The sequence below is a fragment of the Ensifer adhaerens genome (genome assembly GCF_001270265.1).
GTDB classification, from domain to species: Bacteria; Pseudomonadota; Alphaproteobacteria; order Rhizobiales; family Rhizobiaceae; genus Ensifer; species Ensifer adhaerens_B.
This window is the reverse complement of record NZ_LGAP01000006.1, coordinates 56,659-168,612: the sequence shown is the minus strand read 5'-3', so window position 1 is coordinate 168,612 and position 111,954 is coordinate 56,659. Positions and strand designations below refer to the sequence as shown.

Here is a 111,954-nt window from a genome sequence, read left to right as displayed (position 1 = left end):
CGTGCCGAAGCAGACCTTATAGATGTGACCGATTTCGATGACGTGCGGCTCGGAAAGACGACGGAAGAACTGTTCGTCGAGCTTCAGGCCAGTATCCCGCGGGAGGGAAAGCTGGTCGTCACCCATGGCGACGCCTGCCTTCCAAACATCATCGCCAGGGATGGTCGCTTCGCCGGCTTTATCGATTGCAGCCGTCTGGGGGTCGCCGACCCCTACCAGGATCTCGCGCTGAGCTGCCGCAGCATTGCCTACAATCTCGGGGAGGAATGGGTTCAGCCGTTTCTCGATCTCTACGGCATCCGCCGCGCCGATCCCGAAAAGCTCGACTTCTATTGCCTTCTCGACGAGTTCTTCTGAGCTCGCGGAAAGCAAGGGCAAGATGGCCCGCGCCGCCTTATGCGGCGTCGCGGGCCTCGATATCAAGATCGATAATATCGGCATCTGCGAGGTCGATATCTTCCATGGCGTTGAACAACGCCCAGATATGGCCGAACGGGTCGATGAAGGCGCCGACGCGGTCTCCGGTCGACAGCGTCTCGGCCGGGTTTCTGAGCGCGGCCCCCGCACCGATCGCCCGGCCGATGACCCGGTCGACATCTTTCACATGCAGTTCGAGAATGACCGCCGTCGTGCCAAGCGCATGCGGCGATCTCGGCCCGCCAAGCTTCGGCTCCGCGTCCCGGCGCGGATTGGCGCCGGCGATCCGGAAGACGGATTCGCCGATCCTGAGATCGGCGCTGGTCAGGATACCGCTCGGCCACTCGTGCCGCTGCACCAGTTCGGCACCCAGCACATCGCGATAAAAGGCAATGGCGCGGTCCTCATCGCCATGCCTGACAAAAAGCTTCACACAGATCTGCCGATCGGCCAGCCTGCCGCCATTGATGACCATGACATCCTCCAATCTCGGGTGAGGCGCACATCATATACAAACACGAGAACAAATCAAGAACAATCGCGTCGAAACCGTGCTTTTCCAGCCTCGTCCGCCACAATCACAAGCCACTAAAATGCGCCGGTCAGCTTGCTCGTTTTCAACAGGATGTTTGTCTCCGTCACGGTGATGCCGTCGATCAGTCGGATCCGCCTCAGGGTCTCGTCGAACGACACCAAATCGCGGTCCTCGAGTTCTGCAATGAAGTCCCAGCGGCCATTGGTGCTGTGCAGCGCTCGTACCTGGGGTAGGCCGCGCAACTGTTCGGCAACCCGGTCGGCCATCTTGCCGTGAACCTCGATCATTACCACGGCGCGCACACCGGAGGCCGGGATTTCCTGTCCGGTGCGAATGGTGAAGGCGGCGATCGTGCCGTTGGCGACCAGCCGGTCAATGCGCGCGGCAACGGTTGCACGCGATACGCCGGTCCGTGCCGAAAGCGTCGAAACCGGCAGGCGGGCATTCTGGCGCAAGGCGCTGATCAGCGCCTGATCGAGGTCGTCCATGTCTCTCACTTTGTAAAATAGGACTTAGCAATCTGTCGATCTTATCTTCCCAATCGACAGTTTTCCATCTTTTTGCTGTCACGCCTTTTGACGATAATCCGCGCAACTCACGGGAATCACTAGGAAGGAACAGGGCGGATATGACGACCATCACGCTGATCGGCGCACCCATCGAGGAAGGCTCTGGACGACGCGGCGCGGCCATGGGCCCGACGGCGCTTCGCATCGCCGGTATCGACACGGTTCTGCGCGAGCTGGGCCATACGGTTCACGACGAAGGCGACGTCAGGCCGCTGCCGGCGCGTGACCTCGCCAACCACTCCGGCGCCAACAACCTGCAGATCGTCGCCGCCTTCGCCCGCGCGCTGCACGATTCGGTCCATGACACCGTTCGCAAGGGCCATTTCCCGATCATTCTGGGCGGCGACCACGCCCTGTCGATGGGCAGCGTTTCCGGCATGGCGCGCTACGCCGCCGAAGTCGGCCGCCCGCTGTTCGTGCTCTGGCTCGACGCCCATGCCGACTTCAATTCGCCGACAACCTCGCCGTCGGGCAACATGCACGGCATGCCGGTCGCCTTCTTCTGCGGCAAGGCCGAGTTCACCCCGATCCTGCCCGCGGACCGACCGATGGTCGACCCGACCAAGGTCTTCCAGGTCGGCATCCGTTCGGTCGACGACCGCGAACGCGAAGAGATCGCCGAACATGGCGTGCGCGTCTACGACATGCGTGCAGTCGATGAGCTCGGCATGGCGCACATCATGCGCCACATCCTCGACGAAGTGCGCTCGGCCAACGGCCTGCTGCATGTCAGCCTCGACGTCGACTTCATGGATCCCGAGCTGGCACCCGGCGTCGGCACCACCGTTCCCGGCGGCGCCACCTTCCGCGAAGCCCACCTGATCATGGAAATGCTCTGGGAAAGCGATCTCGTCTCCTCCCTCGACGTCGTCGAACTGAACCCCTTCCTCGACGATCGCGGCAAGAGCGCACGTGTCCTGGTCGAGCTGACCGCGAGCCTTTTCGGCCGCCGCGTCCTTGACCGCCCGACCCGCAGCGCCTGAAATAGAAATAACGGAGGACGACGGATGAACACCACGGCAGACCTGATCGAAACCGAATACCGGCTCGGCGCACACAACTACAAGCCGCTCGACGTTGTGCTTTCGCGCGGCGAAGGCGTCTATGTCTGGGACATGGAAGGCAACCGCTATCTCGACTGCCTGTCGGCCTATTCCGCCGTCAACCAGGGCCACTGCCACCCGAAGATCTTCCAGGCGATGATGGAGCAGGCGCAGAAGCTGACGCTCACCTCCCGCGCCTTCCGCAACGACCAGCTTGCACATTTCTATGAAGAGATCGCAGCGCTCACCGGCTCGCACAAGGTGCTGCCGATGAACTCGGGCGCGGAGGCGGTCGAGACCGCCGTGAAGGCCGTGCGCAAGTGGGGCTACGAGGTCAAGGGCGTCGCCGAAAACAAGGCCGAGATCATCGTCTGCTCCAACAACTTCCATGGCCGCACCATGGGCATCGTCGGCTTCTCGACCGACCCCGACGCCCGCACCGGCTTCGGCCCGTTTGCGCCCGGCTTCGAGATCGTTCCCTTCGGTGACCTCGATGCCTTCCGCGCCGCCATCAACGAGAACACCGTCGCCTTCCTGGTCGAGCCGATCCAGGGCGAGGCCGGTGTCATCGTTCCGCCGACCGGTTACTTCCCGGCGGTGCGCGATCTCTGCACCAAGCATGGCATCACGCTGATCCTCGACGAGATCCAGACCGGCCTCGGCCGCACCGGCAAGCTGCTTGCCGAAGAGCACGAGGGCATCGAAGCTGACATGACGCTGATCGGCAAGGCGCTGTCGGGTGGTTTCTACCCGGTCTCGGCCGTGCTTTCGAACTCGGAAGTGCTCGGCGTCCTGAAGCCCGGCCAGCACGGCTCGACCTTCGGCGGCAACCCGCTGGCCTGTGCCATTGCCCGCGCGGCGCTCAAGGCCCTGACCGAGGAAGGTATGATCGAGAACTCGGCGCGCATGGGCGACCGCTTCCAGAAGGGCCTGACGGACATCCGCTCGAACATCATCAAGGAAGTTCGCGGTCGTGGCCTGATGCTGGCGGTCGAGCTGGTGCCGGAGGCCGGTGGCGCCCGCAAGTACTGCGAAGCGCTGAAGCAACTCGGCATCCTTGCCAAGGACACCCATGGCGACACGATCCGCATCGCACCACCGCTGGTGATCACAGCCGAACAGGTCGATTGGGCCGTGGAACAGTTCGCCAAGGTTCTCGCCTCCGCCTGATCGCCTGACATTCTTTGTGTTCCCTTGCGCCCCGGCATCGACCGGGGCGCTTCGTCTTTAATACCAACCTGCGCTGACATTGACCTCTTGCGCCGGAGCGATTTTGGTTTCCGGCAAGGAGATAACCGGAGCCGGACCAAACGGTCCGGTGAGGATTATCGACGCCGTCCGGAGGCCAAAAGCGCCCGGCCCTTCGGGTGGGCCGTGTGTCGGCCACCGGCAGCGTCGCAATCCTCGACCGATGCTACTGCATAATTCCTTAAATCGGATCCGATTTAAGGATAAAATTATGCAGCAAGTTTAAAGCGTTACAGCGTCCTTTGCGCGTCATATTTGACGCGCGGCGCTGTAAGGCATCGCTGTGCGGTATGCTCCTTCCCGGATGACCGCACACGGTCCCACGCAAGAGGTCAATATCAGCGCAGGTTGGTATAAGCACTTGCAAAAGCAAGTCTTAACGAATCCCGGCCTATAGTCCCTTCCCAAAGCGCAAAGCGGTTCCTCCGCGCATGATGCAGCTGCGCCCCGCCGGATGTCGTCGGCGGACTTTTGAAAACTCTCCCCATCGGCTACATGGCCGCGCTCAGCGCGACCGCACCGCACGGAGATGTAACGAGTTTGGCGGTGTCGCGCCCCTTGGCGTCGACCGGAAAGCTGGAAGGACCTTCGATGACAAGCACACTCAGGACGGCTGGTTTCGACGGCGAGACGCTGGAAATCATCGCGTTCCGCCTCCACGATCAGGAATTCTGCGTCAAGACCACCACGATCCGCGAGATCCGTGGCTGGGCCCCCTCGACCCCCATTCCGCATTCGCCGCCCGAGGTCATCGGCGTGATGAACCTGCGCGGCACCGTGATCCCGATCATCGACCTTGCCCACAAGCTCGGGATGAAATCGACCACGGCCAATGAGCGCAGCGCCATCGTTGTTGCCGAGGTGCACAACATGGTGATCGGCCTGGTCGTCGACCGCGTCTCTGACATCCTCACCGTCCAGGGCAACCAGGTGCAACCGGTTCCGGAAGTGACTGCCTCCTTCGACAAGAGCTTTGCCGAAGGCATCATCGCCAACGAGAACGGCATGATCTGCTTCCTGAACCTCGCCCGCATGTTCAAGGAACGCGAAGTCGAGGAAATGGCCGCCTAGAGCACTTCCAGGAAAAGTGCGAAGCGGTTTTCCGTCAGGAAATGCGTAAAACAACGAGATAGAGCGTTTCCACGACTCCGTTTAAGACGGAAACGCTCTAAGCAACACCGCCGGTTTTTGCATCAAGGCCGCTTTGCCGTCGGGCAAAGCGGCCTTTTCACGTCAGGATGATGCGGTTTCCGGGCGTCGCCGCTGATCCGTAAGCGAAGAGTTGCTAATTCAACCCAGAAAAAACATACGAGTTTTTACAACTAAAATTTGATAATTACTATTTTAACACCTGCTTAATAGTCACAATACTAATCTAGATTGCATAAGCAAGACGTCATGGGCATGAACGCCCACGAGTTCGAACTCTCCCTCAAAGCAAGAAAACGCTGACCCCGATCGGGCCGGCGGACGACGGACCAGACAATTTTCGGCAAGCCGGCATTTGTCCTTGTCCCCGGAGCCTGCGCCGCTCTTGGCCCCGCACGCCCTGTCGACACCGCACGCAACAAACACCCGGCTTTCCGTTTGAAACAACAAGAACCAAACCAGAGGGTAATCATGTTCTCTTTCGGTCAGAGCTTGGATTCACGCCAGATCGTCGCCGCGCTTTCAAAGTCGCAGGCCATGATCCAGTTCGATCTCACAGGAAAAATTCTGACGGCCAACGAAAACTTCTGCCAGGCGCTCGGCTACAACCTGCAGGAAATCGTCGGTCAGCACCATCGCATGTTCTGCGCGCCGGATTATGTGCAGACGCAGGAATATCGCGATTTCTGGGCGCGGCTTGGACGTGGCGAGTTCGACGCCAATGCCTACAAGCGTATTGCCAAGGGCGGCCGCGAAATCTGGATCCAGGCGACCTACAATCCGGTGTTTCACAATGGCAAGCCCTACAAGGTCGTGAAGTTCGCAAGCGACATCACTGCCGCCAAGATCAAAGCAAACGAGGATGGCGGCAAGCTCGATGCCATATCGAGATCGCAGGCGGTGATCGAGTTCACTCCGTCAGGCGAAATCCTCACGGCCAACGAGAACTTCTGCAATGCTCTCGGCTACAGCCTCCAGGAAATTCAGGGCAGGCATCACAGCATGTTCTGCGAGCCCAGCTATGTGCGCGGCACTGAGTATGCCGAGTTCTGGAAGAAACTGGCCGCCGGCGAATTCATCTCCAACGAGTTCGTGCGCTACGGCAAGGGCGGCAAGGAAATCTGGATCCAGGCGGCTTACAATCCGATCCGGGATCCGAACGGCAAGGTCTACAAGGTCGTCAAGTTCGCAACCGACGTCAGCGAGCGCATGGGCGCAATCAAGGCACTTGGCAACGGCTTGCAGGCGCTGGCGGAAGGCGACCTCACCCATGGCCTGCCGACACCCTTCGTTCCCAGCATGGAAGCCGTGCGCACCGATTTCAACGGCGCGATCGATCGGCTCCGCCGCGCGATGCAGACCGTCGGAGACAATGCCAGCGCTATCGCCGCCGGAGCCCGCGAGATCCGCTCGTCCGCTGACGATCTTTCCAAGCGCACGGAGCAACAGGCCGCCTCTGTGGAGGAAACCGCAGCGGCCCTCGATGAGATCACCACGACCGTCGCCGACTCCAGCCGACGCGCCGAGGAAGCGGGCGGGCTGGTGGCCAAGACCAAGGCGGGCGCCGAACGCTCCGGCAATGTCGTCAAGAATGCGATCGGCGCGATGGACCAGATCGAGCAATCGTCACGCGAGATCTCCAACATCATCGGCGTCATCGACGACATCGCCTTCCAGACCAACCTTCTGGCGCTGAATGCCGGCGTCGAGGCGGCGCGCGCCGGCGAAGCCGGCAAGGGTTTTGCCGTCGTCGCCCAGGAAGTGCGAGAACTCGCCCAGCGCTCGGCCCAGGCGGCCAAGGAGATCAAGGCGCTGATCACCACCTCCAGCGACCACGTCAAGAACGGCGTATCACTCGTCGGGCAGACGGGAGCGGCACTCGAGGAAATCCTGGTCCAGGTCCAGGAGATCAATATCAACGTCTCGGCCATCGTCGAGGCCGCACGCGAGCAATCGACAGGCTTGAAGGAGATCAACCAGGCGGTCAATTCCATGGATCAGGCGACCCAGCAAAATGCCGCCATGGTCGAGGAAAGCACCGCCGCGAGCCACAACATGTCGCGCGAGGCCGAAGCCCTGCACGCCCTGCTCAGACAGTTCCGCATCGGCCAGGAAGCGGCGGCGATCGAGACACAGCGTCACGCTGACGACCGCCAGCAGACAACACGACTTCACGCCACCGCCCGCGCCATGCGCGGCGGACAACGACCGGCCCTTGCCGTCGCACCATCAAACGATGGATGGCAGAATTTCTGAGCGCAATCCCTGCACCCCGCACTCAGGAATGGGGGAAGGCGGCGACCGATCGCCGCCTTCCCCTAAATCTATTTGACATCGATCCATCGCTTGATGGCGGCTACCGATCAGCGGCCCCACCGCTCCAGCGCGCGATGATCAGGCATTGTCGGGCAGGCCCACCACCGAGATCGCATTTCAAGTATCGCAATCGTCAGTTGCAGACACGGAAGTCGGATCAGCATCAGCCTCGGCCGGCTTCAGCCCCCAGCTGCCTGGTAAATCAAGGTAGGAAACGAAGTTGTAGCAGCCGTGCCGCGGTCTCGATGGACAGCGTCCTCAGGCCGCTTCGGGACGCCGGATCTTCGAAGCTGCTTCGAGTACCAGCGGGCTCAGGCCCTCGCCGCCGCCGTCGATATGCTCGAACAGTTTGCGCCGCATGCGCGGCTCCCAATATTTGTTGATATGCGTCGCAACGCCCTGGGCGGCCTCATCCTGCGGCTGGCTCTTGAAGAAGGTGGCGATCTGGTTCGCCATGTAGATCAGCTTGGCATTGGTGTCATGCGACATCGGCGACGGCTCCGGACTTGATACGTTCGGCATGGGTGAAGATCTCGAATTCGTCGCCACGCACCAGCGCGATCAACGTCATGCCCGCGGCCTCCGCCGTGCGGATCGCAAGCGCCGTCGGCGCCGAGATGGCGATGATGACAGGGCTGCCGACAACAGCGGTCTTCTGGACCATCTCGACGGAAACGCGGCTGGTGACGACGACGGCACCATCGCATCCGCGGAAACCGGCGCGCGCTGCCGCACCCACCAGTTTGTCCAGCGCATTGTGGCGGCCGACGTCCTCGCGCACGGCGATCAATCCCTTGCCCGGCACATAGAATGCGGCGCCGTGCACGGCGCGCGTTTCGAAATGCAACGGCTGCTGGCCATTCAAGAGCGCGACCGCCTTGACCACATCATCCTGCGAAAGACGGAGCGTCGACGCCGAAACATCAGGCGTCGGCCGCACGGCCTGCTCGATCGACTCGATGCCGCAAAGTCCGCAGCCGACGGGGCCTGCCATATGGCGGCGGCGCAGGCGCAGCATGTCGTTCTGCTCGTCCCTGAGCGTGATCTGCAGGTCGATGCCGAGATTGTCCGCAACCGCGTCGGCAAAAGGCTCGATCGCCTCGATCTGGTCCGGATCGGTAATGATGCCCTCGGTCAGGCTGAAGCCGACGGCAAAGTCCTCGAGGTCTCCGGGTGTCGCCATCATCACCGCATGGGTCGAGCCGCCAAAGGTGAAAGCCACCGGCGTCTCCTCCGGGACAACACGAGAGCCGTCCCTTAAAGCCCCATTGCGACGGGCGGCTTCGGGCACGGTCTTCGACATTGAGAATTTCGGCGTTGATGGCCCGGACATGGAGGCTACTCCGCCGCCTCCAGCTTGCCGGCGATCCGGCGCGACTGCCGCGCCTGTTCGTCATAATCCTGCTGCCAGTCCGACGGTCCGTTGGACGGCATCACCTGAACCGCCGTCACCTTGTATTCCGGGCAGTTGGTCGCCCAGTCGGAGAAGTCGGTGGTGATGACGTTCGCCTGCGTCGTCGGGTGGTGGAAGGTGGTGTAGACAACGCCCGGCGCCACCCGGTCGGTGATCAGCGAGCGCAAGGTCGTCTCGCCGGCACGGCTGGCAAGCCTGATCCAGTCGCCATCGCGGATGCCGCGCTGCTCGGCATCGTGCGGGTGGATTTCCAGCCGGTCCTCCGCATGCCAGACGACATTGTCGGTGCGCCGCGTCTGGGCGCCGACATTGTACTGGCTGAGAATGCGGCCGGTGGTCAGAAGCAGCGGGAAGCGCGGGCCGGTGCGCTCGTCCGTCGCGACGTATTCGGTGCGGATGAACTTGCCCTTGCCGCGCACGAAGCCGTCGACATGCATGATCGGCGAACCCTCGGGATGCTGCTCGTTGCAGGGCCACTGCACCGAGCCCAACTTGTCGAGGTAGTCGTAGGAGACGAGCGCAAAGCTCGGCGTCGTCGCGGCGATCTCGTCCATGATCTCCGAGGGGTGGCGATAGCTCCAGTTGAGGCCCATGGCCTGGGCAAGCTTCTGCGTAACCTCCCAGTCAGCATAGCCGTTCTTCGGCGTCATCACCTTGCGCACGCGGTTGATGCGGCGCTCGGCATTGGTGAAGGTGCCGTCCTTTTCGAGGAAGGTCGAACCCGGCAGGAACACATGGGCGTAGTTGGCGGTCTCGTTGAGGAAGAGGTCGTGCACGACAACGCATTCCATCGCGGCGAGACCGGCGGCCACATGCTTGGTGTCCGGGTCGGACTGCAGGATGTCCTCGCCCTGGATGTAGATGCCCTTGAAGGTGCCGTCGACGGCGGCGTCGAGCATGTTCGGGATGCGCAGGCCCGGCTCGTTGGAGATCTGCACACCCCAGAGCTTCTCAAAAGTCTCGCGGGTCGCGTCGTCGGAGATATGGCGGTAGCCCGGCAACTCGTGCGGGAACGAGCCCATGTCGCAGGAACCCTGCACATTGTTCTGGCCGCGCAGCGGGTTCACGCCGACGCCCGGCCGGCCGATATTGCCGGTGACCATGGCGAGGTTGGCGATCGCCATGACCGTGGTCGAACCCTGGCTGTGTTCGGTGACGCCGAGGCCGTAATAGATCGCGCCGTTGCCGCCGGTGGCATAGAGCCGTGCGGCACCGCGCACGAGCTCGGCCGGAACGCCGGTATAGGCTTCGGTTGCCTCGGGGCTGTGATAGGGCTCAGCGACGAAGCTTGCCCAGTCTTCGTATTCCGACCAGTCACAGCGCTCGCGAATGAAAGCCTCGTTGGCGAGCCCTTCGGTCACGATCACATGCGCCAGCGACGTCAGAATGGCGACGTTGGTGCCGGGCTGCATAGGCAGGTGATAGGATGCTTCGATATGCGGCGAACGCACGATATCGGTGCGGCGCGGATCGATGACGATCAGCTTGGCGCCCTCACGCAGCCGCTTCTTCAGCCGCGAAGCGAAGACCGGATGGCCATCCGTCGGGTTGGCGCCGATGATCACGGCAACGTCGGTGAACTCGACCGAATCGAAATTCTGCGTACCGGCCGAGGTCCCGAAAGCCTGGCCGAGGCCATAGCCGGTCGGCGAATGGCAGACGCGGGCACAGGTATCGACATTGTTGTTGCCGAGGCCGGCGCGCACCAGCTTCTGCACCAGATAGGTCTCTTCATTGGTGCAGCGCGACGAGGTAATGCCGCCGACGGAATCGCGGCCATATTGATACTGAATGCGCCGGAACTCGGCGGCGACATGTGCATAGGCCTCTTCCCAGGTCACCTCGCGCCAGGGATCGGAGATCTTCTCGCGGATCATCGGGTTGAGGATGCGATCCCCATGGTTCGAGTAGCCATAGGCAAACCGGCCCTTGACGCAGGAATGGCCGCGGTTGGCCTGGCCATCCTTCCACGGCACCATGCGCACCAGTTCTTCGCCGCGCATCTCCGCCTTGAAGGAACAGCCGACGCCGCAATAGGCGCAGGTCGTCACCACCGAATGCTCCGGCTGGCCGATCTCGATCACCGACTTTTCGGTCAGCGTCGCAGTCGGGCAAGCCTGGACGCAGGCGCCGCAGGAGACGCATTCGGACGACATGAAGTCTTCAGCCATGCCGGCGGAGACACGGCTGTCGAAACCGCGACCACCGATCGTCAGCGCGAAGGTGCCCTGCACTTCCTCGCAGGCGCGCACGCAGCGCGAGCAGACGATGCATTTGGCCGGATCAAAGGTAAAATAAGGGTTGGATTCGTCCTTCGGCTGCCATTTGGCGTTGATCCCGCCGTTGTTGCGCGCCTTGACGTGGTTGTCGCCCTCGTAACCGTAGCGAACGTCGCGAAGGCCGACCGCGCCGGCCATGTCCTGCAGCTCGCAGTCACCATTGGCCGCACAGGTCAGACAGTCGAGCGGGTGGTCGGAAATATAGAGTTCCATCACCCCGCGGCGCACATCCTTCAGGCGCGGCGTCTGCGTCGAGACTTCAAGCCCAGGGGCCACCGGCGTGGTGCAGGAGGCCGGCATGCCGCCCCGGCCCTTGATCTCGACAAGACAGAGCCGGCAGGAGCCGAACGCGTCCATCATGTCGGAGGCGCAGAGCTTCGGCACCTCGATGCCGGCGTCCATCGCCGCGCGCATGATCGACGTGCCCTCGGGCACCGTGACCTCACAGCCGTCGATGGTCAGCGTCACCATGGTTTCGGAGCGGGAGGCCGGCGTTCCATAGTCGATTTCATGAATGAGTGACATGGTCTTCTTCCTCACTCCGCCGCTTCGACAAGCGGAGCCGGTTTGAAATCATCCGGAAAATGCGTCATGGCGCTGACGACGGGATAGGGCGTGAACCCGCCAAGCGCGCAGAGCGAACCGAACTTCATGGTGTTGCAGAGATCGGAGAGCAGCTCGCGGTTCTTCTCGGGCTCGATGCCGGCGGCGATCTTGTCCGCTACCTCGACGCCGCGGGTTGAGCCGATGCGACAGGGCGTGCACTTGCCGCAGCTCTCGATCGCACAGAATTCCATGGCAAAGCGCGCCTGCTTCAGCATGTCGGCGGTGTCGTCGAAGACGACGATGCCGGCATGGCCGATCAACCCGTCCCTGGCGGCAAAGGCCTCGTAGTCGAACGGCGTGTCGAACAGCGCGCGCGGGAAATAGGCGCCGAGCGGACCGCCGACCTGCACCGCCTTGACTGGCCGACCGCTTGCCGTTCCGCCGCCGATATGATCGATGATCTCGCCGAGCGCCAGGCCGAAGGCGGTTTCGAACAGGCCGGAATGCTTGACGTTGCCGGCGATCTGGATCGGGATCGTGCCGCGCGAGCGGCCCATGCCGAAATCACGGTAGAAGTCAGCGCCCTTGTCCATGATGATGGGGACCGAGGCGAGCGAGATCACGTTGTTGATGACCGTCGGACAGTCGAACAGGCCCTTGTGGGCCGGCAACGGCGGTTTGGCCCGAACGATGCCGCGCTTGCCCTCCAGGCTGTTCAGGAGTGCCGTTTCCTCGCCGCAGACATAGGCGCCGGCACCGGTGCGCACCTCCATGTCGAACGCCCGGCCGGAGCCGAGGACCGATTGTCCGAGCACACCGGCGGCACGGGCGATGTTGATCGCCTCGGCCATCGTCGCGATCGCATGCGGATATTCGGATCGGGTGTAGATGAAGCCCTTGGTGGCGCCTGTCGCAATGCCTGATATCGCCATGCCTTCGATCAGCACGAAGGGATCGCCCTCCATGATCATCCGGTCGGCAAAGGTGCCGCTGTCGCCCTCGTCGGCGTTGCAGACGATGTATTTGCGTGTCCCCGCCGCTTCCAGCACGGTCTTCCACTTGATGCCGGTCGGAAAGCCGGCGCCGCCGCGACCGCGAAGGCCGCTTTCGGTCACCTGGGCAACGATCGCCATCGGGTCCATGGCGATGGCGTTCTGAAGTCCGCGAAGACCGCCATGCGAACGGTAATCATCAAGCGACAACGGGTCGATGACGCCGCAGCGCGCAAAGGTCAGCCGCGTCTGCTGCTTCAGGAACGGAATATCCTCGGTCTTCCCAAGACAGAGCGCATGATCGCCGCCGGCAACAAGCCCGGCATCGAAGAGCGAGGCGACATCGCGGGCCTTGACCGGTCCATAGGCAACGCGCCCCTCTGATGTTTCCACCTCGACCAGCGGCTCCAGCCAGTGCAGGCCGCGCGAACCGTTGCGCACGATCGTCACGTCAAGGCCGCGCGCGGCGATCGCTTCCTCCATCGCCTTTGCCACCTTGTCGGCGCCGAGCGCCAGTGCTGCGGCATCCCGGGGAATGTAGATCTTCGTCGTCATCGGCGCGCCTCCGCGACGAGAGCTTCGAGATCGCCGGCATCGACCCGGGCATGCACCTCTCCGTCGAACATCGCGGAGGGTGCGCAGGAACAGAGCCCCAGACAGTAGACCGGTTCGAGCGTCACCGCGCCATCGGGCGTCGTCTCGTGGAAGTCAATGCCGAGCAGGCGCTTGGCGCGCTCTGCCAGTTGATCGCCGCCCATCGACTGGCAGGCCTCGGCGCGACAGAGCTTCAGCACATGGCGACCGGCCGGATGCTCGCGAAAGTCATGATAGAAGGAAAAGACGCCATAGACCTCGGCGCGCGACAGGTTGAGCTCCCGCGCGATGACAGGCAGGCAGTCCTGCGGCACGTATCCGAATTCATGCTGGATCCCGTGCAGGATCGGCAGCAGCGGCCCTTCGAGCCCCTTCAGTTCCTCGACGATCGCAAGCGTGCGCGCGGTGACGTCGGCACGCGGCTGGTGAATATTCACTCGGGAGCCCTCCCGGCTCGCGGCTGCGGCGGTCCTAGTGCGGACCTCGCCCAGCTCGAATTGGCATCGCCAGGGAAGGTCGTTTCCTCCACGCCCTTGCCCATGAGTGAAAAGCTTCGCCCTTCTGGCCAGAAGGGTCAATAAGGCTGTTTCGTTGGTTGATAGAAAAAACCTATTGAGCCCGATTCCGCTCGCCGAGAATGCGCGCTTCGTGCAGAAGCGCCGACACCAGCGGCGTGAACGGTTCACGATGCGTCGCGACCAGGCCAACGGTGTGGTGGGCATCCGGCTCGACGATCGGGATCATCTTGATATCCTCGTGAAAGCCGAATGATTTCGCGACGTTGAAGGGCATGATGCTTGCCCAGCGCCCCGTGCGCACATGGGAGAAAAGCACGATCATCGAATTCGATTCGAGGGTCGGCCGAGCGACGACGCCGGCCTCGGAAAGATGCTGGTTGATGATGCGCCGGTTCTGCATATCGGCGGTCAATAGACAAAGCCGAATGTTGCTAACCTCCTTCCATGTCACGGTTTCGCGATCGGAAAGCGGCGTTCCGGCGGCTGTTACGAGGTGATATCGCTCGATTTGCAGGGGAACGCTGGTCACTCGCCCCAAAGGTTCGTTTTCCAGATAGGTCAATCCGGCATCGATCTCGAGATTTTCGAGCAGCGCCAGGATCTGTATCGAGGTGGTCGACAACACGGAGAATGTCACGTCGGGGTGCTTTTCCTGGAACGGCGCGGTGATCATCGGCACCATGGCAAGCGTCGTCGGAATGGCCGCAAGCCTGATATGCCCGGACAGGCCCTTGCGCGCCGCGCGCATTTCCTCGCGCATCGTGCGGGCATCTCCGACGATGCGCCGCGCCCATTCCAGAACCCGCTGTCCCTCCGGGGTCAGCCCCTGGAAGCGCGAGCCGCGGCTGACAAGCATCACTCCGAGCTGCTCTTCAAGCTGGCGGATTGCCGCCGACAGCGTCGGTTGCGTCACGCCGCATTCGAGCGCGGCCCGGCCGAAGTGTCGTTCACGGGCAAGCACCAGAAACATTTCCAGCTTGTCGATCATGGTTGGGCCCCAGAGCTGATGGCTTCGCCCCTCACCCTAGCCCTCACCCCGCAGCCGGGGAGAGGGGACTGGGAGCATACCACATGCTCCTTCGCACTGCTTGCGGGCAGACGGTGCCGGCAGGCGGATGAGGGGCAAGGAGCCGAAGGCAAGCACATCTGTCCTACGCCCACTCAAGTGATCAGTTGGCCGCCGTTGACCTCCAGCACCTGTCCGGTGATGTAGCCGGCGAGCGCATGGGAGGCGAGGAAGAGATAGGCCGGCGCGCAGTCTTCGGCGGTTCCAAGCCTGCCGATCGGGATCGTCTTGCGCGTCGCCTCCAGTTTTTCCGGCGACGAGTAGCGCGCATGAAACTCGGTGGTGATGGTGCCGGGCGAGACGCAATTGACCCTTATGCCTTCCGGCGCGAGTTCGCGCGCCAGCGCCTTGGAATAGGTCGATACGAATGCCTTGGTTGCCGAGTAGATCGAAGAGCCGGCGCTGCCGCCGGTCACCGCCGAAATCGACACGGTGTTGACGATCGCCGGATGCGTACCCTTGCGTAAGTGCGGCAACAGGGCACGCGTCATCTCGACCACCGACGTCTGGTTGAGCTGAACGACGGTGCGGTACTGCTCGTCCGTCAGCTCCGCGGCCGGAAAGCGGCCGACCATCGTGCCGGCATTGTTGATGAGGATATCGACGTGCTCGAACCGGCTGCGGATCGCGTCGGCCAGACCATCGACACCGCCGGGCGCCAGAAAGTCGGCAGCAGCCAGATGCGCCCTGCCCTCCTCCGCCGCCGTTTCCAGAAAATCCGGCAACTCACCGACCGTTCGGCCGGCATGGACGAACACATGCGCGCCGCAATCGAGGAACTGGCGCGCCACCTCAAGGCCGATGCCGCGCCCACCACCGGTCACCACCACATTCATGCCTCTGAACAAGGCCGGATGAAACATGTCTTTTCCCTCTTCCCGTAGTTGTCAAAGTCGCCTATCGCCGGGGCGATTGCAACGTGCGCAATCGACATAGCCGACGACGAAAGCAAATTCGCGACAAACGCCGATTTCTGAAATTGCACAGCTTTCGTTTTTGCATATTATGAAAAAAAACGAAAACGGGGAGGTTTCGGAATGTATCTGACGGGGCGACAGGCGGAGATCCTGGAACTGGCGAAGAACGAAGGACGCGTGCTCGTCGAGGAACTGGCGCAGCGCTTTTCGGTGACGCCGCAAACCATCCGCAAGGATCTGAACGACCTCTGCGACGCCAAGATCCTGAACCGGATTCACGGCGGCGCGATCTTCCCGAGCGGCAAGGAAAACGTCAAATACGATGCCCGCCGGCAGATCGCCGCACCGGAGAAGCAGGCGATCGGCAGGGCCGCCGCCGCCCTCATCCCCGACAACGCCTCACTGTTCATCAACATCGGCACCACGACGGAGGCCGTCGGCGAAGCACTCCTCGACCACAAGGAATTGATGGTCATCACCAACAATATCAACGTCGCCAACCACTTGCGCGTCTTCCCCTCGATCGAGGTGGTCATCACCGGCGGCGTCGTTCGCGGCTCCGACGGCGGCATTGTCGGTGAGGCGGCGGTCGACTTCATCAAGCAGTTCAAGGTGGACTTCGCGGTCATCGGCGCCTCGGCAATCGACCATGACGGAGCATTGCTCGATTTCGATTTTCGCGAAGTGAAAGTCGCCCAGGCGATCATCGCCAATGCCCGCCATGTCATCCTCGTTTCCGACTCGACCAAATTCGAAAGAACGGCGCCGGTTCGCATCGGCCATATCTCCCAGGTTCAGACCTTCATCACCGATCGCTGTCTCATTGATAACGTACGGAAAATCTGCGCCGAGCAGGATGTTCGGCTGATCGAAACCGAGGCTTGAAGGCGGCTTTTTAGACTGTTCTGAGATTCGAACAACATTCGTTTGACATTCGATCTGTTTTCGCTTTAACTGATTTCGCTTTCGCGATCGCACCAATTTGTGCATTGCGAAATGTGGAGGGGAAACAGCAGTGACAGAGCAGGCAATCTTCGACGTCTTCGTTATCGGCGGCGGCATCAACGGATGCGGCATCGCGCGTGATGCAGCCGGCCGCGGATACTCCGTCGCCCTTGCGGAAATGAACGACTTTGCTTCCGGCACGTCTTCCGGCTCGACCAAACTCATTCACGGCGGCCTGCGTTATCTCGAACATTACGAGTTCCGCCTGGTGCGCGAAGCGCTGATGGAGCGCGAAGTGCTGTGGGCGATGGCCCCGCACGTGATCTGGCCGATGCGCTTCGTACTCCCGTATCATAAGGGTGGGCCCCGCCCGGCCTGGCTCATCCGCCTCGGCCTGTTCCTCTACGACCATATCGGCGGCCGCAAGCTGCTGCCGGCGACGGCCACGCTCGACATGACGCGCGACCCGGCCGGAACGCCGCTGAAGCGGCTGTTCACCAAGGCTTTCGAATATTCCGACGGTTGGGTCAACGACGCCCGGCTGGTCGTGCTCAATGCCCGCGATGCCGCCGATCGCGGCGCCAGGATCATGGCACGCACCCGCGTCATCTCGGCCAAGCGCGACAACGGCAACTGGGCGATCGAAACAGAAAACGCCGCCACCGGCGAGCGCCGGCAGATCAGGGCGCGCATGCTGATCAATGCCGCAGGCCCCTGGGTCGATGCGGTGCTCGCAGGCGCGCTCGGCAAGAACGACGTGCACAACGTTCGCCTGGTCCAGGGCAGCCACATCGTCGTGCGCAAGAAGTTCAACGATCCCCGCGCCTACTTTTTCCAGAATCCGGACGGCCGGATCATGTTTGCCATCCCCTACGAGGACGATTTCACGCTGATCGGCACCACCGATCGCGATTATACCGGCAGCCCGGCCGAAGTCCGCATCAGCGACACCGAAGTCGATTATCTCTGCAAGGCGGCGAGCGAGTATTTCCTCGAACCGGTGGGGAAGGACGACATCGTCTGGACCTATTCCGCCGTTCGGCCGCTATTCGACGATGGCGCCAGCAAGGCGCAGGAAGCGACCCGCGACTACGTTCTTCGCGTCGAAGGCGACAGGACGGCGGCACCGCTGCTGAACGTCTTTGGCGGCAAGCTGACGACCTATCGTCGCCTGAGCGAATCTGCGCTCGAAAAGATCGGCGAGGCCATCGGCGTCAAGGGCGCGAAGTGGACTGCCGGCTCGAGCCTGCCGGGCGGGGACTTTCCGGCCAAGGGCTATGCCGACGAAGTCGCCAGGCTTCACAAGAATTACCCCTTCCTTGCCGCCGGCCATGTGCGCCGACTGGTACGCCTCTATGGCACGCGCGCTTCCGCGCTGCTTGGATCGGCATCGAATGAAGCAGCCCTTGGCCGCCGTTTCGGCGCCGACCTCTATGAAGCGGAAGTGAAGTGGCTGATCGCTGAGGAATGGGCCCGGCACGCCGAGGACGTGCTGTGGCGGCGCACCAAACTGGGATTGAAGCTGACGCCCGGCGAGGCGACGGCGCTGGAGGAATACATGCAGGGCGCGGCGAACGCAGCCGCCTGAGGACCTCGCATACTGGAATGCCGATGGCTGGGTGGAACACCGGAGAATTCAATGCTTGAAATGAAGAAGATATCCAAGGTCGTGGGTGGGGAGACGCATATCCACCCGACCGATCTTGTGCTGCAGAGGGGGTCGCTCAATGTGCTGCTCGGCCCGACCCTCTCGGGCAAGACGTCGCTGATGCGGCTGATGGCCGGCCTCGATAAGCCTGCCTCCGGTTCGCTGATCTTCGACGGTACCGACGTCACCGGCCTGCCGGTGCAGAAGCGCTCCGTGGCCATGGTCTACCAGCAGTTCATCAACTACCCGTCGATGACCGTCTACGACAACATCGCCTCGCCGATGCGCATCAAGGGTTCGGACGCAGCCACGATCGACCGCGAAGTGCGCAAGGCCGCCGAACTGCTGAAGCTCACGCCCTATCTGGACCGCACGCCGCTCAGCCTTTCCGGTGGACAGCAGCAGCGCACCGCGCTTGCGCGCGCCATCGTCAAGAATGCCGACCTCGTGCTGCTCGACGAGCCGCTGGCCAACCTCGACTACAAGCTGCGCGAAGAGCTGCGCGAGGAACTGCCGAAGATCTTTTCCGCCTCCGGCGCGATCTTCGTCTATGCGACCACCGAACCTTCCGAAGCGCTGCTTCTCGGCGGCAACACGGCTGCGCTCAGCCAGGGTCGCATCACCCAGTTCGGCAAGACCATCGACGTCTATCGGCGCCCGGTGGACCTGGTGACGGCACGCACCTTCGCCGATCCGCCGCTGAACACGATCGAGCTCGTCAAATCTGGCTCGATCTTCACGCTCGACGGCAAGCACGTGCTTTCGGTCCCCGCTCACCTCTCGGCGTTGGCGGACGGCCCCTGCACGGTCGCCTTCCAGCCGCATCATCTGTCGTTCGATCGTCCCTTCGACGGCGCGACGGCGCTGACGGTAAAGACGGCAATCTCGGAAATCGCAGGTTCCGAAAGCTTCATCCACGTCGGCTTTTCCGATGCGCGCTGGGTCATGCTGGCGCCGGGCATTCACGACATCGAACCGGACGCGACCCTCGAGGTCTTCGTCGATATCCGCCACCTGATGGCCTTCGGGCCGGATGGGCGCGCGATCGGCGAAACGGCCTGAGGGGGCGCTGGGAGGAAACGAAATGGCACGCATCGATCTCGAACATATCCGCCACGCCTATGGCGCCAAGCCGAAGTCGGAAAACGACTACGCGCTCAAGGAAGTCCATCATGAATGGAACGACGGCGGCGCCTACGCGCTGCTCGGGCCGTCCGGCTGCGGCAAGACCACGCTGCTCAACATCATTTCAGGTCTGATCAATCCGTCGGAAGGACGCATTCTCTTCGACGGCAAGGACGTGACGCATCTGTCCACCCAGGACCGCAACATCGCCCAGGTGTTCCAGTTCCCTGTCATCTACGACACGATGACCGTCTACGACAATCTCGCCTTTCCCTTGCGCAACCGGCATGTGCCGGAGACCGAGGTCGATCGCCGCGTCAAGGAAATCATCGAGATGATCGGCCTTGGTGGCTGGGCGGGCAAAAAAGCGCAGGGTCTGACCGCCGACCAGAAACAGAAGATCTCGCTTGGCCGCGGCCTCGTGCGCTCCGACGTCAGCGCCATCCTGTTCGACGAGCCGCTGACCGTTATCGATCCGGAAATGAAATGGGTGCTGCGTTCGCAGATCAAACGCCTGCACAAGCAATTCGGCTTCACCATGGTCTACGTTACCCACGACCAGACCGAGGCGCTCACCTTCGCCGACAAGGTCGTCGTCATGTATGACGGCCAGATCGTGCAGATCGGCACGCCGGCCGAGCTCTTCGAGCGGCCGCGCCACACCTTCGTCGGCTATTTCATCGGTTCTCCGGGCATGAATGTGCTGCCGGCCAAGATCGACGGCAGCACCGCGACGATCGGCGACGAGACCATCGCACTCAACTTCCGGCCCGAGATCAAGTCCGGCGCCAAGACCGAACTCGGCATCCGCCCGGAATTCGTGGCGATCGGCCGCGAGGGCATGCCGGTTGCGATCAGCAAGGTCGAGGATATCGGCCGCCACAAGATCGTGCGCGCCCGCTTCGCCGACCAGCTGATCTCGATCATCCTCGACGAGGACGGTGAGATTCCGGCCGAACCGCGCATCGCCTTCGATCAGAAGGCCATCAACATCTACGCCGATTCCTGGCGCGTCGGCGGGGAGGCCTGATCATGGAAAAGACCTGGAACAACAAAGCCTGGTTCATGGTTCTGCCGGTGCTGGTGCTCGTCGCCTTCTCGGCGGTGATCCCGCTGATGACGGTGGTCAACTATTCGGTTCAGGACACGTTCGGCAACAACGAGTTTTTCTGGGCCGGCACCGACTGGTATGTCGACGTGCTGACCTCCGACCGGTTCTGGGACGCGCTCACCCGCAACCTGATCTTCTCGGCGATCATTCTCGCCATCGAAATCCCGCTCGGCATCATCATTGCGCTCAACATGCCCAAGAAGGGCCTCGGCGTGCCGGTCTGCCTCGTCCTGATGGCGCTGCCACTGCTGATCCCGTGGAACGTCGTCGGCACCATCTGGCAGGTCTTCGGCCGCGTCGACATCGGTCTGCTCGGCCATACGCTCGAAATGCTCGGCGTCAATTACAACTACGTGCAGAACCCGATCGATGCCTGGGTGACGCTGATCGTGATGGACGTCTGGCACTGGACGAGCCTCGTCGTGCTCTTGTGCTATGCCGGCCTCGTCTCGATCCCCGACGCCTACTATCAGGCCGCCAAGATCGACGGCGCATCGCGCTGGTCCGTCTTCCGCTACATCCAGCTGCCGAAGATGAAGCGCGTGCTTCTGATCGCCTTCCTGCTGCGCTTCATGGACAGTTTCATGATCTACACCGAGCCCTTCGTCGTCACCGGCGGCGGCCCCGGCAACTCGACCACCTTCCTGTCGATCGACCTCGTCAAGATGGCCATCGGCCAGTTCGACCTCGGTCCGGCGGCAGCCCTATCGATCATCTACTTCCTCATCATCCTGCTGCTCTCGTGGATCTTCTACACCGTGATGACCACGAGCGACGCGCAGAGCTGAACCAGGAGGGAGGAGAAACAAATGCACACGACAAAGACACCACTTTCGCAACGCCTGTCCTGGTTGGTTCCGACGATCTACATCGTCTTCCTGTTGCTGCCGATCTACTGGCTCGTCAACATGAGCTTCAAGGAAACGAGCGAGATCCTCAGCACGTTCTCGCTCTGGCCGCAAAATCCGACGCTGCGCAACTACATGGTGATCTTCACCGACCCGTCCTGGTACAAGGGCTACATCAACTCGATCATCTACGTCGTGATGAACACGGTGATCTCGGTCGCGGCAGCGCTGCCGGCAGCCTATGCCTTCTCGCGCTACCGCTTCCTCGGCGACAAGCATCTGTTCTTCTGGCTGCTCACCAACCGCATGGCGCCGCCGGCCGTTTTCGCCCTGCCGTTCTTCCAGCTCTATTCGGCCTTCGGCCTGATCGATACGCACATCGCCGTGGCGCTCGCCCACTGCCTGTTCAACGTGCCGCTGGCGGTCTGGATCCTTGAAGGCTTCATGTCGGGCGTGCCGAAGGAGATCGACGAGACCGCCTATATCGACGGCTACTCGTTCCCGCGGTTCTTCGTGAAGATCTTCACGCCGCTGATCGCTTCGGGCATCGGCGTCGCCGCCTTCTTCTGCTTCATGTTCTCCTGGGTCGAACTGCTGCTTGCCCGCACGCTGACGACCACGGCCGCCAAGCCGATCGCCGCGATCATGACCCGCACCGTCTCCGCCTCCGGCCTCGACTGGGGCGTACTGGCCGCGGCCGGCGTGCTCACCATCATCCCCGGCGCACTCGTGATCTATTTCGTGCGCAACTACATCGCCAAGGGCTTTGCCCTGGGCCGCGTCTAAAGGAGCTTCGTCATGAATTTCTCATGGATGGCATGGACGCTGCCGACGGCGCTGTTCTTCATCACCATCGCCCTGCTGCTCGTCGGCATGGCCGTCTGGGAGTATGCCTCGCCGGGCGGCAACCCGCGCGTCGGTATCCTGCGCTTCGAGACGACGCGTGGTGACAGGCTTTTCGTATCGCTGCTCGGCAGCGCCTTCATTCACCTCGCGTGGCTCGGCCTCGGCGGACCGAACCTCTGGTGGGCCCTCGCCCTCTCGGTGGTCTATGCCGTCGGCGTCTTCCGCTACGTGTGAAGTGAACGGACTGAGGGATCGGGAAGGGTCCCTCGAAACTGCAATGCAATCGCAAAACCCAAAGGGAGGAAATTATGCGACGGCACCTTTTGACAACGACGGCAGCTATGCTGCTGGCCTTTACCGGCTCGGCCTTTGCCGGCATGGACGAGGCAAAACAGTTCCTCGACAGCGAAATCGGCGATATGTCCGCGCTCGACCGCGCCGCTCAGGAAGCGGAAATGCAGTGGTTCGTCGATGCGGCAAAGCCCTTTGCCGGCATGGACATCAAGGTCGTTTCGGAAACGATCACCACCCATGAATACGAATCGAAGACGCTGGCCAAGGCCTTCACCGACATCACCGGCATCAAGATCACCCACGACCTGATCGGCGAAGGCGACGTCGTCGAAAAGCTGCAGACGCAGATGCAGTCGGGCGAAAACGTCTATGACGCCTACATCAACGACTCGGACCTGATCGGCACCCATTGGCGCTACCAGCAGGCACGCAGCCTGACCGACTTCATGGCCAACGAAGGCAAGGACGTCACCAACCCCAACCTCGATATCGACGACTTCATCGGCAAGTCCTTCACCACCGCGCCTGATGGTAAGCTCTACCAGCTTCCCGACCAGCAGTTCGCCAACCTCTATTGGTTCCGTTACGACTGGTTCAACGACGAAAAGAACAAGGCGGACTTCAAGGCGAAGTACGGCTACGACCTCGGCGTTCCGGTCAACTGGTCGGCCTATGAGGACATCGCAGAGTTCTTCACCGGTCGCGAGGTCGACGGTAAGAAGGTCTATGGTCACATGGACTACGGCAAGAAGGATCCCTCGCTCGGCTGGCGCTTCACCGACGCGTGGCTGTCGATGGCCGGCAACGGCGACAAGGGCATCCCGAACGGCAAGCCGGTCGACGAGTGGGGCATCAAGGTCGACGAGAACTCGCGCCCGATCGGCTCGTGCGTTGCCCGCGGCGGCGACACCAACGGCCCGGCCGCGGTCTACGCCATCCAGAAGTATCTCGACTGGATGAAGGCCTATGCGCCGGCGCCTGCCCAGGGCATGACCTTCTCGGAATCCGGCCCGGTTCCCTCGCAGGGCGAAGTCGCCCAGCAGATGTTCACCTACACGGCCTTCACCGCCGACTTCGTCAAGGAAGGTCTGCCTGTCGTGAACGCGGACGGCACGCCGAAGTGGCGTTTCGCTCCGAGCCCGCACGGCGTCTACTGGAAGGACGGCATGAAGCTCGGTTATCAGGACGCCGGCTCTTGGACGCTGCTGAAATCCACGCCGGACGACCGCGCCAAGGCCGCATGGCTCTACGCGCAGTTCGTGACCTCTAAGACCGTCGACGTGAAGAAGAGCCATGTTGGCCTGACCTTCATTCGCCAGTCGACGCTCGACCACAAGAGCTTCACGGACCGTGCTCCGAAGCTCGGCGGTCTGATCGAGTTCTACCGTTCGCCGGCCCGCCTGCAGTGGTCGCCGACCGGAACGAACGTTCCTGACTATCCGAAGCTCGCACAGCTTTGGTGGCAGGCGATCGGCGATGCCTCCTCCGGCGCGAAGACCGCGCAGGAAGCCATGGACTCGCTTTGCGGCGAACAGGAAAAGGTATTGCAGCGCCTGGAACGCGCCGGCATCCAGGGCGACAGCGGTCCGAAGCTCGCCGAGGAGCATGACCTCGCCTATTGGAACGCCGAAGCAGTCAAGGCCGGCAACCTCGCTCCGCAGCTGAAGGTCGAGAACGAGAAGGACAAGCCCCAGACCGTCAATTACGACGAACTGGTCAAGAGCTGGCAGAAGTAACAAGCCCAAGACGACGGCCGCCCGTGCGAACGGGCGGCTGCATTTCAGGAGATGCGGCACCGGGGTCGACAACGGCCCCGGTTTTTTGTTGCCTGCAGATAGTCAGCGGGAGCGAGGCGGAAATCCATGCCGGCCAGCCCAGGCCACGATCAGGGCCGGGAGCAGGATCCCCAGCAGGGCCGCCGGAAAGATCGTCGCGCCGATGCTGTCGAGCAGCAGACCGCCAGCCAAACCGCCGCCGGCCATCGCCGCATTCCAGGCCGTGACGATCATCGACTGCGCTGCATCCGCTTCCGCGCCGGCGGCCTTTGCCGAAGCGGTCTGAAACAGCGTCGGCGCGCCGCCGAAGGCGAGGCCCCAGGCGACAACACCGAGATAGACCGCCACCGGCTGGTCGCCGAAGACGGCAAGCAGCAGCGAGGCTGCTGCAAAGAGCGTCATGCTCGCCAGCACCAGCAGGCGTAGATGCCTGTCGACCAGTGCCCCGATGACAGGAATGACGACCAGCGACGCGGTGCCGAAAACAAGCAGGATCCAGTCCGCTCGCCCACCCAAGCCCGATGGCTCCAGGAACGGCACGATGTAGGTGTAGAGGATGTTGTGGGCGAAAACGACGGCAAACATCACGAACAGAACCGGTCGGATCCCAGGCAATCGAAACACCGATGCGAGCGCCAGACGTCGTTCGGCGCGCTGCCCCTGAAAGTCAGGCAGCGCCCATAAGGCCCAGCCGACAAGCAGGACGGTCATGACGCTCAGGAGGCCGAAGGTCAGACGCCAGCCAGTCATAGCTCCAAGCAGGGTGCCTGCGGGAATGCCGATGGAGAGCGCCACCGGCGCGCCGAGCATGGCGATGGCGATCGCCCGTCCCTGCTGGTGTGGCGCCACCATGCGGCTGGCATAACCGGCTGCAAGCGCCCATAGGAGGCCGGCAAAAACGCCGGCAAGAAGGCGCGCCGCCATCGTCACGGCATAGTCGTTTGAGAGCGCGGTCACCGTATTGACCACGGCAAATCCTGAGATCGCCGCAATCAGCAGCGGCCGCCGGCGCCAGGTCCTCGTCAGCGCCACGAGCGGGATGGCAGCGACGAGTGAACCGATCGCGTAGATCGTCACCATCTGGCCGGCCAGGGATTGCGAGACGCCGAGATCGGCGCTGATCTGCAGCAACAGGCCGGCCGGCAGCGCCTCTGTGAGGATGGTGATGAACCCGGCAGTGGCAAGCGCCAGCAGTGCCGAAAGCGGCAGCCTGGCCCCGGTGGCGGCGACGGGCGGTGCCGCTTCCTGCGGGGCCGGAAGCGCGCAGTCGTTGGATCGCATGGAATCTATCCTTCAGGATGGCTCGCCGAGGACGCCTGTCTTGACGGCAATGGCGGGATGGAAGCTCGTGCAAGGAGTTCGCCGCCGGCCGAGGCGGGCGGCGATCTCATCTATGCCGATGCTGCGAGCGCAGCGCGCTTGGGCAGCACGAGGTCATCGACGCGATAGGTGTGAAACTCGCAGGTCGAGACCGACTGCAGCGCCCCGAATTTTTCGAGGAACACCGCATCGGAGAAGAACTCCTCGACATTTCCTTCGCCGGCTATCGCTTCGATATTGACCACCGTCTTGCCGTCGGTGCTCTTGGAGAGGTTGCTCCAGAGGAAGCCCTCCTTGCGCTCGGCGACATAGTTCACGACGTCCTGGATCAGGCGGAATGCCTCTTCCTGTTTGCCCGGCTGGGCGTGGATGACATTGACGATGAAGACGGTCGGTTCCGGACCCGCGCGGAAACCGGCCAAAAGTGGCTGCTGCATGTTTTCTCCTTCTTTCACCGACAGGGTTTCCCCGCATCAAAAACGCGGTTTGTCGGGCAGCGGACTATGGCCAGCTTCCAATCGGAGAAAAATGCGCTACAGCTCCGAAGATACCGGACAAAAATATCTACAATCCCGAAAGACGGGCGAGGACGACGGATGGACAGCCTTGGTGCACTCAATGCTTTCGTGCAGGCGGCAGACGCCCGCAGCTTTACGGAGGCTGCGACCCAGCTCGGTGTTTCCCCCTCCGCTGTCGGCAAGGCGATTGCCCGGCTGGAGGAGCGCTTAAGCGTTCGTCTCTTTCATCGCAGCACGCGCAGCATCACGCTGACACCGGAAGGCACGCTGTTTCTCGAACGCTGCCGGCGGATTTTTTGCGAAATCGAAGCGGCTGAGGCCGAGCTGGTGCAAAGCCAGGAGGCTCCACGCGGCAAGCTGCGCGTCAGCCTGCCGATGGCCGGCATGCTGCTGATGCCGACGCTGACGGCCTTCATGCGCGCCTATCCGGAGGTCGAGATCGATCTCGATTTCTCCGACCGCATGGTCGACGTCATCGAGGAAGGTTTCGATGCGGTGGTGCGCAGCGGCGAGATCGGCGATTCCAGGCTGATGACCCGTCAGCTCGGCACGTTTCACCCCTATCTGGTCGCTTCGCCCGCCTATTTCGAGAAATACGGCATGCCGGCGACACCACAGGACCTCGAACGCCATCACTGCCTGCACCATCGCTTTCCCTCGACAGGCAAGCTCGAACCATGGCCGCTGGTGCAGGATGGCGCCGCACTGAGCGTCGATGTGCCGGTAACGGCCGTCTCCAACGCCCTGGAGCCGCTGATCCATATGGCGGAGGAAGGGCTCGGCATCGCCTGCCTTCCGGATTTCACGGTCAGACGGCAGATGCGCGAGGGGGCGCTTGTATCGGTTCTCGAAAACCGGCTGCGCCGTTGCGGCACCTACAGGATCCTGTGGCCATCCAGCCGGCATCTCTCGCCGAAACTGCGTGTCTTCGTCGACTTCATGGCCGCCAATCTTTTTCCGGCCAATGGAGGATCATCGGAACCGGTTTGACCGGAAGCGATGGCTGGTTTCGACTGGAAGCAGCCGCAGAGCCGCCGCGAAATTCTGCGATTTCGCCATCACCCGACGAGCGGTTTTGCCCGGTCGATCCTTGTCGAAAATCGCCCTGATCGCTTGTTTCGTGCCATCGTCCATCAGCACGATCATGTCGAGATAGAGCTGCTTGTCGACGATGACGAAGCGGACGTCGAATGGCTTGCCGCCATAGTGACCGCTGACGTCCTCGCGCCAGCGGCCGATGCCGGTCGCAGTGGCGGAACCGGTCTTCCGGTCCGCATGGGCAAAGGCAAACCAGCCATTGTTGGAAGACACCTTGAGGATGGGCCCGTGCTGCTTGATCGCCAGCCGGCAGGTCTCGCAGGTGCCGGCGTTCGACACCATTTGTCGCCACTGGCCCGGAAAATCTTCGGTTTCGGCGTTGGCGCCGAGCGGCCATAGAACGACGACGGCAATCAAGGCGCCGATCAGACGGCCAAAGGTGCCAGCAGGCAACGAAAATCTCATAGAGCGTAATCCCATGGACACCCGCGCTGAGGCGGGTGTTCGCCTCGATGCAGGCCGCAGACTGCCTGCGCTTCATTGCGGCAACGTTGCATCCCGCCGCCCCGCTTGCTGAGACGTTTCAGGCCGAGCATTCCCTTTGCTGACGTCCATTTCCCCCGGATTCCCGAAAGTGTTTATCCCCCGGTTGCGCTTGCGGCATTCTGTCTCGGCACCAAAGATGCCCTTTCTCCTGTTGGAGGACGGGGGAAGCGGACTGGTCGACGTGATGGGAGGAGTAACCATGAGCGACGCATCCAGCATACACCCGGTGGACGAGAAGCTGCCCTTGGGCAAGCTTACGACCCTCGGGATCCAGCATGTCCTTGTCATGTATGGCGGCGCCGTCGCGGTTCCGCTGATCGTTGGCCGGGCCTTGCAGCTCAGCCCCCAGGACGTCGCTTTCCTGATTTCCGCCGATCTCTTCGTTTGTGGTCTCGTCACCATCATCCAGTCGCTCGGCATAACCCGCAGCGTCGGCATCCGTCTTCCCGTCATGATGGGCGTCACCTTCGCTTCCGTCGGCCCGATGGTGTCGATGGCAACGATGACGCCCGGCCAGGAAGGCGCCCGGCTGATCTTCGGCGCCATTATCGGCGCCGGCCTGGTCGCGCTGCTGCTCGCCCCGCTGATGGGGCGGTTGTTGCGGTTCTTCCCACCGATCGTCACCGGCACCATCATTCTGGTCATCGGCGTGACGCTGATGCGCGTCGGCGTCAACTGGATCTTCGGCAATCCCTTCGGCCCGACTGCACCGAAGCTCGTCGATCCGACTCATGCCGAATGGCTGGCCGAACTGAAGAAACTCGCCAGCACCGGCGGCCCGGCCGTGCCCGACGGCGTCGTCCTTGGCGCCACGGTTCCCAACCCGATCTATGCGGAGCCGAGCCATGTGGCGCTTGCCGCCTTCGTGCTCATCTCCATTCTGGTCGTCGCGCGTTTCGGCCGTGGGCTGATCAGCAACATCGCGGTCCTCACCGGCATCGTCATCGGCTGCGTCTTTGCCGCCGGACTCGGCATGATGCATTTCGACCGGGTGGCGGATGCAGGCTGGTTTGCCGTCGTCACGCCGCTGCGCTTCGGCATGCCGATCTTCGACCCGGTGCTGATCGCCACCATGTCGCTGGTGATGATCGTGGTCATGATCGAATCGACCGGCATGTTCCTGGCGCTCGGCGAAATCACCAACAAGGAAGTGTCGCAGCAGCAACTGACGGCCGGCCTTCGCGTCGACGGCATCGGCACGATGATCGGCGGCCTGTTCAACACCTTCCCCTACACCAGCTTCTCGCAGAATGTCGGGCTTGTCGGCGTCACCGGCGTGAAGAGCCGCTATGTCTGCGTCATGGGCGGCGTGATCATGATCGTGCTCGGCCTGATTCCGAAGATGGGCGCTCTGGTCGAGGCGGTCCCGACCTTCGTGCTCGGGGGCGCCGGCCTGGTCATGTTCGGCATGGTGGCAGCCACCGGCGTGCGCATCCTGTCGACCGTCGATTTTAAGTCGTCGCGCAACAACCTGTTCGTCGTCGCCGTCTCGGTCGGCTTCGGCCTCATCCCGCTGATTGCGCCGAACTTCCTGATGTGGATGCCGCATGCGATCCACCCGATCATCGAATCGGGCATCGTGCTCGCTTCAATCTCGGCGGTCGTACTCAACGCCTTCTTCAACGGATTGAGCGTCGAGCGTTCCGCCTCGATCAACGCGGCACGGCTCGCCGACAGCCATTAAGCCGGCTCAAGATCATCAAGCCCCGGCCTTCGCAAGGAGGCCGGGGCTATGCCTTTGGGCCATTCCGAAAACCCCGACACTTCGATCGCCAGCGAAGCATCGGCCGGTAGCGGCACGGTAGAAAGAGGGCAACGAAAACGCCCCGAAGGATCCGACCACCATGGCCAAGCCCAACCTCACCCTCGAGCTTCTGCTGCTCGCCCTGCTCGCGACCCTCTGGGGCGCGTCCTACACCTTCATCAAGATCGGCGTCGAAACCATACCGCCGGTGACGCTGATCGCCGCCCGCACGCTGATTGCCGGCACCATTCTGCTCGCTGTCCTTCGCTGGCGCGGCGTAAAGCTGCCGCGCGACGCAGCCACATGGAGGCGCTTCCTGTTCCAGGCCTGCCTCAACAGCGTTTTCCCCTTCACCCTGATCGCCTGGGCGGAACAGACGATCGATGCTGGTGTCGCCTCGATCCTCAATGCGGCGACCCCCATCTTCGCCTTTCTGCTGACAGCGCTGATCACCCGCCACGAGGCGGCATCGGCAAGGAAGCTGATTGGCGTGGTGGCAGGCATGGCCGGCATCAGCCTGATCATCGGCGTGGAAGCCTTCGGCGGTCTCGGCGACCAGCTGATGGCGCAGCTTGCCGTGGTGTTCGCGACCGTCTGCTATGCCGGCGCCGCCATCTTCGGCAAGAGCTTCAGGGGTTTCGACCCGATGGTTCCCGCCGCGGGCTCGCTTCTTGCCGGCGCCGTGCTTCTCATCCCCGCAAGCCTGGTGATCGACCAGCCATGGACGCTTGCCCCTTCCGCTCATTCCATGATCGCGCTCGTCTGCCTGGCCGTGTTCTCGACGGCGCTGGCCTTCGCCATCTACTTCCGTCTGATCCAGACGCTCGGTTCCGTTGGCGCCACGGCGCAAGCCTATCTGCGCGTCCCCGTCGGGGTCACCATCGGCGTGCTCTTCCTCGGCGAAAGACTGTCGGACACGATCTGGATCGGCCTTGCCTGCGTCGTCATCGGCGTGGCGGCCATGACCATGCCGGCACGCCAGGCGGGAGCTGCCATCGCCGACCGCGGCTAACCTCAAGGCTAAAACGGAAGAAAGGCGCAGCGATTGCCCGCGGCACCTTCCGATCGCTGACAGCTCGCGAGAGTGTTTTTTTGGGATAGCAGCGCCCCAATTCTCCGTCATCCTCGCCCTTGTGGCGGGGATCCAGCGGCCCGGCGTCTGTCGGGCCAAAAGACTTTTCAGTCCAAGGGCTTGGACTGACTGGATTCCTCTGACAGGCACAGGAATGAGGAGATATTGGCTGTCGTGAGAACGATCAGTCCTTGCGCTTGCGGCAATAAAGCTCGAGTCGGTGGCGAACCAGGTCGTAACCGAGCTCGGCGGCGATCTCCGCCTGCAGCTGCTCGATCTTGTCGGAGCGAAACTCGATCACCGCGCCGGTGTCGATGTCGATCAGGTGATCATGATGCGGAGCGTCGGCTGTCTCGAAACGGGCGGTGGCGCTTTCAAACGCGTGGCGATGGATGACGCCCTGCTGCTCCAGCGCCGACAGCGTTCTGTAGACGGTCGACAGCGAAACGGTTGCATCGATCTCCTTGGCGCGCCGGTGCAATTCGCTCGCATCCGGGTGGTCTTCGGCGGTCGCGAGGATCTTGAGGATTGCCGCACGCTGCCGCGTCACGCGTACACCACCGTCCCTCAGGACGCCCTCCAGCTCTTCAACGCGATTCTTGTTCTGTTTCATGGTCCTACACTAGCCAAGGGCGATAAGTTTGAAAATAGCTAGTTGCGAATGCTTCTCATGTGCATTGACTTATGCAAATCATTCACCTAGTCCTGTGAACGACAACATCGGGGAGTATGGAATGATCGATCAGACGAGACGCGCGATCCTGGTTGCAGCAACCGCATTGGCAGCCTTCGCGCTCGTTCCGGGTGCCGCTCTGGCGCAGGAGAAGTTCAAGGCCGTCACCACATTCACGGTGATTGCCGACATGGCCAAGAACGTCGCAGGTGACGCGGCAATCGTCGAATCGATCACCAAGCCCGGTGCCGAGATCCACAACTACCAGCCGACGCCGCGCGATATCCTGAAGGCGCACGATGCCAAGCTGATCCTCTGGAACGGCCTCAACCTCGAGCTCTGGTTCGAAAAATTCTTCCAGAATTTCGACGCGGTGCCCGGCGTCGTCGTTTCGCAAGGGATCGAGCCCATGGGCATCGCCGAAGGCCCCTATAGCGGCAAGCCGAACCCGCATGCCTGGATGTCGCCCTCGGCAGCGCTGATCTATGTCGACAACATCCGCGACGCTTTCGTCAAATACGATCCTGGTAATGCCGAGACCTACAAGGCCAACGCAGAAGCCTACAAGCAGAAGATCGAAGCGGCGATCGCCCCGATCCGCGCCGAGATCGGCAAGATCCCGGAAGACAAGCGCTGGCTGGTTTCGAGCGAGGGCGCCTTCAGCTACCTCACCCGCGACTTCGGCCTGAAGGAACTCTATCTCTGGCCGATCAACGCCGATCAGCAGGGCACGCCGCAGCAGGTGCGCAAGGTCATCGACGCCGTACGTGCCAACAACATCCCCGTCGTCTTTTCAGAAAGCACGATTTCGCCCGACCCGGCGCAGCAGGTGGCGCGGGAAACCGGCGCAAAATACGGCGGCGTGCTCTATGTTGATTCCTTGAGCGAAGCGGACGGTCCGGTACCGACCTATATCGACCTCTTGCGCGTGACGTCCGAAACCATCGCGAAAGGCCTTTCGCAATGAACCTTCAGGTGAAACCCCGCTCCGGCCCGCAAGCCGCCTCCGGGGATGCAGGCAGCGGCATCCGCGTTTCCGGCGCGACCGTGACCTATCGCAACGGCCACCGCGCGCTTCGCGATGCCTCCTTCGAAATCCCGACCGGCACGATCACAGCACTTGTCGGCGTCAACGGCAGCGGCAAGTCGACCGTCTTCAAGGCGATCATGGGCTTTGCCCGGCTGGCGCGCGGCGAGATCTCGATCCTCGGCCTCTCCGTCCAGGAGGCGTTGAAGAAAAACCTCGTCGCCTATGTGCCGCAGGCCGAGGAGGTCGACTGGAACTTTCCGGTTCTGGTCGAGGACGTGGTGATGATGGGCCGCTACGGCCATTTGAACATGCTGCGCATCCCCAAGAAGGCCGACCACGAGGCGGTGGAGGCGGCACTTGCCCGTGTCGGCATGAGCGATTTCCGCAAACGCCAGATCGGCGAACTCTCCGGCGGCCAGAAGAAGCGCGTGTTCTTGGCGCGCGCCCTTGCCCAGGACGGCCGCGTGATCCTGCTTGACGAGCCCTTCACCGGCGTCGACGTCAAGACCGAGGACGCCATCATCCGCCTGTTGATCGGGCTGCGCGACGAGGGCCGCGTCATGCTGGTCTCGACCCACAATCTCGGCAGCGTGCCGGAATTCTGCGACCGGACCGTTCTCCTGAAGAACACGGTGCTGGCCTACGGCCCGACGGAAACGACCTTCACCCGCGAAAACCTCGAACTCGCCTTCGGCGGCGTGCTGCGCCACTTCGTGCTCGGCGGCGATAGCCTGCATGACGACGCGGACCCGCGGCAGCTGTCCGTCATCAGCGACGACGAACGGCCGCTGGTGATGTACGGCGCCCAGGGGCAGATGGTGTCGCAACCGGCAAAACCGGAGACCGACCCGGAGGCAAACGGCCAATGATCGCCACGCTCTTCGAGCCCTTCACCTACAGCTACATGGTCAACGCAATGTGGGTAAGCGCACTGGTCGGTGCCGTCTGCGCCTTCCTGTCGTCCTACCTCATGCTGAAAGGCTGGTCGCTGATCGGCGACGCGCTCTCGCATTCGATCGTTCCGGGTGTGGCCGGCGCCTATATGCTCGGCCTGCCCTTCTCGCTCGGCGCCTTCTTCTCCGGCGGACTTGCGGCCGGTGCGATGCTGTTTCTCAACCAGCGCACCCGGCTGAAGGAAGACACGATCATCGGACTGATCTTCACCTCGTTCTTCGGCCTTGGCCTGTTCATGGTGTCGCTGTCGCCGACCTCGGTGAACATCCAGACGATCGTGCTCGGCAACATTCTCGCGATCACGCCTGCCGACACGCTGCAGCTCGCGCTGATCGGCGTGATCTCGCTGATCATCCTGACCGCCAAGTGGAAAGACCTGATGGTCACCTTCTTCGACGAGAGCCACGCGCGCTCGATCGGTATCCCGACGACCTTCCTGAAGGTGCTGTTCTTCACGCTTCTGTCGGCGTGCACGGTCGCAGCACTGCAGACGGTTGGCGCCTTTCTCGTCATCGCCATGGTGGTGACGCCTGGCGCCACGGCTTATCTGCTTACCGACCGGTTTCCGCGACTGATCGTCATCAGCGTCGCGATCGGAGCGCTCACCAGCTTCTTCGGCGCCTATTTCAGCTACTTCCTCGATGGCGCCACCGGCGGCATCATCATCGTGCTGCAGACGCTGATCTTCCTCGCAGCCTTCGTCTTTGCACCCAAACACGGATTGCTGGCTGCGCGCCGGCGCAGCGCCGAAGCCCTGGAGGTCACGCAATGATCTCGCTCGACCTGCTGCTTGCCGTCTTCGAATTCGAGTTCATGCGCAATGCGCTGCTGATCTCGGTTCTCGTGGCGATCCCGACAGCTTTGCTCTCCTGCTTCCTCGTGCTCAAGGGCTGGTCGCTGATGGGCGACGCCATCTCGCACGCGGTCTTCCCCGGCGTCGTCATCTCCTACATCGTCGGCCTGCCGCTCGCGGTCGGTGCCTTTGCCGCCGGCATGTCCTGCGCGCTTCTGACCGGCTACCTCAAGGAAAACAGCCGCATCAAGCAGGACACGGTGATGGGCGTGGTGTTCTCCGGCATGTTCGGCTTCGGCCTGGTGCTCTACACCAAGATCCAGAGCGACGTGCATCTCGACCATATCCTCTTCGGCGACATGCTCGGCATCGGCTGGCCCGACATCGTCGAAACCGGCCTGATCGCGCTGGTGGCGACCGGCATCCTGGCGGTGAAATGGCGGGATTTCCTGCTGCATGCCTTCGACCCTGCACAGGCCAAGGCTGTCGGGCTGCGCGTCAACTGGCTGCACTATGGGCTGCTGGCGATCCTGTCCTTGACGATCGTCGGCGCGCTGAAGGCCGTTGGCCTGATCCTTGCCATCGCCATGCTGATCGCCCCCGGCGCCATCGCGTTTCTCATCACCCGCACCATGGGCAGCATGCTCATCGTTGCGGTGCTGGTGGCGACCGTCGCCTCGTTCTCAGGCGTCTATCTCTCGTTCTTCATCGACAGCGCCCCGGCACCGACCATCGTGCTTTTGATGACCGTGATCTTCCTCGCCGCTTTCCTCTGGTCGTCCTGGCGGACGGCCCGCATCGAGGCACAGCGAACGACGGTCGAATAAGGACGAGGCTCCCTTCCCGGGAAAGGGAGCCTCTACACGGCTATCTCAATGGCTCGGGTGCAGCGCGTTGTTGAGATACATGCAGGTCAGCATGGTGAAGATATAGGCCTGGATGACCGACATCAGCAGCTCCAGACCAGTCAGCGCCACCGTCATCATCAGCGGCATGACCGCACCGAGCATGCCGAGCGCGCCGAAGCCGCTGAGGCTAACGACGAAGCCTGCGAATACCTTCAAGGTGATGTGGCCGGCGAGCATGACGGCGAAAAGACGAACCGAGTGGCTGACCGGACGCGAGAGGTAGGAAACGACCTCGATCGGGATGATGATCGGCGCCAGCACCAGCGGCACGCCCGACGGCATGAACAGCCGGAGAAAGCCGAAGCCGTGCTTGATCAGGCCGTAGATCGTCACGGTCAGGAAGACGAGCAGCGCCAGCGCAAACGTCACCGCAATATGGCTCGTCACGGTGAAGGCGTAGGGAAACATGCCGATCAGGTTGGCGACCAGGATGAACATGAACAGCGAGAACACCAGCGGGAAGAAGCGCATGCCGTGCTCCCCGGCATTTTCGCGCAGCGTCTTCGACACGAACTCGTAGAGGATCTCGGCGGCGGACTGGGCGCGGTTCGGCACTAGGCCGCGCCGGCGCGTCGAAAGGATCAGGAAAAGGCTGGCAATGGCCACGGTCACGACCATGAAGACAGCCGAGTTCGTAAAGCTGATATCGTGTCCGCCGACCCCGGCGATGTGGAAAAGCGACTTGATCTCGAATTGTTCGATGGGTCCGGCCATCATGAACCTCGTGCGTTGGCAACAGAGCAACCACGGCGCGCCCGCAGGCTGCCGCAGGCGCATCAATTTGTGTGGGAAGCAATCGACAACTGATGTCGCGGCAATGAGCGATCGCGCTCTCGCCCGAAGGAAAAACTCAGCTGTTCAATGAAGGAAAAGGTCACGCGGACGTGCCGCAGGCCAGGGGGCTGCATGATGCGATCGACTCCATTATCTCAGGTCGAGATAGTGGGGCCGTCCCCAGGCGAAGCATCGACACGGGTCGTCCCGCGTGCGCCTGACCTAGAGACAATTTGCGGTTAGGTCAAGCCGACTCGCTACCGGCCGATAGGGGTGATGCATCGGGACCTGTATCAATCCGCTGACCGAGGCTCAGCCAAAGCACCGGTGGTCGACGAGCACCTCTTCGATCACCCTGCGGCTCTTTTCCGCCTCGGCGATGTTGGTGCCGGGAAAGCCGGCATAGACGATCAGCGCCTTCCACAGGGTCCAGCCGCGGCCGCGCGCCCAGGTTCCGGCATCGAGCGCCACGCCGGCGCGAAATGCCTCCCGGCTTTGTCCGTGGAAGAGCGTCCAGGCAATGGCAAGATCGCAGGCGGGATCGCCAATGCCCGAGGTGCCGAAATCGATGACGGCGCTCAGGCGGCCGCCTTCGACCAGTAGATTGCCCCAGCTGATGTCGCCGTGGAACCAGACCGGCGCACCCTGCCAGCTTGCCGCCAGCGCCGCCGCCCACACATCGCGCGCGGCTGCCGTGTCGATACGACCCTCGAGCGCAACAAGCGCGCGACGCGTCTCCTCGTCGTAATGGGCAGGTGGCCCGCCACGATAGAAATTGTGCGGGCCAGGCAACGGCCCACCGCTCGCATCGGCCTGCCGCAAGGCGACGAGAAAACGGGCCAGGTCCTGCGCAAAGATCGTCAGGTCGCCGATCCGATCATCCGTCGCCGTCTCGCCCGGCCGCCAGCGATAGACCGACCATGGCCATAGGTAGCCCTCGCCGGGCTTACCCCTAGCCAGCGGCACCGGGATAGGCAACGGCAGATGCGGCGCCAGCTTCGACAGCCACAACTGCTCCTTTTCCACCTGCAGCGCATAGGACGCTGCACTCGGCAGACGCACTGTCATGTCTCGCCCGAGGTGGAAGGTCCTGTTGTCCCAGCCGCCGGGCAGCACCGGTCTGATGTCGAGCGTCGCCCACTGCGGAAACTGCGCAGCGATCAGGCGCCGGGCGAGCGGCGCATCGATGGTGGGAGTGGCTGTCGGTTGATCGGACATAACGGAACAAACGCCTCACGCCAAAGTTCGGACGCCTGTTTTAGCCGATCGTCGCCTGTTCGCAACTTTTCCGCCCGAAATGGCGGGCCGGCGAGGCCTGACCGGGGGGAGAAAACCGTCGATTGCAAGCGTTGCCGTTGCCACGCCCGGTGCTTTGGCCGCCGCGCCGATGGTCGCTAAGGATATTGCCTGCCAGGCGGATTTCGGGAATGAAGGAAACGGAGAAGGACAAAGTCGCCTGCCTGTCGCCTCGGGATGATCGCTTTACCCTGCATCACAATCTGATATTTTCAGATCCACGGAATTTTCGGCTTTTTTTGATAACCTGAGATCATGGAACACCGGCTGCTCGACCGCATATCGCTGGAGGCTTTTCGCGTTTTCGACGCGGCCAGCCGGCATATGGATTTTTCCCGTGCCGGTCGCGAGCTCAACATCACCCGGGCCGCCGGCCGCCGCCGCGGCAAGAACCTGGAATTGACGCCGCAGGACGTGCGGCTGTTTCAGCGCGTACGGACGATCATCCCCGCCGGCACCTGTCGCGGCTGATGGCAGAGGAACTGTCGCCGGTCGCATCGCCCGACTATCTCGCTTCGCGCGGCCTCGAGGCGGAAACGCTGACGTATCCCGGCCTGCCCGGCAAAAAGCCATCGAGGGACGCGGTGCTGCGCCTGCATGCTGCACGCGGAAACTCGACATGAGCGGCGGACGCAGCAAGGCGACAACACCGCCGAAACAACCGAGCCGCACCGGCATCGCCTTCTTTCTCGTCGCCTTTGCGCTGATTGTGATGGCTATCCTGGCAACCGTTCTGCTCGCCAACGGGCAGAGGAACCTGAAGCAACTGCTGAGGGCGCTCGATCTTCCGACTACGTTCCTCGAAGCCGGAAGGCCGCCGGAGCAGGCGCCCGAGGTTCACGTCAAGCGACAGCCGCTCCACGTCGCTCTGCCGGTCTGGACCTTCCAGGATCTGCAAACGCCGGAGCAGCAGTTCCTGCGGGTGCTGCGCAGCGATCCCCGCGCGCTCTGCGACGAACTGCGTGAGGCCGGCTTCCGCGAACTCGAATGGAAGTCGAGCGCCGGCGAACGTGGCCAGTGGGAATGCTCCTCGCTGGTTTCCTTTCCGCGCCCAGGGGTCGACAAGACCTCGTCGATCTTCATTTTCATCAAGGGCAGCGGCGAGGAGGAGATCACCTCGTTTCGCGTCAAGCTCAACATCGAGCGCCCGGAGGATGCGCAGGCGGTCACCACCAGCGCCGCGCGGGCCGCATCGGTTTTCCTCGATCACGTCCGCTGGGCCGATGGCGGAAGCATTGCGCTGCAGATCCAGGCATTGAAGGAATTCGACGTAAAGCGCTTCGGCAGCCGCGTGCAGTTCAAGCGCGAAACGGACGAGACAACGGCCCGCTACAATTTCCTCGCCAACCAACCCGCCCGCGCGCGCCCGAAGAGCATCGCAGAACTCTACTTCAACAGGGATAAATGGCTCGCCTACGGCAAGGCCGGCACGCGCAACTTCGTCCTCGGACCGACGGCGTGGAATGGGCCGGCGAAGATACCCGAAGACCGCGATCCTGAAGCGGCCCCGGCATCGACCGAGGGTACCAGCCCGGCGAAAGCAGGCACTGACGCAAAACCGTGACCCTACAGCGTCCTTTGCGCGTCAAATATGACACGCAAAGGACGCTGTAGCACTATGAAACTGCTGCATAATTTGATCCTTAAATCGGATCCGATTTAAGAGATTATGCAGTAGGTTCAGCGATCGATCCGGGTCGAGAGAATGATCGATGACAGCGTCCGGTCGACGCCATCGATCTCGCCGATGCGATCGATCAGCAGGTCGAGTTCGCTGATCGAGGCGGCAGCGACGACGGCGATCAGATCGAAGCTGCCGCTGACCGAATGCAGGCTGCGGATCTCGCGGATGGCGGTAAGTTCCGGGGTCACGCGGCTGAGCGCCCTTGGCGCGATGGTGATGAGCACATGCGCCTTGACCAGACCCTTCTCGTAGCTCTCCGACAGCCGAACGCCATAGCCGGCAATCACCCCCTCGCGTTCCAGCCGCTCGATACGAGCCTGCACGGTCGTTCGCGACAAGCCGAGCCTGCGGGCGATCGTTGCGGTCGGCATGCGGGCGTTTTCGCTCAGCACTGCGAGAAGCTCACGGTCCTTGTCGGTAATCTGCATTTCGTCGGTCCATATGGGCAATCTGCCGAGTATCTATAGGCGATTTAGTCATATTAGCGCTTCAAATCAACAGCCTCCCGCCGGACAATGGGGTCTGAAACCAATTTCATACCCTGGGGGAAAGTCATGAAGGACATCGTCGTCATCGGAGCAGGCAAGATCGGCTCCACCATTGCTCGCATGCTCGCGCACACCGGCGATTACAGCGTCTGTGTTGCCGACCGCAGCGCCGAGCAGCTGGGCCAGATCGAGAAACACGCCGCCATCACGACGGCGACCGTCGATATCGGCGACAAGAAGGCGCTCGTCGCCCTTCTCTCCGGCAAGTTCGCCGTGCTCAGCGCCGCACCGTTCCACCTGACGGTTGCCATTGCAGAAGCTGCAGCCGAGGCCGGCATCCACTATCTCGACCTGACCGAAGACGTCGAATCCACCCGCCAGGTCAAGGCGATCGCCGCCAAGGCCAGCACCGCCTTCATTCCGCAGTGCGGCCTCGCACCGGGCTTCATCTCGATCGTTGCCAATGATCTCGCCAGCCGCTTCGAATCGCTCGAAAGCGTGCGCATGCGCGTCGGCGCACTGCCGCAGTACCCGTCGAACGCTCTCAACTACAACCTGACCTGGAGCACCGACGGCGTCATCAACGAATATATCGAGCCCTGCGAAGCGATCGTCGAAGGCAGCCTGATCGAAGTTCCTGCGATGGAAGAGCGCGAAGAATTCTCGCTCGACGGCGTGACCTACGAAGCCTTCAACACCTCCGGCGGTCTCGGCACGCTCTGCGAATCGCTGAAGGGCAAGGTCCGCACCCTGAACTACAAGACGATCCGTTATCCCGGCCACGCCGCGATCATGAAGGCGCTCCTGAACGACCTCGGCCTGCGTCATCGCCGCGAAGTCCTCAAGGACATCTTCGAAAACGCGCTGCCGACCACCACCCAGGACGTCGTCGTGATCTTCGTCACGGTTTCGGGCTTCCGCGAAGGTCGCCTGATCCAGGAAACCTACGCCAACAAGGTCTATAGCGGCGTTGTCGCCGGCCGCATGCAGAGCGGTATCCAGATCACCACTGCCGGCAGCATCTGCGCCGTGCTCGATCTGCTGGCCAATGGCAAGATCGCATCCAAGGGCTTCGTTCGCCAGGAAGACATCGCTCTCGATACCTTCCTCGCAAACCGCTTCGGTCACTACTACGCCCAGAAGGGCGAGGCTGAGCGCGTCGCCGGCTGAGATCGCTCGGCTCCAATGCGCTGACTTTAATGCCCGGGTCTTGCCCGGGCATTTTTTATGCGGTCTACGGGATCACCCGGATCCGGTCGCCGCGCGACTGTCCACCACGGCGCACAAATCACGCCATAACGCTTGAAGCGCGCTGCGTCACAAGGGCTGATGCGGCGGCGCGCTATGTCCGGCCGAACTCATCCTCAATGCGGATGATGTCGTCCTCGCCAAGATAAGACCCGGTCTGCACTTCGATCAGCTCGAGCGGGATCTTGCCGGGATTGTGCAGCCGGTGAACGGTTCCTTGCGGGATGTAGACCGACTCGTTCTCGTGCAGCAGCCGCGTCTCGCCGGCCATGGTGATCTCCGCCGTACCACGCACGACGATCCAATGTTCGGCGCGGTGATGATGCTTCTGCAGCGAGATCTTCTTGCCGGGGCTGACCTTCAACCGCTTGACCTCGTAGCGCTCGCCGCTGGAGACCGAGGAGACCGCGCCCCAGGGCCTGTAGGACGTCGGGTGCTCCTGGGTAAGCCCGGAGGTTGCCCGCGACCGTGCGAGGACCTTGACGATGTTTCCGACGCTCTGGCTGTCTTCCAGCCGCCCGACATAAACGGCATCCTCGCTGGCAATCACGGCGATATCCTCAAGCCCGTGGACGGCGAGGTGAATATCGCGGGAGAGCACCAGCGAATTGCGGGTGTTCGACACGGTCGCCTTGTCGGTCACGACATTGCCGTCACCGTCCTTGCGGCCGATCTTCCACACGGCATCCCAGCTGCCGAGGTCCGACCAGGCAAATGACGAGGGAACGACGGCGGCACGAGCCGTCTTTTCGAAGACCGCATAGTCGACCGAAATATCCGGCGCCTTGGAGAAGGCTTTCGCCTCCAGCCGGCTGAAATCAAGATCCTTGCTGGCGCCCTCGACGGCCGCCTTGGTCGCGGCAAAGACCTCGGGCGCGTAGGTCTGCATTTCGTCGAGGAACACCTTGACGGGAAGCATGAACATGCCGGAGTTCCAGAGATAGCGCTCGGTCGCCAGCATTGCTTCCGCCTTGGCCCGATCCGGCTTCTCGACGAAACGGGCAACCCTGTTGGCGCCCGCCGGCAACGGCCCGCCAAGCTCGATATAGCCATAGCCGGTTGCCGGCTCCGTCGGCGTGATACCGAAGGTCACCAGCTCGCCCGTTTCGGCGGCCTGCTGTGCACGCAGCATGCAGTCCGTGTAGACCGCTCCGGCATCGATCTCGTGGTCGGAGGCCAGCACCTGCATGATCGCCCCTTCGCCGTAACGGGCGAGCACGACGAAGGCCGCGGCGGCGAGTGCCGGCGCCGTGTTGCGGGCAACCGGCTCGAGCAGGATGTCGCTCAGCGGTGCGTCGACGGCCCGCGCCTGCGCGGCAACGAGGAAGCGGAAATCGCTGTTGGTGACGATGATCGCCGGCTCGAGGGGGCGCTCCCCCCGCACCCGTTCGGGCGTCTGCGGGAACAGCGACCGGTCCGACAGGATCTGCAGGAACTGCTTCGGCGCGCCGGAGCGCGACAGCGCCCACAGGCGTGTCCCTTTCCCCCCCGCCATGATCACGGGGACGATCTTAGACGTCATACCAAGCCCCTCTACGCGCATCAAACGATAGTCCCTCAATACAGGACGGATGCTAAAGAATGCCTGAAACTGTCGGCACGCTCAAACGGCCTTCGAAGGTTCGAGCGCAACGCGTCAGGTCTGACGCACGAACGACGCTGCAGCGTTTGAAGCCTGGGCATCGTTTTCCCTGTGGGAAGTGCCGATGAACCTGGCGATGCCGCCTCTGCCGCAGGCGTCTGCGGCCAACAAAAAACCCCGCTCGAAGGCGGGGTTTTTTTCATTGGTTTATCCCGTCGGGATGTCCCTTTCAGGCCGGGATCACGATTTCCCCGAGCTTCGTCAGTTCGGCGATGAACTGTTCGACGCGCGTCTTCTTCTCGTCGCTGGCGCCTTCCAGTTCGGCACGAACCGCCTCGATGCGCTTTTCAAGCGCAGTGCGGTCGAGTTCGTCGACGTGCACGGCGGATTCGGCAAGCAAGGTGCAGCCGGTCGGCAGGATATCGGCAAAGCCGCCGAAGACGGCGAACCGCTCGGTCTTGCCGTCAGCCGTCTTCACGGTGACGACGCCGGGCTTGACCGTCGTCATTGTCGGGGCATGATTGGCCATCACGGTCATCTCGCCCTCGGTCGCCGGAATGACGACTTCCGTCACCTTCTCGGAGAGGAGCAGGCGCTCGGGGGAAACAAGCTCAAAATTGAAACTGTCGGCCATGACCATTCACTTCTCGTGGGCGCGCCACCTGAGGTGGCAGGCTGTGCATGTCTTCCCTGCTCCGCAAAGCGGCGGAACGCAGGATGAAAGCCTCGGCGCATCTGTGCGCCGAGGCTTACGATGCTATCAAGCGGCTTCGGCAGCCAGCTTCTTGGCCTTTTCGACCGCTTCTTCGATCGAGCCGACCATGTAGAAGGCGGCTTCCGGAAGATGGTCGTAGTCGCCGTTGACGAGGCCCTTGAAGCCCTTGATCGTGTCTTCGAGAGCGACGAGCTTGCCCGGCGAACCGGTGAAGACTTCGGCCACGAAGAACGGCTGCGACAGGAAGCGTTCGATCTTACGAGCGCGGGCAACGGCCACCTTGTCTTCTTCCGACAGTTCGTCCATGCCGAGGATGGCGATGATGTCCTGGAGAGACTTGTAGCGCTGCAGCGTCGTCTGGACCTTACGCGACACTTCGTAGTGCTCTTCGCCGACGATCATCGGGTCGAGCATGCGCGAGGTGGAGTCGAGCGGGTCAACGGCCGGGTAGATACCCTTTTCGGCGATCGAGCGCGACAGAACGGTCGTTGCGTCCAGGTGGGCAAACGAGGTAGCCGGCGCCGGGTCGGTCAAGTCGTCGGCCGGAACGTAGATAGCCTGAACCGAGGTGATCGAGCCCTTGGTCGTGGTGGTGATGCGTTCCTGCATCTGACCCATGTCGGTTGCCAGCGTCGGCTGGTAACCCACGGCCGACGGAATACGGCCGAGCAGAGCCGACACTTCGGAGCCTGCCTGGGTGAAGCGGAAGATGTTGTCGACGAAGAACAGAACGTCCTGGCCCTTGTCGCGGAAGTCTTCAGCGATCGTCAGACCGGTCAGAGCGACGCGAGCGCGGGCGCCCGGCGGTTCGTTCATCTGGCCGTAAACGAGAGCAGCCTTGGAGCCTTCGCCACCGCCGTGCTTGTTAACGCCGGACTCGATCATTTCGTGGTAGAGGTCGTTGCCTTCGCGGGTACGTTCACCCACGCCAGCAAATACCGAGTAACCACCGTGCGCCTTGGCGACGTTGTTGATCAGTTCCATGATGAGAACGGTCTTGCCGACGCCTGCGCCGCCGAAGAGGCCGATCTTGCCGCCCTTTGCGTAAGGAGCGAGTAGGTCGACGACCTTGATGCCGGTGACGAGGATCTGCGCTTCCGTCGACTGCTCGACGTAGGACGGCGCGTCCTGGTGGATGGCGCGCTTGCCGGAGGTGACGAGCGGACCCGCTTCGTCGACCGGCTCGCCGATGACGTTCATGATGCGGCCGAGCGTTTCGTCGCCGACCGGAACCGTGATCGGTGCGCCGGTGTCGGTGACCGACTGGCCGCGGACGAGACCTTCGGTCGAGTCCATGGCGATCGTGCGGACGGAGTTTTCGCCGAGGTGCTGCGCGACTTCGAGAACGAGGCGGTTACCGTTGTTGTCGGTTTCCAGCGCGTTCAGGATCTGCGGAAGCTGGCCTTCGTCGAACGCGACGTCGACGACGGCGCCGATGACCTGCGTTACGCGACCGACAGCGCCGGTTGCGGCAACTGCTGCGGTCTTGGCGGAAGCTGCCTTCCTCGGTGCAGCCGGCTTCTTCGCCGCTGCGGTTTCTTTCGGGGTAGCTGCCTTAGCCATAATCCTTACCCTCTTCTCGTAACCTTAGAGCGCTTCCGCGCCCGAGATGATTTCAATGAGTTCCTTGGTGATCTGAGCCTGGCGCTGACGGTTGTAGTTCAGCGTCAGCTTGTTGATCATCTCACCAGCATTGCGCGTCGCATTGTCCATCGCGCTCATCTTCGCGCCCATTTCACCGGCGACATTCTCGAGCAGAGCCCGGAAGATCTGCACCGAAATGTTGCGCGGGATGAGGTCGCTCAGGATCGCGCCCGCGTCCGGCTCATATTCGTAGACGGCCGAAGCATCCGATGCTTCCACTGCGACCGGGCCGGCCGAGGCGGGGATCAGCTGCTGTGCCGTCGGAATCTGGGCGATAACGGACTTGAACTCAGAATAGAACAGCGTGCAGACATCGAACTCGCCCTTTTCAAAGAGCGCGATGACCTTGTGGCCGATCTGATCGGCGTTCTGGAAGCCGATCTTCTTGACCTCACGCAGGTCGACGCGATCGATGATCAGCGACGCGAATTCGCGACGCAGAATATCGAAGCCCTTCTTGCCGACGCAGATGATCTTCACCGTCTTGCCGGCGGCAAGCAGCTTGCGAACGTGGTCGCGAGCGTGGCGGGCGATCTGCGAGTTGAAGCCGCCGCAAAGACCGCGTTCCGCCGTGCAGACGACGAGAAGATGCGTGTCGTCCTTGCCGGTCCCGGTCATCAGTTGCGGCGCAGCGTCGTCCGCGCCAACCGCCTGGGCGATGTTGGCGAGAACGGCAGCCATGCGCTGCGAGTAAGGCCGGGCGGCCTCGGCCGCCTCCTGCGCACGCCGAAGCTTCGCCGCGGCGACCATTTTCATCGCCTTGGTGATCTTCTGCGTCGCCTTGACGGAGGCGATCCGGTTCTTCAGATCCTTAAGTGAAGGCATCCGTTATCCGTCCTAAATGAAATCCGCTCAGGCGAAAGACTTGGCGAAGCTGTCGATTGCAGCCTTCAGCTTGCCCTTGACGTCGTCGGAGATCGCCTTGTCCTTGCGGATGGTTTCCAGGATATCCTTGCCTTCCGAACGCATGTACGAAAGCAGGCCCTGCTCGAACTTGCCGACCTGGTTGACCGGCAGCTTGTCGAGGTAACCGTTGACGCCTGCGAAGATGACCGCGACCTGCTCTTCCGTCTTCAGCGGCGAGAACTGCGGCTGCTTCAGGAGTTCGGTCAGGCGTGCACCGCGGTTCAACAGACGCTGCGTAGCGGCATCGAGGTCCGAACCGAACTGCGCAAAGGCCGCCATTTCGCGGTACTGAGCGAGTTCGCCCTTGATCGAGCCGGCAACCTGCTTCATCGCCTTGATCTGCGCGGCGGAGCCGACGCGCGAAACCGACAGACCGACGTTAACGGCCGGACGGATGCCCTGGTAGAACAGGTCGGTTTCAAGGAAGATCTGGCCGTCGGTGATCGAGATCACGTTGGTCGGAATGAACGCGGAAACGTCGTTGCCCTGCGTTTCGATGACCGGCAGGGCCGTCAGCGAACCGCCGCCGTTGTCGTCCGAGAGCTTTGCAGCGCGCTCGAGCAGGCGGGAGTGCAGGTAGAAAACGTCGCCCGGGTAAGCTTCGCGGCCCGGCGGGCGGCGCAGCAGGAGCGACATCTGACGGTAGGAAACAGCCTGCTTGGACAGGTCGTCGTAGCCGATCAGGGCATGCTTGCCGTTGTCACGGAAGTATTCGCCCATCGCGCAACCCGCGAACGGTGCGAGGTACTGCATCGGAGCCGGGTCGGATGCGGTCGCGGCAACGATGATCGAGTACTGAAGAGCGCCACGCTCTTCCAGAACCTTCACGAACTGGGCAACCGTCGAACGCTTCTGGCCGATTGCGACGTAGACGCAATACAGCTTGTCGCCTTCCGGACCATTGTCGTGAATGGCCTTCTGGTTGAGGATCGTGTCGAGAATGATCGCGGTCTTGCCGGTCTGGCGGTCGCCGATGACGAGCTCGCGCTGGCCGCGGCCAACCGGGATGAGGGCATCGATGGCCTTGAGGCCGGTCGACATCGGCTCATGCACCGACTTGCGCGGAATGATGCCCGGAGCCTTGACGTCAACGCGCGAGCGCTGCTTGGCGTTGATCGGGCCCTTGCCGTCGATCGGGTTGCCGAGCGCGTCGACGACGCGGCCGAGCAGTTCCGGACCAACCGGAACGTCCACGATGGCGCCGGTCCGCTTAACGGTGTCGCCTTCCTTGATGTCACGGTCCGAACCGAAAATAACGACGCCGACGTTGTCGGCTTCGAGGTTCAGCGCCATGCCGCGAATTCCACCCGGGAATTCGACCATCTCGCCTGCCTGAACATTGTCGAGGCCGTAGACGCGGGCGATACCGTCACCGACGGAAAGCACCTGGCCGACTTCGGAGACTTCTGCTTCCTGGCCGAAATTTTTGATCTGATCTTTAAGAATTGCGGAAATTTCCGCGGCGCGGATATCCATCAGCCGACCTCTTTCAGTGCAAGCTTAAGGGTAGAGAGTTTGGTGCGAAGGGAAGTGTCAATCTGGCGGGACCCGACCTTGACGATCAGACCTCCAAGAATAGACGGGTCGACGGTGACGTTGACCGTCACGTCTTTGCCGGTGACGCCCTTGAGCGTCGCCTTCAATTCGGTTTCCTGCGCTGCGGTGAGCGCATGGGCCGACGTTACGTCGGCGGAGATTTCACCCCGATGGCGCGCGGCGATCAGGCGGAACGCCTTGATCATGCCCGGCAGCGCGAAGAGGCGGCGATTGCGCGCAACAACCTTGAGGAAGTTACCGACGATACCAGAGATACCGGCCTTGGCGACGATCGCCGAAATGGCCTTGAACTGGTCGTCGGCAGAAAAGACGGGGCTTACAATCAGCCGCTTCAGGTCGTCGCTACCATCGATCAGGGCCTGGACGCGGGTAAGATCCGCACCGACCGCCTCGACGGAACCCGCTTCGAGAGCGAGGTCAAAAAGCGAGGACGCATACCTTTCTGCAACACCGGAAATAAGCTGGGATGTGTCTGCCACGGGCACAAGCTTCTCTCAATTTCATCCAAGAACGGTGGTGGCGGCGAGCCGTCAACTTAACGTTTTGAATTTGCTGCAATAATTTGCGGGATATCGAGGCCTGGCGACCCACTTCCCCCGCAATTCGCGGTTCGTCTAGCATAGGATGTTTGGACTCGCAACACGCGAACGGCAGGAATGCGGCATAAGTCGACCCGGATTGGCCGAATTTTGCCGTAAATTCGTTCCTGAGGATGTGAATCGCGAAAATGCCCTGCGGGCGGTCAGATCATTCCAAAGACATAGGCAAGCGGAAAAATGGCAAGTGCCGCCTGCACCAGGAGCGCCACCCAGTTGTAGAGCGTGGCGCCGTTGTCGCTCATCATCGAGAGGATGCGGCCGAAGGCGGCGAGCGCAAAAGCGGCACCGATCGCGAGATAAACCATCGGCTGCGCCAGAAGGATCGCGGCGAGGCCAAGGCCGGCATGCATGCCGCCCATGGTCGAGCGCGCTTCGGCCAGCCCGCCACGGCGACCTTCGGCAATGCCGATGCCGGCGGCGCGAAAGGTAAGCCGCGGCGCAAACAGCATGACGACGCCGATCAGCGCCGCAGCCGCCGCCGCACAGAAGGCGAGGAACTCGCCGGTTTCCGTCGGAATGTAGAACTCCATGCCCGTTCCCGCAGATGAGCGCCGATCTCGATCGCATCGCCATCAGGCCCTGCCTGGATGCGATACACCTCAGACCTCTAGCGCATGTCGCGGCGGTTGTGAATCGCCCACGACCCGATCGCAGCCGCGATCACAGGAAACTTGAGATCAGAGGAAACTCTGGGGATCAATATCGAGCTGGACGCTGATCGAGCCGCGCTCCTTCGGGCCGGCAGCGATCATCGCCTTGACGAAGGCCTGCATGTCGCTGTTGCGGCGCCCGTGCACCAGCAGCCGGAACCGGTGACGGCCGCGGATCAGCGCCAGCGGCGCCTCGGCCGGACCGAGGATCGAGATGCCGTCGGTGCGCGGCGCCGCACTTCGAAGTCCGCGGGCATGGGTCTCGGCATCCTGCCGCGTATCGGCCGAAACGATCAGCGATGCCAGCCTGCCGAACGGCGGCAGCAGCGCCTTTTCGCGCTCGGCGATCTCGCGGTCATAAAAGGCATCCGCATCGCCCGAGACGATCGCCTGCATTACCGGGTGCTGCGGCTGGTAGGTCTGCAGCAGGCCGAGGCTCTTCAGGCCGGTCCGGCCAGCGCGACCGGTGACCTGCGACAGCAGCTGGAACGTCCGCTCCGCCGCCCGCGGATCGCCATTGGCAAGCCCGAGGTCGGCATCGACGATGCCGACCAGCGTCATCAGCGGGAAATTGTGGCCCTTGGCGACAAGTTGCGTGCCGATGACGATATCCGCTTCGCCGCGCGCAATCGCCTCCAGCTCCAGCCGCAGCCGTTTGACGCCCATCAGGTCGGAAGACAGCACGATGGTGCGCGCCTCGGGAAAATGGCGCTCGACCTCTTCGGCAATACGCTCGACGCCGGGACCGCAGGCAACGAGGTGATCGAAGGTGCCGCATTCCGGACAGGCCTCGGGCGTCTTTTCCGCATAGCCGCAATGGTGGCACTGGATCTGCCCGCGGAAGCGATGCTCGACGAGCCAGCTCGCGCAATCCGGGCACTGGAAGCGATGACCGCAGACGCGGCAAAGCGTCAGCGGCGCATAACCACGCCGATTGAGAAACAACAGCGCCTGCTCGCCGCGGTCGACCGCCTTGCCGATCTGGTTGATAAGGACCGGCGACAGGAACCCGCCGCGCGCCGGCGGATGCTGGCGCATGTCGACAACGCCGAGCCGCGGCAGCGCCGCATCGCCGAAACGGGTCGGCAGATGGATCGGCTTATAGCGGCCGACCTCGCCGTTGACCCGGCTTTCGACCGACGGCGTTGCCGAAACCAACACCACGGGAAAGCCGGTGATGCGCCCGCGCACGACGGCCATGTCCCGGGCATTGTAGAACACCCGGTCCTCCTGCTTGTAGGCAGGGTCATGCTCTTCGTCGACAATGATCAGGCCGAGCTCCTCGAAGGGGAGAAACAGCGCCGAGCGGGCACCGGCGACGACGCGCACCGTGCCTGTCGTCACCTGCCGCCAGACTTTTTCGCGCGTTCGCGGCGCCAGATCCGAATGCCACTCGGCCGGCTTGGAGCCGAAGCGATCCTGGAAGCGTTCAAGGAAGCTCGCCGTCAGGGCGATTTCCGGCAGCAGGATCAGCACCTGCTTGCCGGCCCTAAGCGTCGCGGCGATCGCCTCGAAATAGACCTCGGTCTTGCCCGAACCGGTGATGCCGTCGATAAGCGACACCGAGAACCCGCCCTGTTCGACGGCGGCCAGAAGGTCCGCGGCCGCATCCTTCTGCGGCCCTTCGAGCCGGGGTGCGGCGAACTCGGGATCGGGAGCCGCCACCACCGGCGGCGGCGCCATGAAGACGGTCTCGAACACACCCTGCTGCGCAAGACCGTCGATGACACTCGACGACGCGCCCGCCGCGTGCGCAAGGCCCGAGCGCGTCCAGGCAAAGCCGTCGCCGGCAGCTGTGATGACGCGCTCGCGGGCCGACGTCATCCGCTCCGGGCGCATGTCGGTCAGTCGCAGGGCCTCCACCATCGGTTCCGGGTCGAAGGCGGCCGGCGCGCGCAGCGCCATGCGTGCCACCAGCCCCGGCGGTGTCACCGTATAGGTCGCCACCCAATCGAGAAATGTGCGCATGTCAGGCGTCAACGGCGGGCAGTCGAAGACTTTTTCGATCGATTTCAGCTTCTTCGGATCGACGCTGCCATCGTCGTCGCCATCCCAGACGACGCCCACGACCAGACGGGGCCCGAGCGGCACCTGGACGATCGAGCCGGGCTCGACCGCCATGCCGTCCGGCACCGCGTAGGAATAGGCCTTCGGCGCCGGCATCGGCACCAGAACTGGCACGACGCGGCGGTCGGAAACAGGCCCGAATAAATCGGTTGAATCGCGAGTCATTTTGCCGTGACCTTGCCACGTGTTTCGGTTAAAGAAAACTGCGCTGCGAACCGCAGCCTTGCCGGCGCAGGGTTTCTCACGGTTCCACCAGAGTTTCAACGCGCGCGATCTCTGCCAAAGGAATTCCTCCCGGTAGATATGCGCCCGAACGGCAATCGTGCCCCAAGGGAGTGACCCCATGAAATTTTTCGTTGATACCGCCGACGTCAAGGAAATCCGTGAGCTGAACGATCTCGGCCTCCTCGATGGCGTGACCACCAACCCTTCGCTGATCCTCAAGTCGGGCCGCGACATCGCCGAAGTCACCAAGGAAATCTGCGGCATCGTCGAAGGCCCGGTTTCGGCCGAAGTGACCGCGACCGAATACGCCGAGATGATGAAGGAAGCGGCTGTTCTTTCGAAGATCGCCGACAACATCTGCATCAAGCTGCCGCTGACGCTTGACGGCCTCAAGGCCTGCAAGGCCCTGACCTCGGACGGTCACCAGACCAACGTGACGCTGTGCTTCTCGGCCAACCAGGCGCTGCTTGCCGCCAAGGCTGGCGCGACCTTCGTTTCGCCCTTCGTCGGCCGCCTCGACGACATCGCGTTCGACGGCATGGACCTGATCCGCGAAATCCGCCACATCTTCGACAACTACGGCTACGAGACCGAAATTCTTGCTGCCTCGATCCGCACTGTGAACCACGTCAAGGAAGCAGCCCTCATCGGCGCTGACGTCATCACCGCGCCGCCGGCAACGCTGAAGGCCCTGGTCAAGCACCCGCTGACCGACAAGGGCCTCGAAATGTTCCTCGCCGACTGGGCGAAGACCGGCCAGAAGATCGCCTGATTTTTTCGGGATAGAGATTGTAGGGCTCCGCAGCGATGCGGGGCCTTTTTTATGCGTCATCGTCGTCCATCAGGCCGGTCAGACGCATGCCGTCGATCCAGGTGGCGCTGTCCTTGCGGATAACCCGGCGCGCACGCACGCCGCAACGCTCGCGGATGGCATCGGCCAGCCGCTCCGAATGGGTGACGATCCAGATCTGGCTGTCGCGCGAGGCGCTGGCGATCATGTCGGCAAGCGCCGGCAGCATATCCGGGTGCAGGCTGGTTTCCGGCTCGTTGAGTGCGATGAAGGGCGGGCGGCGATAGGAAAGCAGCGCTGCCGCAAGCGCCAGGAACCGCATCTGCCCGTCGGACAGCTCGCGCGTCGAAAACGGCCGTTGCGGAAAATCCGGGAAGACGAGCGAGAATTCGGCGAACTGACCGGGATCAGGAACGTCGAGATAGGCGCCGCCGAACGCATCGGCGATGGCGCGGTCGAGATCGACGGTATCTTCGCGGGTATGGCGCAGCGTCGCGAAAACCGCGGCCATGTTGGTGCCGTCTTCATCGAGCATCGGCGCCGTGACCGCAAGGCATGGCAGCCGCAACGGCGAATCGCGATCGGTGCGGAAGCCGTGAAAGAACCGCCATTGATCGACGGCTCGGCGGAAGGTGCCGATCTCGGGATAGTGCCCGGCATCGCCCAAGAGCGCGATCGCCGTCTCTGATTGCAACGCCTGCTCGGGATAGTCCTCCATCCGTCCGCGGTCGCCGCGCGCGAAGATACCGGGGCCGGCGCGCTTCATCATCGTCACCGGTCGCCGCCCGGTCTCGACGCTCAGCTCTTCCTCCTTGACCTGCGGCTCATAGGCGAAGCCTGCCGCCGCCTTTGGCGGGCGCAAGCCGGCTTCGATCCTATAGCGGAACGTGATGGCTCGCTCCTCGTCGATCAGCTCCGTCTCGAGCCGGATGCGCGCCGGCTTGTCGGCCCGTCGCTGGCCGCTCCAGAGCGCCGAGGACATGCCGCCTTCCCTGGCGATCTCATAGGCAAGACTGCCGCGCACGGCGGCCTGCACCAGCTGCAGCGCGCGATAGAGGTTGGATTTGCCCACGCCGTTCTCCCCGATGAACAGGTTGACACCGGTCAGATCCATGCGGATCGACTTTAGGGAGCGGTAGTTTTCGGCAAACATCGAACGAAGCAGCATGGCTCATGCTTAGCCCATTCCCGCCATCACATGAAGGGATCAGCAGGCAACGGAAGCGCTCAAAGCCGGCCGAAACACCGCATCCGCGTCGCGCGCCAGGTCGAACACGGTGTGGCGTTCCAATGCTTTCGTCACGTCGGCAGCGTCACCATCCAGAGCTTCCGGCGCAATGAGATTGCCGATACGGAAATCGAAGAGGTCGCCCTTCTTGTTGAGCAGCTCGTGGAACACCGTCATGTCGCGCAGCTCGGTCGACCATTTGGCAAACCAGTAGAACAGGCCGGAATTGCGCGCGCTCATATGCACCGGCAGGATCGGCAGGCCGTATTTGCGCGCAAAGCCGACCGCCGACGTCTTCCATGGCCGCTCGTTAAGACGGCCGTCAGCCCAGTAGGCGATGCGGCCGGAGGGAAACAGCACCGTCGCCTTGCCCTCGCCGATCGCCCGGTTGGTGACCTGCAGCGTTTCGCGGGCCTTGAGCTTGCTCTTGTGCTCCTCGCGCCATTCGACCGGAATGACCATCTCGACGAAGCGTGGGTTGACGCGGATCGCGTCGCGGTTGGCGAAGAACATCATGTCCGGCCGCCGGTCTTTGAGGAGATCGAAGACGGCGATGCCGTCGGCAATCCCGGTCGGGTGATTGCTGACCAGCAGGAATCCGCCTTTATCAGGAATGCGCTCCGCCCGGTCGACGCGGACGTCGAGCGACAGAAGCGAGCTCAGATGCTCGAAAGCCTGGAAGCCCGGCACGTTGGCCACGGCGTCGGCGAATTCCAGTGCCTTTCGATAGTTCAGAAGCGTGTAGAGAAAGGGACGGATAACGGGCCACATCGGGCTCCTGACAATCCGCTGGCCACGTTCGGCAATGAGTGTATCGACGATGTGGCCGGGCTGCCCTTGCGAGACCAGGGCGATCACTTCAGCAAAATGCGCGAATCCGTTCACCGAATCCCGTCCCGCCATGGCCTCATCCGATTCTTTACGGGGCTGAACATCGCAACTCAATATGATCGAAGGATGACAAATTCCAAGGGCACGTTAGCAAAAACATAAGAGGCGTCAGGGCATTGTCCATGACCGACCACCTTGGAAAGCGACAATGAACGAGCTGCTCGTCATCGGCCATCCGGACCTGCTTGCAGAGCGCCAGCGCTGGCTGCAGGGCCTCATGCAGGAGCGCCGCCTGTCCGACAACACCGTCGACGCCTATGAGCGCGACACGCGGCAATTCCTGACATTCTTGACCGGCCATCTCGCCGGCCCGCCGCGCCTTTCAGACATCAGCACACTGCGGCCCGCCGACCTTCGCGGCTTTCTCGCCCAGCGCCGCAAGGGCGGCGCCGGCGCACGCACGCTCGGCCGGGGGCTTGCCGGCCTGCGCTCGTTTCTGCGCTATCTCGAACGCAGCGGGCTTGCCAACGCCGCCGGAGCCGCCGCAGTCCGCTCGCCGAAGCAGCCGAAATCCTTGCCGAAGCCGCTGACGGACCGCGAGGCGCTCAACGTCGTCACAAAGGATGCGCAGCTTGCCGAAGAGCCGTGGGTGGCCGCGCGCAACGCGGCCGTGCTGACGCTGCTCTACGGCTGCGGCTTACGCATCTCCGAAGCGCTTGATCTGACGCCGGGCGATTTCGCCGGCACGCCAACCTCGCTGAGCATCACCGGCAAGGGCGGCAAGACCCGCATCGTGCCGCTGATGACCGTGGCGCGCGAGGCGGTCGCGACCTATCTCAAGCTTTGCCCCTACCATGCCGGCGCCGACGAGCCGATGTTCCGCGGCACCCGCGGGGCAAAGCTTCAGCCGGCGCTCATCCAGCGCGAGATGCAGAAACTGCGCGGCGCCCTCGGCCTGCCCGACACGGCTACGCCGCATGCGCTACGGCACTCCTTCGCCACGCATCTGCTTGCCGGCGGCGGCGATCTCAGAACCATCCAGGAACTGCTCGGCCACGCCAGCCTGTCGACGACCCAGGTCTATACCGGCGTCGACTCCACGCGGCTTCTGGAGATCTACGACCGGGCTCATCCGCGCGCCTGATTTTGGGCGAATGGCTGCATTAACCATATGCATTAAGGAAGCCGTGACTGACCAAGCGTAGGGTTCGCTCAACCCGGCATAACATTAGGAAGTGATCATGTATTCGATCGCCAAGCCCGTCCGTCACCTTGCGGCCAGGGCCGCCGATATGGCCCTGTGGCTGATCGCGTTCATCCATCTGCTGCTGGCGGCGAGCCTTGTTGCGGCCATCGTCTCGATCGCGGATGCCGAGGCGGCAACGGACACCGTTTGCGGCGGCAAAAACATCATCGCCGGTCTCGAAAAGACCGATCCGGCCAAGCTCGCAAGGCTGCGTGCGGAAGCGGATGCCATCCCGAACGGCAAGGGCATTTTCTGGAAGATCGAGAAGGAGGGTATCGCCCCCTCCTTCCTTCTTGGCACCATGCATGTCACCGACCCGCGCGTGCTCGCCATGCCGGCGGGTGCTGCCGATGCCTTCGCCACCGCGTCGACTGTCATCGTCGAATCGGACGAGATCATCGATGAGAAGAAGTCGGCCGCCGCCATCCTGATGCGGCCGGATCTCACCATGTTTGCCGACAACAAGACCATCAACGATTTCCTGGGTGTCGAAGACCGCGAGCTGCTCGAACGCGGGCTGAAGGAGCGCGGCATACCGCTGACACTGGTCGCCAAGATGAAGCCGTGGATGATTGCGAGCTTCGTCGCGCTTCCGGCCTGCGAGATGACGCGCAAGGCCGCCGGCGCGTCCTTCCTCGACAAGAAGATCGCCGAAGATGCGGTCAGCCAAGGCAAGACGCTGAAGGGGCTCGAAACCCTTGTCGAACAGCTGGCCGCGATGGATTCGCTGCCGACGGAACTGCACCTGCGCGCCCTCATCGAGACGCTCGCCCTTGGCAAGACGATCGACGACGTGCTCGCCACCACCACCGACCTTTATCTCTCCGGCGACACCGGCATGATCATGCCGATGATGAAGGCCGTTTCCGAAGACGTGGCGAGCGAGGACGCCAGCTATGCCGACTTCGAACAGCGCATCATCATCGACCGCAACAGGACGATGGCGACCCGCGCCGAGCCGATCCTTGGCGGTGGCAACGCCTTCATGGCTGTTGGTGCGTTGCATCTTGCCGGCAATGAGGGCCTGGTCGAACTGCTGAAGCGGCAGGGGTTTTCCGTGACGCCGGTCAATTGATCGGCTGGTTGCGTAGCCTCGCTCAGTCGCCCGAACGGGTAACGCCGGCCAGAAGCGTCGGCACGATCAACTTGTGAAACGGCATAACGCCGGCGAGATAGACTCGCCCCAGCGTATTGTGGCGTCGGATGAGTGTGGTCATGCCGACGATCTGGTTGACCGCGGAGCCTGCCCTGACGTCGACAACAATGCGGAAATCGAGATGGGCGTCGTTGAAGCCGAGCACGACCTCGTCATCGCTGCGCGACAGCACCGGAAACGGGCCGATCAGGCCATATTCACCTGGTTCCGGCGCCTGCGTCTTGAGGCCGATGACTGACACCAGCCCGTTGCGAAATTGAAGCAGACCACGAACCCAGGCGGGGGAATTTCCGAGCGAGCGCTCGGCCGCCTCGATCGCCGTCAGCCCCTTTCCGTTCAGGGCGAGTTCAAAGCGATCTGCCCAATCGGCGTCGGGCAGATGCGGGCTCGGCAGGACAACGGTGGCGGCTCTAGGTTTCATGATCCCTCGTGGCGGCAGCGAGAGCAATTCCAGGAAACGTGTGAAACGGTTTTCCTGGGAATTGCGCAATTGCTAGGAGCGACGGTTCTCCGTCGCAAGCGCATGGGGTCTATGATCGCGCCCAACGCCGGCGCAAGACAGGGGGCCGCTTGTCGCAGCCCCCTGCGCAAATCGTCACATATGGATCGGCTTGAAGAAGGTCGACAGCGCCGCTTCCTTGACCGCTTCCGACATGGTCGGGTGCGCGTGGCAGGTTCGGCCGAGATCTTCCGACGAGCCGCCGAATTCCATCAGAACGGCAATCTCGTGGATCATCTCGCCGGCGCCGAAGCCGACGATGTGGCCACCGAGAACCCGGTCGGTTTCCTTGTCGGCGAGGATCTTGACGAAGCCATCGGTGACTTGCATCGCACGGGCACGGCCGTTTGCCGTGAACGGGAACTTGCCGACCTTGTAGGCGACGCCCGCAGCCTTCAGCTCTTCCTCGGTCTTGCCCACGGAGGCGACTTCCGGCTGGGTGTAGACGACGCTCGGGATGACGTCGTAGTTCACGTGACCGGCCTGGCCCGCGAGGATTTCCGCAACCGCAACGCCTTCGTCTTCGGCCTTGTGCGCCAGCATCGGGCCGCGCACGACATCGCCGATGGCATAGACGCCGACAACGCTCGTCTGGAAGTGATTGTCGATCTCGACGCGGCCGTGCTGATCCATGACGACGCCGGCTTCGGCAAGGCCAAGGCCGTCGGTGTAGGGCTTGCGGCCGGTAGCGATCAGAACGACATCGGTATCCAGCGTGACGGCGTCACCGCCCTTGACCGGTGCGAACGTCACCTTGGCGCCCTTGCCGTCCTTGACGACGCCGGTAACCTTGGCGCCGAGCTTGAACTCGATGCCCTGCTTGGCCAGCATGCGCTGGAACTGCTTGGAGACTTCGCCGTCCATGCCGCCGAGGATGGCGTCGAGATATTCGACAACGGTCACCTTGGCGCCGAGACGGGCCCAGACCGAGCCGAGTTCGAGGCCGATCACGCCGCCGCCGACCACGATCATGTTCGCCGGCACCTTTTCGAGCGCGATGCCGCCGGTCGAGGAGATAATCACCTTCTCGTCGATCTCGACCGACACGCCGGGAATGCCGGCAACGTCGGAGCCGGTGGCGATGACGATGTTCTTCGCCTCCAGAACCTGCTCTTCGCCCTTGTCGTTGGTGACGGAAATTTTGCCTTGGCCGATCACCTTGCCGGTGCCCTGGATGCCGTCGATCTTGTTCTTCTTGAACAGGAAGGAAACACCTTCGACGTTGGACTTAACGGTCGCATCCTTGTGCGCCATCATCTTTTCGAGGTTGAGCTTAGGCGCGCCGACTTCGACGCCAAGCGCATCCAGGCCGTGGCCGGCGTGGTGGAACATTTCCGAAGCGTGCAGCAGAGCCTTCGACGGGATGCAGCCGATGTTGAGGCAGGTGCCGCCATAGGTGGCGCGCTTTTCGACGACGCCAACCTTCAGGCCGAGCTGTGCCGCCTTGATAGCGCAGACATAGCCGCCCGGGCCGCTGCCGATAACGATGAGATCATAAGCCATTGGATTATCCTTCCTTCAGGACGGTTACCGTCCGCCGCTGACATTGAGAATGGCTCCCGTCACGTAAGTCGCCTTATCGGACAGGAGATAAAGAACCGCATCCGCCACTTCCTCGGCCGTGCCGGGTCGCTGGACGGGGATGGTTGACGCGAGATCGCGTGCCCGGTCCGGCAGGCCGCCGGACGCGTGGATTTCGGTGTCGATGATGCCGGGGCGAACCGCATTCACGCGCACGCCCTCGGTCGCGACTTCACGCGCAAGGCCGATGGTGAACGTTTCGATAGCGCCCTTCGAGGCGGCATAGTCGACATATTGCGCCGGCGAGCCGAGTTCGGCCGCAACGGACGAGATATTGACGATGACGCCGCCCTTGCCGCCATGGCGCTTAGACATGCGGCGAACCGCTTCGCCGGCGCATAGAATGGAGCCGGTCACATTGATGCGGAACATCCGCTCGAGCCGCTCGACCGACATTTCGTCGACGCGCTGGGTCGGGGCGACGATGCCGGCATTGTTGACCAGCCCGTCGAGCCGGCCGAAGGCCTTGTCGACAACGGCAAACATCGACTTGATATCCGCATCGGACCCGACGTCGCCCTTGACCGCGATCGCCGATCCGCCGCCCTGCCGGATCGCGGCAACGACGGCATCGGCCGCCTCTGCGTTCGATGCGTAGTTCACGACGACGGACCAGCCGGCCTTGGCGGCGCCAAGGCAGACGGCTGCCCCGATGCCACGGCTGCCGCCGGTGACGAGAACAACGGGCGCAGCACTCATGCGGCGCATCCCTTGAGGGTGAAGGCATCCCAGCTGTCAGCTTCCGCCTTGCCCTTGCCCCAGGCGCTGGAGGCACGCAGTGACGGACCGAAATCAGGCAGCAGGATCTGGTGTGCGGCCGGCGCGTCTTCGGCCGGGATTTCGGCGATCGCACCCGCCTTGTCGACGGAATAGACCGGCCCCTGCCAGACGGTGCAGGTCCGAAGCTCCTCGCCGGTAACGTCACCGGTGGGGCAATTGTGCATGACGATGCCGGTCGCGCGTTCCGGCTCGCCCGAAGGCATGACGACGCCATCGAGCAGCAGGCCCGGCTTCAGCACCACGATCTTGAAGTGATTGCTCGTTACCGCACTTTCCGATCCCACCGGCTCGAAGCGCAGCTCGTAGCCTCCGTCGCGGTCGCCATAGATGGCGCGCGCCTGGCTGCACTCCTGGCCAAGTACCGGCGTGGCAGCCACGGTGCCGAGTGCAGCGACGAGCAAGGAGCGGGCCAACACCATGATCAGGCGGCCTTCTCGGTCGCAAGCTTCAATCCGAGCGCGATGAACACCAGGCCGCTGGCGCGGTCGATCCACTTGCTGGCACGGGTGAAGGCGGCGCGCATGCGCGGCGTGGTCATGAACAGGCTGACGCCGACGAACCACAGGATGAGGCAGGTCGCCATCACCAGGCCGTAGCCGAACTTGATCATGATCGGCGTGTGGGCGCCGACGACCGTCGAGAAGATCGACAGGAAGAAGAACACCGGCTTGGGATTGAGCGCATTGGCCGCAAAGCCGAGGCCGAATGCCTTGACCGCGGACTGGCTCCTGGCCGGTTCGTCGGACGGTGCCGCGTCGACCGAAATCTCCGTCTGGCCCGCCCGCAGCGCCTTGACCCCGATATAGATCAGGTAAGCCACGCCGCACCATTTGACGACGTTGAACAGATAGATCGACTGCGAAATGATCAGGCCGAGGCCTAGGATCGTATAGGTCACGTGGAACATCAGCGAGGTGCCAATGCCGAAGGAGGTGATGATCGCCGGACGGCGGCCATGGACGATCGACTGGCGCATGACCATCGCCAGATCAGCGCCGGGCGAAACGATGGCGAAGGAAAAGATCGCCATCAGCGATGCGAGTTCGAGAAGATATTGGCTCATGATTGTGCGACCGGTGCGTTGAAGGCCCAGACGTGGCCGAAGGGATCCTTGATGCGCGCATAGCGCGCCTGCCAGAACGTATCCTGCGGCTCCAGCACTGTCGATGCCCCGGCCGCCACGGCCCGGGCATAGGCCGCATCGACATCGGCCGCTTGAGGCAAGTTGATGTTGATCGCCACGCCGGTGCCGCCGACGGTCAGCGGCGACAGCACGCTGCCGCCGAACTCGGGAAACTCGTCATGCATCATGATCTCGCCGCCGAAGAGCGCGAGGTTGGCATGCATCACGCGTTTGCCGTCTTCCGCCATCTGGTGGAACGTGTTCACCGCACCGAATGCCTTCTCGTAGAAGGCGATCGCCGCCAACCCGTCGCTGACGCAGATGTGTGCCTGAATAGGCGGTACGTCGGACCCGAATGCCATACCAGTCTCCTCTTGCTTGACCGCAGGGATGCTATGCCAAAAGCCGGACGACCATCAGCAGCAGAGCGATGATCGAGACGAACCAGACGATGGTGCGCAACACGGGAACGCCGGCCACGTAGAGTGCGGTGTAGACCATACGCGCAATCAGCCAGGTTACCGCCCCCAAGGCGCCAAGGCCGCCGGTCTTGCCGGTTACCGCTAGCGCAAGGGCAAGAGCGACGAAGGCCGGATAGGTCTCCAGCATGTTGTGAAGCGACCGCAGCAGCCGTCCCGCCACGATACTCTTCGATACGCGCTGCTCGTCGCGCGGGCCGAGCAGGTACTTGATGCCGAGATCGCCGGAAAGGTCGAACGACAACGCCTGTACCAGAATGTGCGCGATCAAGAGCACGACACTCCAGCCAAGCACCCAGATTTCAGTCGATGCTGCCGCGGCTTCCATCACCCCTCGCAATCTCAGGCACAGTCAGGTCTGTGTGACGTCCCAGCTGGGGCGCGTTTCCTCGGCAAGACGATAATACCAGCGACGGCGGCTCATCGATGCCGTCGGCTGAACCAAGGAGCGACGGGTGGCCGCGGAAGCGGCCACCCGTCTTCATCAGGATTAGAGATCGAGAACGAGACGTTCCGGATCCTCGAGGCTGTCCTTGACGCGGACGAGGAAGGTAACCGCTTCCTTGCCGTCGACCATGCGGTGGTCGTAGGACAGCGCCAGGTACATCATCGGGCGGATGACGATCTGACCGCCGACGACGACCGGACGGTCCTGGATCTTGTGCATGCCGAGGATGCCCGACTGCGGCGCATTCAGGATCGGCGAGGACATCAGCGAACCGTAGACGCCACCGTTGGAGATGGTGAAGGTGCCGCCCTGCATGTCGGCCATGGAGAGCTGACCGTCACGGGCAAGCTTGCCCAGGCGGCCGATATCCTTCTCGATCTCGGCGATCGACATCTGGTCGGCATCGCGAACGACCGGCACGACAAGACCCTTGTCGGTGCCGACGGCGACGCCGATGTGGCAGAAGTTCTTGTAGATGACGTCGGTGCCGTCGATCTCTGCGTTGACGGCCGGGATTTCCTTCAGCGCGTGGGTAACGGCCTTGGTGAAGAAGCCCATGAAGCCGAGCTTCACGCCATGCTTCTTCTCGAAGATGTCCTTGTACTTGTTGCGCAGGCTCATGACCGCGCTCATGTCCACCTCGTTGTAGGTGGTGAGCATGGCGGCCGTGTTCTGCGCGTCCTTGAGGCGACGAGCAATCGTCTGCCGCAGGCGGGTCATCTTGACGCGTTCCTCGCGAGCGACGTCCTCGGTGGTCGACGGCGCACGGGCCTGAACCTTGACCGGCTCGGAAGCGGCCGGTGCCGAAATGCCCTTGGCGACAGCGGCGAGCACGTCGCCCTTCAGCACCTGGCCACGCTTGCCCGAACCATCGATCTGATCGGCCGAGAGGTTGCTTTCGGCAAGCAGCTTGCCCGCGGACGGAGCCGGCGGCATCGACGAGGCAGCCGGTGCGGCGGCAGCAACTGCGGGCTGGGCAGCCGGAGCGGCAGCAGCAGGCTCGGCCTTCTTCTCGGCAGCAGCGACTGGTGCGGCAGCAGCACCCGAACCGGCAGCGATCTGGCCGAGCAGCGCGCCGAGGCCGACGGTTTCGCCGGCCTGGGCGACGATTTCGGAGAGAACGCCGGCCGACGGAGCCGGAACTTCGATCGTCACCTTGTCGGTTTCGAGTTCGAGCAGCGGTTCGTCTGCCTTGATGGCATCGCCGACCTTCTTGAACCAAGTGCCGACGGTCGCTTCACTGACGGACTCGCCAAGGGTGGGAACGCGGATTTCTGTTGCCATGATTTTTGTTCCGTTGATCAGATATCTGTTTCTATCGATTGGCTCGGCGCCAAGGGGGCAGGATCAGCCCCCCAGCGCGTCCTCGAGGAAGGCGGCCAGCTGCGCCATGTGCTTCGACATCAGGCCCGTTGCCGGCGAAGCGGCAGCTGGACGGCCGGTGTAGCGCACGCGCTGATACTTGGCGTCGATATGGGCGAGCACCCATTCCAGGTACGGGTCGATGAACGACCAGGCGCCCATGTTCTTCGGCTCTTCCTGGCACCAGACCATCTCCGCGTTGCGGAAGCGGCTGAGCTCGTTGATCAGCGCCTTGGCCGGGAACGGATAAAGCTGTTCGACGCGCAGCAGATAGACGTCGTCGATGCCGCGCTTTTCGCGCTCTTCGAGCAGATCGTAGTAGACCTTGCCGGAGCAGAGCACGACGCGACGGATCTTCGAATCCTTCTGCAGCTTGATCGGGCCGTCCTTGATGACCTCGGCATCGTCCCACAGCAGGCGGTGGAACGAGCTTTCGCCGGCCATTTCCGACAGGCTCGAAACCGCACGCTTGTGACGCAGCAGCGACTTCGGCGTCATCAGGATCAGCGGCTTGCGGAAGTCGCGCTTCACCTGGCGGCGCAGGATATGGAAGTAGTTCGCCGGCGTCGTGACGTTGGCGACCTGCATGTTGTCTTCCGCGCAGAGCTGCAGGAAGCGTTCGAGGCGGGCGGACGAGTGCTCCGGACCCTGACCTTCGTAACCGTGAGGCAGCAGGCAGACGAGGCCCGACATACGCAGCCACTTGCGTTCGCCCGACGAGACGAACTGGTCGAAGACGACCTGTGCGCCGTTGGCGAAGTCGCCGAACTGGGCTTCCCAGAGCGTCAGCGCGTTCGGGCGGGCAAGCGAGTAGCCGTATTCGAAACCGAGCACGGCCTCTTCCGAAAGCATCGAGTTGATGACTTCGTAGCGCGCCTGGGTCGGAGCGAGGTTGGCAAGCGGGATGTAGCGGTCTTCGGTCTGCTGATCGTAGAGAACCGAGTGACGCTGCGAGAAGGTGCCGCGTTCGCAGTCCTGGCCCGACAGGCGGATCTTCGTGCCTTCGGTGACGAGCGTTCCGAACGCGAGCGCTTCGGCCATCGCCCAGTCGATGCCCTCACCGGTCGAAACCATGTTGGCACGGTTTTCCATGAAGCGCTGGATTGTGCGGTGCGCGTTGAAGCCCGCCGGGATCTCGGCGATCTTGCGGCCGATTTCCTTGAGCTGCTTCATCGGCACGGAGGTCTTGCCGCGACGCTGTTCGTCCTGGTTGTCGGCCGAGCGCAGACCCGACCAGACACCATCCAGCCAGTCGGCCTTGTTGGGCTTGTAGGACTGGCCAGCCTCGAACTCCTGCTCGAGATGGGCGCGCCAATCGGCCTTCATCTTCTCGACTTCGCCTTCGCTCATCAGGCCTTCGGCGACCAGGCGGTCGGAGTAGAGCTGGACGACGGTCTTGTGGGCGCGGATGACCTTGTACATCTTCGGCTGCGTGAACGCAGGCTCGTCGCCTTCGTTATGGCCGAAGCGGCGGTAGCAGAACATGTCGACCACGACCGGCTTGTGGAACTTCATCCGGAATTCGGTGGCGATCTTGGCGGCATAGACGGCCGCTTCCGGATCGTCGCCGTTGACGTGGAAGATCGGCGCTTCGATCATCTTGGCCACATCCGACGGATAGGGCGACGAGCGCGAGAAGGCCGGGTTCGTGGTGAAGCCGATCTGGTTGTTGATGATGAAGTGGACCGTGCCGGCAACGCGGTGACCGCGCAGGCCGGAAAGGCCGAGGATTTCGGCAATCACGCCCTGGCCGGCAAAGGCCGCGTCGCCATGCAGCAGCAGCGGCATGACCTTGGAGCGTTCGCGCAGCGGGATGATGTCGCCTTCGAACACGGTCGCCATCTGGTCCTGCTTGGCGCGGGCCTTGCCCATGACTACCGGGTTGACGATTTCGAGGTGCGACGGGTTTGCCGTCAGCGACAGGTGAACCTTGTTGCCGTCGAATTCGCGGTCGGAGGAAGCGCCGAGGTGGTACTTCACGTCGCCCGAACCTTCGACGTCGTCAGGGGCGTAGGAACCGCCCTTGAATTCGTGGAAGATGGCGCGGTGCGGCTTGGCCATGACCTGGGAAAGCACGTTCAAGCGGCCGCGGTGGGCCATGCCGAGAACGATTTCCTTGAGGCCCTCCTGGCCGCCGCGCTTGATGATCTGCTCGAGCGCCGGGATCAGCGATTCGCCGCCGTCGAGGCCGAAGCGCTTGGTGCCCTTGTACTTGACGTCGATGAACTGCTCGAAGCCTTCCGACTCGATCAGCTTCTGCAGGATCGCCTTCTTGCCCTCGGGCGTGAACTCGACACCCTTGTCCGGACCTTCGATGCGTTCCTGAATCCAGGCCTTCTCTTCCGGGTTGGACATGTGCATGAATTCGACGCCGATCGTCGAGCAATAGGTGCGCTCGAGGATTTCGACCATTTCGCGAATGCTCGCGTATTCGAGGCCGAGCACGTTGTCGATGAAGATCTTGCGGTCGAGATCCTTCTCCTCAAACCCGTAGTTCGAGGGCGAAAGCTCGTTGTAGTCATCGACCGGGGCAGCAAGGCCGAGCGGATCGAGCTTGGCATGCAGGTGGCCACGCGCACGATAGGCGCGGATCATCATGATGGCGCGAACGGAATCGCGCGTCGCCTGATGGATATCCGCCGCGCTCACGGCAGTGCCGGTGACGGCAGCGGCTTCTTCCGCCTTCGCCTTCACCTTCTTTTCGATGACCTTTTCGACCGTGCCCCAATCGCCGTCGAGCGCGGAGACGAGTTCGCCATTGGCGACGATCGGCCAGTTGGGCTTCTTCCAGGAGGCGCCCTTGGCAGCCTTCACCACATCTTCCGGCTTGTCGGCGAGTGCCTTGAAGAAGGCCTGCCATTCAGCCGAGACGGACGACGGATCCGTTTCGTAGCGTGCATAGAGCTGCTCGATATAGGCGGCGTTCGCGCCGTCCAGAAACGATGTGAGCTGGAATTGCTCGTTGGCCTCTTGCCTTGCCATGGGTTCTCGCGGACGTTTTGGTCCGCCTCCTGACTTAAGTTGGGATGCCGGGTTTTCCCGGTCGTTCATCATTATCAGGCGCATCTCGTGCGCCCAGCATGCGTCATAACTGCGGTCGTCGGGGCCGGCTGATGTCGCCAGACCCGACGGCGCTTATGTAAGGTCAGCCCTTGAGGACTTCGACCAGCGTCTTGCCGAGGCGAGCCGGCGACGGCGACACGCGGATGCCTGCCTGCTCCATCGCAGCGATCTTGGATTCCGCATCGCCCTTGCCGCCGGAAACAACGGCACCGGCGTGACCCATGGTGCGGCCCTTCGGCGCGGTACGGCCCGCGATAAAGCCGGCCATCGGCTTCTTGCGACCCTTCTTGGCCTCGTCGATGAGGAACTGCGCCGCATCCTCTTCGGCCGAGCCGCCGATTTCGCCGATCATGATGATCGAGGTCGTGGCCTCGTCGGCGAGGAACATCTCCAGCACGTCGATGAACTCGGTGCCCTTGACCGGGTCGCCGCCGATGCCGACGGCCGTCGTCTGGCCGAGGCCTTCGTTGGAGGTCTGGAACACCGCTTCATAGGTCAGCGTACCGGAGCGCGAGACGATGCCGACCGAACCCTTGCGGAAGATCGATCCCGGCATGATGCCGATCTTGCATTCTTCCGGCGTCAGGATACCGGGGCAGTTGGGGCCGAGCAGGCGCGACTTGGAGCGCTCGAGACGAGCCTTGACGCGCACCATGTCGGCAACCGGGATGCCTTCGGTAATGCAGGTGATGAACGGGATTTCCGCATCGATCGCCTCGATGATCGCGTCCGCGGCGCCTGCCGGCGGAACATAGATCACGGATGCGTCCGCGCCGGTCTTTTCACGACCTTCGGCAACCGACGCGAAGATCGGCAGGGTTTCGCCCTTGGAGCCGGTCCAGATTTCGCCGCCCTTCTTCGGGTGAATGCCGCCGACCATCTGCGTGCCATAATAGGCAAGCGCCTGTTCGGTATGAAAGGTGCCGGTCTTGCCGGTCAGGCCCTGAACGAGGACCTTGGTGTTCTTGTTGACGAGAATCGACATGTGGTCTGGTCCTTCAATTAGCCGTTGATCGCGGCAACGATCTTCTTGGCAGCGTCATCCAGATCGTCGGCGGCGGTGATCGCCAGGCCGGATTCGTTCAGGATCTTCTTGCCAAGCTCGACATTCGTGCCTTCGAGACGAACGACCAGCGGAACCTTGAGGCCGACTTCCTGCACGGCCGCAACGACACCCTCAGCGATGACATCGCACTTCATGATGCCGCCGAAGATGTTGACGAGGATACCCTCGACCTTCGGGTCGGCCGTGATGATCTTGAAGGCAGCCGCGACCTTCTCCTTGCCGGCGCCGCCGCCAACGTCGCAGAAGTTCGCCGGCTCCTTGCCGTAGAGCTTGATGATGTCCATCGTCGCCATGGCAAGACCCGCGCCGTTGACCATGCAGCCGATGTTGCCGTCGAGCGCCACATAGGCGAGGTCCCACTTGGAGGCCTCGATTTCCTTGGCGTCTTCTTCGGTTTCGTCGCGCAGTGCCTTGATGTCGTCGTGGCGGAACAGGGCGTTGCCGTCGAACGAGACCTTGGCATCGAGAACGCGCACGCGGCCGTTCTTCATGACGATCAGCGGGTTGATCTCGAGCAGGCTCATGTCCTTCTCGACAAAGGCCTTGTAGAGGATCGGGAAGAGCTTTTCGGCGTCAGACTTGGCTTCGCCTTCGAGCTTCAGGGCCGAGGTGAGCTTGGCGAGATCAGCGGCGGTGACGCCGGCTTCCGGGTTGATCGCGACGTTGACGATCTTTTCCGGCGTGTCGTGCGCAACAGCCTCGATGTCCATGCCGCCTTCCGTCGAAACGACGAAGGCAACCTGGCCGACCGAGCGGTCAACGAGCAGCGAAAGATAGAGTTCGCGATCGATGTCGGCGCCGTCCTCGATGTAGAGGCGGTTCACCTGCTTGCCGGCAGGGCCGGTCTGCGCCGTGACCAGCGTATTGCCGAGCATGTCCTTGGCATGAGCCTTGGCTTCATCGATCGAGAAGGCGAGACGCACGCCGCCCTTGGCGTCGGCGCTGAGCTCCTTGAACTTACCCTTGCCGCGGCCGCCGGCATGGATCTGGCTCTTGACGACGTAGAGCGGGCCCGGCAGCTGCTTTGCAGCGGCTTCAGCTTCGGCGGCGGAGAAGATCGCGACACCTTCCGCGACCGGCGCGCCGTAGCTCTTCAACAGAGCCTTGGCCTGATATTCATGAATGTTCATGGTGTTTTTCCTGTCTGGAGCATTCTGCAGACGGGAAAAACACCTGTCTGCAAAAATGCGGCAAAAACAAAAGGTTGAGCGGATGCAAACATCCGCTCAACGGGACGCGATTACTGCTTCAGGCTCGGCGCAATGCCGATGCAGGCTTCGCAAAGGCCGGCGACAGAAGCGACCGACTTGTCGAAAGCTTCCTTCTCGGCCTTGTTGAGGTCGATCTCGATGATGCGCTCGACGCCGCCGGCGCCGATAACAGTGGGAACGCCGACATACATGTCCTTGACGCCGTACTGGCCGGTCAGGTGCGCAGCGCAGGGCAGAACGCGCTTCTTGTCCTTGAGGTAGGCTTCGGCCATCTCGATCGCGGAAGCGGCCGGTGCGTAGTAGGCAGAGCCGGTCTTGAGCAGACCGACGATTTCGGCGCCGCCATCACGGGTACGCTGGATGATTTCTTCGAGGCGCTCCTTGGTGACCCAGCCCATCTGGATGAGGTCGGTCAGCGGAATGCCGGCAACGGTCGAGTAGCGGGCGAGCGGCACCATGGTGTCGCCGTGACCGCCGAGAACGAAGGCGGTGACGTCCTGGACCGAAACGTTGAATTCCTGGGAGAGGAACAGGCGGAAGCGTGCGCTGTCGAGAACGCCGGCCATGCCGACGACCTTGTTCTTCGGCAGGCCGGAGAACTTCTGCAGCGCCCAAACCATCGCGTCGAGCGGGTTGGTGATGCAGATCACGAAGGCGTTCGGGGCGTACTTCTTGATGCCCGCGCCGACCTGCTCCATGACCTTGAGGTTGATGCCGAGAAGGTCGTCGCGGCTCATGCCCGGCTTGCGGGCAACACCGGCGGTGACGATGCAGACGTCAGCACCTTCGATGGCGGAATAGTCGCTGGCACCCGTCAGGTTCGCGTCGAAGCCTTCGACCGGGGAGGACTGGCCGATGTCGAGGCCTTTGCCCTGGGGGATGCCGTCGGCGATGTCGAAGAGAACGATGTCGCCCAGTTCCTTCAGGCCGGCGAGATGCGCCAGCGTGCCACCAATCATCCCTGAACCGATAAGTGCGATCTTGTTGCGCGCCATGAAAGTGCTTCCTTTGTGATCCCAAACTGATCGAGGCCTGAAACGCCGCAAACGCCAAACCTTCGCCGGAAGCCATTAAACGGCAATCGTTAAAATATCAATCGATACTTTTCGATGGAACAATTTCAATCGGTTAGATCATAAAATTCTTACGTAAACGTAAGAATTGCCGTCACCCGAGCGTCATTAAACCGCAACATTTGCGGGATGTGCGGCAGCATATTCTTCGCTCTGCATCTCGATCAGCCGCGAAACTGTCCGGTCGAATTCGAAGCCTTCCGTACCCTTCTTCAGCGTCAAGAGGTTCTGCGGTTCGGCAGCGGCCGACGCAAAGAGGCGGGCTCCATTGTCGTAAAGCGTATCGACGAGCAGGATGAAGCGCTTGGTTTCATTGCGCATATGCGGCCCGAGATGCGGCACGTGGTCGACGAAGAGGGTGGTATAGCGCTCGAGGATCGCCAGGTAGTCGGCAGCGCCGAGCGGCTGCTGGCAGAGATCGGCGAAGCTGAAACGGGCGACCTTGCCGGCTGCGGCCGGCACCGGGATCTTGCGGCCCTTGCGCGGCACCTCGGCGGGCGCGACCGCTGTGCCTGCCGTTTCCCGGCTCCAGGCGTGCGTCATCGCCGCATCGGCCCCGGGTCCGAGCGGTGAGATCCACACCGGGCTGCCGTCCGTCTTCAGCAGGCGGTAGTCGGTATCGGTGTCGAGCGAGATGATCTCGGCGTTCGCCTTCAACAAATCGATGAACGGCAGGAAGAGCCCGCGGTTGAGGCCATCGCGATAGAGATTGTCAGGCGCCACGTTCGAGGTGGCCACCAGCACGCAGCCCTTGGCAAACAGTTCGCCGAAAAGCCGGGCGAGGATCATCGCATCGGCAATGTCCGTCACCGTGAACTCGTCGAAGCAGAGAAGCCGCGCCTCGCCGAAAAGCTCGGAGGCAACCGGCGGGATGGGATCGGCCTGCTTCGTCTCGCCGTTCTTCAGTTTCTGGCGGTGCTTGTAGATCCGCTCATGCACGTCGGCCATGAACTCGTGGAAATGCGCCCGGCGCTTGCGCTGGATCGGCACCGCCTCGAAGAACATGTCCATCAGCATGGTCTTGCCGCGGCCGACGCCGCCATGGATGTAGAGTCCCTTGACCGGCGGATGATCCTTTTTGCGCGAGGCAAACAGCCAGCCGAGCGCATTGGTCTTGCGCGACGGCCTGCTTGCCAAGAGCTCGGCGGAAAGATGATCGAATCGCCGGGCGATCGCGAACTGGGCGGGATCGCGTGTTCGCTCGCCGCTCTGAACGAGCGTTTCGAGCTTGCGGTAGATACTGTCGTCAGGATTAAGCACGTCTCACCCGAGGTGGACCGGAAAACAAGAAGCCCGGCGGTAAGCCGGGCTGGACCATGCCATTAGCGGCTGAGGCTGACGGGCTGGCCACCGTTGGTCGAGCCGTCGAAGCGCGCATCGGCCGTCTTGTAGAGCCGAGCGATAGCGTTGCCGGTACGGTCCTTCAGGACGACCTGCTTGCCGGCCACTTCCCAAGAGCCCATGGCCGTCAGCTCGCCGGCGCAGCCGCGCGTGCCGCCGCGCGAACCGCTGCCGAGGTTGGTGAGCGTCAGGAACATGTCGCATGAGCTGCCGGCGCTGGAAACGCGCCAGTTGCCGACCACCGATCCCTTGGTCCGGCGGGTGCGTGGGTGGGGGCGGCAACTTGGGGGCCGGGCTGTTGCGCGGCACCCGCCGTCGCCGTTCCAGCCGTCGGTGCAGCCGGGAATTGTGACGCGTTGCCGGGGGGATGGGGGGGCTGGTCCGACGAGACCGACGGCAGGGGCTGAGCCGGGGGGGGAGCAGGTGAAAAACCCGGGGAGCTGAACCCCCCCACCGATGCCCGCTGGCACCCGGTCAGCGCAAGCACAACCGCCAGCCCCGCCGCCGCATGAATAACCCGCATATCTTTACTCCCGATGTGTTCCGCGAACCATGATGCAACGCGATAATATAGGCCGAAATACAGCAAATCCACCTGACAAATCAAGGGAGGACGATTCATGGCGACCTGTTGCAGGATTGAAACGTCTGCGGGAACGGGACAATCGCGACTTGCCGCCCGGCCGCTTCGTGCTTCGGACGACTGAAATGACTGTCGCTCGCCAGCACAATCAACGATTGTCGGACGGGCAGACAGAGCCATTCAAGGCCGCTTCGCTCGCCTCGCGGCGAGGAAACGCAAACGGCGGGCACAGGGCCCGCCGCGACATGCGATTGTGTTTCCGATGCCCCGGATCAGACCCGACGCTCGACCAGCATCTTCTTGATCTCGCCGATCGCCTTGGCCGGGTTGAGACCCTTCGGACAGGCCTGGGCGCAGTTCATGATCGTGTGGCAGCGATAGAGGCGGAACGGATCCTCGAGATTGTCGAGACGTTCACCGGTCGCTTCATCTCGGCTGTCGATCAGCCAGCGATAGGCCTGCAGCAGAACCGCCGGACCGAGGTAACGGTCGCCGTTCCACCAGTAGCTCGGACAGGAGGTCGAGCAGCAGGCACACAGGATGCACTCGTAGAGGCCGTCAAGCTTGAGGCGGTCCTCGTGGCTCTGCTTCCATTCCTTGGCCGGCGTCGGCGTCACCGTCTTCAGCCAGGGCTCGATCGAGCGGTGCTGGGCATAGAAGTGGGTGAGGTCCGGCACCAGGTCCTTGACGACGGGCATGTGCGGCAGCGGATAAACCTTCACCGAGCCGTTGATCTCGTCCATGCCCTTGGTGCAGGCGAGCGTGTTGGTGCCGTCGATGTTCATCGCGCAGGAGCCGCAGATGCCTTCGCGGCAGGAGCGGCGCAGGGTCAGCGTCGGATCGATCTTGTTCTTGATGTAGAGCAGACCGTCGAGCACCATCGGGCCGCAATCGTCGATATCGATATAGAAGGTATCGATGCGCGGATTGTTGCCGTCGTCCGGGTTCCAGCGGTAGATGCGGTATTCGCGAACATTGGTCGCGCCTTCCGGCTTCGGCCAGACCTTGCCTTCGGTCATCTGCGAGTTCTTGGGGAGAGCGAGTTCAACCATGTGCCTAATTCCTCAAGATCAGTAGACGCGTGCCTTGGGCTCGATCTTTTTCGGATCGATGCCTTCGGCGATCAGGTCGGTGTGAACAGGGCGATAGTCGAGCTTGACGTCGCCGGCCTCGTTGACCCAGGCGAGCGTGTGCTTGCGCCAGTTGACGTCGTCGCGGCCGCCGAGCGCCCCGCTGGTATAGTCTTCGCGGGCGTGCGAGCCACGGCTCTCCTTGCGCGCTTCAGCGCCGTAGATCGTGGTGATGGCGTTGGCCATCAAGTTCTGCAGTTCCAGCGTCTCGACCAGGTCGGAGTTCCAGATCATCGACCGGTCGGTGACCTTGACGTCGGGCAGCTCCTGCCAGATCGCCGAGATGCGCTTGCAGCCCGACTCCAGCGATTCCTGGGTGCGGAACACAGCGGCGTCTTCCTGCATGGCGCGCTGCATCTTTTCGCGCAGGACGGCCGTCGGTGTGCCGCCATTGGCATGACGCTGCGCGTCGAAGCGGGCCATGATGCGGTCGCAGGCAGCGACGTTGATCGCCGGAACCGCTTCATTGCGGTCAATGACCTGACCGGCACGGATGGCGGCGGCGCGGCCGAAGACCACGAGATCGATCAGCGAATTGGAGCCAAGACGGTTGGCGCCATGCACCGAGGCGCAGCCGGCTTCGCCCACGGCCATCAGGCCAGGCGCAATGCGTTCGGGGTTCTGGCTGTCGGCGTTGAGCACTTCACCCCAATAGTTGGTCGGCACGCCGCCCATGTTGTAGTGCACGGTCGGCAGAACCGGGATCGGCTCGCGGGTGACGTCAACGCCGGCAAAAATCTTCGCCGATTCCGAGATACCCGGCAGACGTTCGTGCAGCACGGCCGGATCGAGATGATCGAGGTGCAGGAAGATGTGGTCCTTGTTCTTGCCGACGCCGCGGCCTTCGCGGATTTCCATCGTCATGCAGCGCGAAACCACGTCGCGCGACGCCAGGTCCTTGGCCGATGGCGCATAGCGCTCCATGAAGCGCTCGCCTTCGGAATTGACGAGATAACCGCCTTCGCCGCGTGCGCCTTCGGTGATCAGGCAGCCCGCGCCGTAAATGCCGGTCGGATGGAACTGGACGAATTCCATGTCCTGCAGCGGCAGGCCGGCGCGTGCGATCATGCCGCCGCCGTCGCCGGTGCAGGTATGCGCCGAAGTTGCCGAGAAGTAGGCCCGGCCGTAACCACCGGTCGCCAGCACCACCATCTTGGCGGAGAAGCGGTGGATCGTGCCGTCGTCAAGGTTCCAGGCAGCGACACCTGTGCAGCGGCCGTCATCCGACATGATCAGGTCGAGCGCAAAATACTCGATGAAGAATTCGGCGTTGTTGCGCAGCGCCTGGCCGTAAAGCGTGTGCAGGATGGCGTGACCGGTACGGTCGGCCGCTGCACAGGTGCGCTGCACCGGTGGGCCTTCGCCGTAGTTCTGCATGTGACCGCCGAACGGCCGCTGGTAGATCTTGCCTTCCTCGTTGCGCGAGAAGGGCACGCCGTAGTGCTCGAGCTCATAGACCGCCTTCGGCGCTTCCATGGCGAGATACTGCATGGCGTCGACGTCGCCGAGCCAGTCGGAGCCCTTCACAGTGTCGTAGAGGTGCCACTGCCAGCTGTCCGGCGTCATGTTCTGCAGCGAGGCGGCAATGCCGCCCTGGGCCGCAACGGTATGCGAACGCGTCGGGAAGACCTTGGTGATGCAGGCCGTCTTCAGGCCCTGCTCCGCCATGCCGAGCGTGGCGCGCAGACCGGCACCGCCGGCGCCGACGACGACGACGTCGAAGGCGTGGTCGACATATTGGTAGGCCTTGCCGTTTGCAGCGGGTGAACTGATCGATGCCATGACGAAATTACCCTGCAAAAGCGATCTTCAGGATGGCGAAAAGACAGAGCCCGCCAACCGCGATCGCGAAAAATGTGTTGAGCATGAGAAGGGCGATCTTCGCGCCTTCGCCGTGCACGTAGTCCTCGATGATCACCTGCATACCGAGCTTCATGTGGATCAGGCCCGAAAGCAGGACCAGCCCCATGACGACGGCGACGAAGGGGTTCGAAAGGGCCGCAACGACCTCCGCATAGGGAGCGCCGGCATAACGAACGAGGAAGATGACGAAAAAGATCAGCAGCGGCACGTTGGCGACCGCGGTCATGCGCTGGCGCCAGAAGTGGTCGGTGCCTTCTTTGGCGGAGCCGTAGCCGCGGACTTTGCTGAGAGGTGTACGCATGTTCATGGTCTTGTCCCCTCAGTACCGGACGAGATAGCCGACCACCCAGATCAGCACGGTGAGCGCTACCGACCCGACGATCGTCGCCTTGGCCACCTTGGTGGCGAAGTGCTTCTCGTAGCCGTAGCCGAGGTCCCACATGAAGTGGCGCAGGCCGCCGAGCATATGGTGCACCAGGGCCCAGGTGTAGCCGAAGAGCACCAGCTTGCCGAGCAGCGTGCCGAACAGCCAGCTGACCCAGTCATAGTATGCTTCGCCGGACGCGGCGGCGATCAACCACCAGGCGACGAGGATGGTGCCGAAATAGAGCGCGCCGCCGGTGATGCGGTGCACAATGGACATCACCATTGTCGGGATTGGTTTATAGATTTGAAGATGCGGCGAGAGCGGCCGGCTTCTTGTGACATCCGTCATCGGAACCTCACGGAAATGCCCGGATTTACGCCCAAAAAGTGGACGATTTTAGTCCGGTATCGCACCTGATTGTGCGCAATTCAGTCCTTCGGACCTTTAATCACCATATTGCTTAACGACAAGTGTGTTTGCAGTGCAAAATCAATTTAATCGATTAGACGAAAAGCGGCATTTTCAGGTCCGACCGAGACACCGCGCCCGATTAACGATACGCACGAAAAACATAACCAAATCCGTGACTTTCCGGCGAAATTGCCCCAGAGTGGACTTAACGATTTGTTAAGCGTTTTGCGGAGGGCGGACAGAATGACTCTGTTGCAAGCAATCCATGCGACCAAAGTTTTAGCACTTGCAGGCCTTCTTGTCGCCACGACCTGCTTCCCCTTGGAGGCCCGCGACTGGGGCGGAGCAGGCGGCGTCCAGATGCGCACCAACCATGTCCGCATGTATCAAGGTCGCCCGGGCCCGCGCTATGAGTTCGGCGGTATGAGCTACCGCAACGGCTGGAACCGCAATCGCATGCCCCGCCGCGACTGGATGTCCAACAATGGGTTGCCGGACGTGAACACACGCACCCGGCACATTCGGTTTCCCCGATATCGCCCCTACCCCGGGTCCTACGCCGGCCGCTGGGAACACCGTGGCGGATGGGTCCGAGACAGGGCGGGCCACGACATCTGGACATCCGGGGGCCGCCGCCACGATGGTCGCCCACGCATCGTCAATGGCCTGCAGGAAGCCAATGGACTGCCGGAAGTAGAGACACGCACGCGGCATGTTCGCCTCCCGCAATACCGCCCGTATCCCGGCCCCTATGTCGAACGCTGGGGAAGCGGCGGCGGGTGGGTTCGCGACAGGGCCGGGCGCGATATCTGGACATCCGGCGGCCAACGCCGCGACCATCGCCCGGGGCGCTATGGCGGTGACGAATTTCCGGGCAACATTCCGGGCCTCGGCGCCTATGGCGGTGGCATTTCCGCCTATGTCGACCTCGGCAACGGCATGTATTTCAACCAGGAAGGCAACTATGGCTATGCCGACGAGGGTGAGTTGGCGCCGCCGCCACGGGTCAAGAGCGGCAAGATCATCAATGTCACGCCGCAAACGATGAACCGTTCCTGCGCCTATGAACACGGCGTCTGCGTGATCCGGCGATAGTCACGGCGCTGCCGGCCGGATCAGCCCGTCACACCCATGGCGCCGATGATGGCACCCATCGCTAGAAGCACCAGCAGCCAGTGCACCCCGTCGATGAGCGACAGATCCCAGCCGAAGCCCTGATAGCGATGGTTGACGACGAGGGTCGTCGCGACGAAGCCGAGCCAGAGGAAAAAGGCCGAGACGACGCCCTTGGCGAGCGTGACCTCGCCCGGCCCGAGGTGGCCGACAACACCTGCGACCATGGTCGCCATCACCAGCTCCGAAACGAAGGAAATGGCGAAGAGTACCGGCGACATCTGCGCGCCTGCGGGACCGATGCGCGCCGCCTTCATCCAGGGTTTGCCGAGAACGCCGTAGTAGATGGCGCCGATGACGAAAGCTGCGATGGCGGCGATCAACACCGCCAGATAGTTCATACCCGCAAATGCCATGTTCGTTCCCCCGTTTTTGCGGGGATTGGAATCTATGGCTTTTGGGCTGTCAACTGCCTGCCGTGGTGCCAAAGCGCCAGACCGTCGTGCGCTTGACCTCGCTGTCCTCCAGTGCCCGGGTCACCGGAACCTCGTAGGTCACAAGGGCCGTCATCATCTCGCGCGGACAATAGGAGCGGCCGGGATCGCCGACGATCACCATCGCCCCTTTCGCTGCCAGATCCGAAAACCACGGCTTCAACCGATCGGCAAAGGCCTTGTCGTAGAAGACGTCACCGGCGAGGTAGACATCGGCCTGGAGATCGCGACCGGTCACGTCCTCGTCCGTGTAGAAAAGAGTGACGCCGTTGAGTGCCGCATTGAGCCGGACCGCCGTTTCCGCCCAGGGATCGATATCGGCAGCAAGAACCGAAGCCGCCCCCGCCTTCATCGCGGCAATCGCCACGAGACCGGAGCCGGAGGCGAAATCGACGACCTGCCTACCGCGCACCACGTCCGGATGGTCGAGGATATAGCGCGCAAGCCCCTGCCCGCCGGCCCAGGCAAAGGCCCAGAACGGCGGCGGCAGGCCGATCTCCTGCAATTCCTCCTCCGTTTTCAGCCAGAGCTCGTGCGCTTCCATCGCCAGATGCAGCCGGATTTCCGGCACATGCGGCGGCGACAGAACGCCGGTGTTGGCGCGGATAAAACTTTCGGGATCGGTCTTCAAGAAACGCTCCGGGCGTGGTCCGAAAAGCGGAAACCGGTTTTCGGAGAGATCACGCGGAAAACAAAGCTAGCGCGGCGGATTGTCGAACCCGGCCATACGGCAGACTTCGATCCACTCGTCCTCGGTCACCGGCTGCACCGAAAGCCGCATGCTGGTGACCAGCGCCATGTTGGAGAGCTTGGGGTTATCCTTGATCTCCTTCAGCGTCACCGGGCGCGGCACGTCGCGGACAGCGCGGATGTCGACGCAGTCCCAGCGGGCATCGCCCTCGGCGGTCGAATCCGGGTGCGACAGCGCGCAGACCTCGGTGATGCCGACGATCTCAAGCCCTTCGTTCGAGTGATAGAAGAAGCCCTTGTCGCCGATCTGCATCGCCCGCATGTTGTTGCGCGCGAGGTAGTTGCGAACGCCGGTCCATTCGGTGCCCTTCTCGCCGGCATCCTTCTGCATCTGCCAGGACCACTTGAAGGGCTCGGATTTGTAAAGCCAGAACGCCATCGCGCTTCAAGCCTCCGGGTTGTTGAAGACCCAGTTGAAGGCCTTGATTTCGACGTTGGAGAACAGGCCGGCCTTGGCATAGGGATCGGCTTCGGCGATGGCGCGCGCATCGGCGATCGTCTCAGCCTTGACGATCACCAGGCTGCCGGTCGGCTTGCCGTCGTCGCCGAGGAAGGGACCGGCCATCTTCAGGATGCCCTTGGCATTGAGGTCGTTGAGATAGGCGACATGATCCGGGCGCGTATCGAGCCGAAGCTGCAGCGCGCCTGATTTGTCGGTGCATTGAAGTGCGAAGAGCATGCTTCCTCCTGAGTTTTCGTTTGGCGCGGGATGCGGGCGGAAAACCGCATTACACTTTTCCTCATCCCGCCCTTCATTCCTGGGTGATCGGACGGGACATCAATTGTTCAAGGGCCGTGCGCACATCGAGCCTGCCGTCGATGATGGCGGCGACCGCCTCGGTGATCGGCATCTCGACGCCGAGATCGCGCGCGACGCGGGCAGCAACCGAGGCGGCAAATGCCCCCTCGACGAGTTCGCCCTGGCGTCCGCTGGCGCGGCCATCCTTGCCAAGCGCAATGCCGAAGCGCAGGTTGCGCGACTGATGGCTTGTCGCCGTCAGCACGAGATCGCCGAGCCCCGAGAGGCCGCGAACGGTATCGGCATCGCCGCCTTCGGCGACGACAAAACGAGACATTTCCGCAAGACCGCGCGAGATCAGCGCCGCCCGGGCGCTATCGCCGAGCCCTGCGCCCTCGACAATGCCGCAGGCAATGGCAAGCACGTTCTTCAACGCGCCGCCAAGCTGCACGCCGATGCGATCTTCTGAAGGGTAGAGACGGAAAGTCGGGCCGGACAGCGCCTCGGCGAGCAGCGTCGCCGTGTCATTGTCGGCAGCGGCGACCACCATCGCCGTCGGCAACCCCTTGGCGATGTCGGCCGCAAAGCCGGGGCCGGAGAGCACGCCGATGCCGTGGCCCGGCAGTTCCTCCGCCAGCACATCGGTCAGCAGACGGCCCGTCGCCTGCTCCATGCCTTTGGCGCAAGTGACGATCGTCGCCGCGGCATTGATCGACGGGCCATATTGCCGCGCGGCCTCCCGGTGCGCCTGTGAGGGCATCACGAACAACACGATTTGGGCATCGCCGAGCACCGCGACATCTGCGCTGTGCTTGAGCCCCGCGGGCAGGTCGATGCCCGGAAGCGCCTGCTCGTTGCGGCCGGTTCGTCGGCATTCGTCCGCAATCTCCTCGCGCCGGGCGAAAAGGGTCACGTCGCTGCCGGTAGCCGATGCGGCAACGGCGGCAAGCGCCGTGCCGAAGGCACCCGCGCCGACCACCACGATCTTCGGGTTGGTGTTCATAGTTTGTCCATCATGCCTTGGCGCCGCGTTTGCCCGAACCGAGCAAGGTTTGCGCCTGTTGGTCGAGCGGCCAGCGCGACCGCGGCGCGACATCGAGACCGTCGGCCGGCAAACCGGCGGCAAAGCGTTCCGCACCCGCCCAGGCGATCATCGCGGCGTTGTCGGTACACAGTTGCAATGGCGGTGCGATGAAATCGAAGCCGTTCTTGTCGCAGAGGTCCTGGAGCGTCGTGCGCAGCACCTGATTGGCGGCGACCCCGCCGGCAACGACCAGCGCCGGCTTTTCGACAGACGCGTGATCCGCCTTGAACCGCTTCAATCCGCGCCCGATCCGATCCTTCAGCGTGCGCGAGATCGCGCGCTGGAAGGAGGCGCAGATGTCGGCGATGTCCTCATCCGTCACCGGCTCCAGCGATTGCGCCGCCTGACGCACCGCGGTCTTCAGCCCCGAGAACGAAAAATCGAGCCTGGCGTCACCGACGAGCGGCCGCGGAAAATCGAAACGCTCGGCATTGCCGCTTAGCGCCGCTTGCTCGACCGCCGGGCCGCCCGGGTAGGGAAGGCCGAGCAACTTCGCCGTCTTGTCGAAGGCCTCGCCGAGCGCATCGTCGATCGTCGTGCCCCAGCGCTCATAGTCGCCGACGCCCTTGACCAGGATCAGCTGCGTGTGCCCGCCGGAAACGAGCAGCATCAGATAGGGAAAGGAAAGGCCGTCGGTCAGCCGCGCGGTCAGCGCATGGCCTTCGAGATGGTTGACGGCGTAGAGCGGCTTGCCGGTCGCCCGGGCGATCGCCTTGCCGGTCATCAGCCCGACGATCAGGCCGCCGATCAGACCGGGACCACTTGTCGCAGCAATCGCGTCGATGTCCTGGAGCGTCACGCCGGCGCGCAGCAGCGCCTCCTCGATCAGGGCATCGAGCGCCTCAACATGGGCGCGCGCGGCAATTTCTGGAACGACGCCGCCATAGGCGCTATGCTCTTCCAGCTGACTGAGAACGACATCGCCGAGGATGCTTCCCCTGCCGTTTTCGTCGCGCAGCACGACGGAAGCCGCGGTTTCGTCGCAGCTTGTTTCTATGCCGAGGATACGCAAGGGCGGGGACATCTGGAACTACTCAAAGATTGCGGTCGCACCGAAAGGTGGGTACACGGAACTCCGGTAACAATGGATAGCCTTTGATGCAAACAAAACCTTTCCGGATCGGCACGCGCGGCAGCCCGCTGGCGCTCGCTCAAGCCCATGAAACGCGTGATCGCCTCGCGGCAGTGCATGGTCTGTCACCGGAAATGTTCGAGATCGTCATCCTTTCCACCAAGGGCGATCGCATCACCGATCGGTCGCTCGCCGAGATCGGCGGCAAGGGCCTGTTCACCGAGGAAATCGAGCAACAGTTGCTGTCGGGCGAACTCGATTTCGCCGTGCATTCGTCGAAAGACATGCCGACCAGGCTTCCCGACGGCCTGTTTCTTTCGGCCTTCCTGCCGCGCGAAGACATCCGCGACGCCTTCGTCGGCCGTACCGCACAGAGGCTCATGGAATTGCCGGAAGGCGCGACCGTCGGCTCGTCGTCGCTGCGCCGCCAGGCGCTGATCCGCCGGCTGCGGCCAGACATCAACGTCATCACCTATCGCGGCCAGGTCGAGACGCGGCTGCGCAAGCTTGCCGAAGGCCAGGTCGACGCAACGCTGCTTGCCTATGCCGGCCTGAAGCGGCTCGGCATGACCGACGTGCCGACCGAGCTGCTCGACCCGGAAGAGTTTCCGCCGGCACCGGCCCAGGGCGCAATCTGTATCGAGAGCAGGATCGGCGACAAACGCGTCAACGACCTGCTCGCCGCCATCGACGATGCCAGAACCCATGAGGCAGTCGCCTGCGAGCGTGGGTTCCTGGCGACGCTCGATGGCTCCTGTCGCACCCCGATCGCCGGTCTGGCGGTCTCGGACGGCACCTATCTGCGTTTCTCCGGCATGATCCTGACGCCTGACGGTCGCACCCATCACCGCATCGCGGTCGAAGGCAAGGCCGCCGACGCCGAAGCCCTTGGGCAAAAGGCCGGCGAAGACATCCGCGCACTGGCGGGACCCGGCTTCTTTTCGAGCTGGACCTGAACCATGCGGCTGCTCGTGACCCGGCCGCAGCCTGCCGCCGAGGCGACGGTCAGCCGGCTGGAGGCCATGGGTCATCGGCCGCTGCTGCTGCCGTTGGCGCGAGCAGAACATTTGCCCCAGGCGGCGCGAGGAGCGCTCGAAAAGCCGCATGCCGCGATCGCCCTCACCAGCGCCGAAGCCGTTCGGGTTCTGGCCGAACTTGGGGCCGAGCTTCGACCCCATAAGACGAAACCCTGTTTCTGCGTCGGCGAGGCGACGGCCCGTGCGGCACGCGACCTCGGCTTCACCGCGGTCCACACGGGAGGCGGAACGGGCAAGGGCCTCGCGGGCCTGATCGCGGCAACCCTTGCGGCATCTGAAACACCCCTGCTCTATCTCGCCGGATCGCCTCGCTCCGACGGGCTTGAAGCCACGCTGCGGCGGCTTCAGGTCGAGCATGTCACAGTGGAGTGTTACAGGATGGAACCGATCGCGCACCCGCCCGAGGCTTTGGCGCGCCTGCTGTCCGCCGGCCAGCCGGAGGCTGTGCTGCTCTATTCCCACGACACCGCGCGACGCTTCGCCGCGCTTCTTGTCGAAGCCGGTCTTAAGGCCGCCGCCTTCTCGCCGCGCTACCTCTGCCTCAGCGCCGCCGTTGCCGGAGCCCTGCCGGACGGGACACCGGTCGAGGTCGCCGCAAGACCCGACGAAGAAAGCCTTTTCAGGCTTCTCTAATGCTATTTCGATCAAAATCGGAAGCAAGGGGGCTTTCCCTCACCGGCCAGCCTGACTAGGTTTGTTGCCAGAACCGACAGGCAACAACGGTAAGAGGTCACCATGGTATCGGAAAACCCGCCGCGCCGCTCGAAAGCCGAGAAAGAGCCGCTGACGATCGACCTTGAAGCGGAAAAAGCCGTGACGGAAGACGCCGAAGCAACGGCCGGCCACGCGGCAACCGCCGATGAATCGACCGAAGTCTCCGAAACCGATGGCGCAGCGGAAGCCCGGCTCGAAGAGGAAATCGAGGAACAGCGCGCCGATGCGGCAGCAGCCGTCTTCACCGAGGAGCCGCCGCATATCAGCCGCGAGCCTGAGGCGACCGCCGTGCACAAGCCGCCGTCCAATGCCGGCTCATTGGCGGCCGGCATCCTCGGCGGTCTGGTCACGCTGCTCGGCTTCGGCGTGCTGCAATATGCCGGCTATATCCCCCCGCTCGGCCCCGACCGCGGCGCAACGACCACGGACGTGACGCTTTCGAGCGAAATCCAGGCCCTGCGCGATCAGGTGGCCGGCATGCAGGCGCCAACAGCAGCCGTCGACATCGCACCGCTTGAGAACCGCCTCGCTGCACTGGAGCAGACGACCGCACAACCGGGCGCCGGCGGAGCGGCAACCGCCGAGGTCACGGCTCTGCAAGCCGAAGTGACGAACCTGACCAAGGAGATAGCCGCGCTGAAATCGGGCCTTGCCGAAGCACAGCAATCGGCAACGGCGGCCAGAGCCGAACTGGCAAGCCGCATCGATTCCGCCGAACAGAAACTCAACGAGCCAGCCAACGATATCCAGGTTGCCAAGGCCGTCGCGGTCACCGCGCTCAAAACCGCGATCGATCGCGGCGGGCCGTTCCTGGCTGAGCTCGATGCGCTTCGCAGCATCGCCCCTGATGAGACGGCGGTGACTGGCCTCGCCCAGGATGCAACGACGGGCGTGGCGACACGCGCCGATCTTCGCCGCGACTTTGCAACGGTATCGGGCACCATGCTCGACGCGCTTGATCAGCCGGATCCGAACGAGGGCATCTTCGATCGCCTCGTGTCCAGCGCCATGTCGGGCATCCGCGTGCGCCCCGTCGGCAGCGTCGAAGGCGACACGCCGGAGGCCGTCGTTGCCCGTATCGAGGACAAGCTGAACAACGGCGACCTCAAGGGGGCCGCATTGGAATGGGACGGTCTGCCGGCTGCCGCCAAAACCGCCGGCGAAGCGTTCAAGGCCAAGCTTGACCAGCGCCTGCGGGTCGAAGGCATCATCGATGCTGCCGTCGCGGCGACGATGAACAAGTCCGGCACCCAGGGCTGAGGAAGACAGACATGATCCGCATTTTGATCTTCATCCTGATCGTCCTTTGCCTTGGCCTCGGCTTTGCGTGGCTCGCGGATCGGCCGGGCGAACTCTCGCTCGTCTGGCAGGGACAGCTCATCGAAATGAGCCTGATGCGCGCGGCATCGCTGCTGATCTCGCTGATTGCCGCAACGCTGATCGCCATCTGGCTGGTACGCACAATCTGGCTGTCGCCGCACACCGTCACCCGCTATTTCCGCGCCCGAAAGCGCGACAGGGGCTATCAGGCGCTATCGACCGGTCTGATCGCCGCCGGCGCCGGCGACGCCAATCAGGCGCGCAAGATGACGGCCCGGACCCGCGGCTTGATCAGCGCCGACCAGGAACCGCTGATCCACCTGCTCGAAGCCCAGACCTTCCTGATCGAGGGCAAGTACGACGACGCGCGCAAGAAGTTCGAACTGATGGCCGACGATCCGGAGACGCGCGAGCTCGGCCTGCGCGGTCTCTATCTCGAAGCCAAGCGCCTCGGCGCGCACGAGGCAGCGCGCCAATATGCCGAACGGGCAGCAGAGAAGGCGCCGCACCTGCCCTGGGCGACGCTTGCGACACTCGACAGCCAGAGCCAGGCCGGACAATGGGATGACGCGCTGCGCCTGCTTGACCAGAGCCGGACAGCCCACGTGCTTGAACGCAAGGAGGCCGACCGCAAGAAGGCCGTGCTTCTGACCGCCCGCGCCATGAGCCGCCTTGACGGCGATGCCAAGGCTGCCCGCGACGATGCGCTTGCCGCGCTCAAGCTTGACGAACACCTGGTGCCTGCCGGCCTCGTCGCGGCAAAGGCGCTGTTTCGCGAGGATAATCTGCGCAAGGGAGCCTCGATCCTCGAAAAGGCGTGGAAGCACGAGCCGCATCCCGATGTCGCCCGCCTCTACGTGCGGGCGCGCGGCGGCGACACGGCGGTCGACCGGCTGAAGCGCGCAAGAAAGCTTGAATCACTGCGTCCGAACAATGCTGTCACCATGGCAGCCGTCGCCGAGGCCGCACTCGAGGCGCGCGAGCTTCTGCTTGCCCGCACCAAGGCAGAGGCAGCAGCCCGGCTGGAGCCGACCGAAAGCATCTTTCTGCTGCTCGCCGACATCGAAGAGGCCGACACCGGCGACGAGGGCCGCATCCGCCACTGGATGGCCCAGGCGCTGAAGAGCCCGCGCGATCCCGCCTGGACCGCCGACGGCGTGACCTCGCCCACCTGGCTGCCGGTCTCGCCCGTCAGCGGGCGGCTCGACGCCTTCGAATGGAAAGCACCGGCCCTGCAGCTTGCCGCACAGGTCGAGGATGGCCATCTGAGCGCCGACGAAGCGATCCGCAGCCTGCCGCCAGTGGTGGCCGAGCACCATCCCGTGTCCCACGGTCCGGCGTCAGTGAAACAGGCTGTCGATACGCCGGTGATCATCGAGGCGGCGCCCGAAACGCCGCGGGAGCGCGCGGAGCCGATCAAGGTGGCGGAGGCCAGGAAGCCGGCCCCGATCGTCGAGAAGACACGCGAGAAGGAAGGTGCGTCCAATGGCGAGCAGGTCCCCGACCCGTTCTTCGGCCGTCCTCCGGATGATCCTGGCGTGCGGGAACCGGCTGCCGGCGAAAAAGTGCCGGAAAAGACCAGTTTCCGATTGTTTTGAGTTTTTGAGGGGCTGTGGGCGAAGACATGTTTGAACGGTTCCGGACGTTTCTCGAGGGCCTGACCGGCCCGACGACGCGGATCGAGAGGGGTGACCCGCGCGTGGCGGTCATCGCACTCTGCATTCAGGTAATGGAGGCGGACGGCAAGATCCACGCCTCCGAGCAGCGCAAGATGCGCACGATCATCAAGCAGCATTATGCACTCGACGATGCGGCACTCGGCGCGCTGGTCGAAGCCGGTAAGTCCGCCGAGAGCGAGGCGATCGACTTCTATCAGTTCACCGCCGAAGTGAAGCGGCACCTTTCCGAGGAGCAGCGCATCGAGTTGATCGGCATGCTCTGGGAAATCGTCTACGCCGACGGCGAGCGCAGCGAGATGGAAGACCACGTGATCTGGCGGATCGCCGATCTTCTCGGCGTGTCCGGACGGGACCGGGTCTTGAAGCGACGGGAGGTCGCGGCAAGGATCGATGCGGCGGAAGAAGGCGAACCGCAACAGGAAAGCTGACATGCCGATGCCCGCCGAGACCGACAGGAAACCCATCCTCATCGTCCTGCACCAGGAGCGATCGAGCGCCGGCCGTGTCGGCCAGATCCTCACGCAGAAGGGTTTTCCTCTCGACATCCGTCGTCCGGCGCTTGGCGACGAGCTGCCTTCGACGCTCGAACACCACGGCGGCACGATCATCTTCGGCGGCCCGATGAGCGCCAATGACGAGGAGGATTTCGTCCGTCGCGAGATCGACTGGCTGTCGGTGCCGCTGAGCGAAAACAAGCCCTATCTCGGCATCTGCCTCGGCGCACAGATGCTGGCGCGCAATCTTGGCGGCAAGGTCGCGCCGCACCATGAAGGCATGACGGAAATCGGCTGGTATCCGCTGGTCGCCACCGACGCCGGCCGGGCGCTAATGGACTGGCCGGCGATGGTCTATCACTTCCATCGCGAGGGCTTCGATCTGCCGGCCGGCGCCGAGCTGCTGGCAACCGGCGAAACCTATCCGAACCAGGCCTTCCGCTATGGCGAAAATGCCTGGGGCATCCAGTTTCACGGCGAGCTGACGCGCGCCATGATGCATCGCTGGGTCGTGCACGGCGCGCACCGCTTCGAACTGCCCGGCGCCCAGATGGGCAAGGCCCATCTCGACGGTCGCATGCAGCACGATGCGCCGTTGCGCACCTGGATGGAGAATTTCCTCGATCTCATCTTTCTGCACGCTGGCGACAGGAAGACGGCCTGACGGCAAGCCTCGGCCGCCAGTGCATTTCCAGGAAAAGTGCGAAGCGGTTTTCCCTCGGGAAATGCGTAAAAACAAAGAAATAGAGCGTTGCCGCGGCTCTGTCTAAACCGGAAAGGCTTTAGCGGTGATGCTTCGGCACGTCGAGCGTGTCGATCTTGCGCAGCTGTGGGAAGCCGAGCGCCCAGAGCGCCGACACCAGAAGCGTGCCTGCACCGCCGAAAGCAACGGCAAAGACCGCCCCGAAGCCGGATGCCATCATGCCGGCCCGGAACTCGCCAAGCTCGTTGGAGGCGCCGACGAACACCATGTTGACCGCATTGACGCGGCCGCGCAGCTCGTCCGGCGTCCACAGCGTGATCAGGATCTCGCGGACATAGACCGAGATCATGTCGGCGGCCCCCATGACGACGAGTGCTGCGATCGATACCCACGGCGTTGCCGACAGGCCGAAGACGACGGTGCCGAGGCCGAAGAGAGCAACGCCGGTGAACATGTAGAAACCGGCGCGGTGACGGATGGGGTGGGCGGCCAGCCACACCGCCATGCCGACGGCGCCAACGCCGGGGGCCGCGCGCAGCAAGCCGAGGCCCCATGGGCCAAGATCAAGGATATCGCGGGCAAAGACCGGCATCAGCGCGACGGCACCACCGAGCAGCACCGCGAAGAGATCGAGCGAGATCGCACCCAGCACCACCTTCTCCGCCTTGATATAGCGGAAACCGGCGGTGATCGTCTCCCAGCTCTGCACCGGCGCCTTGGAGCGCGCCGCCGGCTTTGGAATGGCGAACACCATCAGCGCCGCAGCGGCGAAGAAGCAGACGCCGACGGCATAGGGCGCAACGGAGCCGAAGCCATAGATCAGGCCGCCCGCAACCGGACCGACGATCATCGCCGTCTGCCAGGATGTCGAATTCCAGGCGATCGCATTCGGCAGGTCTTCAGGCGGGACCAGATTGGGTGCCAGCGACTGCGAGGCGGGTGCCAGAAACGCGCGCTCGATGCCGAAGACGATCAGGATCGCATAGACCGGCCAGGGCGAGAAGCGGCCCGTGACCGTCAGCATGAGCAGCGCCACGGCGCAAAGCGTGCTGATCACCATGCAGATGCCCATGATCATGCGCCGGTTGTAGCGATCGGCAACCGATCCGGTGACCAGGATCAGCACCAGCGACGGCAGGAACTGGAACAGCCCGATAAGCCCGAGATCGAACGGATCGCGCGTCAGGTCGTAGATCTGCCAGCCGACCGCAACGGAGATGATCTGGATGGCGAAGTAGGCAAGGAAGCGCGAGAAGAAGTAACGGCGATAACCGACATGCCGGAAAGCGGCAAAGCGGTGGCTGGTATGAACGGCAGACATAGGGGAGACGCTCCTCGATGGCACCGATCTTTGACCGGCCCGTGTTATACCAAGTCTCGATGATAGAAACTTATAGGATGATCCATGGATCGCCTTCGGCGGACTTCTCGGGCTTTCTGGCAGCGTCGAGATCCTTGACCGAGCGTCAGCATCGCTCCGCGGACCTCTCTTAGCCCGAAAACCCGATCGATCCTTTCCTATAGGCTCCTATTATCGAGGCTTGGTATTAAACATGATCGCGCACGGCAAATCGGCGTACTTGCTCGTTTAGGTCTCAATGTCTACATGTCTGTCAATAACGATTTGGAGACCGGCATGATTGCTGTCATCGGCACCTTGAACTTTATTATCAACATCGCGTGGTTTCTGATCATCGCGTCAGCCATCTTTTCCTGGCTCTATGCGTTCAACGTCATCAACGTGAACAACCAGGCGATCAACATGATCGGCCGCTCGCTCTACCAGCTGACCGAGCCGCTCTATCGTCCGATCCGCCGGGTACTGCCCAACATGGGTGGCGTCGATCTTTCGCCGCTGGTCGTGCTGGTGATCCTCTATTTCATCCAGCTGTTCCTGAACACGACGATCGCGTCGGCGCTGTTGCGCTGATCCATTGACGAGCCAAGCGTTCACCGCCCACGCCGATCACGTGCGCGTCACCGTTCGACTGACACCGAACGGCGGACGCGACGGGATCGATGGGGTGGAGAGTGGCGCCGACGGACAGGACCATCTCAAGGTCCGCGTGCGCGCCATTCCGGAAAAGGGCAAGGCCAACCAGGCCCTGATTGCCGTACTCGCGAAAGAGATCGGCGTCGCCAAGAACCGCATTTCTCTGATTTCAGGCGAAACACAGCGCAAAAAAATCCTCCGGATCGACACCGACCCGGAGGATGTTTTGAAACGGCTTGCCGAACTGGCCGGCGAATAAGCTACAGCGCCGCGCGTCAAACATGACGCGCAAAGGACGCTGTAACAGCTTAAAGTTGCTGCATAATTTTATCCTTAAATCGATCTCGATTTCAGGAATTATGCAGTGCTTACTTCTTTACGCCCTTGGCGCGCTCGACAGCTTCCTTGATCAGTTGCTTGGCGACGGCGGCATCCTTCCAGCCAAAAATCTTCACCCACTTGCCGGGTTCCAGATCCTTGTAGTGCTCGAAGAAGTGCTCGATCTGCTTGAGCGTGATTTCCGGCAGGTCGGTGTATTCATGCACCTTGTCGTAGCGCTGCGTCAGGTGACCCGACGGAACCGCGATGATCTTTTCGTCCTGGCCGGAATTGTCTTCCATCATCATCACGCCGATCGGGCGAACGTTGATGACGCAGCCCGGAACGAGCGGACGGGTGTTGCAGATCAGAACGTCGATCGGATCGCCATCGTCGGAAAGCGTGTGCGGCACGAAGCCGTAGTTCCCCGGATAGGTCATCGGCGTGTAGAGGAAACGGTCGACGACGAGCGTGCCGGCTTCCTTGTCCATCTCGTACTTGATGGGATGGCCGCCAACGGGAACCTCAACGATCACGTTGACATCTTCTGGTGGATTCTTTCCGATGGAAATCGCGTCAATGCGCATGGACTACTCCAGGGTCAGTTGCGAAGTTTGCCCGTCGGATAAAGGGAAACATGCCGCGATGCAATATAACTTTCGTCCGCAACGCAGATTCAACCGGTCGTTTTGTCGTCGCCGAACGACTGGTACAGTTCCTCAAATCTCGTAGAAGGGAAGTCATGATGAACGGAAAGGTTGCATGCCTGTCGCTGATTCTGGTGTCCGCCGGACCGGCTATGGCCAATGACAGCGCCTATGTCGACGTCAGCCGCGACAAGTGCAAGATCATCGTCGAGGAGCCGGGCATGTACGCCCTGATGACCTGTCCCGGTCATGGCGACTATCCCGTGCATTTCAAGGAGTATGATGCTCGCCAGAGCTTCTCCTTCGGGCATATCAACAAGCGCTATCTCAACGACGCGTTCGAGAGCTTCTTTCCGTTCAATCACGCCGGCACGATGGTGGAGTGGCGCGTCGCCGAGGGCGGCACCCCGGTCGCGACGATCCTGCGCTGGTTCATCGAGAACCCCGATCCGAAGACCGGAGAATCGGTCCCGGCGCTCGAGGGACAGGTTCTCGTCGTCTCCAAGGTGGCCCAGAAGGATGACGGCAAGGGCTGCGTCGCCGGCTATGTCGATGCGCTTGCCAATCCCGATCCCAACGCGGTCGCCCGCAAGGTCGCCGACGAGGTGGCACCGACATTTCGCTGCGGCGTCGACCAGGCGACATTCCACGGCAAACGCGGCGACAAGGCCGCCGAACCCAACAACGAACTGCCGGATTGATTTCGGAAAGAGCGACTGCTGTTACCGCAACAGCCAGAGAAGCCTTGTACGGCAGGCGTCAGTTCCAGGCAAAGCCGACCTTCTTGAGGTGCTTGTCGCCGAAATCTTCCATGCCTTCAGCAATATCGCTGCCGCCGGCCCCCTGGAAGAACTGATAGGCGTGATCGCTGTCTTCGAGGCACCAGACCACCAGCCCCCTGCAGCCGAGTGACCGCAGCAGGCTCTTGGCTTCGCCGAAGAGAACCCGCCCAAGGCCGATGCCCTGGTATTCCGGACGCAGATAGATCTCGTAGATTTCGCCTTCCTGCGGCAGCGCCTTGGCGCGGCTAAGACCGAGGGTCGCGTAGCCGGCAATCGTTCCCGCCACGTCGACGACCAGCAAGGTCGCCGGACCCCGCGTCGCCTTGCGCCACCAGACCTCGTCTCGACGATTGACCATCTGGATCAACGGGCGGTGCGGAATGATGCCGCCATAGGCCTGCAACCATGAAACGCGATGCACGTCGGCAATTGCCGCCGCCTCTTGCGGTTCTCCAGGCCTGACCTCGATCGAAACAGTCTTCATGACTCACGACTCTAAACACACACAGGGCGAACAGGAATCCCGCCCGGGAGCCGCGTCGCGTTAACCCACAGGCAACTTTAACGGCATCCTGTGGAAGGTTAACGCCTTTTTAACTTTATCCGCAAGCCGCCCCCCGCTGGCACACACAGCAAAAAACCCCGGATTGCTCCGGGGTTTCGCCAATTGCTCGTTTTTGTCGGCAGGCGTTTAAGCGGCGCCGGCCGTGCGCGACTTCTCGAAGCGCTTGCGGTCGTTCGAGTCGAGGTACATCTTGCGAAGACGGATCGACTTCGGCGTGACTTCGACCAGCTCGTCGTCCTGGATCCAGGACAGCGCGCGCTCGAGCGTCATGCGGATCGGCGGCGTCAGCTTGACGGCTTCGTCCTTGCCGGAAGCGCGCATGTTGGTGAGCTTCTTGCCCTTCAACACGTTGACTTCGAGGTCGTTGTCGCGCGTGTGGATGCCGATGATCATGCCGGCATAGACCTTCTCGCCGGCGTCGATGATCATCGGGCCGCGGTCTTCCAGGTTGAACATGGCATAGGCGACCGATTCGCCGGCGTCGTTGGAGAGCAGCACGCCGTTGACGCGGCCACCGATCTCGCCCTTGTACGGCTGGTAGGCGTGGAACAGACGGTTCATGACCGCCGTGCCGCGCGTATCCGTCAGCAGTTCCGACTGGTAGCCGATCAGGCCACGGGTCGGAGCAAAGAACACCAGACGGACGCGATTGCCGCCCGACGGACGAAGCTCGACCATCTCGGCCTTGCGCTCGGACATCTTCTGAACGACGACGCCGGAATGCTCTTCGTCGACGTCGATGACCACTTCTTCGATCGGCTCGAGCAGCTGGCCGTTGTCATCCTTGTGCATGACGACGCGCGGACGCGAGACGGCGAGTTCGAAGCCTTCGCGGCGCATGGTCTCGATCAGAACCGCGAGCTGCAATTCGCCGCGACCCGATACGAAGAACGAATCCTTCTCGGAGGATTCCTCGATCTTCAGCGCAACGTTGCCTTCGGCTTCCTTGAACAGACGGTCGCGGATGACGCGGCTCGTGACCTTGTCGCCTTCGGTGCCGGCAAGCGGGCTGTCGTTGACGATGAAGGACATGGTGACGGTCGGCGGGTCGATCGGCTGTGCGGTCAGCGCTTCGGTGACCGACGGGTCGCAGAAGGTATCGGCGACGGTGCCCTTGGTCAGGCCGGCGATCGCGACGATGTCGCCTGCATGCGCTTCTTCGATCGGCTGACGCTCGATGCCGCGGAATGCGAGGATCTTCGAGATACGGCCGGTTTCGAGCAGCTTGCCGTCCTGGCCAAGGACCTTGACCGGCTGGTTCGGCTTCAGCGAACCCGAATGGATGCGGCCGGTGATGATGCGGCCGAGGAAGGGGTTTGCTTCCAGGATCGTGCCGATCATGCGGAACGGACCTTCGGCAACCGTCGGCTCGGGAACGTGCTGAAGCACGAGGTCGAGAAGCGGCGCCATGCCCTGGTCCTTCGGACCTTCCGGGGCGACGTTCATCCAGCCGTCACGGCCCGAACCGTAGAGGATCGGGAAGTCGAGCTGCTCATCGCTGGCGTCGAGGTTTGCAAAGAGGTCGAAGACCTCGTTGATGACTTCTTCGTGGCGGCCGTCCGGGCGGTCGATCTTGTTGATCGCGACGATCGGCTTCAGGCCGACCTTCAGCGCCTTGCCGACGACGAACTTCGTCTGCGGCATCGGGCCTTCAGAGGCGTCGACGAGAACGATGGCGCCGTCCACCATCGACAGGATGCGCTCGACTTCACCGCCGAAGTCGGCGTGGCCGGGGGTGTCGACGATGTTGATGCGCACGCCCTTCCACTCGACCGACGTCGCCTTGGCAAGAATGGTGATGCCGCGCTCTTTTTCGATGTCGTTGGAGTCCATGACGCGTTCGGCAACGCGCTGGTTTTCGCGGAACGAGCCCGACTGCTTCAGAAGCTCGTCGACAAGGGTCGTTTTCCCATGGTCGACGTGCGCGATAATCGCGATGTTACGAATGCTCATTTTTCGTCTCGGAAGGTTTAGGGCACGCCCCAATGGGCCACGCCGCTTTTTCAATGGTCGGGCTCATACAGGTTTTTTTGCGATTGCGAAAGGGGGGCGCGCGCAAGAGCCCAGCTCCGAAGTCCCGACAGGCCATGGGTTTGCAACCGGAAAGGGTCGCGCCAACCGGGTTTGGAAAGGGATCAGCCAAAGCCAAAACGCTCATGCGACTGCGGCCGGATCGAGCGTCACGCGCCACAGTTCCTGGTCCTGCCGATCCATCAGTCGCACCGTCATCTGCTTCGTCTGGCCATTGATGTCGACGATGCCGAAGAACTGCAGGCCGGCGCATGGCGGCAGGTTGCTGTCGACGCCTCCGCCCGATGCCTTGATGAAGCGCACGTCCGGGCCGAACGTCATGTCCAGCTCCTTCGGACCATAGGTGCCGGAATGCAAGGGGCCGGAAACGAACTCCCAGAACGGCAGGAAATCCTTGAAGGCTGCCCGCGACGGGTCGTAGTGGTGCGCCGCCGTGTAATGCACGTCCGCCGTCAGCCAGACGAGGTTGTCGATGGCATTATCTTTGATGAAGCGGAGCAGGTCGGCAAACTCGGTCTCGCGCCCGGTCGGGGGACCGTTGTCGCCATTGGCAATGGCATCGGAACCGCGCCGGTTGGCATGATCGTCCCAGACGACGAGACCGATCGGCATGTCGCAGGCAATCACCTTCCAGACGGCGCGCGAGGCGGCAAGCTCCCGCTTCAGCCAGTCTGCCTGGCGCCAGCCGAAGAGGCCGTCATCGCCCTCCCCCTGGTTGGGGCCACGATAGGAGCGCAAATCGACGAAGAAGACGTCGAGCAGCGGGCCGTAGGCGATCTTGCGGAAGATGCGGCCGGGCTGCGTCGGCGGCGTGCGGATCGGCGTCATCTCGTTGAACGCGCGCGCCGCGCGTGCGGCGTAGACCGCGACGTCTTTTTCCGGATAGCGCGGATCGTCGCTCAGGTCCGTGGAGGCCGACCAGTTGTTCAGAACCTCGTGGTCATCCCATTGATAGAAGGTCGGACAGACGGCGTTGAGGTCACGGACATGGCTGTCGAGCAAATTGTACTTCCATTGACCGCGATATTCCTCGAGCGTGCGCGCCACGTCGCGCTTCTCATGCGTCACCACCCGGTTCTTCCAGATACCGCCGTCGCGAAGGGTGATTTCATCGGGGATGGGATTGTCGGCGTAGATCGTGTCGCCGGAATGGATGAAGAAGTCCGGTTCATGCAGGCGCATGGTGGAATAGGTTTTCATCCCGACATCGTCGATGCCCCAGCCCTGGCCCGCCGTGTCGCCGGACCAGACGAAGCGGACCGAGCGCTTGCGCAACGGCGCAGTGCGAAACCGCCCGATCACCGGCTCGGACACCCGGTTGACGTCGTAAAGATCGGTCGCGGTAAAGCGATAGAAGATGTCCTGGTCGGGCAGGAGATCCTCAAGCGCGCATTTCACCGCACAATCCGTCTGCGGTGTCGCCGTAAGATCGGCGAGACGAACCGGATTGGAAAAACTTTCGGTCGTCGAATATTCGAGCGTCACCCGCGACGGCCTGTCGACCCGCGTCCAAACCATGCCGGAACTTGTATCGACATCGCCCGACTGCACACCATGGATGAATTCCGGCCGGCCGTAGCCGCGGGCATAAAATGGCGTTGCAAGACCGGATGACGCGACAAGGCCGGCAGCGCCGGCAGACAGAAGGAAGGAGCGGCGGGAAAGCGTGGTGAGGATTTCGGCCAAACAAGCCTCCGGTTCGAGCCCTGCGAAAGCGGGATTTCGCGTGCCGGACCTTTGGCGAGTCGCATGTCAGCGGCTTAACAGCGGCGTGAAACTATTTGAACGGTTTCGCGACAATTCGGTGAATGCGGTACCTTCGCACACTTTACGGTAAGCCGCCCCACCGCGATCGCCGCGTCTCTGTTTCCGCAACCTGTCGGCTTGACGCCGCACTGACCGGGACACTAAGGGTAGCGGCGACGGTTCCCCGAAGGATGACTCCGACGGGGATTAATAGGGAACACGGTGAGGACGACCCAAAAGGGACCGAGACCGTGGCTGCCCCCGCAACTGTAAGCGGAATGCCGGATACCCCCGTGGCGCGAAAAGCGCGCCATGCCACTGCGATTGCGTCAAACGCGTTGCGGGAAGGCAGGTGGAAGGCGCCCCATCCGCGAGCCAGGAGACCTGCCGTCAAGCAGAAGATCCAGCGTCACGGGCGGGGTTGCCCGGAACAGGAGTTGTCATGATCCGCATATCCGGCGGCTTTGCGCCCTCTATTTCCGTCCTTCTCGACGTTTACGATCGATTGTCTCCCGAAAATCGCCCGGCCGACTGTCGCCGCTTCGGCTGACCCTTCGCAGCTCACGAGAAGAGAGAACTCCATTGAAAGCCATTTTGAATGCCGTCGGGCGCCGTTGCCCAGTGATTGCCGTTTCCGTGGCACTGCTCATGCCCGTTGCTCCAACGGCCGCTTCGGCGGCCGCAACGAGCTACCCCCTGACCTTAAAAAATTGCGGCCAGGAGGTTACCTTTAAGGCGGCGGCGACGCGCACCGCCTCGATCGGTCAGAGCACCACGGAAATTCTTTATCTTCTTGGCCTCGCAGACAAGGTCGTCGGCACTGCCGTGTGGATCGGCCCGGTCATCGACGGTTACGAAGACGTCAACAACAAAGTCCACCGGCTTGCCGACAACGACCCGAGCTTCGAAAGCGTCGTGGCCACCAAGCCGGATCTGGTGACTGCGCAGTTCCAGTGGCATGTCGGGCCGGAAGGCATCGTCGCCACACCCAAGCAGTTCGCCGAACTGTCGATCCCCGTCTATGTCCCGCCGGCCGATTGCGCCGCCAAGGACAATTCGGCCGGCGGCGACGGCGTGCGCCATAACGCGTTTTCGACGGAGCTGATCTACCAGGAGATCGCCGAACTCGCCGAGATCTTCGACGTACAGGAGCGCGGCGAAACGCTGATCGCCAAGCTGAAGGCGCGCGAGGACGCGGCCCGCGGCAAGATCGCCAAGGCCGACGGCAATCTGTCGGCTGTCTTCTGGTTCTCCAGCGCCGAGATGGACATCGATCCCTATGTCGCCGGCACCAATGGCGCGCCCGGCTACATCATGTCGGCTCTCGGCATCAAGAATGTGGTCTCCACCGAAGAGGAATGGCCGACCATCGGCTGGGAGACTATCGCCAAGGCTGATCCGAAGATCGTGGTGATCGGCAAGATGGACCGCCGCCGTTTCCCCGCCGATGATTGGGAACTGAAGATGAAGTTCCTGAAGTCCGACCCGGTTACCAGCCTGATGCCGGCGGTAAAGGCCGACAATATCGTCGTCATGGACGCGCAGGCGATGAACCCGACGATCCGCACGATCGAAGGCATCGAGGTGCTTGCCGACGCGGTCGAAAAAGCCGGCCTGACGAAGTGAGGTCCACGCCTCTTTCCATCAATCGCACGGGCGCCGTTTTGACGGCGCTCGCGCTGCTCTTCCTGGCGCTGGTCCTCGGTGCCGCCATCGGCGAGACCGCCATTCCGCTCGACGTCGTCGGCAAGACCATCGCCAATCGTCTGTGGGGCGCCGGATACCCGCTTGATGCGATCGACGAGGGCATCATCTGGAACTATCGCCTCAGCCGAGCGGTGGTTGCCGCCTGCTGCGGCGCAGCACTTTCGCTCTGCGGCGTGGTGCTGCAGGCGTTGCTGAGGAACGCGCTCGCCGATCCCTATATTCTCGGCATCTCCGCCGGCGCATCGACCGGCGCCGTGGCCGTCGCCATTCTCGGTATCGGCGCGGGCATGCTGACGCTTTCTCTCGGTGCCTTCTTCGGCGCAGTCTTCGCCTTCGCACTCGTATCGCTGCTGGCGCTCAGAGCAGGCCGCGGCACCGGCGCCATCATTCTCGCTGGCGTCGCCGGCTCCCAGCTCTTCAATGCACTGACCTCCTTCATCGTCACCAAATCGGCCAATGCCGAGCAGGCCCGCGGCATCATGTTCTGGCTGCTCGGCAATCTCTCTGGCGTGCGCTGGCCGGATGTGACCCTCGCCCTGCCGGTCGCACTTGGTGGTCTTCTCGTCTGCCTCTGGCACGCCCGCGCGCTCGACGCCTTCACCTTCGGCGCGGAATCGGCCGCCTCGCTCGGCATCCCGGTCAAACGGGTCTACGTCATCCTGATTTCGGCAACCGCGCTGATGACCGCGGTCATGGTCAGCATCGTCGGCTCCATCGGCTTCGTCGGCCTCGTCATCCCGCATGCGGCGCGCTTCCTGGTCGGCGTGCGCCACGGCCTGCTGCTGCCGGCCGCAGCCCTCACCGGCGCGATCTTCATGATCGCGGCCGATATATTGTCGAGGGTCATCATCCCCGGCCAGGTGCTGCCGATCGGCGTGATCACCGCACTTGTGGGCGCGCCGGCCTTCGCCCTCATCCTCAGCCGCGGGAGGGCGGCGTCATGAGCCTCAAGGCCGAGACCGTCTCCTGGTCGGCCGGCGGCCGGCTGATCGTCGATGCTGTCGATCTCGAGGTTATGCCGGGTGAGTTTCTCGGCATCATCGGTCCGAACGGGTCCGGCAAGACCAGCCTGATCTCGTTGCTGGCCGGCATCCGCCCGCCGAAATCCGGCACCGTCAGCCTCGAAGGGCGCCCGCTTGCGCAAACCACCCGGCGCGATATCGCCCAGCACATCGCGCTGGTCGAGCAGCAGGCGGAAACCACTGAACGCATCACCGCCCGCCAGGCGGTCGAACTCGGCCGCACCCCGCATCTCGGCGCGCTTTCGCCCTGGTCGCGCCGCGACACCGACATCGTCGACCGGGCACTCGAGCATGTGGGCATGAGCGATTTTTCCGGCCGCATGTGGCACACGCTCTCCGGCGGCGAACGTCAACGTTTACATATTGCACGGTCACTCGCGCAGCAGCCGCAGATCCTGTTGCTCGACGAGCCGACCAATCATCTCGACATCCACCACCAGATCGGCCTGCTCGAGCTCGTCCGCGGGCAGCCGCTGACGGTCGTTGCCGCCCTGCACGACCTCAACCACGCCGCCGTCTTCTGCGACCGCATCGCCGTCATGGATCGCGGCCGTATCGTCGCGCTCGGCACCCCGACGGAGATCCTGACGGAAGACCGAATTTTCGCGGTCTTCGGCGTCGCAGCGACGGTCGAGCGCGACGAGGACGGCTCATGCTTCGTGCGCTATCGGCGCCCGCGGCCAAAACTACATCTGATATCCGACACCACGAAGAGACATGACCATGCGCGCTAAACTCGCCGCCGCTCTCATCGCCCTTGGGTTTACTACCGCTCCGGCCTTCGCCGAGACCATCGAAGTGAAGATGCTCAATCGCGGCGAAAACGGCTCGATGGTCTTCGAGCCTGACTATGTCGAACTGAAGCCCGGCGACAGCGTCAAGTTCCGGGTCGGGCACAGGAGCCACAACGCCGCCTCGATCGACGGAATGGTGCCCGAGGGTTACGCCGGCTTCAAGGGCCAGATTAACGAGGAAGTCGAAGTCAAATTCGACACGCCGGGCTTCTACGGCATCAAGTGCTCGCCACATTTCGCCATGGGCATGGTGATGCTGATCAAGGTCGGCGAGGCTGAACTGAGCGAGGCGTTTCGCAAGGCCGAAGTACCCGGCCGGGCGCGCGGCCGCTTGGATGCGATCTTCGCGCGCATCGATCAGGCGAAGGCGGCGCAATGAGCAAACTGGCAGAAAGAGCCAGGCCGGACGCTCGGACAAATTTCGATCTCAAGGACGAGATCCGCGACTACTGGTCGAAGCGTTCCGAAACTTTCGACCTCGCCTTCGGTCACCGCATCCCGCCCGGCCCGGAATTCGATGCCTGGCAGAAGCCGGTACGCACCTTTCTCGGTGCCGAGCCGCTGCGTGTGCTCGAGCTTGCCTGCGGCACCGGCGAAGTGACGCGACTGATCCACGACCTTGGCCACGACGTCACCGCACTCGATTTCTCCGAAGCCATGCTTGCGGTTGCCAGCAAGAAGCACGCCGGCAAGCCGCGCCTGCGCTTCCTGCTTGCCGACGCGGAAAACACCATGGAACCGGACGAAAACTACGACGCCATCGTCTGCCGCCATCTCGTCTGGACCCTGACCCAACCGCAGGCGACGCTTGAGGAATGGTTCCGGTTGTTGAAGCCCGGCGGCAGGCTGCTCGTCTTCGACGGCGACTGGGCCAAACCGACGACAATCGGACGCCTCGCGACCTGGGTGATCCGCCAGATCGATCGGGTGATCGGGCCTGACAATCACTATGACGGGGCGCTTAGCGATCGCCATGCAACGATCATGCAACATCTTCCCTTCGGCGACGGCCTGACGGTCGAGACATTGCTGCCGATGCTGAAGGCTGCCGGCTTCCAGAGCATCGAACAGGTTTCCCACCAGCCCATCTCCGCCGCACAGCGCAAAACGGCAAACCTGCGCAACTGCCTGCGCACCTTCGTCTATCGCCGGTTCATTCTCTGCGCGCATAAGCCGGGCTGAATGGTCGGGTTGCACGGGCGGCGCTTCGGCAACCTCATGGCATTTGCCGAAAGCCCTGCTATGAAGATTGCCGTCTTAGCTGACGGCGACTTTCGCGCCGGGCAATGGACGAAAAGAATCAACTCGCCGCCCGGCGACGTCAGATATCGGCAGGTTCCTCATCGTGTCCCATTCGAACACTCCCACGCGTGATCACCTCGAACAGATCCTGAGCCGGCTCGATGCCCGCCGGAATAATGAGAAAGCCTATGTCAGGCTTTATGCCGAGAGTGCCCGCATCGAGGCCGATGCTGCCGATCGCCGCCGGCAGGCCGGCGCGACGCTCGGGCCGCTCGACGGCAAGATCGTTTCGATCAAGGATCTTTTCGACGTTGCCGGAGAACCGACGCTTGCCGGCTCGATCATCAAGCGCACGGCAGCCGCGCCGCAACAGGATGCCGTCGTGGTCAAGAGATTGCGCGCCGCCGGCGCCGTGATCGTCGGCAAGACCCATATGACCGAATTCGCCTTCACCGCGGTCGGCCTCAATCCCCATTTTCCGGTGCCCGGCAACGCGACAGATGAAAGCCTGATCCCCGGCGGCTCGTCCTCAGGCGCAGCGGTATCGGCAGCAGAGGGCACCTGCGATATCGCCATCGGCTCCGACACCGGCGGCTCCGTGCGCATTCCGGCGGCGCTGAACGGCCTCGTCGGCTTCAAGCCGACCGCCAGCCGCGTGTCCCTCGACGGCGCCTTCCCGCTTGCGCCGAGCCTCGATTCGATCGGTCCGCTTGCGCACAGCGTCAGCGACTGCGCAGCGGCCGATGCAGTGATGGCCGGCGAGCCGGTGACGGCGCTTGTGCCCCGTCCGATTGCCGGCCTGCGCATCGGCGTGCCGCGCGGCCAGCTCCTGACTGAGCTGTCTTCCGAAATTGCCGGAGCCTTTGCGGCCTGCCTTGACCGCCTCACGGCTGCCGGCGCCGACCTAGTCGATTGCAGCATCGACGATTTGATCGAGAAGTTGAGGCAGGCGACCGCGATCGGCTCGATCGCCGGCCTCGAGGCAAGCCGCCTGCATGCCGATTGGCTTTCGGATCAAGATGCGCCCGTCGATGTCAGGGTTTCATCGACACTTCGGCGTCGCATGCTGACACCGCAGGCAGCGCTCGATGCGCTGCTGGAAACGCGAGCAGGCCTGGCACGTGCCATGGGCGAACGGCTCTCCGCCTACGACCTCATCGTCTTGCCGACGACGCCGATCGCCGCGGTGTCGATCGCCTCTGTAGAGGCGGACAAAGCGGAATATGACCGCGTCGAAGGATTGTTGCTACGCAATTGCCAGGTCGCAAACCAGTTCGACCTCACCGCCATCACCCTGCCGATGCCGGGGCTGACCCGCCCTGCCGGGCTGATGCTGGTGGGCAGGAACGGAACGGACAAGACTGTGCTGGCCACAGCCCTATCAGTCGAGGCATTGCTACGGGAGAACTGAGGCGACAGGCTGCTTTTCCGGTCGAACAATCCACGATACGCGACAATTACCGCCGACCCAGGCGGCCCGTTTCGTGTCAGGATGAAATTTAGCCGACGAAGGTGTTCGCGAACCGAACCCGTGGCAATGCAAATTGCGCTATTGCGCCAGGCAGACGACAGGAGCCGCCTCAGTGCATCGTTTCGCGGGAAACCTCGTCGCGAAGGATACGGAACGCATCCTCGAGTGCTGCGACCAGCACATTGGTCAGCTCTTCGCCGTCATTGTTCGTGAGGAAGAGGGCCACGGCCGCATCCTGCGGATCGGTATAGTGCTCGATATCGTTTGACATATCATCGTCCTTTGTTCGCCGTATCACATCCCGGCTCTTGGCGCGATGGTATGAGGACCGACTTGTGCAAAGCTTGACAAACGAACCGGCGCCTCACGCGTTGGGCGCCGACTTGGCGGACCGCTGCCCGACCGCCTCGGCTTCAATCGATCGTAGCCCTCCCGAAACAGATCACCCCATCTGCGCGACACGGCACCATCGCCTTTTTGCTCGCCCTTGCCCGCGCGGCGCTCCAGCACTTTAATAATTCTAGAGCATCTTATCCGCATCACGTGATTCCACTTGAAGGCGGGATGCTCTAGGAGGACGCTGGAGATGAACGTCGGAACTGAAAATGTCGAAGAAGCCGAAGCGCGATAACGCCCATTACGAGCAGCGATTGAAGGCGGAGTTCCCGGACATCTACGGCGATGTGCTCGCGGGCAGGATCTCCTCGCTGCGCAAGGCGCTCGTCATCGCCGGCCTGAAACCGCAGCGGACCCGCCTGGAGAAGCTCAAGAATTCCTGGGCAAAGGCCACGCCCGGCGAGCGCGACGGTTTCCTCACATGGCTGGCGATATCAGGCGTCCTGCCCGTTGCCTCTGCATCACCCGTTGCCGCGGCTCCCATTCTCCCCCCTTTGCCGGCAGGAGCCCCCATCGCCAGCGGCCGTTACCTGCTTCCTTCCGCCGTCACCCGGATCAAGGCGATCATGGCAAAGCATCGGCTGAAGCCCGACGACGTCATGCGCGAGATGGGTTTCTTGTCCGATGGACAGCCGCTTGCCCGCGCGCTTGCCAAAAACACAAGCCTGAGGCTCGCGGTGATTGCCGGGCTGGAAGCGTGGCTGCGCACCCATGAAAACTGACTTCGCTGTCGCAGCCTTATCCCCGGTCGAATAGCGCTCCAAGAGCTCGCTGAGCGTGGTTGACTCGAGGATGAGAGTGTCGGGTGCGGCACCGAACCGATCGACCTGAGCCTCAGCTCGCGGGCCCACTTCTCGGCTTCGATCTTGCTGTCGAATGACTTGCAACGGGGCTTCATGCCGCGCCGGCGAACTTGTGCTTGCCAACGTCCTCTGAGCTTTCTGATCGTCGCCATGTGACCTCCAACGGATGTTTGAAGATCACGCGTAGGACGCCCCCGGAGGGGAGCCAAGAATTATCCCGGCGCAATCGATGTTTCGCGATGAAGCGATTGACTACGAAAAGCTCACCCCGTTGTCGCCCCGGATGCTGACGGCGTATATGTTCTCCATGATCGAAATCCTGGAAGAATGAATGGCACCGAAGACGACGCTGAACGCTAAGAACCTGGAAACGCTGGGCGCCGAGAGACTGGCCGAATTGTTGATGGAGGTCAGCACCGGCAGTGCCGCGACAAAACGTCGGCTGCGGATCGAGCTTGCCGGAAAACAGGGTAGCAGCGAAGTCGCGAGAGAGGTGACCAAACGTCTCTCGTCTATCGAGCGGTCACGCTCGATGATCAATTGGCGCCGGGTCAAAGCCTTGAAGAGCGACCTGGAAACGCAGCGTCTCGTGATCGTTGACACCATCGCCAGCGGCGATCCGGACGAGGCGCTCGAGGTATTGTGGCGGTTCATGGGCTTGGCGCGCTCGATTTTCGAGCGATGCGACGATAGTAACGGCATGATCGCGGATGTCTTTCGCCAAGCCTGCATCGATCTGGGCGCACTGGCAAGTGCAGCGAAACCGGACCCGCTCCTGCTGGCGAAGCAAGCCTTCAGCTCCCTGCAAAGCAACGATTACGGACAGTATGATCACCTGATCGAGAGTCTATCACCGGCGCTCGGTGGAGAGGGCCTCTATCGACTGAAGTCGTTGTTCGACGATTGGGCAAAAACACCGATTAACGAATCGCACCATGCGGAGCGCGTCGTGATCGGCTGGGGTAGCAACGGCCCGGTTTACGAGGATGATCTCAGTCTCCGCCAGCGCGACATGACGATCAGGATGGCATTGGAGCAAATTGCCGACGCCCAGGGCGATGCAGATGCCTTCATCGCGCAGCAGAGCCAGCAGGCGAGATCCGCACCCATGATCGCCGCCGAGATCGCACAGCGTCTGCTGAGGGCGGGACGAGCGGATGAGGCATGGGATGCCATCAATCGCGTCGAAATCAAGGGCAACCAGACCACGTTCAAATGGGAAAATGTCCGCATTGATGTCCTGGAAACTCTGGGACGCCAGGAGGAAGCCCAGGCCTTTCGGTGGCAGTGTTTCGAACAATCGTTGAACGAGCGGCATCTGCGGGCGTTTCTCAAGCGCCTGCCGGATTTCGATGATATCGAAGCCGAGGAAAGTGCCTTCGACTTTGTCGCCCGCTTTCCGAACGTCCACCAGGCGCTCGCCTTCCTGGTCTCCTGGCCGGCATTCGACAAGGCTGCGAAGCTCGTCGCAGCACGCGCATTCGAACTTGATGGCGATTACTATGAACTCTTGGCGCCGGCAGCCGAACAACTGCAGGAGAAGCATCCTCTGGCGGCGATCATCGTTCTGCGGGCCATGATCGACGTCGCGCTCGATCGCGGGAAATCCAGCCGTTACCGCCATGCCGCGCGACATCTCATCGAATGTCAACGGCTATCGGCTATGGTCTCCGACTTCGGCGCGCTTGCGTCACATGCCGACTATACCGCAAGCCTCAAAGGCAAGCATGGGAAGAAGGTTGGGTTCTGGGCTGCAGTCGACCGATGACCCCACGTTTTCTGCTCCTGAACTTGCCAACGTCCCTGGAGCTTTCTGATCGTCGCCATGTGACCTCCAACTGTTGTCGTCGATCACACGTAGGACGCCCCTGGAGGGGAGCCAAGGATCATCCCGGAACCATGGCCTAGGATCCGCTAAACTTACCGGCGCGCGCGCGCCCAGTCGACAAACAATAACGACAACGGGAAATTTAGGTTCTGCCGAATGTTGCCTAGCCAAGTCGATACTCTTCCGCTGGCAAGCACGCGGCGGAATACAAAAAGGCAGGCTGCAGCCAGGGTGTTAGCTCGTGAATTCGAGCTTTTCTTTGGCGAAAGTAGTGAACTTCACCAAGGCGGGCCCTGATTTGAAACAGGGCGCGCTGATCAAGTGTATGATTTAAAACATCCAGTCGCCGCGCTTGCACCACGCCAATGTTCACAACACCCCTAACAAATAATTCTAGAAGCCACGCCCTAGTGACATGAAGGTGACGGATAGCGGGGCTCAGGATCAAATCTACAATTGATGTTGCCATGTCCTGGAAAGATATCTGGTCATCTGCCGTAAGCTCTTCCATAAGCAAGACCAGTTCCTTCGCGAATGGAATGAGACGATCGTAATTGTCGCGTATGAACTGGACAGATGCCGGATCTCTGGTCAGCTTCATGCTCCGTAGAAGCACTCGGATCATACCAAGGTCCCAGAATTCCTTTTCAATCTCTTCAGAAATCGCGGCAACAAGGTCAATGTTAGCAAGCTGGGCTAGCGGCTCGGTGCTGTCTTCTGACTCATAAATCGTATAAAGGAGGTGCTCTACCGCTGATGCCTCCGCTTGATCTGCATCTTCACCGCTAAAAAGTTGCAAGTTTTCACGATATTCCTGAAAAGGTATGACACGCGTTTTAGATGACGCTAACGAAAGTCCCTCGCCGGCCCACAAACTGTCCGCGAGGAACGCCAACGCGTCATAGGGATCTTGCCCCGCCCGTATGAAGATACGGAAATCGTCAACGTATCGCGAAACCAGATACCCTTCGCCCACCAGGGCCCTGTCGATATCTAAGAGGGCGAGTTCCGCAAGGAGTCTCGAAGCATTTCCGCCGACGGGTATTCCAAAAGACTGCCTAGCGCGGATGTCACGCAGGAACGCGGTGATCATTCGCGTCTCTGTTGTTTCTCCCGCAGCTTCTCTAAGGTTGTTCTCGAGACGGTGATGATAAATCCTCTGGTAAAAATCCGAGATGTCAGCCTCAATCACGTGGGTATATTCACCATCCTCCGCAAACTGAACCTGCGCAAACTGCGTCCACAGCCAATTGCTGTAACGGCAACCATCCGCAAACATCTTAAAATCATCGCCTGGGTGATATCTATATGAGAAGCCTGGCCGTGTGTCCGCGGGGCCGCGTGCATTTTCAATTTGCTGCCCCACAGATGCGGTTGCAGCTAGTAGGGCTATCGCGTCTGTTGGATAAAGTTGGTGAGCGACACGAAACCCATGACGGCTTTTCGGAACGAGCGAGTCCAGCGAACTGAGCGGCCTGAAGGTCGCCGTATTATCCGCAGCTAGCGCATCAGCAATCTCTTCCTTCCTTTCCCGCAGAAATTCAAACTCGAAAGGGTAGGGGAATATGTCTGTATCGCCGTGTGCTGTGATGTGCTCAAGGCTCCAAAGCAGTGCCTGGCGGTCGAGATGCGGCATATAGGGGTTGCTCCACGAAGTTGCCAAGATTTGGCACAGAGCAGATTGGGTTGCAAACGTTCAGATAATCGTGGCGCTATGCGCCTCGAGCGTGGCCCGTTTCATCCAAATGCGGCGTCCAGATGATTTTAGGTTTGAGCGGAGATTTTAGGAAGCCTTGGTTACCCAGGCTGCCGATGGCGGAGAGGGTGGGATTTGAACCCACGATACCCTTGCAGGTATGCCGCATTTCGAGTGCGGTGCATTCGACCACTCTGCCACCTCTCCGCATAGTCGGTCGGCGCTTGTTCGGCGCGGTCGGGTTCATAGCGGCAGATTCGGGTGCTGGCAAGTGCCTCGTTGAAGAATATCCAATGCGGCGAGTGCGTTCTTCTTGACAGAGGCGAGCGTTTCCCGTAATTCGCGCAATGAAGTGGTGTGGCTTGCCCTCACCGCAGCGGGTGTGATTTGCGCCCATTCACCGGCAGGGCCTCGGGAATGATCCCGGATTTCTGCTCAAAATGTCGACTGACAAAAAGACGGCCTTGCCCCAGGGTAAAGAGCCGGCCCGAACATGAAAGGATAAAGAATGTTCGCAGTCATCAAGACCGGCGGTAAGCAGTACCGCGTGGCAGCCAACGACGTCGTAACCATCGAAAAGCTGGAAGGCGTAGCAGGCGACAAGATTGAATTCACCGAGATCCTGATGGTCGGCGTCGGCGCCGATGCAACCATCGGCGCTCCGTTTGTCGAAGGTGCCGTTGTCAGCGCCGAAGTCGTTGAACAGGGCCGCGCCAAGAAGGTCATCGCCTTCAAGAAGCGTCGCCGCCAGAACTCCAAGCGCTCGCGCGGTCACCGCCAGCACCAGACGACCGTCCGCATCCTGGACATCGCTGCTGCCGGTGGCAAGGCAAAGAAGGCTTCCAAGAAGTCTGAAGCCGCCGCTGAAGCTGCAAACTGAGTTTTGGGATCGAAGGTTTAAAGGAGAACACCAATGGCACACAAAAAAGCTGGCGGTTCGTCGCGCAACGGTCGCGATTCTGAGTCCAAGCGCCTTGGCGTGAAGAAGTTCGGCGGCGAGAAAGTCATCGCCGGCAACATCATTCTGCGTCAGCGCGGCACCAAGTGGCATCCGGGCGCCAATGTCGGCCTCGGCAAGGACCATACGATTTTTGCGCTTACGGCGGGTAACGTGGACTTCCGTACGAAGGCCAATGGCCGCGTGTACGTGTCTGTAATGCCGAAAGCGGAAGCAGCGGAATAAGCCGGTAGCGCTCTAAAACAGCCGGCGTCTCATCGACCCGGCTGACGCACCTAACGGTTCCAAGCCAGACCTAAAAAGGGGAGATGGGGCAATACCCAACTCCCCTTTTTTTCGTTTCTGGAGGACGAACCATGCAAACCGAGCTACTGAGGGAAGACCAATCACGGTCTCCCGAACAAAGGCTGAGGCCCCAACGGTCAAGGACCGATTGCCCGATATTGTTGTCACCCCGGCTCGTTCTGCGCGCCCCCCATGAAGACGATATCGACGCCCTTGCCCATCTTGCCAACAATGCCAATGTCGCCACCATGGTCTCGCGCATGCCGCACCCGTATACGACGGCCGATGCCGCCGATTTCGTGCGACGCGCCAAAGCCGGCACGATTGGCAAGTGCGTCTACGCGATTACCAAAGCGGAGAATGGCGCATTCCTCGGTTGCTGCGGTATCGAGCCGCATCCCGATGGCAAGACGGCGGAACTCGGCTATTGGCTGGGCGAACCCTATTGGAACCAGGGTTATGCCACCGAGGCTGCCCAGGCCCTGACCGACATGGCTTTCCGCACCCGCGACATCGACCAGATCGATGCACGCTGCCGGGTCATGAACCTCGCGTCGCGCCGGGTCATCCAGAAGTGCGGCTTCCAGTTCCAGGGCAGCGGCATGGTCGGCAGCCTTGCGCTCGGCGGATCGATCTCAGTTGAATGGTACCGGCTCGACCGCAAGACCTGGGTTTCCCTCAGAAGCTGGGGAGGCATGCGATGAACGCGCTTACTTCCGAACGGTCGCGCACCATCGTCCGTCCCGGCCCCGGGCCCTGCCCGGTCATCGAGACCAGGCGTCTGGTGCTGAGACCCCATCGGCGCAGCGATGCCGAGGCGATCGCCCAGTCGCTGGCCGATTTCCAGGTGGCGCGCATGCTCTCGCGCGTGCCCGCCCCCTACGACCAGCAGGATGCGCTCGATTGGCTGGCGAGCCAGACCTCGGGGCTCACCCCCGACTGGACGTTGGCGATCACCACCGGCGACGACGTGCATATCGGCTGCATCGGCATCGAGCTCAGGCACGGCCAATGGCATGTCGGCTATTGGCTGAACCGGTTCTACTGGGGCAAGGGCCTGGCGAGCGAAGCCGCCTATGCGGCGATCGAGCGCTTCTTCCGGCGGATGCCGGAAACGACCTTGCATTCCGGCGTCTTCGCCGACAATCCGGGATCGCTCAAGGTCCAGGAAAAGCTCGGCTTCCAGATCAGCGGATGCAGCCAGATCTATGCGCTCGCCCGCAATGCCATGGTCGCGCATATCGAAACACGGCTGACCGCCGCGGATCTACGCCGGCCGCATTGAAGCATGTCTCGCAAAAGTGTGAAGCGGTTTTGCGATAAAGACATGATTGAAGCCAAACGCCTAAAGCCCACTGTCCAAAGCATTTGGACAGTGGGCTTTAAGCAACATTTCCCCCGCGAAGCATGCCTTCGCGGGGGCCTTCGTCATTCGAGCTCAAAGCCGATCGGGAGATGATCGGAGCCTTTGGCATCATAGTCGGTCCAGGCGTCTTTCAGACGCGGCACCAGGCCGGCGCTGATGAAACAATAGTCGAGATGCATGCGCTTTTGAGGATTGTCGGGATGAACCCAGCTATAGCTTTCCGGTGTCAGCCGACCGAGATGGGCGAGCGTGTCGACGGGGTTTTCGACCCTCAGCGAGCGTCCGTAATAGGCGTCGCGCGCGCCGGCCATCTCGCAATACTCAGGCGTCTCCGGCTCCATGTTGAAATCGCCCATGACGACGAAATCCTCCGGATGCGGCGGCTCGGCAAGGCCGAAATCCGCAGCTCCGGTAATGCCACCACCCTCGAGCGTATAGCCAAGCAGCCGTTCTTTCAGAAACCGGATCTGGGCGATGCGTTCGGCCGGAAGCACATGGTCGAGATGCACGGAATAGACGCGCAGCGGCCCGTCCGGAGCGGCGATCAGTGCCTCCGTCGCACCGCGCTGCAGGTTCATCGGGCTGATGGTCCGGGTGCGAGGAAGCGAGATCATTCGCGTCGACAGGATCGGCCAGCGCGACAGGATCGTGTTGCCGAACTGGAAGCGTCGGCTGACGGCGCGCCCGTCTTCGACCGTCGAGCCGATATCGATATCGCAAGGCGCATGGAAGGCGGCGAAATGACCGGGGAAAAGCGCCTCGAAACGGGCAACCAGATCGACGTGGCCGTTGCGGTGAAAACCGCGGGTCACTTCCTGCAGCGCAATGATGTCGGCGCCGTCGAGCGACGCGGCAATGCGTTCGGGGTCAAACTGACCGTCAAGCCCGATGCCGTATTGGATGTTGTAGCTGGCAAAACGCACGATATTCTTTGACCTCCGGATGAACCGCCTATATCGATGGCGGCAAAATACGACCGCGCAAATACACAAAACAGATGGCAGACCAATGAAATTTCTCGACGAAACGAAAGTCTACATACGCTCCGGCGACGGCGGCGCAGGCGCCGTGTCGTTCCGTCGCGAAAAATTCATCGAATTCGGCGGTCCGGACGGCGGTGACGGCGGCCGCGGCGGCGACGTCTGGGTCGAGGCGGTCAATGGCCTCAATACCCTGATCGACTTCCGCTACCAGCAGCATTTCAAGGCCAAGACCGGCACGCATGGCATGGGCCGCAACCGCACGGGCGCCGGCGGCGCCGATGTAACGCTGAAGGTTCCGGTCGGCACGCAGATCTTCGAGGAAGACAGCGAAACGCTGATCGTCGACATGGTCGCCGAGGGCCAGCGCTACCGGCTTGCCGCCGGCGGCAATGGCGGCTTCGGCAACGCCCATTTCAAGTCTGCCACCAACCAGGCGCCGAGCTGGGCCAATCCAGGCCTCGAAGGCGAGGAAAAGACCGTCTGGCTGCGGCTGAAGCTGATTGCCGACGCCGGCCTCGTCGGCCTGCCCAATGCCGGCAAATCGACCTTCCTTGCCGCGTGCACCCGCGCCCGGCCGAAGATCGCCAACTATCCCTTCACCACCCTGCACCCGAACCTCGGCGTCGCCACCATCGACGGCAACGAGTTCATCATCGCCGACATTCCCGGCCTGATCGAAGGCGCGCATGAAGGTGTTGGTATCGGCGACCGCTTCCTTGGCCATGTCGAGCGCACCCGCGTGCTGCTGCATCTCGTCTCCGCCCAGGAGGAAGACGTCGCCAAGGCCTACAAGACCGTGAAGCATGAACTCGAAGCCTATGGCGGCGGGCTCGAAGACAAGCCCGAGATCGTCGCGCTGGCGCAGATCGACGTGCTCGATGAGGACGAACTGAAGGTGAAAGCCAAGGCACTGGCAAAGGCCTGCGGCGAGCAGCCCCTTCTGCTTTCGGCCGCCACCAGCAAGGGCATGACCGAGGCACTGCGGGCACTGCGCACCGTCATTGTCGCGGCAAAGTCCGGAGAAGAGACCGCCTGACATGACGAAGACCCGCAAGCCGCTTCAAAAGTATCGTCGGGTCGTCATCAAGATCGGGTCGGCCCTGTTGGTCGACCGCGCGACCGGGCTGAAAAAGGCGTGGCTCGACGCAATGTGCGCCGATATTGCTGCCCTCAGAGCTAGGGGTGTCGACGTTCTCGTCGTCTCCTCCGGCGCCATCGCGCTTGGACGCACCGTGTTGAAACTACCACCGGGAGCGCTGAAGCTCGAGGAAAGCCAGGCGGCCGCTGCCGTCGGCCAGATCGCCCTTGCCCGCGCCTGGTCGGAAAGCCTTTCTGCCGACGCCATCGTCGCCGGTCAGGTGCTGCTGACGCTCGGCGACACCGAGGAGCGTCGCCGCTATTTGAACGCCCGCGCCACGATCAATCAGCTCTTGAAGCTCGGCGCCGTGCCGATCATCAACGAGAACGATACGGTCGCCACCACCGAGATCCGCTACGGCGACAACGATCGCCTGGCCGCCCGCGTCGCCACCATGGTCGGCGCCGATCTGCTGGTGCTACTCTCCGATATCGACGGTCTCTACACGGCGCCGCCGCATCTCGACCCCAACGCCCGTTTCCTCGATGTGATCGCGGAGATCACGCCCGAGATCGAAGCGATGGCAGGGGGAGCCGCCTCCGAGCTGTCGCGCGGCGGCATGCGCACCAAGATCGACGCTGGCAAGATCGCAACCACCGCCGGCTGCGCGATGATCATCGCCTCGGGCAAACCCAACCATCCGCTGGCGGCGATCGAGGACGGCGCTCGCTCGTCCTGGTTTGCGCCATCGGGCTCGCCGGTGACCGCACGCAAGACCTGGATCGCCGGGCAGTTGCTGCCCGCCGGCACGCTGTCCATCGATGCCGGCGCCGAGGAGGCGCTCCGCTCCGGCAAGAGCCTGCTGCCTGCGGGCGTGCGCGAGGTGAAGGGCACGTTCAGCCGCGGCGACACCATCGCCATTCTCGGCGCATCAGGCCGCGAGATCGCGCGCGGCCTTGCCGGCTATGATGCCGACGAGGCCCGCCAGATCGCCGGCAAGAAATCCGCCGAGATCGCAGCGATCCTCGGCTATGCCGGCCGCGCCGCCATGGTGCATCGCGACGATCTGGTGATGACCGGCAAACGCGCCGACGAGAAGGACGGCCGGAGGGATGAAGTCCATGCTTGACGAAGTGAAGAAGGATGACGTCGAGAGCGTCATGCTGGAGATCGGCCGCCAGGCGAAGGCCGCAAGCCGGCCGCTCGCCGTTGCCACCGCCGAGCGCAAACATGCAGCGCTGATCGCGATGGCCGAGACGGTCGTCAACCGCCGCGACGAGGTTCTTGCCGCCAATGCGATCGATCTTGAAAACGCCCGCCAGTCCGGCGTCGCTGCCTCCTTCATCGACCGCCTGACGCTGACGGAAAGCCGTATCCGCGACATGGCGAATGGCATTCGCGCGATTGCCGAATTGAGGGATCCGGTCGGTGACGTCATCGCCGAGTGGGATCGCCCCAATGGCCTGCATATCGAGCGCGTTCGCACGCCGCTCGGCGTCATCGGCGTGATCTACGAGAGCCGCCCGAACGTGACGGCAGATGCCGGCGCACTGTGCCTGAAGGCCGGCAATGCCGTCATCCTGCGCGGCGGCTCCGACAGCTTCCACTCCTCGCGCGCCATCCATGCCTGCCTTGTCGAAGGTCTGAAGACCGCCGGCCTGCCCGAACATGCGATCCAGATGGTGCCGGTCGCCGATCGCGCCGCCGTCGGCGCCATGCTTTCCGGCCTCGGCGGCACCATTGACGTCATTGTTCCGCGCGGGGGAAAAAGCCTCGTCGCCCGCGTCCAGAACGAGGCGCGCGTACCGGTGTTCGCTCACCTCGAAGGCCTCTGCCACATCTATGTCGACGCGTCTGCCGATCTCGCCATGGCCGAAAAGATCGTCGTCAACGCCAAGATGCGCCGCACCGGCATCTGCGGCGCCGCCGAGACGCTGCTGATCGACAGCAATGCCGCGGAAAAGCTGGCAAAGCCGCTGCTTCGAGCGCTCCTGGCGGCCGGCTGCGAAGTGCGGGTGTCCAAGGAACTTGCCGGTACCGTCGATGGCCTGAAGCCGGCGAACGATGCGGATTGGTCGACGGAATATCTCGACGCGATCATCTCGGTCCGGCTGGTGGATGGCATCTCCGGCGCGATCGAGCATATCAACACCTGGTCGTCTGCGCATACCGAGGCCGTGATCGCCGAAGATGCCGATGTCGTCGAACGTTTCTTCGCCGAGATCGATTCCGCCATCCTCTTGCACAATGCCTCCACCCAGTTTGCCGATGGCGGCGAATTCGGCATGGGCGGCGAGATTGGAATTGCCACCGGCAAGATGCACGCCCGCGGCCCCGTCGGCGTCGAGCAGCTGACATCGTTCAAATATCGCGTGCGTGGCACCGGACAGGTCAGGCCCTGACGTGACGTCTTTGGAGGTGAACGGCCGCTATCTGCGCATGCCCCATGTCGAAAGCGGCATGGTGGTCGGCCTGTTCGGCGGCTCGTTCAACCCGCCGCATGAGGGGCACGTTCTGGTCGCCGAAACGGCGATCCAGCGCCTTGGCCTCAGCCAGCTCTGGTGGATGGTCACCCCCGGAAACCCCTTGAAGAACCATAACAATCTGGCACCGCTTGCCGACCGCATCGCGCTCAGCGAAAAGATCGCTCCGGATCCGCGCATCAAGGTGACCGCCTTCGAAAAGGCGCTGGGGCAGAGCTATACCGCCCGCACGCTTGCGATCGTCCAGGCCCGCAACCGCGATATCCGTTTCGTCTGGATCATGGGCGCCGACAACCTGCGCAACTTTCACCGCTGGCAGAACTGGCAGAAGATCGCCCGCACCTTCCCGATCGCGGTCATCGACCGGCCGGGCTCGACGCTTGCCTATCTCTCTTCACGCATGGCCAAGACCTTCGACTATGCCCGCATCGACGAGGACGATGCCCGGCGCCTTGCTTTTCACCGGGCACCCGCCTGGACCTTCATCCACGGGCCGCGTTCCTCGATGAGTTCGACGGCACTTCGGTCCGCCAGGACGGCGTGAAATCGAATGATTCATTTCTGGTGTCTTGAAACCGTTCTGGTTTGATGCCTACATTTACTGACGGTTCGAGCGATACGGCGAATCGGAAGTGCCTGTTCTGTTCACATGGAAAGGAAAGACCCTGACAACAGCACACGCCAAGGGATATGCGGCCTCCGCG

The 111,954-nt window shown here is 62.6% G+C and carries 111 protein-coding genes, 1 tRNA gene, 2 pseudogenes and 1 riboswitch (2 of these 115 cut by a window edge); of the genes and pseudogenes, 54 read left to right on the top strand and 60 right to left on the bottom strand.

The window, feature by feature from the left end; genetic code table 11:
* On the top strand, positions 1-357 hold the end of the coding sequence (locus tag AC244_RS13265; protein ID WP_053249296.1) for an APH(3') family aminoglycoside O-phosphotransferase. It extends 435 nt beyond the left edge of the window; the window shows 357 of its 792 coding nt (coding positions 436-792); the start codon falls outside the window, past its left edge; the stop codon is at positions 355-357.
* A gap of 37 nt (positions 358-394) precedes the next feature.
* On the opposite strand, the gene AC244_RS13260 is transcribed toward AC244_RS13265, so the two are convergent.
* Together AC244_RS13260 and AC244_RS13255 are read right to left on the bottom strand one after the other, a co-directional pair.
* The gene (locus AC244_RS13260) at positions 395-892 is read right to left on the bottom strand and encodes a VOC family protein (protein ID WP_053249295.1); all 498 of its coding nucleotides are present in this window, start codon (positions 890-892) and stop codon (positions 395-397) included.
* Positions 893-1,005: 113 nt separating this feature from the next.
* The gene (locus tag AC244_RS13255; protein WP_053249294.1) at positions 1,006-1,440 is read right to left on the bottom strand and encodes an Lrp/AsnC family transcriptional regulator; all 435 of its coding nucleotides are present in this window, start codon (positions 1,438-1,440) and stop codon (positions 1,006-1,008) included.
* Between the two features lie 140 nt (positions 1,441-1,580).
* Here AC244_RS13255 and rocF point away from each other — a divergent pair, with 140 nt between their 5' ends.
* The 4 genes from rocF to AC244_RS13235 all read left to right on the top strand — a co-directional run bounded on the left by rocF (position 1,581) and on the right by AC244_RS13235 (position 7,217).
* A complete protein-coding gene (rocF, locus tag AC244_RS13250) occupies positions 1,581-2,504 on the top strand; it encodes an arginase (RefSeq protein ID WP_053249293.1) in 924 nt (307 codons plus the stop codon).
* 24 nt (positions 2,505-2,528) lie between these two features.
* Positions 2,529-3,734 (top strand): ornithine--oxo-acid transaminase, encoded by a 1,206-nt coding sequence (rocD, locus tag AC244_RS13245; RefSeq protein ID WP_053249292.1) that lies wholly within the window; start codon positions 2,529-2,531, stop codon positions 3,732-3,734.
* 669 nt (positions 3,735-4,403) lie between these two features.
* Positions 4,404-4,883, top strand: a complete 480-nt coding sequence (locus AC244_RS13240; protein ID WP_025425030.1) for a chemotaxis protein CheW — start codon at positions 4,404-4,406, stop codon at positions 4,881-4,883.
* Positions 4,884-5,432: 549 nt separating this feature from the next.
* Positions 5,433-7,217: a methyl-accepting chemotaxis protein gene (locus AC244_RS13235; protein WP_053249291.1), complete on the top strand. Its 1,785-nt coding sequence runs from the start codon at positions 5,433-5,435 to the stop codon at positions 7,215-7,217.
* A gap of 318 nt (positions 7,218-7,535) precedes the next feature.
* On the opposite strand, the gene AC244_RS13230 is transcribed toward AC244_RS13235, so the two are convergent.
* The 7 genes from AC244_RS13230 to AC244_RS13200 form a co-directional block, all read right to left on the bottom strand.
* Entirely contained in the window at positions 7,536-7,766 is a 231-nt protein-coding gene (locus AC244_RS13230; RefSeq protein ID WP_053249290.1) for a formate dehydrogenase subunit delta, read from the bottom strand.
* The gene (gene fdhD, locus AC244_RS13225; RefSeq protein WP_053249289.1) at positions 7,756-8,610 is read right to left on the bottom strand and encodes a formate dehydrogenase accessory sulfurtransferase FdhD; all 855 of its coding nucleotides are present in this window, start codon (positions 8,608-8,610) and stop codon (positions 7,756-7,758) included. Before fdhD ends, AC244_RS13230 begins: the two co-directional genes overlap by 11 nt.
* Positions 8,611-8,615: 5 nt before the next feature.
* The gene (gene fdhF, locus AC244_RS13220; protein WP_053249288.1) at positions 8,616-11,495 is read right to left on the bottom strand and encodes a formate dehydrogenase subunit alpha; all 2,880 of its coding nucleotides are present in this window, start codon (positions 11,493-11,495) and stop codon (positions 8,616-8,618) included.
* An 11-nt stretch (positions 11,496-11,506) separates the two neighbouring features.
* Positions 11,507-13,063, bottom strand: coding sequence for a formate dehydrogenase beta subunit (locus AC244_RS13215; RefSeq protein ID WP_053249287.1), 1,557 nt, complete (start codon positions 13,061-13,063; stop codon positions 11,507-11,509).
* Positions 13,060-13,539: a formate dehydrogenase subunit gamma gene (locus tag AC244_RS13210; RefSeq protein WP_053249286.1), complete on the bottom strand. Its 480-nt coding sequence runs from the start codon at positions 13,537-13,539 to the stop codon at positions 13,060-13,062. The genes AC244_RS13215 and AC244_RS13210 overlap by 4 nt, the downstream gene beginning before the upstream one ends.
* Before the next feature lie 172 nt (positions 13,540-13,711).
* Positions 13,712-14,608 carry a LysR family transcriptional regulator gene (locus AC244_RS13205; protein ID WP_053249285.1) on the bottom strand — a complete coding sequence of 299 codons (897 nt, stop codon included), beginning with the start codon at positions 14,606-14,608 and terminating at the stop codon, positions 13,712-13,714.
* Positions 14,609-14,781: 173 nt separating this feature from the next.
* On the bottom strand, positions 14,782-15,549 hold the full coding sequence (locus AC244_RS13200; protein WP_053249284.1) for an SDR family NAD(P)-dependent oxidoreductase: 768 nt from the start codon (positions 15,547-15,549) through the stop codon (positions 14,782-14,784).
* A gap of 174 nt (positions 15,550-15,723) precedes the next feature.
* On the opposite strand from AC244_RS13200, the gene AC244_RS13195 reads away from it, so the two are divergent.
* The 8 genes from AC244_RS13195 to AC244_RS13160 all read left to right on the top strand — a co-directional run bounded on the left by AC244_RS13195 (position 15,724) and on the right by AC244_RS13160 (position 24,156).
* Positions 15,724-16,488: a DeoR/GlpR family DNA-binding transcription regulator gene (locus tag AC244_RS13195; protein ID WP_025425039.1), complete on the top strand. Its 765-nt coding sequence runs from the start codon at positions 15,724-15,726 to the stop codon at positions 16,486-16,488.
* 130 nt (positions 16,489-16,618) lie between these two features.
* A complete protein-coding gene (gene glpD, locus AC244_RS13190) occupies positions 16,619-18,136 on the top strand; it encodes a glycerol-3-phosphate dehydrogenase (RefSeq protein WP_053249283.1) in 1,518 nt (505 codons plus the stop codon).
* Positions 18,137-18,187: 51 nt separating this feature from the next.
* A complete protein-coding gene (locus AC244_RS13185; RefSeq protein ID WP_053249282.1) occupies positions 18,188-19,258 on the top strand; it encodes an ABC transporter ATP-binding protein in 1,071 nt (356 codons plus the stop codon).
* Positions 19,259-19,280: 22 nt separating this feature from the next.
* Complete coding sequence (locus AC244_RS13180) at positions 19,281-20,351, top strand: ABC transporter ATP-binding protein (protein ID WP_053249281.1); 1,071 nt, start codon at positions 19,281-19,283, stop codon at positions 20,349-20,351.
* A 2-nt stretch (positions 20,352-20,353) separates the two neighbouring features.
* Positions 20,354-21,220, top strand: coding sequence for a carbohydrate ABC transporter permease (locus AC244_RS13175; protein ID WP_053249280.1), 867 nt, complete (start codon positions 20,354-20,356; stop codon positions 21,218-21,220).
* 21 nt (positions 21,221-21,241) lie between these two features.
* Positions 21,242-22,066, top strand: coding sequence for a carbohydrate ABC transporter permease (locus AC244_RS13170; RefSeq protein WP_053249279.1), 825 nt, complete (start codon positions 21,242-21,244; stop codon positions 22,064-22,066).
* Between the two features lie 12 nt (positions 22,067-22,078).
* On the top strand, positions 22,079-22,360 hold the full coding sequence (locus AC244_RS13165) for a DUF2160 domain-containing protein (RefSeq protein WP_053249278.1): 282 nt from the start codon (positions 22,079-22,081) through the stop codon (positions 22,358-22,360).
* Positions 22,361-22,434: 74 nt separating this feature from the next.
* Positions 22,435-24,156, top strand: a complete 1,722-nt coding sequence (locus tag AC244_RS13160; protein ID WP_053249277.1) for an ABC transporter substrate-binding protein — start codon at positions 22,435-22,437, stop codon at positions 24,154-24,156.
* Between the two features lie 102 nt (positions 24,157-24,258).
* On the opposite strand, the gene AC244_RS13155 is transcribed toward AC244_RS13160, so the two are convergent.
* Both AC244_RS13155 and AC244_RS13150 read right to left on the bottom strand, forming a co-directional pair.
* Entirely contained in the window at positions 24,259-25,476 is a 1,218-nt protein-coding gene (locus AC244_RS13155) for an MFS transporter (protein WP_053249276.1), read from the bottom strand.
* A 110-nt stretch (positions 25,477-25,586) separates the two neighbouring features.
* Positions 25,587-25,952, bottom strand: a complete 366-nt coding sequence (locus tag AC244_RS13150; protein ID WP_053249275.1) for an antibiotic biosynthesis monooxygenase — start codon at positions 25,950-25,952, stop codon at positions 25,587-25,589.
* Between the two features lie 159 nt (positions 25,953-26,111).
* On the opposite strand from AC244_RS13150, the gene AC244_RS13145 reads away from it, so the two are divergent.
* Positions 26,112-27,023, top strand: a complete 912-nt coding sequence (locus AC244_RS13145; protein ID WP_053249274.1) for a LysR family transcriptional regulator — start codon at positions 26,112-26,114, stop codon at positions 27,021-27,023.
* Here AC244_RS13145 and AC244_RS13140 read toward each other — a convergent pair.
* Positions 27,006-27,536 carry a hypothetical protein gene (locus tag AC244_RS13140; protein ID WP_152975936.1) on the bottom strand — a complete coding sequence of 177 codons (531 nt, stop codon included), beginning with the start codon at positions 27,534-27,536 and terminating at the stop codon, positions 27,006-27,008. The genes AC244_RS13145 and AC244_RS13140 overlap by 18 nt on opposite strands.
* Positions 27,537-27,816: 280 nt before the next feature.
* On the opposite strand from AC244_RS13140, the gene AC244_RS13135 reads away from it, so the two are divergent.
* On the top strand, positions 27,817-29,301 hold the full coding sequence (locus AC244_RS13135) for a nucleobase:cation symporter-2 family protein (RefSeq protein ID WP_053249272.1): 1,485 nt from the start codon (positions 27,817-27,819) through the stop codon (positions 29,299-29,301).
* 160 nt (positions 29,302-29,461) lie between these two features.
* Positions 29,462-30,373 carry a DMT family transporter gene (locus tag AC244_RS13130; RefSeq protein WP_053249271.1) on the top strand — a complete coding sequence of 304 codons (912 nt, stop codon included), beginning with the start codon at positions 29,462-29,464 and terminating at the stop codon, positions 30,371-30,373.
* Between the two features lie 244 nt (positions 30,374-30,617).
* On the opposite strand, the gene AC244_RS13125 is transcribed toward AC244_RS13130, so the two are convergent.
* Positions 30,618-31,046, bottom strand: a complete 429-nt coding sequence (locus tag AC244_RS13125) for a Fur family transcriptional regulator (RefSeq protein WP_053249270.1) — start codon at positions 31,044-31,046, stop codon at positions 30,618-30,620.
* Positions 31,047-31,167: 121 nt separating this feature from the next.
* On the opposite strand from AC244_RS13125, the gene AC244_RS13120 reads away from it, so the two are divergent.
* Genes AC244_RS13120 through AC244_RS13105 form a run of 4 tightly spaced genes read left to right on the top strand, consistent with a single transcriptional unit; the run spans position 31,168 to position 34,710 of the window.
* The gene (locus AC244_RS13120) at positions 31,168-32,073 is read left to right on the top strand and encodes a metal ABC transporter substrate-binding protein (protein WP_053249269.1); all 906 of its coding nucleotides are present in this window, start codon (positions 31,168-31,170) and stop codon (positions 32,071-32,073) included.
* Positions 32,070-33,005 carry a manganese/iron ABC transporter ATP-binding protein gene (locus tag AC244_RS13115; protein WP_053249268.1) on the top strand — a complete coding sequence of 312 codons (936 nt, stop codon included), beginning with the start codon at positions 32,070-32,072 and terminating at the stop codon, positions 33,003-33,005. The genes AC244_RS13120 and AC244_RS13115 overlap by 4 nt, the downstream gene beginning before the upstream one ends.
* A complete protein-coding gene (locus AC244_RS13110) occupies positions 33,002-33,862 on the top strand; it encodes a metal ABC transporter permease (RefSeq protein WP_053249267.1) in 861 nt (286 codons plus the stop codon). Before AC244_RS13115 ends, AC244_RS13110 begins: the two co-directional genes overlap by 4 nt.
* Positions 33,859-34,710 (top strand): metal ABC transporter permease, encoded by an 852-nt coding sequence (locus AC244_RS13105; protein ID WP_053249266.1) that lies wholly within the window; start codon positions 33,859-33,861, stop codon positions 34,708-34,710. Before AC244_RS13110 ends, AC244_RS13105 begins: the two co-directional genes overlap by 4 nt.
* A gap of 45 nt (positions 34,711-34,755) precedes the next feature.
* Here AC244_RS13105 and AC244_RS13100 read toward each other — a convergent pair whose 3' ends face one another.
* Positions 34,756-35,505: a F0F1 ATP synthase subunit A gene (locus AC244_RS13100; RefSeq protein ID WP_152975935.1), complete on the bottom strand. Its 750-nt coding sequence runs from the start codon at positions 35,503-35,505 to the stop codon at positions 34,756-34,758.
* A gap of 372 nt (positions 35,506-35,877) precedes the next feature.
* Positions 35,878-36,783 (bottom strand): aminoglycoside phosphotransferase family protein, encoded by a 906-nt coding sequence (locus AC244_RS13095; protein WP_053249264.1) that lies wholly within the window; start codon positions 36,781-36,783, stop codon positions 35,878-35,880.
* Positions 36,784-37,116: 333 nt separating this feature from the next.
* On the opposite strand from AC244_RS13095, the gene AC244_RS13085 reads away from it, so the two are divergent.
* From AC244_RS13085 to AC244_RS13080, 3 genes are read left to right on the top strand one after another with little or no spacing between them, the layout of a single operon-like run.
* Positions 37,117-37,332 (top strand): LysR family transcriptional regulator, encoded by a 216-nt coding sequence (locus tag AC244_RS13085; RefSeq protein ID WP_053249262.1) that lies wholly within the window; start codon positions 37,117-37,119, stop codon positions 37,330-37,332.
* Positions 37,332-37,484, top strand: a complete 153-nt coding sequence (locus tag AC244_RS37495; protein WP_202596071.1) for a hypothetical protein — start codon at positions 37,332-37,334, stop codon at positions 37,482-37,484. The genes AC244_RS13085 and AC244_RS37495 overlap by 1 nt, the downstream gene beginning before the upstream one ends.
* On the top strand, positions 37,481-38,425 hold the full coding sequence (locus AC244_RS13080) for a DUF6030 family protein (RefSeq protein WP_063934105.1): 945 nt from the start codon (positions 37,481-37,483) through the stop codon (positions 38,423-38,425). Before AC244_RS37495 ends, AC244_RS13080 begins: the two co-directional genes overlap by 4 nt.
* 116 nt (positions 38,426-38,541) lie before the next feature.
* Here the strand turns inward: AC244_RS13080 and AC244_RS13075 are convergent, their stop codons facing one another.
* Positions 38,542-38,973: an Lrp/AsnC family transcriptional regulator gene (locus tag AC244_RS13075; RefSeq protein ID WP_053249261.1), complete on the bottom strand. Its 432-nt coding sequence runs from the start codon at positions 38,971-38,973 to the stop codon at positions 38,542-38,544.
* 126 nt (positions 38,974-39,099) lie between these two features.
* Between AC244_RS13075 and AC244_RS13070 the strand changes: the two genes are divergently transcribed.
* The gene (locus tag AC244_RS13070) at positions 39,100-40,203 is read left to right on the top strand and encodes a saccharopine dehydrogenase family protein (protein ID WP_053249260.1); all 1,104 of its coding nucleotides are present in this window, start codon (positions 39,100-39,102) and stop codon (positions 40,201-40,203) included.
* Between the two features lie 172 nt (positions 40,204-40,375).
* On the opposite strand, the gene AC244_RS13065 is transcribed toward AC244_RS13070, so the two are convergent.
* The 8 genes from AC244_RS13065 to AC244_RS13030 form a co-directional block, all read right to left on the bottom strand.
* Entirely contained in the window at positions 40,376-41,803 is a 1,428-nt protein-coding gene (locus AC244_RS13065) for a mannose-1-phosphate guanylyltransferase/mannose-6-phosphate isomerase (RefSeq protein WP_053249259.1), read from the bottom strand.
* 289 nt (positions 41,804-42,092) lie between these two features.
* Positions 42,093-42,497, bottom strand: coding sequence for a F0F1 ATP synthase subunit epsilon (locus tag AC244_RS13060; RefSeq protein ID WP_053249350.1), 405 nt, complete (start codon positions 42,495-42,497; stop codon positions 42,093-42,095).
* Positions 42,498-42,623: 126 nt separating this feature from the next.
* Entirely contained in the window at positions 42,624-44,141 is a 1,518-nt protein-coding gene (atpD, locus tag AC244_RS13055; RefSeq protein WP_053249258.1) for a F0F1 ATP synthase subunit beta, read from the bottom strand.
* A gap of 24 nt (positions 44,142-44,165) precedes the next feature.
* The gene (locus tag AC244_RS13050) at positions 44,166-45,047 is read right to left on the bottom strand and encodes a F0F1 ATP synthase subunit gamma (RefSeq protein WP_053249257.1); all 882 of its coding nucleotides are present in this window, start codon (positions 45,045-45,047) and stop codon (positions 44,166-44,168) included.
* Positions 45,048-45,074: 27 nt separating this feature from the next.
* Entirely contained in the window at positions 45,075-46,604 is a 1,530-nt protein-coding gene (atpA, locus tag AC244_RS13045) for a F0F1 ATP synthase subunit alpha (RefSeq protein ID WP_025425066.1), read from the bottom strand.
* Positions 46,604-47,170 (bottom strand): F0F1 ATP synthase subunit delta, encoded by a 567-nt coding sequence (locus tag AC244_RS13040; protein WP_053249256.1) that lies wholly within the window; start codon positions 47,168-47,170, stop codon positions 46,604-46,606. Before AC244_RS13040 ends, atpA begins: the two co-directional genes overlap by 1 nt.
* 257 nt (positions 47,171-47,427) lie before the next feature.
* Complete coding sequence (locus tag AC244_RS13035) at positions 47,428-47,814, bottom strand: hypothetical protein (protein WP_053249255.1); 387 nt, start codon at positions 47,812-47,814, stop codon at positions 47,428-47,430.
* Between the two features lie 147 nt (positions 47,815-47,961).
* Positions 47,962-50,166 (bottom strand): primosomal protein N', encoded by a 2,205-nt coding sequence (locus AC244_RS13030; protein WP_053249349.1) that lies wholly within the window; start codon positions 50,164-50,166, stop codon positions 47,962-47,964.
* Positions 50,167-50,344: 178 nt separating this feature from the next.
* Here AC244_RS13030 and fsa point away from each other — a divergent pair, with 178 nt between their 5' ends.
* Positions 50,345-50,998, top strand: a complete 654-nt coding sequence (gene fsa, locus AC244_RS13025; RefSeq protein WP_053249254.1) for a fructose-6-phosphate aldolase — start codon at positions 50,345-50,347, stop codon at positions 50,996-50,998.
* A 49-nt stretch (positions 50,999-51,047) separates the two neighbouring features.
* Here the strand turns inward: fsa and AC244_RS13020 are convergent, their stop codons facing one another.
* A complete protein-coding gene (locus AC244_RS13020) occupies positions 51,048-52,184 on the bottom strand; it encodes an AAA family ATPase (RefSeq protein ID WP_053249253.1) in 1,137 nt (378 codons plus the stop codon).
* Positions 52,185-52,223: 39 nt separating this feature from the next.
* A complete protein-coding gene (locus tag AC244_RS13015) occupies positions 52,224-53,147 on the bottom strand; it encodes a GNAT family N-acetyltransferase (protein ID WP_053249252.1) in 924 nt (307 codons plus the stop codon).
* A 136-nt stretch (positions 53,148-53,283) separates the two neighbouring features.
* On the opposite strand from AC244_RS13015, the gene AC244_RS13010 reads away from it, so the two are divergent.
* Together AC244_RS13010 and AC244_RS13005 are read left to right on the top strand one after the other, a co-directional pair.
* Positions 53,284-54,219: a tyrosine recombinase XerC gene (locus AC244_RS13010; protein WP_053249251.1), complete on the top strand. Its 936-nt coding sequence runs from the start codon at positions 53,284-53,286 to the stop codon at positions 54,217-54,219.
* Between the two features lie 97 nt (positions 54,220-54,316).
* Complete coding sequence (locus tag AC244_RS13005) at positions 54,317-55,396, top strand: TraB/GumN family protein (protein ID WP_053249250.1); 1,080 nt, start codon at positions 54,317-54,319, stop codon at positions 55,394-55,396.
* A 22-nt stretch (positions 55,397-55,418) separates the two neighbouring features.
* Here the strand turns inward: AC244_RS13005 and AC244_RS13000 are convergent, their stop codons facing one another.
* The 18 genes and pseudogenes from AC244_RS13000 to sdhC form a co-directional block, all read right to left on the bottom strand.
* Entirely contained in the window at positions 55,419-55,898 is a 480-nt protein-coding gene (locus AC244_RS13000) for a DUF2867 domain-containing protein (RefSeq protein ID WP_053249348.1), read from the bottom strand.
* Positions 55,899-56,072: 174 nt separating this feature from the next.
* A complete protein-coding gene (gene lpdA / locus AC244_RS12995; protein ID WP_053249249.1) occupies positions 56,073-57,479 on the bottom strand; it encodes a dihydrolipoyl dehydrogenase in 1,407 nt (468 codons plus the stop codon).
* A 24-nt stretch (positions 57,480-57,503) separates the two neighbouring features.
* Positions 57,504-58,256: an SDR family oxidoreductase gene (locus AC244_RS12990; protein WP_053249347.1), complete on the bottom strand. Its 753-nt coding sequence runs from the start codon at positions 58,254-58,256 to the stop codon at positions 57,504-57,506.
* Positions 58,253-58,756, bottom strand: coding sequence for a hypothetical protein (locus AC244_RS12985; RefSeq protein ID WP_053249248.1), 504 nt, complete (start codon positions 58,754-58,756; stop codon positions 58,253-58,255). Before AC244_RS12985 ends, AC244_RS12990 begins: the two co-directional genes overlap by 4 nt.
* Positions 58,757-58,758: 2 nt before the next feature.
* Positions 58,759-59,400, bottom strand: coding sequence for a LysE family transporter (locus AC244_RS12980; protein ID WP_053249247.1), 642 nt, complete (start codon positions 59,398-59,400; stop codon positions 58,759-58,761).
* A complete protein-coding gene (locus AC244_RS12975) occupies positions 59,397-59,822 on the bottom strand; it encodes a VOC family protein (protein WP_053249246.1) in 426 nt (141 codons plus the stop codon). Before AC244_RS12975 ends, AC244_RS12980 begins: the two co-directional genes overlap by 4 nt.
* A 31-nt stretch (positions 59,823-59,853) precedes the next feature.
* Positions 59,854-60,267, bottom strand: a complete 414-nt coding sequence (locus AC244_RS12970; protein WP_053249245.1) for an MAPEG family protein — start codon at positions 60,265-60,267, stop codon at positions 59,854-59,856.
* A gap of 162 nt (positions 60,268-60,429) precedes the next feature.
* On the bottom strand, positions 60,430-61,671 hold the full coding sequence (gene odhB / locus AC244_RS12965; RefSeq protein ID WP_053249244.1) for a 2-oxoglutarate dehydrogenase complex dihydrolipoyllysine-residue succinyltransferase: 1,242 nt from the start codon (positions 61,669-61,671) through the stop codon (positions 60,430-60,432).
* Positions 61,672-61,734: 63 nt separating this feature from the next.
* Complete coding sequence (locus AC244_RS12960; RefSeq protein ID WP_053249243.1) at positions 61,735-64,731, bottom strand: 2-oxoglutarate dehydrogenase E1 component; 2,997 nt, start codon at positions 64,729-64,731, stop codon at positions 61,735-61,737.
* A gap of 163 nt (positions 64,732-64,894) precedes the next feature.
* Positions 64,895-65,797: a succinate--CoA ligase subunit alpha gene (gene sucD, locus AC244_RS12955; RefSeq protein WP_053249242.1), complete on the bottom strand. Its 903-nt coding sequence runs from the start codon at positions 65,795-65,797 to the stop codon at positions 64,895-64,897.
* A 17-nt stretch (positions 65,798-65,814) separates the two neighbouring features.
* The gene (gene sucC / locus AC244_RS12950) at positions 65,815-67,008 is read right to left on the bottom strand and encodes an ADP-forming succinate--CoA ligase subunit beta (RefSeq protein ID WP_053249241.1); all 1,194 of its coding nucleotides are present in this window, start codon (positions 67,006-67,008) and stop codon (positions 65,815-65,817) included.
* 110 nt (positions 67,009-67,118) lie between these two features.
* The gene (gene mdh, locus AC244_RS12945) at positions 67,119-68,084 is read right to left on the bottom strand and encodes a malate dehydrogenase (protein WP_053249240.1); all 966 of its coding nucleotides are present in this window, start codon (positions 68,082-68,084) and stop codon (positions 67,119-67,121) included.
* A gap of 186 nt (positions 68,085-68,270) precedes the next feature.
* Positions 68,271-69,422, bottom strand: coding sequence for a cell division protein ZapE (zapE, locus tag AC244_RS12940; protein WP_053249239.1), 1,152 nt, complete (start codon positions 69,420-69,422; stop codon positions 68,271-68,273).
* Positions 69,423-69,484: 62 nt separating this feature from the next.
* Positions 69,485-70,026: pseudogene (locus AC244_RS12935) on the bottom strand (protease inhibitor Inh/omp19 family protein).
* Positions 70,027-70,358: 332 nt separating this feature from the next.
* Positions 70,359-71,138 (bottom strand): succinate dehydrogenase iron-sulfur subunit, encoded by a 780-nt coding sequence (locus AC244_RS12930; RefSeq protein WP_053249238.1) that lies wholly within the window; start codon positions 71,136-71,138, stop codon positions 70,359-70,361.
* A gap of 18 nt (positions 71,139-71,156) precedes the next feature.
* Positions 71,157-72,998 (bottom strand): succinate dehydrogenase flavoprotein subunit, encoded by a 1,842-nt coding sequence (gene sdhA, locus AC244_RS12925; protein WP_053249237.1) that lies wholly within the window; start codon positions 72,996-72,998, stop codon positions 71,157-71,159.
* Between the two features lie 7 nt (positions 72,999-73,005).
* On the bottom strand, positions 73,006-73,386 hold the full coding sequence (gene sdhD, locus AC244_RS12920; RefSeq protein WP_053249236.1) for a succinate dehydrogenase, hydrophobic membrane anchor protein: 381 nt from the start codon (positions 73,384-73,386) through the stop codon (positions 73,006-73,008).
* A 12-nt stretch (positions 73,387-73,398) separates the two neighbouring features.
* Entirely contained in the window at positions 73,399-73,794 is a 396-nt protein-coding gene (gene sdhC, locus AC244_RS12915) for a succinate dehydrogenase, cytochrome b556 subunit (protein ID WP_053249235.1), read from the bottom strand.
* 306 nt (positions 73,795-74,100) lie between these two features.
* Between sdhC and AC244_RS12910 the strand changes: the two genes are divergently transcribed.
* Positions 74,101-74,952: a hypothetical protein gene (locus AC244_RS12910; protein WP_053249234.1), complete on the top strand. Its 852-nt coding sequence runs from the start codon at positions 74,101-74,103 to the stop codon at positions 74,950-74,952.
* A gap of 20 nt (positions 74,953-74,972) precedes the next feature.
* On the opposite strand, the gene AC244_RS12905 is transcribed toward AC244_RS12910, so the two are convergent.
* From AC244_RS12905 to tsaD, 6 genes are all read right to left on the bottom strand, one after another.
* Entirely contained in the window at positions 74,973-75,386 is a 414-nt protein-coding gene (locus tag AC244_RS12905) for a DUF1761 domain-containing protein (RefSeq protein ID WP_053249233.1), read from the bottom strand.
* A 49-nt stretch (positions 75,387-75,435) separates the two neighbouring features.
* On the bottom strand, positions 75,436-76,095 hold the full coding sequence (locus AC244_RS12900; protein ID WP_053249232.1) for a class I SAM-dependent methyltransferase: 660 nt from the start codon (positions 76,093-76,095) through the stop codon (positions 75,436-75,438).
* A gap of 66 nt (positions 76,096-76,161) precedes the next feature.
* The gene (locus AC244_RS12895; protein ID WP_053249231.1) at positions 76,162-76,593 is read right to left on the bottom strand and encodes an EVE domain-containing protein; all 432 of its coding nucleotides are present in this window, start codon (positions 76,591-76,593) and stop codon (positions 76,162-76,164) included.
* A gap of 6 nt (positions 76,594-76,599) precedes the next feature.
* On the bottom strand, positions 76,600-76,893 hold the full coding sequence (locus AC244_RS12890) for a YciI-like protein (protein WP_053249230.1): 294 nt from the start codon (positions 76,891-76,893) through the stop codon (positions 76,600-76,602).
* Between the two features lie 73 nt (positions 76,894-76,966).
* The gene (locus AC244_RS12885; RefSeq protein ID WP_053249229.1) at positions 76,967-77,956 is read right to left on the bottom strand and encodes an NAD(P)H-dependent glycerol-3-phosphate dehydrogenase; all 990 of its coding nucleotides are present in this window, start codon (positions 77,954-77,956) and stop codon (positions 76,967-76,969) included.
* A gap of 10 nt (positions 77,957-77,966) precedes the next feature.
* Entirely contained in the window at positions 77,967-79,061 is a 1,095-nt protein-coding gene (gene tsaD, locus AC244_RS12880; RefSeq protein ID WP_053249228.1) for a tRNA (adenosine(37)-N6)-threonylcarbamoyltransferase complex transferase subunit TsaD, read from the bottom strand.
* Between the two features lie 74 nt (positions 79,062-79,135).
* Here tsaD and hemC point away from each other — a divergent pair, with 74 nt between their 5' ends.
* From hemC to AC244_RS12850, 6 genes are all read left to right on the top strand, one after another.
* Positions 79,136-80,065 (top strand): hydroxymethylbilane synthase, encoded by a 930-nt coding sequence (gene hemC, locus AC244_RS12875; protein ID WP_053249227.1) that lies wholly within the window; start codon positions 79,136-79,138, stop codon positions 80,063-80,065.
* A 3-nt stretch (positions 80,066-80,068) separates the two neighbouring features.
* Complete coding sequence (locus AC244_RS12870) at positions 80,069-80,779, top strand: uroporphyrinogen-III synthase (RefSeq protein WP_053249226.1); 711 nt, start codon at positions 80,069-80,071, stop codon at positions 80,777-80,779.
* A 102-nt stretch (positions 80,780-80,881) separates the two neighbouring features.
* On the top strand, positions 80,882-82,120 hold the full coding sequence (locus tag AC244_RS12865) for a COG4223 family protein (protein WP_053249225.1): 1,239 nt from the start codon (positions 80,882-80,884) through the stop codon (positions 82,118-82,120).
* Positions 82,121-82,131: 11 nt separating this feature from the next.
* Complete coding sequence (locus AC244_RS12860) at positions 82,132-83,778, top strand: heme biosynthesis protein HemY (RefSeq protein ID WP_053249224.1); 1,647 nt, start codon at positions 82,132-82,134, stop codon at positions 83,776-83,778.
* Between the two features lie 26 nt (positions 83,779-83,804).
* Positions 83,805-84,287 carry a TerB family tellurite resistance protein gene (locus AC244_RS12855; protein ID WP_053249223.1) on the top strand — a complete coding sequence of 161 codons (483 nt, stop codon included), beginning with the start codon at positions 83,805-83,807 and terminating at the stop codon, positions 84,285-84,287.
* A 1-nt stretch (position 84,288) separates the two neighbouring features.
* Positions 84,289-85,017 carry a glutamine amidotransferase gene (locus AC244_RS12850; RefSeq protein WP_053249222.1) on the top strand — a complete coding sequence of 243 codons (729 nt, stop codon included), beginning with the start codon at positions 84,289-84,291 and terminating at the stop codon, positions 85,015-85,017.
* Positions 85,018-85,135: 118 nt separating this feature from the next.
* Here AC244_RS12850 and AC244_RS12845 read toward each other — a convergent pair whose 3' ends face one another.
* Positions 85,136-86,377: an MFS transporter gene (locus AC244_RS12845; protein ID WP_053249221.1), complete on the bottom strand. Its 1,242-nt coding sequence runs from the start codon at positions 86,375-86,377 to the stop codon at positions 85,136-85,138.
* 315 nt (positions 86,378-86,692) lie between these two features.
* Here AC244_RS12845 and AC244_RS12840 point away from each other — a divergent pair, with 315 nt between their 5' ends.
* On the top strand, positions 86,693-86,986 hold the full coding sequence (locus AC244_RS12840; protein ID WP_139109914.1) for a YggT family protein: 294 nt from the start codon (positions 86,693-86,695) through the stop codon (positions 86,984-86,986).
* 4 nt (positions 86,987-86,990) lie between these two features.
* A complete protein-coding gene (locus AC244_RS12835) occupies positions 86,991-87,308 on the top strand; it encodes a DUF167 domain-containing protein (protein WP_053249219.1) in 318 nt (105 codons plus the stop codon).
* A 109-nt stretch (positions 87,309-87,417) separates the two neighbouring features.
* Here the strand turns inward: AC244_RS12835 and ppa are convergent, their stop codons facing one another.
* Positions 87,418-87,954, bottom strand: coding sequence for an inorganic diphosphatase (gene ppa, locus AC244_RS12830; RefSeq protein ID WP_053249218.1), 537 nt, complete (start codon positions 87,952-87,954; stop codon positions 87,418-87,420).
* Between the two features lie 158 nt (positions 87,955-88,112).
* Between ppa and AC244_RS12825 the strand changes: the two genes are divergently transcribed.
* The gene (locus tag AC244_RS12825) at positions 88,113-88,715 is read left to right on the top strand and encodes a hypothetical protein (RefSeq protein ID WP_053249217.1); all 603 of its coding nucleotides are present in this window, start codon (positions 88,113-88,115) and stop codon (positions 88,713-88,715) included.
* 58 nt (positions 88,716-88,773) lie between these two features.
* Here AC244_RS12825 and AC244_RS12820 read toward each other — a convergent pair whose 3' ends face one another.
* The 3 genes from AC244_RS12820 to AC244_RS12810 form a co-directional block, all read right to left on the bottom strand.
* Positions 88,774-89,280 carry a GNAT family N-acetyltransferase gene (locus AC244_RS12820; protein WP_053249216.1) on the bottom strand — a complete coding sequence of 169 codons (507 nt, stop codon included), beginning with the start codon at positions 89,278-89,280 and terminating at the stop codon, positions 88,774-88,776.
* 207 nt (positions 89,281-89,487) lie between these two features.
* On the bottom strand, positions 89,488-91,314 hold the full coding sequence (gene typA / locus AC244_RS12815; RefSeq protein ID WP_053249215.1) for a translational GTPase TypA: 1,827 nt from the start codon (positions 91,312-91,314) through the stop codon (positions 89,488-89,490).
* Positions 91,315-91,515: 201 nt separating this feature from the next.
* Positions 91,516-93,078: an alkaline phosphatase D family protein gene (locus AC244_RS12810; RefSeq protein ID WP_053249214.1), complete on the bottom strand. Its 1,563-nt coding sequence runs from the start codon at positions 93,076-93,078 to the stop codon at positions 91,516-91,518.
* A 220-nt stretch (positions 93,079-93,298) separates the two neighbouring features.
* Positions 93,299-93,545: riboswitch (cobalamin riboswitch) on the top strand.
* A 241-nt stretch (positions 93,546-93,786) separates the two neighbouring features.
* On the opposite strand from AC244_RS12810, the gene AC244_RS12805 reads away from it, so the two are divergent.
* The 6 genes from AC244_RS12805 to AC244_RS12780 all read left to right on the top strand — a co-directional run bounded on the left by AC244_RS12805 (position 93,787) and on the right by AC244_RS12780 (position 99,314).
* Positions 93,787-94,764 carry an ABC transporter substrate-binding protein gene (locus tag AC244_RS12805; RefSeq protein WP_053249346.1) on the top strand — a complete coding sequence of 326 codons (978 nt, stop codon included), beginning with the start codon at positions 93,787-93,789 and terminating at the stop codon, positions 94,762-94,764.
* Positions 94,761-95,789: a FecCD family ABC transporter permease gene (locus tag AC244_RS12800; protein ID WP_053249213.1), complete on the top strand. Its 1,029-nt coding sequence runs from the start codon at positions 94,761-94,763 to the stop codon at positions 95,787-95,789. Before AC244_RS12805 ends, AC244_RS12800 begins: the two co-directional genes overlap by 4 nt.
* Complete coding sequence (locus tag AC244_RS12795; RefSeq protein WP_053249212.1) at positions 95,786-96,601, top strand: ABC transporter ATP-binding protein; 816 nt, start codon at positions 95,786-95,788, stop codon at positions 96,599-96,601. The genes AC244_RS12800 and AC244_RS12795 overlap by 4 nt, the downstream gene beginning before the upstream one ends.
* Positions 96,591-97,040 (top strand): pseudoazurin, encoded by a 450-nt coding sequence (locus AC244_RS12790; protein WP_414735924.1) that lies wholly within the window; start codon positions 96,591-96,593, stop codon positions 97,038-97,040. Before AC244_RS12795 ends, AC244_RS12790 begins: the two co-directional genes overlap by 11 nt.
* Positions 97,037-97,843, top strand: a complete 807-nt coding sequence (locus tag AC244_RS12785; RefSeq protein WP_053249210.1) for a class I SAM-dependent methyltransferase — start codon at positions 97,037-97,039, stop codon at positions 97,841-97,843. Before AC244_RS12790 ends, AC244_RS12785 begins: the two co-directional genes overlap by 4 nt.
* A 163-nt stretch (positions 97,844-98,006) precedes the next feature.
* Complete coding sequence (locus AC244_RS12780) at positions 98,007-99,314, top strand: amidase (protein WP_053249209.1); 1,308 nt, start codon at positions 98,007-98,009, stop codon at positions 99,312-99,314.
* A gap of 169 nt (positions 99,315-99,483) precedes the next feature.
* Here the strand turns inward: AC244_RS12780 and AC244_RS37490 are convergent, their stop codons facing one another.
* Positions 99,484-99,645: a hypothetical protein gene (locus tag AC244_RS37490; RefSeq protein ID WP_202596070.1), complete on the bottom strand. Its 162-nt coding sequence runs from the start codon at positions 99,643-99,645 to the stop codon at positions 99,484-99,486.
* Between the two features lie 334 nt (positions 99,646-99,979).
* Between AC244_RS37490 and AC244_RS12775 the strand changes: the two genes are divergently transcribed.
* Positions 99,980-100,492, top strand: coding sequence for a hypothetical protein (locus AC244_RS12775; RefSeq protein WP_053249208.1), 513 nt, complete (start codon positions 99,980-99,982; stop codon positions 100,490-100,492).
* Between the two features lie 30 nt (positions 100,493-100,522).
* Here the strand turns inward: AC244_RS12775 and AC244_RS38025 are convergent.
* Positions 100,523-100,725, bottom strand: a pseudogene (locus AC244_RS38025) (site-specific integrase); the annotation flags it as partial.
* Positions 100,726-100,904: 179 nt separating this feature from the next.
* Between AC244_RS38025 and AC244_RS12770 the strand changes: the two are divergent.
* On the top strand, positions 100,905-102,341 hold the full coding sequence (locus tag AC244_RS12770; RefSeq protein WP_053249207.1) for a DUF6880 family protein: 1,437 nt from the start codon (positions 100,905-100,907) through the stop codon (positions 102,339-102,341).
* A gap of 223 nt (positions 102,342-102,564) precedes the next feature.
* Here AC244_RS12770 and AC244_RS12765 read toward each other — a convergent pair whose 3' ends face one another.
* Both AC244_RS12765 and AC244_RS12760 read right to left on the bottom strand, forming a co-directional pair.
* Entirely contained in the window at positions 102,565-104,037 is a 1,473-nt protein-coding gene (locus AC244_RS12765; RefSeq protein ID WP_053249206.1) for an RNA-directed DNA polymerase, read from the bottom strand.
* A gap of 177 nt (positions 104,038-104,214) precedes the next feature.
* Positions 104,215-104,304, bottom strand: a tRNA-Ser gene (locus AC244_RS12760).
* A 301-nt stretch (positions 104,305-104,605) separates the two neighbouring features.
* On the opposite strand from AC244_RS12760, the gene rplU reads away from it, so the two are divergent.
* The 4 genes from rplU (at position 104,606) to AC244_RS12740 (ending at position 106,625) form a co-directional block, all read left to right on the top strand.
* Positions 104,606-104,977: a 50S ribosomal protein L21 gene (rplU, locus tag AC244_RS12755; RefSeq protein WP_025425118.1), complete on the top strand. Its 372-nt coding sequence runs from the start codon at positions 104,606-104,608 to the stop codon at positions 104,975-104,977.
* A gap of 33 nt (positions 104,978-105,010) precedes the next feature.
* On the top strand, positions 105,011-105,280 hold the full coding sequence (gene rpmA / locus AC244_RS12750) for a 50S ribosomal protein L27 (RefSeq protein ID WP_025425119.1): 270 nt from the start codon (positions 105,011-105,013) through the stop codon (positions 105,278-105,280).
* A gap of 131 nt (positions 105,281-105,411) precedes the next feature.
* The gene (locus AC244_RS12745; protein WP_053249205.1) at positions 105,412-106,044 is read left to right on the top strand and encodes a GNAT family N-acetyltransferase; all 633 of its coding nucleotides are present in this window, start codon (positions 105,412-105,414) and stop codon (positions 106,042-106,044) included.
* Positions 106,041-106,625 (top strand): GNAT family N-acetyltransferase, encoded by a 585-nt coding sequence (locus AC244_RS12740; protein ID WP_053249204.1) that lies wholly within the window; start codon positions 106,041-106,043, stop codon positions 106,623-106,625. The genes AC244_RS12745 and AC244_RS12740 overlap by 4 nt, the downstream gene beginning before the upstream one ends.
* A 143-nt stretch (positions 106,626-106,768) precedes the next feature.
* Here the strand turns inward: AC244_RS12740 and AC244_RS12735 are convergent, their stop codons facing one another.
* Positions 106,769-107,629, bottom strand: a complete 861-nt coding sequence (locus AC244_RS12735; protein ID WP_053249203.1) for an endonuclease/exonuclease/phosphatase family protein — start codon at positions 107,627-107,629, stop codon at positions 106,769-106,771.
* Positions 107,630-107,714: 85 nt separating this feature from the next.
* On the opposite strand from AC244_RS12735, the gene obgE reads away from it, so the two are divergent.
* From obgE to rsfS, 5 genes are all read left to right on the top strand, one after another.
* Positions 107,715-108,725 carry a GTPase ObgE gene (gene obgE / locus AC244_RS12730; protein WP_053249202.1) on the top strand — a complete coding sequence of 337 codons (1,011 nt, stop codon included), beginning with the start codon at positions 107,715-107,717 and terminating at the stop codon, positions 108,723-108,725.
* Between the two features lies 1 nt (position 108,726).
* The gene (gene proB, locus AC244_RS12725; RefSeq protein ID WP_053249201.1) at positions 108,727-109,896 is read left to right on the top strand and encodes a glutamate 5-kinase; all 1,170 of its coding nucleotides are present in this window, start codon (positions 108,727-108,729) and stop codon (positions 109,894-109,896) included.
* Positions 109,889-111,169, top strand: coding sequence for a glutamate-5-semialdehyde dehydrogenase (locus AC244_RS12720; RefSeq protein ID WP_053249345.1), 1,281 nt, complete (start codon positions 109,889-109,891; stop codon positions 111,167-111,169). Before proB ends, AC244_RS12720 begins: the two co-directional genes overlap by 8 nt.
* Positions 111,170-111,185: 16 nt before the next feature.
* Positions 111,186-111,794: a nicotinate-nucleotide adenylyltransferase gene (locus AC244_RS12715; RefSeq protein ID WP_082366840.1), complete on the top strand. Its 609-nt coding sequence runs from the start codon at positions 111,186-111,188 to the stop codon at positions 111,792-111,794.
* A gap of 88 nt (positions 111,795-111,882) precedes the next feature.
* A protein-coding gene (gene rsfS / locus AC244_RS12710) for a ribosome silencing factor (RefSeq protein WP_053249200.1) crosses the window boundary here: on the top strand, positions 111,883-111,954 show its 5' end (the start). Its footprint extends 375 nt past the window's final position; the window shows 72 of its 447 coding nt (coding positions 1-72); it begins with the start codon at positions 111,883-111,885; its stop codon lies off the right edge, out of view.

What these genes read in the sequence shown, in the direction of transcription:
- atpD (WP_053249258.1), bottom strand. Translation starts at nt 44,141, where the DNA reads ATGGCTAAGGCAGCTACCCCGAAAGAAACCGCAGCGGCGAAGAAGCCG.
- AC244_RS12930 (WP_053249238.1), bottom strand. Translation starts at nt 71,138, where the DNA reads ATGGTTGAACTCGCTCTCCCCAAGAACTCGCAGATGACCGAAGGCAAG.
- AC244_RS12855 (WP_053249223.1), top strand. Translation starts at nt 83,805, where the DNA reads ATGTTTGAACGGTTCCGGACGTTTCTCGAGGGCCTGACCGGCCCGACG.
- AC244_RS12890 (WP_053249230.1), bottom strand. Translation starts at nt 76,893, where the DNA reads ATGCTCTTCGCACTTCAATGCACCGACAAATCAGGCGCGCTGCAGCTT.
- tsaD (WP_053249228.1), bottom strand. Translation starts at nt 79,061, where the DNA reads ATGTCCCCGCCCTTGCGTATCCTCGGCATAGAAACAAGCTGCGACGAA.
- ppa (WP_053249218.1), bottom strand. Translation starts at nt 87,954, where the DNA reads ATGCGCATTGACGCGATTTCCATCGGAAAGAATCCACCAGAAGATGTC.
- AC244_RS13015 (WP_053249252.1), bottom strand. Translation starts at nt 53,147, where the DNA reads ATGGCGGGACGGGATTCGGTGAACGGATTCGCGCATTTTGCTGAAGTG.
- AC244_RS13010 (WP_053249251.1), top strand. Translation starts at nt 53,284, where the DNA reads ATGAACGAGCTGCTCGTCATCGGCCATCCGGACCTGCTTGCAGAGCGC.
- AC244_RS12865 (WP_053249225.1), top strand. Translation starts at nt 80,882, where the DNA reads ATGGTATCGGAAAACCCGCCGCGCCGCTCGAAAGCCGAGAAAGAGCCG.
- AC244_RS13240 (WP_025425030.1), top strand. Translation starts at nt 4,404, where the DNA reads ATGACAAGCACACTCAGGACGGCTGGTTTCGACGGCGAGACGCTGGAA.
- AC244_RS13020 (WP_053249253.1), bottom strand. Translation starts at nt 52,184, where the DNA reads ATGCTGCTTCGTTCGATGTTTGCCGAAAACTACCGCTCCCTAAAGTCG.
- odhB (WP_053249244.1), bottom strand. Translation starts at nt 61,671, where the DNA reads ATGGCAACAGAAATCCGCGTTCCCACCCTTGGCGAGTCCGTCAGTGAA.
- AC244_RS13085 (WP_053249262.1), top strand. Translation starts at nt 37,117, where the DNA reads ATGGAACACCGGCTGCTCGACCGCATATCGCTGGAGGCTTTTCGCGTT.
- AC244_RS12990 (WP_053249347.1), bottom strand. Translation starts at nt 58,256, where the DNA reads ATGAGTGCTGCGCCCGTTGTTCTCGTCACCGGCGGCAGCCGTGGCATC.
- AC244_RS37490 (WP_202596070.1), bottom strand. Translation starts at nt 99,645, where the DNA reads ATGTCAAACGATATCGAGCACTATACCGATCCGCAGGATGCGGCCGTG.
- AC244_RS13180 (WP_053249281.1), top strand. Translation starts at nt 19,281, where the DNA reads ATGGCACGCATCGATCTCGAACATATCCGCCACGCCTATGGCGCCAAG.
- AC244_RS13170 (WP_053249279.1), top strand. Translation starts at nt 21,242, where the DNA reads ATGCACACGACAAAGACACCACTTTCGCAACGCCTGTCCTGGTTGGTT.
- sdhC (WP_053249235.1), bottom strand. Translation starts at nt 73,794, where the DNA reads ATGACGGATGTCACAAGAAGCCGGCCGCTCTCGCCGCATCTTCAAATC.
- mdh (WP_053249240.1), bottom strand. Translation starts at nt 68,084, where the DNA reads ATGGCGCGCAACAAGATCGCACTTATCGGTTCAGGGATGATTGGTGGC.
- AC244_RS12910 (WP_053249234.1), top strand. Translation starts at nt 74,101, where the DNA reads ATGACTCTGTTGCAAGCAATCCATGCGACCAAAGTTTTAGCACTTGCA.
- AC244_RS13030 (WP_053249349.1), bottom strand. Translation starts at nt 50,166, where the DNA reads ATGACTCGCGATTCAACCGATTTATTCGGGCCTGTTTCCGACCGCCGC.
- AC244_RS12765 (WP_053249206.1), bottom strand. Translation starts at nt 104,037, where the DNA reads ATGCCGCATCTCGACCGCCAGGCACTGCTTTGGAGCCTTGAGCACATC.
- obgE (WP_053249202.1), top strand. Translation starts at nt 107,715, where the DNA reads ATGAAATTTCTCGACGAAACGAAAGTCTACATACGCTCCGGCGACGGC.
- AC244_RS13060 (WP_053249350.1), bottom strand. Translation starts at nt 42,497, where the DNA reads ATGGCCGACAGTTTCAATTTTGAGCTTGTTTCCCCCGAGCGCCTGCTC.
- AC244_RS13160 (WP_053249277.1), top strand. Translation starts at nt 22,435, where the DNA reads ATGCGACGGCACCTTTTGACAACGACGGCAGCTATGCTGCTGGCCTTT.
- AC244_RS13205 (WP_053249285.1), bottom strand. Translation starts at nt 14,608, where the DNA reads ATGATCGACAAGCTGGAAATGTTTCTGGTGCTTGCCCGTGAACGACAC.
- AC244_RS12805 (WP_053249346.1), top strand. Translation starts at nt 93,787, where the DNA reads ATGCCCGTTGCTCCAACGGCCGCTTCGGCGGCCGCAACGAGCTACCCC.
- AC244_RS13100 (WP_152975935.1), bottom strand. Translation starts at nt 35,505, where the DNA reads ATGGCCGGACCCATCGAACAATTCGAGATCAAGTCGCTTTTCCACATC.
- AC244_RS12840 (WP_139109914.1), top strand. Translation starts at nt 86,693, where the DNA reads ATGATTGCTGTCATCGGCACCTTGAACTTTATTATCAACATCGCGTGG.
- AC244_RS13050 (WP_053249257.1), bottom strand. Translation starts at nt 45,047, where the DNA reads ATGCCTTCACTTAAGGATCTGAAGAACCGGATCGCCTCCGTCAAGGCG.
- AC244_RS13035 (WP_053249255.1), bottom strand. Translation starts at nt 47,814, where the DNA reads ATGGAGTTCTACATTCCGACGGAAACCGGCGAGTTCCTCGCCTTCTGT.
- AC244_RS12820 (WP_053249216.1), bottom strand. Translation starts at nt 89,280, where the DNA reads ATGAAGACTGTTTCGATCGAGGTCAGGCCTGGAGAACCGCAAGAGGCG.
- AC244_RS13105 (WP_053249266.1), top strand. Translation starts at nt 33,859, where the DNA reads ATGATCTCGCTCGACCTGCTGCTTGCCGTCTTCGAATTCGAGTTCATG.
- AC244_RS12775 (WP_053249208.1), top strand. Translation starts at nt 99,980, where the DNA reads ATGTCGAAGAAGCCGAAGCGCGATAACGCCCATTACGAGCAGCGATTG.
- AC244_RS13000 (WP_053249348.1), bottom strand. Translation starts at nt 55,898, where the DNA reads ATGAAACCTAGAGCCGCCACCGTTGTCCTGCCGAGCCCGCATCTGCCC.
- AC244_RS12885 (WP_053249229.1), bottom strand. Translation starts at nt 77,956, where the DNA reads ATGAACACCAACCCGAAGATCGTGGTGGTCGGCGCGGGTGCCTTCGGC.
- sdhD (WP_053249236.1), bottom strand. Translation starts at nt 73,386, where the DNA reads ATGAACATGCGTACACCTCTCAGCAAAGTCCGCGGCTACGGCTCCGCC.
- AC244_RS12975 (WP_053249246.1), bottom strand. Translation starts at nt 59,822, where the DNA reads ATGGCATTCGGGTCCGACGTACCGCCTATTCAGGCACACATCTGCGTC.
- AC244_RS37495 (WP_202596071.1), top strand. Translation starts at nt 37,332, where the DNA reads ATGGCAGAGGAACTGTCGCCGGTCGCATCGCCCGACTATCTCGCTTCG.
- rocD (WP_053249292.1), top strand. Translation starts at nt 2,529, where the DNA reads ATGAACACCACGGCAGACCTGATCGAAACCGAATACCGGCTCGGCGCA.
- AC244_RS13195 (WP_025425039.1), top strand. Translation starts at nt 15,724, where the DNA reads ATGTATCTGACGGGGCGACAGGCGGAGATCCTGGAACTGGCGAAGAAC.
- AC244_RS13155 (WP_053249276.1), bottom strand. Translation starts at nt 25,476, where the DNA reads ATGCGATCCAACGACTGCGCGCTTCCGGCCCCGCAGGAAGCGGCACCG.
- AC244_RS12770 (WP_053249207.1), top strand. Translation starts at nt 100,905, where the DNA reads ATGGCACCGAAGACGACGCTGAACGCTAAGAACCTGGAAACGCTGGGC.
- AC244_RS13235 (WP_053249291.1), top strand. Translation starts at nt 5,433, where the DNA reads ATGTTCTCTTTCGGTCAGAGCTTGGATTCACGCCAGATCGTCGCCGCG.
- rocF (WP_053249293.1), top strand. Translation starts at nt 1,581, where the DNA reads ATGACGACCATCACGCTGATCGGCGCACCCATCGAGGAAGGCTCTGGA.
- AC244_RS13230 (WP_053249290.1), bottom strand. Translation starts at nt 7,766, where the DNA reads ATGTCGCATGACACCAATGCCAAGCTGATCTACATGGCGAACCAGATC.
- AC244_RS13185 (WP_053249282.1), top strand. Translation starts at nt 18,188, where the DNA reads ATGCTTGAAATGAAGAAGATATCCAAGGTCGTGGGTGGGGAGACGCAT.
- AC244_RS12905 (WP_053249233.1), bottom strand. Translation starts at nt 75,386, where the DNA reads ATGGCATTTGCGGGTATGAACTATCTGGCGGTGTTGATCGCCGCCATC.
- AC244_RS13065 (WP_053249259.1), bottom strand. Translation starts at nt 41,803, where the DNA reads ATGACGTCTAAGATCGTCCCCGTGATCATGGCGGGGGGGAAAGGGACA.
- AC244_RS13005 (WP_053249250.1), top strand. Translation starts at nt 54,317, where the DNA reads ATGTATTCGATCGCCAAGCCCGTCCGTCACCTTGCGGCCAGGGCCGCC.
- AC244_RS13150 (WP_053249275.1), bottom strand. Translation starts at nt 25,952, where the DNA reads ATGCAGCAGCCACTTTTGGCCGGTTTCCGCGCGGGTCCGGAACCGACC.
- proB (WP_053249201.1), top strand. Translation starts at nt 108,727, where the DNA reads ATGACGAAGACCCGCAAGCCGCTTCAAAAGTATCGTCGGGTCGTCATC.
- AC244_RS13070 (WP_053249260.1), top strand. Translation starts at nt 39,100, where the DNA reads ATGAAGGACATCGTCGTCATCGGAGCAGGCAAGATCGGCTCCACCATT.
- AC244_RS12745 (WP_053249205.1), top strand. Translation starts at nt 105,412, where the DNA reads ATGCAAACCGAGCTACTGAGGGAAGACCAATCACGGTCTCCCGAACAA.
- hemC (WP_053249227.1), top strand. Translation starts at nt 79,136, where the DNA reads ATGCAAACAAAACCTTTCCGGATCGGCACGCGCGGCAGCCCGCTGGCG.
- AC244_RS12980 (WP_053249247.1), bottom strand. Translation starts at nt 59,400, where the DNA reads ATGAGCCAATATCTTCTCGAACTCGCATCGCTGATGGCGATCTTTTCC.
- sdhA (WP_053249237.1), bottom strand. Translation starts at nt 72,998, where the DNA reads ATGGCATCGATCAGTTCACCCGCTGCAAACGGCAAGGCCTACCAATAT.
- AC244_RS13145 (WP_053249274.1), top strand. Translation starts at nt 26,112, where the DNA reads ATGGACAGCCTTGGTGCACTCAATGCTTTCGTGCAGGCGGCAGACGCC.
- AC244_RS12740 (WP_053249204.1), top strand. Translation starts at nt 106,041, where the DNA reads ATGAACGCGCTTACTTCCGAACGGTCGCGCACCATCGTCCGTCCCGGC.
- AC244_RS12895 (WP_053249231.1), bottom strand. Translation starts at nt 76,593, where the DNA reads ATGGCGTTCTGGCTTTACAAATCCGAGCCCTTCAAGTGGTCCTGGCAG.
- rpmA (WP_025425119.1), top strand. Translation starts at nt 105,011, where the DNA reads ATGGCACACAAAAAAGCTGGCGGTTCGTCGCGCAACGGTCGCGATTCT.
- AC244_RS13110 (WP_053249267.1), top strand. Translation starts at nt 33,002, where the DNA reads ATGATCGCCACGCTCTTCGAGCCCTTCACCTACAGCTACATGGTCAAC.
- AC244_RS13140 (WP_152975936.1), bottom strand. Translation starts at nt 27,536, where the DNA reads ATGAGATTTTCGTTGCCTGCTGGCACCTTTGGCCGTCTGATCGGCGCC.
- AC244_RS12870 (WP_053249226.1), top strand. Translation starts at nt 80,069, where the DNA reads ATGCGGCTGCTCGTGACCCGGCCGCAGCCTGCCGCCGAGGCGACGGTC.
- AC244_RS13165 (WP_053249278.1), top strand. Translation starts at nt 22,079, where the DNA reads ATGAATTTCTCATGGATGGCATGGACGCTGCCGACGGCGCTGTTCTTC.
- AC244_RS13120 (WP_053249269.1), top strand. Translation starts at nt 31,168, where the DNA reads ATGATCGATCAGACGAGACGCGCGATCCTGGTTGCAGCAACCGCATTG.
- atpA (WP_025425066.1), bottom strand. Translation starts at nt 46,604, where the DNA reads ATGGATATCCGCGCCGCGGAAATTTCCGCAATTCTTAAAGATCAGATC.
- AC244_RS12970 (WP_053249245.1), bottom strand. Translation starts at nt 60,267, where the DNA reads ATGGAAGCCGCGGCAGCATCGACTGAAATCTGGGTGCTTGGCTGGAGT.
- AC244_RS13080 (WP_063934105.1), top strand. Translation starts at nt 37,481, where the DNA reads ATGAGCGGCGGACGCAGCAAGGCGACAACACCGCCGAAACAACCGAGC.
- lpdA (WP_053249249.1), bottom strand. Translation starts at nt 57,479, where the DNA reads ATGGCTTATGATCTCATCGTTATCGGCAGCGGCCCGGGCGGCTATGTC.
- AC244_RS12825 (WP_053249217.1), top strand. Translation starts at nt 88,113, where the DNA reads ATGAACGGAAAGGTTGCATGCCTGTCGCTGATTCTGGTGTCCGCCGGA.
- fdhF (WP_053249288.1), bottom strand. Translation starts at nt 11,495, where the DNA reads ATGTCACTCATTCATGAAATCGACTATGGAACGCCGGCCTCCCGCTCC.
- AC244_RS13095 (WP_053249264.1), bottom strand. Translation starts at nt 36,783, where the DNA reads ATGTCCGATCAACCGACAGCCACTCCCACCATCGATGCGCCGCTCGCC.
- AC244_RS13075 (WP_053249261.1), bottom strand. Translation starts at nt 38,973, where the DNA reads ATGCAGATTACCGACAAGGACCGTGAGCTTCTCGCAGTGCTGAGCGAA.
- AC244_RS13175 (WP_053249280.1), top strand. Translation starts at nt 20,354, where the DNA reads ATGGAAAAGACCTGGAACAACAAAGCCTGGTTCATGGTTCTGCCGGTG.
- AC244_RS12795 (WP_053249212.1), top strand. Translation starts at nt 95,786, where the DNA reads ATGAGCCTCAAGGCCGAGACCGTCTCCTGGTCGGCCGGCGGCCGGCTG.
- AC244_RS13125 (WP_053249270.1), bottom strand. Translation starts at nt 31,046, where the DNA reads ATGAAACAGAACAAGAATCGCGTTGAAGAGCTGGAGGGCGTCCTGAGG.
- AC244_RS12960 (WP_053249243.1), bottom strand. Translation starts at nt 64,731, where the DNA reads ATGGCAAGGCAAGAGGCCAACGAGCAATTCCAGCTCACATCGTTTCTG.
- AC244_RS12985 (WP_053249248.1), bottom strand. Translation starts at nt 58,756, where the DNA reads ATGGTGTTGGCCCGCTCCTTGCTCGTCGCTGCACTCGGCACCGTGGCT.
- AC244_RS12845 (WP_053249221.1), bottom strand. Translation starts at nt 86,377, where the DNA reads ATGTCTGCCGTTCATACCAGCCACCGCTTTGCCGCTTTCCGGCATGTC.
- AC244_RS13200 (WP_053249284.1), bottom strand. Translation starts at nt 15,549, where the DNA reads ATGTTTCATCCGGCCTTGTTCAGAGGCATGAATGTGGTGGTGACCGGT.
- AC244_RS13260 (WP_053249295.1), bottom strand. Translation starts at nt 892, where the DNA reads ATGGTCATCAATGGCGGCAGGCTGGCCGATCGGCAGATCTGTGTGAAG.
- AC244_RS12785 (WP_053249210.1), top strand. Translation starts at nt 97,037, where the DNA reads ATGAGCAAACTGGCAGAAAGAGCCAGGCCGGACGCTCGGACAAATTTC.
- AC244_RS13135 (WP_053249272.1), top strand. Translation starts at nt 27,817, where the DNA reads ATGAGCGACGCATCCAGCATACACCCGGTGGACGAGAAGCTGCCCTTG.
- AC244_RS12850 (WP_053249222.1), top strand. Translation starts at nt 84,289, where the DNA reads ATGCCGATGCCCGCCGAGACCGACAGGAAACCCATCCTCATCGTCCTG.
- rplU (WP_025425118.1), top strand. Translation starts at nt 104,606, where the DNA reads ATGTTCGCAGTCATCAAGACCGGCGGTAAGCAGTACCGCGTGGCAGCC.
- fdhD (WP_053249289.1), bottom strand. Translation starts at nt 8,610, where the DNA reads ATGTCCGGGCCATCAACGCCGAAATTCTCAATGTCGAAGACCGTGCCC.
- sucC (WP_053249241.1), bottom strand. Translation starts at nt 67,008, where the DNA reads ATGAACATTCATGAATATCAGGCCAAGGCTCTGTTGAAGAGCTACGGC.
- sucD (WP_053249242.1), bottom strand. Translation starts at nt 65,797, where the DNA reads ATGTCGATTCTCGTCAACAAGAACACCAAGGTCCTCGTTCAGGGCCTG.
- AC244_RS12790 (WP_414735924.1), top strand. Translation starts at nt 96,591, where the DNA reads ATGCGCGCTAAACTCGCCGCCGCTCTCATCGCCCTTGGGTTTACTACC.
- AC244_RS12860 (WP_053249224.1), top strand. Translation starts at nt 82,132, where the DNA reads ATGATCCGCATTTTGATCTTCATCCTGATCGTCCTTTGCCTTGGCCTC.
- AC244_RS13115 (WP_053249268.1), top strand. Translation starts at nt 32,070, where the DNA reads ATGAACCTTCAGGTGAAACCCCGCTCCGGCCCGCAAGCCGCCTCCGGG.
- typA (WP_053249215.1), bottom strand. Translation starts at nt 91,314, where the DNA reads ATGAGCATTCGTAACATCGCGATTATCGCGCACGTCGACCATGGGAAA.
- AC244_RS12720 (WP_053249345.1), top strand. Translation starts at nt 109,889, where the DNA reads ATGCTTGACGAAGTGAAGAAGGATGACGTCGAGAGCGTCATGCTGGAG.
- AC244_RS13215 (WP_053249287.1), bottom strand. Translation starts at nt 13,063, where the DNA reads ATGACGACGAAGATCTACATTCCCCGGGATGCCGCAGCACTGGCGCTC.
- AC244_RS13255 (WP_053249294.1), bottom strand. Translation starts at nt 1,440, where the DNA reads ATGGACGACCTCGATCAGGCGCTGATCAGCGCCTTGCGCCAGAATGCC.
- AC244_RS13130 (WP_053249271.1), top strand. Translation starts at nt 29,462, where the DNA reads ATGGCCAAGCCCAACCTCACCCTCGAGCTTCTGCTGCTCGCCCTGCTC.
- fsa (WP_053249254.1), top strand. Translation starts at nt 50,345, where the DNA reads ATGAAATTTTTCGTTGATACCGCCGACGTCAAGGAAATCCGTGAGCTG.